Genomic DNA, 113,866 nt, shown 5'->3' with positions numbered 1-113,866 from the left:
GGAGGCCCGCTGTGCTGCCTACGCCGCAATCCGCGAGAGACATCAGGGTGTTCAGCCGGTCGCCCCGGCCTCGCGGGCCTTCCTACTGGTCCGGCTCGCCCGAGCCAAGGGCCGGGGTAGATTGGGCCGGGGTAGATTGGGCCGGGGCAGGTTGGGCCCGGACAGATCGGACCGAGGCAGGTTCACGTAGACGGCAGCGGCATCGCGGCGGGGCCGACGGATGCCGGAGCGCGTGCTAGAGGGGGCGCCGTCGATCCAGCCGGCACCGCCGCAGCGGCCGCCCCCGCCCCGTGCCGCAACCCTTTGGAGCCAACCCTTATGAGTGAACGCATCATCCTCCGCGCCGGCGAGGCGCTCGTGGCGGGCGGCCCGCCGAACACCGCGTCCGAGCCGGAGGTCATCATCGGAGAGCTGGACGGTCCCGTCGGCACCGCGATCGCGACGCTGACGGGCGACCAGGTGGTCGGCCACAGCCGCGTCTTCGCGCTCCTCAACACCGACATCATGGTCCGGCCGGTAACGCTCTGCGTCTCCAAGGTCAGCGTGACCGAGAGCAAGTACACCTCGATCCTGATGGGCACGGTGCAGTTCGCCATCGCCAACGGCGTGCTCGACGCCGTGCGGGCCGGCTACATCCCCAAGGAGAAGGCCAACGACCTCGGCATCATCTGCTCGGTCTGGCTGAGCCCCGGCGTGATCCAGGCCGAGACGGTGGACCACAAGGCGCTGTTCGAGATCCAGCGCAAGGGCATGACCGAGGCGATCCGCAAGGCCATGACCAACGAGCCGTCGATCGACTGGCTGCTCGAGAACCAGGACAAGATCGTGCACAAGTATTACACGATGGGTCTCGAAGGTAAGATCTGACCCGCGCGCTAAACAAGCAGTCCCGGGAAGCGGTGGCGGACCAAACGACTTCGCTCCCGGGCATCGGCCAGCGCAAAACGTAAGGGTGTGCGGCTTCCTGGAGGGGGCGCCCCCGAAGCTGGTACCCGACGTTGCATTGCCGCGCGGATCCCACCGCGAATCGGCGTGCGGCGATCCCGACCTTGCCAGCCCGGTGCGAACGGCCCCACATTGACCGGATGACCGGCGGGGCACCTTGGGTACCTCGCACAGGAGACGGACAACGGCATGACGCAGGCGATCAGCCCGGCCACCAGCCTCGACGACGGCATCGTGGCCACCGCGGAGAGCTGCCTCGCCGCCGTGGGTCAGGCGCGGGACGCGATCCACGGGGTGATCTTCGGCCAGGAGAAGGTCGTCGATCTCGCCCTTGTGACGATCCTGGCCGGCGGCCACGGCCTGCTCGTCGGCCTGCCGGGGCTCGCCAAGACCAAGCTGGTCGAGACGCTGGGCACTGTGCTCGGCCTCGACGCGCGGCGCGTGCAGTTCACCCCGGACCTGATGCCGTCCGACATCCTCGGCACCGAGATCCTGGAGGAGGATGCCGAGCGCCGCAGGGCGTTCCGGTTCGTGCAGGGGCCGGTCTTCACCCAGCTCCTGATGGCCGACGAGATCAACCGGGCGAGCCCGCGGACGCAATCGGCCCTGCTCCAGGCGATGCAGGAGGGCCACGTCTCGGTGGCCGGCGTCCGCCACGACCTGCCGCGGCCGTTCCACGTGCTCGCCACCCAGAACCCGATCGAGCAGGAGGGCACCTACCCGCTGCCCGAGGCGCAGCTCGACCGCTTCCTGCTGGAGATCGATGTCGGCTATCCCGACCGCGCCGCCGAGCGCCGCATCCTGATCGAGACCACCGGCATCGACGAGGTGCGCCCGCACGCTGTGATGTCCACCGACCAGTTGCTCACCGCCCAGCGCCTGGTGCGCCGGCTCCCCGTGGGCGAAGCCGTGGTGGAGGCGATCCTCGACCTCGTGCGCGCCGCCCGGCCCGACGGAGGCGATCCGCTGGTGAAGGACAAGCTGCTCTGGGGGCCCGGCCCCCGCGCCAGCCAGGCGTTGACGCTGGCCGCCCGCGCCCGCGCCCTGATCGAGGGCCGGGTCGCGCCCTCGGTGGCCGACGTGAAGGCCCTGGCGGAGCCGGTGCTCAAGCACCGGATGGCGCTCAGCTACACCGCCCGCGCCGACGGCGAGACGATCGAGGGCCTGATCGGCAAGCTCGCGGAGAAACTCTGATCTTGGTCGCCACCCACGCCCTCGACGCAGGCAGGCGCAGCCCCGGCCGGCGCGAGAGTGAGGGCGCGACGGCCCTCTCCGAAAGGATGCCCCGCCTCGTGCTGGAGGCGCGGCGGGTATCGAGCCTGCTGGCCCACGGCCTGCATGGTCGCCGCCGGGCCGGGCCGGGCGAGAGCTTCTGGCAGTTCCGCCCCTTCGTCACCGGTGAGGCCGCCGCGCGGGTCGACTGGCGCCGCTCGGCCCGGGACGACCGGCTCTACGTACGCGAGCGGGAATGGGAGGCGGCCCACAACATCTGGCTGTGGATGGACCGCTCCGCGTCGATGGGGTTTTCGTCCGACCTGGCCTCGGCGTCCAAGATCGAGCGGGCCCTGGTCCTCGGGCTGGCGCTGGCCGACGCCTTCGTGGAGGGCGGCGAGCGTGTCGGGCTCCTGGGGTTGACCCGGGCGACGGCATCGCGGGGCATCGTCGAGCGGATGATCCAGGCGCTGGTCGCCGACAAGGCGGGCCTAAATCAGGACCTGCCGCCCCGGGCGAGCCCGGCGCGCTTCGACGAGGTCGTTCTGATCGGCGACTTCCTCACCGATCCCGCCCGGATCGCGACCGCGGTCCAGGCCCTGGCCGGACGGGGCAGCCGCGGCCACCTGCTGATGGTCGTGGACCCGATCGAGGAGACCTTCCCGTTCTCGGGCCAGGCCGTGCTGCACGACCTCGAAGGCGGGCTCAGCCTCGATATCGGCGACGCCGATTCCTGGGGCGTCCGCTACCGCGCCCGAATCGCGGAGCATCGCGCCGCCCTGCAGGCGATCGCCCGCCAGCAGGGTTGGACACTCACCCTTCACCGCACCGACCGCCCGGCGAGCGAGGCGGCCCTGCGGCTCGCCACGCTGATCGCCGCGCGCGGCCCGGAGTGAGGCCGCCATGCTCGGTCTGACCTTCGCGGCGCCCCTGGCGCTCGCCGCCCTGATCGGCCTGCCGGCCCTGTGGTTCCTGCTGCGGGTGACGCCGCCGCGGCCCCGGCGGATCGACTTCCCGCCGCTCAAGCTCGTCGCCGACCTGATCCCGCAGCGGCAGACGCCGGCACGCACACCGCCCTGGCTGCTGCTCCTGCGCCTGCTGATCGCCGCCGCGTTGATCCTCGCGGTGGCAGGCCCGGTCTGGAATCCTGGTGGCGTCGGAGCCGGTGGCGGCCGCAGCGCGCTCCTCGTGCTCCTCGACAACGGCTTTCCGGCCGCCCACGATTGGCGCGACCGGTTGCGGGTCGCCACAGACGCCGTGGAGGGTGCGGCCCGGGACGGCCGGCCGGTGGCGGTGATCGGCCTGGCCGAGCCGCCCGCGGCCTTCGAGGCCAAGACCCCGGCCGCGGCCCTGGAACGCCTGCGTGCCCTGGCGCCCCGCCCGATCCTGCCGACCCGCGACGCGCATCTGACCAGCATCGGGACGTTCCTGGAGAAGAACCGCGGCGCAGGGCTCGTCTGGATCAGCGATGGCGTCGCCGGGGCAAGCGACGAGCGCTTCGCCAAGGGCTTGGCCGACCTCGTGGGCGGCAGCGGCGCCGCCCTGACGGTGTTGCGCGCCGACAGGCCTCCGGCCCTGGCCCTCACCGCCGCGGAGACCGGCGGCACCCTCACCGTCCGGGCCCTGCGCGCAGCCCCGAACGGGCGCGACGCCGGCGTGATCCGGGCGCTCGACCAGAAGGGCTTGCCGCTCGCCGAGCGCGACATCGCCTTCGCGGCCGACGCCACCGAGGCGACGGCGACGTTCGAGATGCCGGTGGAACTGCGCAACAGCATCAGCCGCCTGGAGATCGCCGGTGAGCGCTCGGCCGGGGCCGTGGTGCTGCAGGACGAGCGCGGCAAGCGCCGCCGGGTCGGCCTGGTGTTCGGCGGCACCCTCGACCAGGCCCAGCCGCTTCTGGCGCCGACCTACTACCTCGCCCGGGCGCTCCAACCCTTCGCGGACGTGCAGGAGGCGCGCGGCGCCAAGGGTACGGCGGAATCGATCAACCAGCTCCTCGACAACCAGGTCTCGGTGCTGGTGCTCGCCGATGTCGGCGCGCTCGACGAGAAGACCACGGCCCGGGTCGAGAGCTTCGTGAAGGCCGGCGGCATGCTGCTGCGCTTCGCCGGCCCGCGGCTCGCGGCCGGCAACGACCCGCTCGTGCCAGTCCGCCTACGCCGGGGAAACCGTACGCTCGGCGGCACCCTCTCCTGGGACAGCCCCAAGACCCTGGCGCCGTTCCCGCCCGAGAGCCCCTTCGCGGGCCTGACGCCGCCGGCCGATATCGGCGTGCGCCGCCAGATCCTGGCCGAGCCGGACGGCGACCTGCCGAACCGGACCTGGGCCTCCCTGCAGGATGGCACGCCGATCGTCACCGCGCAGAAGCGCGGCCAGGGCACGTTGGTGCTGTTCCACGTCACCGCCGACACGACCTGGTCGAACCTGCCGCTCTCGGGGCTGTTCATCGACATGCTCCGGCGCGTGGTCGGCTTGGCCGGCACGGCAGCGCCCCCCGCGGGCGAAGCCAGTCGCGCATCCGCCGTGGTGCTCGCCCCTCGGGTGACACTGGACGGGTTCGGCGCGCTCGGCTCGCCACCCGCTTCGGCCACCGCGGTGGCGGCCGATTACGCCGACCGGGGGAACACCGAGCACCCGCCGGGCTTCTACGGACCGGCCGACGGCGGCATCAGCGTCAACGCCCTGAAGCCCGACGACCGCCTGAAACCCCTCGACACCGCAGCGCTCGACGGCGCCCGGATCGGAACCCTCGCCGGAGCCGAGACCCTGGACCTGCGCCCGACCCTGTTCACCCTGGCGCTGCTGCTGCTCGCCCTCGACACGCTTGCGGGCCTGTGGCTCGGCGGCTTCCTGCGCCGCTCCGCCTTGGCGAGCCGTCTGCGCGGACGCCCGGCGGCGTTGGCCGTCGCGGGCCTCGTGCTGTTCGCCGCCCTCCCGGCACAGCCGCTGCGCGCCGAGGAACCGGCGGCCAACCGGCCGAACGGCATCGAATCCGCCCTCGTCACCCGGCTGGCCTACGTGATCACCGGGGACGCCGCCGTCGATGAGGCAAGCCGGACCGGCCTGTCCGGCCTGACCCAGATGCTCGCCTCGCGCACCGCCCTGGAGCCGGGTGAGCCCGCCGGGATCGATCCGGCCAAGGACGAGCTCGCCTTCTACCCGCTGATCTACTGGCCGATCGCACCTTCGCGGCCCCAGCCCTCGGAGACGGCGATCCGCAAGATCGACGCGTTCATGCGCAACGGCGGCACGGTCCTGTTCGACACCCGGGACGCGCTCACCGCCCGCCCGGGCGGGCCGCCCTCCCCGGAGGGAGCCTACCTCCGCAAGATGCTGGCGACCCTGGAGGTGCCGGAGCTGGAGCCGGTGCCCCTCGACCACGTGTTGACCAAGGCGTTCTACCTGGTCGACAGCTTTCCCGGCCGCTACGCCACCGGCCAGACCTGGGTCGAGGCGCTGCCCCCGCCGCCGAAGGCGCCGAGCGCCGCCCGGCCCGGGCCGGCGACGGCGTCAGCCCGATCATCATCACCGGCAACGACCTCGCCGCCGCCTGGGCGGTGGGCCGCCGCGGCGAACCGCTCTACCCGGTGGTCGGCGGCGACCAGCGCCAGCGCGAGATGGCCTTCCGGGGCGGCGTGAACATCGTGATCTACACGCTCACCGGTAACTACAAGGCGGATCAGGTCCACGTGCCCGCGCTGCTGGAGCGGCTGGGGCAGTGATTTCCTTGGACAACCAGCGAAGCGCCGAAGGCCCTCCCCCCTCTGCGGGTAACGAGCGGCACGAGCTCGATGCGCGGGTGCTGATGCAGGCCGCGACGCGATCCCTCTCCCGTACGGGAGACGGAACCTGCGTTTTCCGCGCTCACGCCACGACGACGGCGGCGGTTGCAACCTGCGAAGCCCGTAACTTTGCGGATGGAAGAAGCCCCCGCATCACGGAACCGGAGCGCTCCGCCCCATGCTGAGCCTCAGCTTCACCCCCCTCCTCCCGTGGCCGGTCCTCGCCGCCCTCGGGCTCGTCGTCGTCGTCCTGGCTCTGCTCGCCTTCGTGGCGCGGGGCCGGACCGCCCTGCTGCGCGCGCTGGTGCTCGCCCTGGTGCTGGCCGCCCTCGCCAACCCCGCCCTGGTGCGGGAAGACCGCGAGCCGGTGAAGGACATCGCGGCGATCGTGGTCGACCGCTCCGGATCGCAGGCGCTCGGCGACCGGCCGCAGATGACCGATGCGGTCCGGGCCGAGTTGCAGCGCCGCTTCGGCGCGCTCACCAACATCGAGCCCCGCTTCATCGATGTGCCCGACGCAAAGGACGGCGACGACGGCACCAAGCTGTTCACGGCGCTGGGCCAGGCGCTGGCCGACGTGCCGCCCGAGCGGCTGGCCGGCATCGTGATGCTCACCGACGGCGTGGTCCACGACATCCCATCCTCGATGGCGCAAATCGGCATCAAGGCGCCGCTCCACGTCCTCGTCACCGGCCATCCGGACGAGCGCGACCGCCAGATCAAGCTTCTGGAGGCGCCGCGCTTCGGCATCGTCGGCAAGGATCTCACGATCCGCGCCGAGGTGATGGAGCGCGGCGGCACCGGCCATGCGGTCGTCACGATCCGCCGCGACGGCGAGGAGATCGGCCGGCGGGACGTACCCACCGACAAGCCGTTCGCTCTGACCACCCGGATCGAGCATGGCGGCCCGAACGTGGTCGAGATCGAGGTCGAGCCACTCCCGGGCGAACTCACCACGGTCAACAACCGCGCGGTTCTGCCGATCGAGGGCATCCGGGAGAAGCTCCGGGTGCTGCTGGTCTCCGGTGAGCCGCACCAGGGTGAGCGGACCTGGCGCAACCTGCTGAAATCAGACGCTAACGTTGACCTCGTGCACTTCACCATCCTGCGCCCGCCGGAGAAGCAGGACGGGACGCCGATCTCCGAATTGTCCCTGATCGCGTTCCCGACCCGCGAGCTGTTCGTTCAGAAGATCAAGGATTTCGATCTGATCATCTTCGACCGCTACGCCAACCAGAGCGTGCTGCCGCAGGCCTATTTCGACAACATCGTCCGCTACGTCCGCGAAGGCGGCGCGCTGCTCGTCGCCGCCGGCCCCGAATATGCCGGGCCGGCGAGCCTGGCCCGCACGCGGCTCGCCGGCATCCTGCCCGGCGACCCGGACGGGCGCGTGGTCGAGCGCCCCTACAAGGCGACCCCGACGCAGGTCGGCCAGCGCCACCCGGTCACCCGCGATCTGCCGGGCTCCGACGCGAACCCGCCCGCCTGGGGAGACTGGCTGCGCATCGTCCAGGCCCGCACCCGGCCCGGCATCCAGCCGATCCTGTCCGGCGCCGAGGGGCTGCCGCTGCTCGCCCTGTCGCGCGAGGACAAGGGCCGCGTCGCGCTGCTGCTGTCCGACCATGCCTGGCTCTGGGCGCGGGGCTACCAGGAGGGCGGCCCCTATCTGGATCTGCTGCGCCGCCTCGCCCACTGGCTGATGAAGGAGCCGGCCCTCGAAGAGGAGGCCCTCCGGGCACAGACCACCGGCCGCGGCCGCGAGGTGCGGGTCGAGCGCCAGACCATGGCCGAGCAGGTCGAGCCGGTCACCGTCACCGGGCCGACCGGCAAGGTCACGACGCTGACCCTCAAGCCCGGCGAGCCCGGCCTGTTCACCGCCACCTTCGACGCGGAGACCCTGGGGCTGCACACCCTGCGCTCGGGCAACCTCGTGGCCTTCGTCAGCGTCGGCCCGGCGAACCCGCGCGAGCTCGCCGACGTGTTCAGCGATACCGAGCGGCTGAAGGCGGTGGCCGAAGGCTCCGGCGGCTCGATCCGCCGGGTCGCGGATGCCGGCGGCACCACCCAGGTGCCGCGGCTCGCCACCGTGCGCAGCGGCCGCCTGGCCGGCGGAGACTGGATCGGCTTCCGCCCGAGCGACAGCGCCAACATCCGCGGTGTCGAGGTCTACCCGCTGGCGCTGGGCCTCGCCGCCCTCGCAGCGCTCGCCGCCGCCGTGCTCGCGATGTGGCTGGTCGAGGGCCGCCGCGGGCGTGCGGTTTAAGTTTTTGTGACTCGGCGTCTCGCCACCGCCTCCCCAACCGCGACGCTTTCCCTCCCCCCTCTGCGGGGGAGGGTGGGCCCTGCGTCAGCAGGGGTCGGGAGAGGGGCAGCGCGACGGTTCAGGATGAAGCAACCGTTGCGCCCTTTCCAGAAACGTTGCTCCCCTCTCCCGACCCGCTTCGCGGGCCACCCTCCCCCGCAGAGGGGGGAGGGCGTGGCGCGGATCCGGCCCGCCTCAAGAAGCCCCACGCCGCAGGTGACGTCACGGTCGCGCACCGACCGGCAAAGAAGCGGCCTCGACGCCCGGGCCGCACCCGGCCTAAGACCCTTCGGAAGCCCGAATTCCCGCACCGCCTGGTGCGATGACATGGAGATAGCCTGCCCGTGACTGGACGCCTCCTTGCCGCCACGCTCTGCATCGCCTGTCTCCAGTTCGCCCCCGCCCGCGCGCAGGAACCGGCGGCGAGCGCGGCCGCCACGGAGGCGGCGATCCCGGCTGCTACCGGCCAGTGGACCCACGCGATCACGCTGATGGGTGAGCCCAAATACGGCCCCGGCTTCAAGCATTTCGACTACGCCGACCCGGCCGCGCCCAAGGGCGGCATGGTGCGCCTCGGCATGCAGGGCGGGTTCGACAACTTCAACATGATCGTCTCGGGCCTGAAGGGCGACCTCGAAGGCGGCGTGCTGCAGATCTACGATACGCTGATGACCGAATCCTCGGACGAGCCGTTCACGTCCTACGGCCTGCTGGCCGAGGCGGTCCGGGTCGCCCCCGATCTCGGATCGGTCTCGTACCGCCTGCGCGACGACGCCCGCTGGCATGACGGCCAGCCGATTACCCCCGAGGACGTGGTCTGGTCCTACGGCGTGCTGAAGGCCAACAGCCCATTCTACGCCGCCTATTATCAGACGGTCGCCAAGGCCGAGGCGACCGGGCCGCACGAGGTGACCTTCACGTTCACCGAGACGGGCAATCGCGAATTGCCGCAGGTGATCGGCCAGTTGCGGGTGCTGCCCAAGCACTGGTGGACGGGCAAGGACGCCAACGGCAAGCCGCGCAGCCCGACCGAGACCACCCTGGAGCCGCCGCTCGGCTCCGGCCCCTATCGGCTCGCCAAGTTCGAGCCGGGCCGCAGCGTCACCTACGCCCGCGTGCCGGATTACTGGGGCAAGGACCTGCCGGTGAATGTCGGGCGGTACAATTTCGACACCGAGCGCCACGAGTACTTTCGCGACGGTACCGTTCTGGTCGAGGCCCTGAAGGGCGACCTCTACGACTTCCGAGCCGAGAACATCGCCCGCAATTGGGCGACCGCCTACGACGATTTCCCGGCCGTCAAGGAAGGGCGCCTGATCAAGGAGGCGTTCCCGGAACGCGGCATGGGCATCATGCAGGCCTTCGCGTTCAACACGCGACGGGACAAGTTCAAGGATCCCCGGGTCCGCCGGGCGTTCAACCTGGCACTCAACTTCGAGGAGATGAACAAGAACCTGTTCTATGGCCTCTACAAGCGGATCAACTCCTACTTCTTCGGCTCGGAACTAGCGTCCTCGGGCCTGCCCGAGGGGCAGGAGAGAGAGATCCTGGAGAGCGTCAAGGACAAGATCCCGGCTTCGGTCTTCACCGCGTCCTTTGCCAACCCGGTCAACGAGAACCCGGAGGCCGTGCGGAAGAACCTGCGTGAGGCCGTGGGGCTGTTGCGCGAAGCCGGCTACGAGTTGCGCGGCGGCAAGATGGTCAACAAGACGACCGGCGAAGCGCTGACCGTCGAGTTCCTGGAGTTCCAGAACGCGTTCGAGCGGGTGATCCTGCCCTTCGCGGCGCAGCTGAAGCTGATCGGCATCGATGCGACGATGCGGGTGATCGACGCCGCGCAGTACCAGAACCGGATCCGCGACTTCGACTTCGACATCACCACCAACGCCTGGGGCGAGTCGCTGTCGCCGGGCAACGAGCAGCGCGAGTTCTGGGGCTCGGCGGCGGCCGACAAGTCGGGCTCGCGCAACCTGATCGGGATTAAGGATCCCGGGATCGACGCGCTGATCGAGAAGGTCATCTATGCCAAGGACCGGGCCGGGGTGATCGCCGCGACCAAGGCGCTCGACCGGGTGCTGCTGGCCCACGATTACGTCGTGCCGCAATGGTCGGCGAGCGAGCAGCGGACCCTGCGCTGGAACCGGTTCAGCCACCCCGCCGTCCTGCCGCGCTACGCCGGCTCCGGCTACCCGACGACCTGGTGGTACGACGATACCCGCGCGGCCAAGACCGGAGCCCCGCGGTGACGGGCCGGTCCTGGCGGCCGAGCCGGCGCGGCCTCATCCTCGGCGCCGGCGCGCTCGCCGCGATCCGTCCCGCCTGGGCCGACGGCGAGGAGCGCCACGGCCTGTCGAGCTTCGGCGAGCTGAAATACGGCCCCGGCTTCGAGCATTTCGACTACGTGAACCCGATCGCCCCCAAGGGCGGCCGGTTCTCGACACAGCTCGCCGGCACCATCGGCAACCAGTCGCTCAACACCTTCAACACGCTCAACATCTACGTGCTGCGCGGCGACGGTGCGGCCGGGCTGGACCAGACCTTCGACAGCCTGATGGTCCGCGCGCTCGACGAGCCGGACGCCGTCTACGGGCTGGTGGCGCGCGCCGTGACGGTGAGCCCGGACGGGCTGACCTACCGGTTCGCGCTGCGCCCGCAGGCGCGGTTCCACGACGGCTCGCGGCTGACCGCCCGGGACGCCGCCTTCAGCCTCACGCTCCTGCGCGACAAGGGTCATCCCTCGATCTCCGAGGTGATCCGTCCGATGACCGAAGCCCGGGCCGAGGGCGACGAGACGCTCGTCGTCACCTTCGCCGAGGGCCGCGCCCGGGACCTGCCGTTGTTCGTGGTCCAGCTGCCGATCTTCTCGGCGGCCTATTACGGCGGGCGCGACTTCGAGGCCTCGAGCCTGGAGGCTCCGCTGGGCTCCGGCCCCTACCGCGTCGGCACCGTCGATCCCGGCCGCTCCATCGGACTGGACCGGGTTCCGGATTACTGGGCGGCGGACCTCGCCGTGGCGGCCGGGCAGAACAACTTCGACACGATCCGCTACGAGTATTTCCGGGATCGCACCGTGGCGTTCGAGGCGTTCAAGAGCGGCGCCTTCACGTTCCGCGAGGAGTTCACCGCCCGGGTCTGGGCCACCGGCTACGACTTTCCCGCCGCCACCGAGGGGCGGGTGATCCGACAGACCGTGCCGGATGCGCGGCCGAGCGGGACGCAGGGCTGGTGGATCAACACCCGCCGCGCGCCGTTCCGCGACCCGCGCATCCGCGAGGCGATCGGCCTGTGCTTCGACTTCGAATGGTCGAACCGCAACCTGATGTACGGCGCCTACACGCGCACCGCCTCGTTCTTCGAGAATTCCGACCTCAAGGCCACCGGCAAGCCCTCGGCAGAGGAACTGGCCCTGCTGGAGCCGATCAAGGACCTGCCCCCGGAGGTGTTCGCCGAGGCCTGGACGCCGCCGGTCTCGGACGGGTCCGGCCAGGACCGGGCGCTGCTCAAGCGGGCCGACGCGCTGCTGCGCGAGGCCGGCTGCACCCGCCAGGGCGGCGGCCTGCTGCTGCCGGGCGGTCAGCCCCTGGCGATCGAGTTCCTGGACGACGATCCCGTCTTCCAGGCAGTGACCCAGCCGTTCATCCGCAACCTCGGCCTGCTCGGCGTGAAGGCGACGCACCGCACCGTAGACCCATCGCAGTATCAGGCCCGCGTCAACGATTTCGACTTCGACGTCACGTCCCGTCGCTTCTCCGGTGGTGTTACGCCGGGCACGGAATTGCGCGAGCTCTACGGCTCCCGAGCGGCGGCCACCAAAGGCTCCAACAACCTGTCGGGGATCGCGGACCCGGCGGTCGACGCGCTGCTCACGGCCATCGCGAATGCCAAGTCCCGCGCCACGCTGAGCACCGCGTGCAAAGCCCTCGACCGCGTGCTGCGGGCCCAGCGTCTCTGGGTGCCGATGTGGTATTCCGGCGCCCACCGCCTCGCCCTTTGGGACGTCTACGGGCGCCCGGCGAATCCGCCGAAATACGATCTCGGCGCCCCCGGTACCTGGTGGTTCGACGCCGCCAAGGCCAAGCGGATCGGGCGGGACTGAGACCATGCTCGGCTACATCCTGCGCCGCATCGGCCTGATGATCCCGACCCTGTTCGGGATTATGCTGATCACCTTCACCATCGTGCAATTCGCCCCGGGCGGCCCGGTGGAGCGGGTTCTGTCGCAGATGAAGGGCCAGGGCGACGGCACCCTGTCGCGGGTCACCGGCGGAGGCGGCGACCTCGGCGGCGGCGGTCGTCCGGCAGGGGGCGGAGAGGGCAACTCCCGCTATCGGGGCGCGCAGGGGTTGAGCCCGGACTTCATCGCCAAGCTGGAGCAGCAGTTCGGCTTCGACAAGCCGGCCCCGGAGCGTTTCGCCAAGATGCTGTGGGACTACGTCCGCTTCGATTTCGGCCGCAGCTATTTTCGCGACGTGACGGTGATCCAGCTGATCAAGGAGCGGCTGCCGGTCTCGATTTCGTTGGGGCTGTGGATGACGCTCTTGTCGTACGCGATCTCGATCCCGCTCGGTATCCGCAAGGCCGTGAAGGACGGCGAGCGCTTCGACCGCTGGACGTCCTTCGTGGTGATCATCGGCTACGCGATCCCGGGCTTCATGTTCGGGCTGATGCTGATCATCCTGTTCGCGGGCGGCTCATTCTATCAATGGTTCCCCCTGCGGGGCCTAACCAGCGAGGGCTGGGAGAGCTTCTCCGCCTGGCACAAGTTCACCGACTACGCCTGGCACCTGGCGCTCCCGCTCACCGCCCTGGTGATCGGCGCCTTCGCGACCTCGACCCTGCTCACCAAAAACTCGTTCCTCGACGAGATCCGCAAGCAGTACGTCCTGACCGCCCGGATGAAGGGCCTATCCGAGCGCCGCGTGCTCTACGGCCACGTCTTCCGCAACGCCATGCTGATCGTGATCGCCGGCTTTCCGGGCGCGTTCATCTCGGCCTTCTTCACCGGCTCGCTGCTGATCGAGACGATCTTTTCCCTCGACGGCCTGGGCGAGCTGTCGTTCCGGGCGATCGTCGGCCGCGACTACCCGGTGGTGTTCGCGACCCTCTACATCTTCTCCCTGCTCGGGCTGGCGGTGAACCTGCTCTCGGACCTGATCTACGTCTGGATCGACCCGCGCATCGATTTTTCCGCCCGGGCGACGTGAGGGCTCGGGCGCGCGGCCGATCGTTCCGCGTCGTCATCGGGGTGGTCGCCGCCAAGACGTTGAGCCGCTGGACAAGCTGACGATCCAATCCATCCGGATCTGCATCCGCTGTCGGGATCGGGCGACTTCTGAAGGCGGCCCAAGTGGATCCGCTCCAGTTATTTGTCATAGCGATCGCCCAGGCGCATTGATCCGGATCACAATTACGATAGCAGTGCCCGGGCCGTGCAACGTTGGATCGTACGGCGATCGTGACCGGAGCAACCATGCGCCTCTCGACCCTTCTCGTCGGCCTCTGTCTCGGAACCGCGCTGCCCGGCACGGTGCTGGCGCAGACGGCGCAGAAACCCGCTTCGGCCGCGGCGCCGGATCCGGCCTTGCTGAAGGTCGCCCGGGAAACGGTCGCGCAGATGCAGGGCGATCGCGCCGCCACGCTCAGCTCGATGGCCGCCCCGATGGTCGGCATGATGCAGCAGATCGGCATCAAGGAAGCCGACAAGGCGCAGGTGCTCGTGCAGGAGGTCGTGATGCCGACCCTGTCCGCGCATTACGACGAACTCCTCGATATCCAGGCTCGCGGCTTCGCCACGATCCTCGGCAAGGACGACCTGCAGGCGATCGCGGCCTTCTACGCCACGCCCACCGGCAAGCGCCTCGCGGCCGCCCAGCCGCAGCTCGCCCAGATCCAGCTGGCCGGCATGCAGCAATGGATGCAGGCGGTGGCGCCCGAGATGCAGGGCAAGATCGTCAAGGCGGTCCAGGACCACGGCTGGGGCCCGGGCGGCCAAGCGAAGCCGAAGTGATCGGCTGATCCGGACTGGGTGGCGGCGCGGGCCGCCTAGGGCGTTCCACCGCCACCCAGCACCCGCGCCACGGTGCTCCGCAGGGCCTGCGCGCTGCGATAGCCCACCGCGGCTGCGACCATGCCCGGTGGGCGGCCCTCGGCGGTCAGCGCGAGCGCCCGGATCACCCGGGCCCGCGCCCGCCAATCGCCGAAGCTGAGCCCGGTCTCGGTGCGGAACCGCCGGGTCAGGGTGCGTCGGCTCGCCCCGGCGCGGTCGGCCCAGGCGTCGAGGTCGTCGGCCGCGGCGGGATCCTCGATCAGGCCGAGGCAGACCCGGCGCAGGCGGGCATCCCGCGGCAGCGGCAGGGTCAGCGGCGTCTCGGGCGCCCGGCCGATCTCGTCGAGCACCAGGGCGGCGAGGTGACCGCCGCGGCCGGCCTCGTCGTACAGGACCGGTTCCTCCGCAAGGGCGGTCAGGGCGGAAGCCAGGAGCGCGGAGACCGCGATCACCCGGCAGATCGTCGGAAACGCGTCCACGGCGGCGGGGTCGAGATAGGCCGTGCACAAGGCCACGGGTCCGTGGGTGACCGTGGCGTGGGGCAAGCCCGGCGGGATCCAGAGGGCGTGCCCCTCCGGCACGACCCACGTGCCGTCCTCGGCCGCGGCGCTCATCAGCCCTGCCGTTGCGTAAAGGAGCTGCGCCCGGATGTGTGCATGCAGGCCGGTGCCGCTCCCGGCCGGAAGCGGCTTGCGGACGACCGCGACCGGCCGCGGCACATGTTCGTAGTCGGCAGCGGCGGTCGATCGCGGCACCACCGGCGATTTTGGCCCGTTCGCATCCATATCCGGCCCGACACCGCCATCGGGCCAGGGTATCAGCGGTCGATCCCGGAGGATACGCCGCGATGGATGCCGAAACCCTGTCCCGCCGCACGCTGCGCTTCGTCAACGTCGCGCACGCCCTCGACCACTACGTGCTGCTAATCTACCCGACCGCGGTGATCGCCATCGCGGCCCAGACCGGCCTGAGCTACGGCGAGCTGATCGGGTTGGCGACCGGCGCCTTCGTGGCCTTCGGGTTGTGCTCGCTGCCGATGGGCTGGCTCGCGGATCGGTTCGGCCGGCGCAACCTGCTGGCGGTGTTCTTCCTCGGCTACGGCCTGTCCTGCCTCGGGGTGGCGAGCGCCACCACGCCGCTGAGCTTCGCGCTCTGGCTATGCGTGCTCGGCCTCGCCTCGGCGATCTACCACCCGGTCGGCTCGACCATGCTGGTGACCCATACGCGCCGGCTCGGCCGCGACCTCGGCATCAACGGCGTCTGGGGCAATCTCGGCGCGGCCTCGGCCTCGGGCGTCACCGCGCTGCTGGCCGCCAGCGTCGGCTGGCGGGCCGCCTTCGTGGTCCCGGGCCTCGTCTGCCTCGCCTGCGGTGCCGCCTTCCTGGCGATGGTGCCGGGCGACGGCGAGGCCGGCGGCAAGAAGGCCGGGGGCGCGGCCGCGATCGCAGTGAGCCGACCCTGGGCGCTGATGGCGCTGTATGGGGTCGCGATCTTCGCGGGCGGCGTCACCTTCAACCTGACGACGATCAGCCTGCCCAAGGTGATCGACGAGGGCGTCGGCCAGGCGCTGCCGCTGGCGCTGATCGGCTCGCTCGCCACCGTGGTTTTCCTGGTCGGGGCGCTGATGCAGCTCGCCATGGGCCGGCTGATCGACCGCTTCAGCCTGCCGTCCTTGTTCGTCACCCTCTCGGTGCTGCAGCCGCTGGGGCTGGCGCTCGCGGCGCTGAGTACCGGCCTGCCGCTGCTCGCCGGGCTGATGCTGGCCATGACGGCGATCTACGGCCAGGTGGTGATCAACGACGCGATGATCGCCCGCTACGTGCCCCCGGCTTACCGGGCCCGGGCCTACAGCGTGCGTTACTTCGTCGGCTTCACCGCCAGCGGCTTCGTGGTTCCGGCGATCGCGGTGCTGCACGACCGCGGCGGCTTCGCGCTGGTGCTCGGCATCGCGGCCACCTGCGGCGCGGTGATCTGGCTCGCGGCGCTCGGCTTCCTGAAGCTGACGCAGGGCGAGCCGCGCCCCGCCCTGGCGGCGGCGGAGTAGGGATGACGGTTTGCGAGCCCGGGCCGGCGCTGCTACGCGGCGGCGGTTCCGAGCCGCGAGCCCGCCCTTGACCACACTCTCCCTCGTCATCAGGCCCGAGCGGCCGGAGGACGCACCCGCGATCGATCGCCTCCAGGCCCGGGCCTTCGGTCCCGGACGGTTCGCCCGCACCGCCTATCGCCTGCGCGAGAAGGCGGCCGAGCGGATGGACCTCGGCGTCACCGCCTCGGTCGGCAGCTTCCTGGTGGGCTCGGCGCGGATGGGCCCGGTGCGCACCGGGTCTTCGCGCTTCGTCATGCTCGGTCCCCTGGCGGTCGACCCGAGTTTCGAGGGCCGCGGCATCGGCGGCACCTTGACCCGCGCGGCGATCGAGGCGGCGCGGCAGGCCGGCGAGGGTCTGGTGATCCTGGTGGGCGACGCACCCTATTACAGCCGCTTCGGCTTCACCCCTGTGCCGCCGGGCCGCCTGACCCTGCCGGGCCCCGTGGACCCGGCCCGCGTCCTATGGCTGGAACTGGCCGACGGTTTTCGCCAGGGCATATCGGGCGCCGTGGAAGCGTTGCGCCCGGAAGAGTCCCGGTCTTGAGCTTTCTGTCGCTTCGCGGGGCGGCCGCGGTCACGCCCGCCGCAACGCCAGGGCCGCGATCAGCCCGGCGGTGAGCAGCGCCAGGGCCACGGGGGTGGCCGAGGTCGCGGGCCAGGCCGAGGCCGCGGCCGTGAACAGGGCCCCGAAGGTCATCTGGGTGAAGCCGTAGAGGCTGGAGGCCGAGCCCGCCGCGTGCGGATCGACGTTCATCAGCCCGGCCACCGCGTTGGGGCTGAGCAGGCCGACCCCGACCGCGTAGGCGAAGAGCGGCACGATCAGGGTCACGACGCCGAGCATCCCGCTCCGGTCGACCAGCAGCAGCGCCAGCGCCGCCGCGATGCAGAGCAGGTTGCCGCTGCGAGCCGCCTTGCGGATCGGCACCCGGGTCGCGAGCCGGCTCGCCAGCACGGCGCCGCCGACCATGCCGAACACGACGATCAGGCAATCGAACCCGACCTCCTGCGAGGAGCGCCCGAGCCGGTCCACCAACAGGAACGGCGCCACCGCCAGGAACGCGTAGAGGCTGGTGCCGCCGCAGGCCCCGGCGACCAGATAGGCGCGGAACACGGGTACCTTCACCAGCCGCAGGTAGCCCGCCAGGATCGCCACGAGTCCCGGCAGAGCCACCTTGTGCCGATTGGTCTCCGGCAGGGTGAACACCACGAGGGCGCCGAGCACCGCGACGATCCCGGCGAGCACCACGAACACGGCGCGCCAGCCGAAGGCCTCGTTCACCACCCCGCCGATCGCCGGGGCCAGGGCGGGGGTCAGCGTCATGGCGGTGGTGAGGATCGCGAGCTTCCGGGCCGCGTCCTCCCGGGTCGAGACGTCCCGCACCATGGCCCGGCCGATCACCAGGGAGCCGCAGGCCCCGAGCGATTGCAGCACACGCGCCACCAGGAGCACGCCGATGCTCTGAGCCGGGATCGCCAGCAGCAGCCCGGCGAGGTAGAGGCCGAGCCCGCCGATCAGGATCGGACGCCGCCCGAACCGGTCGGAGAGCGGCCCGTACAGCAGCTGGCCGCCCGCGAGCCCGATCAGGTAGACCGTGATGGTGAGTTGCGCGGCGGCCGTCGTGATGCCGAGGTCGGCAGCGGCGGAGGCGAGCGCGGGCACAAAGATGTGCAGCGCCACCGTGCCGGTCATGGTCACGCCGACCAGCAGCGGCAGGGGCGCCCGGCGCGCTGCCGGTTCCGGACTTCGATCGGGCAAGCGGAATCCTTATCGGTGTCTGACCCGAACGGAGATCGGGTCGCGGACGCCTCAAGGCAAAGGCCGGGCCTGAACGCCCGGCCGGGTCGCCGCTAGTTCTTCGGCGTCGGCAGGGGCGCGTTCTGGTCCTTGGTCGGGCCGTCGACCTCCAGGTCCTTGGCGCGATCCACCGCCTCGGGGTTGGCCTGAGCCGGCGGCTCCTTGGCGGCCGGGGCGGACGGCGCCGTCGGCTCGGCCGGGATCAGGCTCGACGGCGTGCCGTGCTGGTCGCCGTCATGAGCACCGGCCGGCGGAGCCGGAGCGTTGCGGTCGCTCGACTCGCTCGGCGCCCGGGGGCTGCCGGCGGACTTCTCCTCGACCGGCTTGGCCGTGCTGGTGTCGGCGGGCTTGGCCGGGCTGTCCTTGCCCTCGGAGCCCTTTCCGGCCGCGGGCTTGGCAGCCGAAGGCTTCTCCTCGGACGCCGGCGCGGGTGCGGGCTTGTCCTCGGGCTTGGCGGCGGCCGGAGCGGCCTCGGGCTTCGCCTCGGTCTTCTCGACGGCGGGCAGAGGCTTGGGGCTGTCGGCGTTGTTGCGCAGGTAGGCGATGACGTTGGCCCGGTCCTGCGGCGACGCGATGCCGGCGAAGGCCATCTTGGTGCCCTTGGCGTAGGCCTTCGGGTTGGTGAGGAACGCGTCCAGGTCGTCGTAGGTCCAGGTGCCGCCCTTCTCCTTCAGGGCCGCCGAGTACTCGAAGCCGGCATGCCCCCCCTTCGGGCGCTCGACCACGCCGTACAGGTCCGGGCCGACCTTGTTGGGGCCGCCCTTCTCGAAGTTGTGGCAGGCATGACAGGCCTTGGTGCCGGCCTCGCCCTTCTCGACGTTGGCGCTGGCGAGCCGGACGGCGATTGGCTCGACCTTGGCCTCCGGTGCCGCCGCGGCGGTCTGCGGCTCAGGCTCGGGCAGGTCGTAGCCGGCTTTGCCGGCCGGCTTCGGATGGTAGATCAGCTCGGCGACGAAACCCGATCCGGCCGCGAACAATAAGGCGCCGAGGACGGCGCCGAGAACCTTGTTCACCTCGAACGAGTTCATGCTCTTCTCTCGATCTGCCCATGCCCGTCACAGGCAGGCACGCCGGGACACAGGACCTTGGAAGATTTCAAGGGTGCTTAGCCGTTCCGGCACGATCTTGACAATGCCGGTGGGGGGATACGTTCCGTCGCGGGGCGAAACGCGCGTTCCAAATCGCCGAGCTTGTTACCCGGCGGCATCATTTTGCCGGATCGTGTGGCCCGACGCCCCGGTCCCGCAAGGGACGACAACCCGGAGCAGGCCTGCTAAGCACCCGCGCTTCGCTGGCGGACGCCTCAGCCTCAGGTCCGAGCCCTTCATGTCCGATCCCCTCGTGCTGATCCCGGCCCGCCTCGCCGCGACGCGCCTGCCGAACAAGCCGCTGGCCGAGATCGCCGGCGAGGCGATGATCGTCCATGTCTGGCGGCGGGCCATGGAGGCCGGGATCGGTCCGGTGGTGGTGGCGACCGACACGGCCGCGATCGCCCACGCCGTCGAGGCGGCCGGCGGCATCGCGGTGATGACCCGGGCCGACCACCCATCCGGCTCGGACCGCCTCGCCGAGGCGCTGGAGAGCGTCGATCCGGCGGGGCACCATGACGTGGTGGTCAACGTGCAGGGCGACCTGCCGACCATCGACCCGGCGATCATCGGGGCCTCGATCGGCCCGCTTTCCGACCGCACGGTGGACATCGTCACGCTCTGCGCACCGATCACCGATCCGCACGAGGCGGAGAACCCCAACGTGGTCAAGCTCGTGGGCCATCAGGTCGGCCCGGGGCGGCTGCGCGCGCTCTATTTCACCCGCGCCCGCGCCCCCTGGGGCGACGGCCCGCTCTGGCATCATATCGGCCTCTACGCCTATCGCCGCTCCGCGCTGACCCACTTCGTCGCCCTCCCCCCCGGCGAGCTGGAGACGCGGGAAAAGCTGGAGCAATTGCGGGCGCTGGAAGCCGGCATGCGCATCGATGCCGTCATCGTCGACGACCTGCCGCTCGGCGTCGACACCCCAGCCGACCTGGAGCGCGCCCGCGCCCTGCTCCAGGCCCGACGCCTGAACTGAACGCATGACCAACGCACCGACGCCCATCACCGACCGCACCATCGCCTACCAGGGCGAGCCCGGGGCCAATTCGCACATCATCTGTGCGCAGGCCTTTCCGGACTGGACGCCGTTGCCCTGCCCCACCTTCGAGGACGCCTTCGCGGCGGTCACGGAGGGCCGGGCCCAGCGGGCCATGATCCCGATCGAGAACTCGATCGCCGGCCGGGTGGCCGACATCCATCACCTGATCCCGACCTCGCCGCTGCACATCGTGGCCGAGCACTTCCTGCCGATCCACTTTCAGCTGATGGTCCTGCCGGGCACGGCGCTGGAGGCGGTGCGGACCGTGCACAGCCATGTCCACGCGCTCGGCCAGTGCCGACGGATCGTCCGGCGGCTCGGCGTGAAGGCCGTGGTCGCCGGCGACACGGCGGGCGCGGCCCGCGAGGTCGCGGAGATCGGGGACCCGAGCCGGGCCGCCCTGGCACCCGCGCTCGCCGCCGAGGTCTACGGCCTCGACATCCTGGAGCGCGACGTCGAGGACGAGGCGCACAACACCACCCGCTTCGTGGTGTTCTCCCCCGATCCCGAGCCGGCCGCGGCCGGGGCCGGCCCGTGCGTGACGAGCTTCGTGTTCCGCGTCCGCAACATCCCGGCCGCGCTCTACAAGGCACTGGGCGGGTTTGCGACCAACGGCGTCAACATGTCGAAGCTCGAGAGCTACATGATGGACGGCGAGTTCACCGCCACGCAGTTCTACGCGGAGGTGGACGGCCACCCCGAGGATCCGGGCCTCGCCCGGGCGCTCGACGAACTCGGCTATTTCTCCCGCGAATTGCGGGTGGTCGGCACCTACCCGGCCCACCCGTTCCGCGAGGCCGCGCGGCCGGCGGCGGAGTAAAGGCATCTGGAGGGCGTCTGCGGGACGGGTCTTGCAGTAACGACAATCCGTAACTACGCTACACCATGGGCTTTCAGTGGGAGCCCGAGAAGGATGCGGCGAACCAAGCCAAGCATCTCATCGGATTCCGCCAAGCGGCCGAGATCTTTCGCGGTTTTAGGCTGACCCGCGAAGACACGCGCCGCGACTATGGCGAGCGTCGGTTCATCGCACTGGGTCTGTACGATGATGCTGTGCTGCGGGTGGTCTACGTTCAGCGGGCGGGCGACATCCGCATCATCTCGGCATGGAAGGCGAGCCGCCATGACAGGCAAGTCTACGCAGAGGCGCGTACCAGAGCGGGCGGCGACCGTCCGGTTTGACGACTATACCGACATGCCCGCGGCAGAGCCGCTCAGCCCGGCGTTCAACGTCTTGGATGATGCGGAGATCGAGCGGCGAGCCGCAGCCGACCCCGATGCCGGATTAATTCCGCCGGGCTTCTGGGACGAGGCTTCACCGTCGACCGTCGAGACGAAGGAGCAAATCACGCTACGCCTCGACTCGGATGTGCTGCGGCATTTCCGGAGCGCCGGAAAGGGCTACCAATCGCGGATCAACGCGGTGCTCAAAAGCTACGTCAGGGCGCAGGACAAACGACGTTAGGGCGGCCTCACTCCCGCCGCAGCACCGTATCCGCGGCGAGGTCCGACCAGAACCCCGGCCGAAAGTCGCGCTTGAGCGCCTCCGGATCGTAGATCGTCTCGACCCAGGTCAGGAAATCGATGCCCCTCGCCTCACCCTCCACCAGGTACCGGGCGAAGAATGCGTCGAGGATGCCGGTCTTGGCAAAGCGGAGATGGCCGTAGCGGACCGAGAGCTGGCGGGCGGCCTCGGCCACCGGGCGGCCCTCGTGCAGGATCAGGTAGAGCGCCGAGGCGAGCCCGGCCCGGTCGGCGCCCGACTTGCAGTGCATCACCGCCGGGTACTGGATGTCGGCGAAGAAGGCCTTCGCGCGGAGCAGGGTGTCCCGGTCGGGGGCCTCGCGGGAGCGCAGGACGAACTCCACCAGCGTGAGCCCATGCCGCTCGCACGCCTCGCGCTGCAGCGGCCACGAGCCGTGCTCGCGCCCGCCGCGCAGGGAGATGATCGTGCGGACGCCCTCGGCCCGGAAGCGGGCGAGCTGGTGCGGGCCGGGCTGGGCTGAGCGCCAGATCCGGCCCGTGCCCACCCGGTGTCGGTTGAGATAGGCCAGCCGGAACACGCCGTGATCGATCAGCAGCATGTTCGCCCAGGCCTTCAGCCGGTCGCCGGGGCTGGCGATCGGCCGCTCGAAGCGGGCGATCCGGGCCATGCGGCGCGCGTAGCGCGTTTCGGGCTTGAGGAAGCGGTTGAACACGATGAGGCTGCCGCGGAATCGGGAGCCGGCTCTACCAGCCCCCCGGAAGCCCGGCAATTCATCCGTCCGACCGCCCGATCGCGGCCTTTCCCCACCCCCACCGGAAAGTTCCGAAAAAACGGCGTCGATCTTGCCTTCACTCTGCCCGGATCGGGATCGAACCTGGGCGGACCGCGTGGGTTATCCGCAGGTCGCAAGGGGGAAGGCCGGAAGCCCATGAGCACGCGCACCACGAGCATCCGCCGGGCTCGCGAGGCCGACCTCGGCAGCCTGTCGACGGTGTTCGATGCGTCGTGGCGCGAGGCCTATCGCGGCATCATACCCGGCGTGGCGCTCGAGCGGCTGATCGCCGGGCGCGACCGGCCGTGGTGGCGCAGCGCACTACGCCGGGGCCGCCCGATCGCGCTGGTCGAGACCGGCGAGCGGGTGGTCGGCTACGCCGCCTACGGGCGCACCCGCAGCCGGGCGCTCGGCACGGAAGCCGAAATCGACGAGCTCTACCTGCTGCCGGAATACCAGGGCATCGGCCTCGGACGCCGCCTGTTCAAGGCGGTGCGCAACGATCTCGTCGATCACGGGCTGACCCAGCTGGGCGTGTGGAGCCTGGAGGACAACGACCGGGCCGGCGCCTTCTACGAGGGTCTCGGGGGCCGGGCCGGGCCGCGGGTGATGGACCGGGTCGCGGGCGTCGCCCTGCCCAAAGTCGGATACCTGTTCAGCTAACGTTTCCTGGGACTCGTCGCCGGCCCCGCACCGATACTGATTTGCATCGCGGGGCCAGGCATCTAAGAGGTCCGGGAAGCGGTGCAGACCGCATCCCGGAAGCGATACGCCATGAACATCGACGCCATCCCGCTCGGCAAGAAGCCCCCGCACGACGTCAACGTCATCATCGAGGTGCCGCTCGGCGGCGAGCCGATCAAGTACGAGATGGACAAAGAGTCCGGCGCGCTGGTGGTCGACCGGTTCCTCTATACGCCGATGTTCTACCCCGGGAACTACGGCTTCATCCCCCACACCCTGTCGGGCGACGGCGATCCCTGCGACGTGCTCGTGGCCAACACCCGCGCGGTGCTGCCGGGCGCGATCATCAGCGCCCGCCCGGTCGGCGTGATGGTGATGCAGGACGAGGGCGGCGAGGACGAGAAGGTCATCGCGGTGCCATCCCGCCACCTGACCAAGCGCTACGACCGCGTCGAGAACTACACCGACCTGCCCGACATCACGATCCAGCAGATCCAGCACTTCTTCGAGCACTACAAGGATCTGGAGCCGGGCAAGTGGGTGAAGTTCGTCCGCTGGGGCGACAAGGAAGAGGCCCACCGGCTGATCGAGGAAGCGATCGAGCGGGCCAAGGCCAAGAAGTGATTTTTCCGACGACAGGCAGACTAGGCCCTCCCCTCCCCCCTCTGCGGGGGAGGGTGGCTCCCGGAGAGGAGAGGTCGCGGCAGGCGTGAAATCCTGCGCCGTCGCGTTGCCCTTCTTGCAGAACTTCGGCGCGACCCGCCCTGACGGCCGGCCCACCCTCCCCGCGCAGAGGGAAGGGAGCGGCGTATTTCAGGCGCTTACTGACAAACCCGATCGGTAAGCCGGCGCACCGCCTTCACCCGTCGATGCGGCGCAGGCCGGCCTTGTAGCGCCGGCCATTCTCGACGTAGCGCAGGGCCGCCTGCCGCAGACCCTCCACGGCCTCGGGATCGAGGGTGCGCACGGCCTTGGCCGGCGACCCGACGATCAGGCTGTTGTCCGGAAATTCCTTGCCCTCGGTCACCAGCGCGTTGGCCCCGACGAGGCAGCCCCGGCCGATCCTGGCACCGTTCAGCACCGTCGCGCCCATGCCGATGAGGCTGCCGTCGCCGATCGTGCAGCCGTGGACGATGGCACCGTGGCCAACCGTGACATCCGTTCCGATCGTCAGCGGGAAACCGGGATCGACGTGCATGATCACGCCCTCCTGCACGTTGGTGCGGTCGCCGATGCGGATCGGCTCGTTGTCGCCGCGCAGAGCCGCACCGAACCAGATGCCGACATCGAGCCCGAGATGGACCCGGCCGATCACCTGAGCGTCCGGCGCGATCCAGACCCGGGCGGGATCGGCCAGCTCCGGGGCGTGGTCGTCGAGGGCGTAGAGCGGCATGGTTGGCTTCCGTCGCGGTGCTGATGTCTCGGGAGCGACGCGGCCGACGATGGGCATCGCCTGTCGCCGGAATGGCACAGGTCCGGGTCGCCTGCCAGTGCTAGGCTGGCGCTGCAACCGGGGGCGAGGCGCGGGCTTGAAGCGGATCACGGCATCGATCGGGCTCGCCGTCCTGCTGCTCGCGCAATCGGCCGACGCGGCGGACTGGCACGATGGCGTCCGACGGAGCGGCTTTCGGGCCACCTGCGAGGACCTCGCGACGTTCTGCTTCGCGGATGCCTGCGGGGGCGATCAGATCGATGCCGCCGAGACCTGCCGGGCGCGCTGCCCGAGCGCGGTGATCCTCAGCGTCGTGCCAGCCGCCTGCCGGATCCCTGGCGCTACATCCGGACCGATTCTCCGAAGCCGCGGCTGAGATGTCGGCATGATCCGATCCGGGCAAGACGAAGGATCAGAAGTCATCGCCGAGAAAAAAAACGTCGGCCTGCGGCAACGAAACGCGGAACCCGGCATTGACCGTGCTCAAACAGCTCACGAGTCACCTCGACAACGCGGACCGTTACTCGCGCAAGCGCGAGACCGGAAGCAAACAGCATGATCAACGACGATCTCAACCCGCCGCATGCCGGTCTGAACGCGGATCCCATTCTGTACGGGGTTGCGGCCGGATTGGCCGCCCTGTTTCCGCCGGTGCTGTTGCACGGCCGGGACTCGGCCGACCTGACCGCGCCGTCAGACGGCGACGAGGATCGGGAGACGCGCGACACGGAGTGAGCGCGACGTGCCGGCAACGCGGGCGCCACGGCTCCCGACCGTCACGCGGCGAGCCGCGCGATCAGCAGCACCGTCGCCAGGATCGGTGCAGCGGCAGCAAGCCAGAGCGCCCCGGAATGGATCGCGGGCGGCGCGGTGAAGCGAAGAGGCCTCGAGACGCCAGGGCGCAGCGGCACCCGATCCCTCAACCCGATACCGACTGCCATGCGCCGTCTCCTCGATACCCGAGGAGAAAATCCCGATCGCCCTCAAGGGCGTCTGAATCGTGGGCGGCGTTCGTGCAGCGTGGTGAATTCGGCCTTAAGCCGGCCGACGTGGCCCGCCCTATTCCGCGTTGCCCGAGTCGGCGGAAACCCCAGGAGCGGAGACGTCAGGAACCGTCCTGCCGCTCAAACGACCAGTGACCGGGCAGATTGGGCGGTCAGAGCGCCCGGTCGAATTTCAGCTCGCCGTTCGGGCTCTTCAGCACCAGCTGGGAGCCGACGAGGTCCCACACCGCCGCGGTGCGCAGGGCGACGAAGAACGCCTGCTCGGTGGCCGCGAGACCCTTGTCGCAGCTCTTCTTGGTGAGGGCGAGGGGACCGACCGCGAGGTGCTGATCTTTGAGCGGGAAGGCGGTCGCCGCGAAGGTGTTGCAACCGCCGTAGCCGCGGGCGCGGTACTGCTTGTCGATGATGAAGCTCGGACGGTCGCCGCCGGTGAAGGGCTTGCCGTTGAGGCTCACCGCCGTCCAGGTCGAGTCGAGCGGGAAGATCTTCTCGCTCGCCTTCGTGCCGGGCACGTATTGCGGCTTCTTCTCTTCCTCGCCGCCGGGGCGGCGGTTGCCTCGGCCGAAGCCCGTGGGCGCTCCGCCGCCCATCTGGGCTTGGGCCTGCGTGGCGGCAGTCAGGTCCACGGCCATCACGGCACAGGCCAGGGTAGCGATCAGCACCGCTCTCATCGTTCCGCCCTCATCGTGCGCGCACGGCGCCCAGTCCATCGTCCATCCGGGGGACGCGACGGCCGCCCGACTCCCCCCTGAGTCGCACGGCGTGGTCGCCCCGAATCCATACACTCCGGCGCATGCGACGGAATTTCAGCACAATTATGGTCGTGGCGCATCGCGCGGTGCCCGGAAACGATCGGCGACCGATATCGTTGTCGATCATCCCGAAAGGGACCAACGACGGGTGGAGGACGACGTGGCAGGATCGGACGAGGGCGGCCAAGCCGGGGCGAGCACGCTGGCGATGAGCTCGGCGCAGTCGCGGGCGGCCCGGGGGCTGCTCGGATGGTCCGAGGCGGAACTCGCCGCCAAGGTCGGCCTCGACGAGCGGTTCGTGCGCGATTTCGAGAGCGGCTACGGCGACCCGCCGAGCGGGCAGATCGAGGCCCTGCGCAGCGCGCTCTGCACGGCGGGCGCAGTGTTCGACGACGTGCCGAATCCCGGTGTCCATCTGGCGGCCCAGGCCAAGGCCGACGAGGGCGTCCGGCTCGGCGCGCTCACCACGGAGAACGATCGGTAGAGAGCCCGCCGCGGACGGCGCCGCTCATGGCGCGTTCAGCCGCCGGGGCCGATAGCCGGAGGGCAAGACCTGCTCGCCGTCCCAGGAGCGATCCGTGACCGTTCACGCCAGCCCCACGATCCGCAACGGCGCCCCGGGCGCCTCCGCGACGGGGACAAGCTGATGCGGGCCGACGCCTTCCTGACCGCCTCCGACGCGCTGCCGGTGGCGGATCTCTCCACCTTGGTGGAGCGGGGCGGCCTTGTCGTGGTCGCGCCCCATCCCGATGACGAGAGCCTGGGCTGCGGCGGCCTGATCGCGGCGGCCCGCGCGGCGGGACGGCCGGTGCATCTCGTGGTCGTGAGCGACGGGTGCGGCTCGCACACCCATTCCCGCGTGTACCCGCCGGAGGCGCTGCGCACCCTGCGCGAGGCGGAGACGCTCCGGGCGGTGTCGATCCTCGGCCTCGCGGCGGCGGACGTGACCTTTCTGCGCCTGCCCGACGCGCATGTGCCGAGCGACGGCCCCGAGGCTGAAGCCGCGGCGCACGCGGTGGTGCAGGCCGCGGCCCGGTGCGGTGCCGGCGCGGTCTTCGTGACCTGGCGACACGATCCCCATTGCGACCACAAGGCGGCCGCCGCCATCGTCGGACTGGCCCGGCGGCAGATGCCGGGCGTCGTGGTCTACGAATACCCGGTCTGGGGCTGGACCCTGCCGCCGGAGACCGAGGTCGGCCCGCCTCCGGATGGCCTGCGCCTGGACGTCTCGGCCCATCGCGAGACCAAGACCCGGGCGGTGGCGGCGCACGCATCGCAGACCACCGACCTGATATCGGACGATCCCCAGGGGTTCCGCCTCGAGCCCGCCATGATCGCGCGGCTCTGCGGCCCCTACGAGCGCTTCGTCAGGATTCCCGCATGAGCCGGCGAACCGAGACCCTCCCGGAGGATTACTTTGCCGGCATCTATGCCAGCGATCCGGATCCGTGGAAGTTCACGACCTCGGCCTACGAGCGGGACAAGTACGCCGCGACGCTGGCGGCACTGCCAAGGCCGCGCTACCGCTCCGCCTTCGAGCCGGCCTGCGCGATCGGGGTGTTCACCCGCGCCCTGTCCGAGCGCTGCGACAGGCTGCTCGCGGCCGATCCGGTCCTTGCCGCGGTCGAGGCGGCCCGCGCGCGCTGTGCCGACCGGCCGAGCGTGGAGATCCGCCAGGGCGCGCTCCCGGCGGACTGGCCGGAGGGCCGGTTCGACCTGATCGTGCTGGCCGAGTTCCTGTACTTCCTCGCCCCGCCCGACCTCGCCGCGCTGGTCCGGCGTGCCGGCGACGCGATCGAGCCCGGCGGCGACCTGATGCTGGTCCACTGGATCGGCGAGACGGACTATCCGCAATCGGGCGACGAGGCCGCCGAGAGCTTCATTGCGCAAGCCGCGCCGTTCGCAGAGCTGCTGCATCAGGCCCGGACCGACAAGTACCGGCTCGACGTGCTGCGCGCCGGAGACGCGGCGTGAGCACCACGGTCATCACCCTGAACAAAGGCCGGGGGGCGCATCTCGCCCGTCTGCTCGAAGGCCTCGCGCGCGGTGCCCCGCCAGACGCCTGCATCGTGGTCGAGATCGGCGGCGACGACTCGCCCTTGCCGGACCTGCCGTTTCCCATCGCGCGCGTCCCGTTCCGACGGGACGGCCTGCCGCTTGCGGCTGCGCGCAACGTCGGGCGCCGGGCAGCCCGCACCGACACGCTGATCTTCCTCGACGTCGATTGCATCCCGTCGAACGGCTTGGTCGCCGGCCTGTCGGGCGCAGTGGCCGAGCATGACGCCCTGATCTGCTGCGAGATCGGCTACCTGCCGGCCGGCGCGGTCACTGATGGCTGGCGGGAGGGGGACCTCCATCGGCTCGGCCATCCTCACCCGGTGCGCGCCTTCCCGGGGGCCGGCCTCGTGGCACCGGCACCGCAGCCCGGCCTGTTCTGGTCCCTGGCCTTCGCGGTGCGTGCCGCGACCTACGACCGGATCGGGGGCTTCGACGAGTCGTTCTCCGGCTACGGGGCCGAGGATACCGACCTGGCATTCCGGGCCGATGCGGCCGGGGTGCCAATCCTGTTCCTCGGCGGCCCGCGGGCCTACCACCAGCACCACGCGAGCTACGATCCGCCGCTGCAGCACTTCCGCGACATCGTCGCCAACGCCGGCCGCTTCCACACCCGCCACGGCTTCTGGCCGATGGACGGCTGGCTCGACGGGTTCAGTCGCCTCGGCCTGATCGCGGCCGACCGGTCGAACGGGATCGTGGTCTACCGCGATCCGACCCCGTCGGAGATGGCGGCGGCACGGCTGCCGGACACGCAGCCGTTCTGAGGGTGTCGTGAACGTCTTGCGTCGCGACCGATCATGCCGGCCGCGACGCAGGGCAAATCGCCCCTCCCCGTGGGGAAGGGCAAAGGCGGCCTCACGCCTTCATGGCATTCGCCTTCTCGATCAGCGCCTCGGCCATGCGGATCGACGCGATGTCGATCAGGCGGCCGTCGAGGGAGACGGCGCCGCGGCCGGCCTTGGCGGCCTCCTGCATGGCCTCCAGGATACGGCGGGCTTTGGTGACCTCGGCCTCGGACGGCGTGAACACCTCGTTGGCGAGGTCGATCTGAGAGGGATGGATCGCCCACTTGCCCTCGAAGCCCAGCGCGGCGCAGCGCTTGGCCGCCGACTTGTAGCCGTCCGGATCGGAGAAATCGCCGAACGGGCCGTCAATCGGGCGCAGGCCGTAGGCGCGGCAGGCCACCAGCATGCGGTTCTGGGCGAACAGCCACGGGTCCTGCCAATGGGTCTGGCGGTTGCCGGCCTCGTCCTTGTCGGTGAGCACCGAGAAGTCGGCGTTGACGCCGCCGATCACCGTGGAGCGGGCGCGCGTCGAGGCGGCGTAGTCGGCCACGCCGAAGGACATCGCCTCGAGGCGCTTCGAGGACTGGGCGATCGCCTCGACGTTGGCCATGCCGAGCGCGGTCTCGATCAGCACCTCGAAGCCGATCTGCTTCTCGCGCTTCTTGGCCTGCTCGATCTGGGTGACCAGCACGTCGATCGCGTAGACGTCGGCCGGCACGCCGACCTTGGGGATCAGCACCATGTCGAGGCGCGGGCAGGCTTCGACGATATCGACCACGTCGCGGTACATGTAGTGGGTGTCGAGACCGTTGATGCGGATCATCATGGTCTTGGTGCCCCAATCCAGGTCGTTCAGAGCCTGGATGATGTTGGTGCGGGCCTTCTCCTTGTCGTCGGGGGCGACCGCATCCTCGAGGTCGAGGAAGATCACGTCGGCGGTCGACTGAGCCGACTTCTCCATGAAGGTCGGGTTCGAGCCCGGGACGGCGAGTTCGGAGCGATGCAGGCGCGGCTTGGCCTGCTGGATCAGCGTGAAGCTCATGGGTGTTTCTCTCTCCTGGTGACGGTTCTGGTGCCGCCGGGGTGCGTAGGGATCGCCCTCCGGGAACAAGATGGGTCAGGTGTCGGGCTCAGACAGTGCACCCCACCTCACCCGGTCGAGCCGAAGCCGACCGCGATGCAGTTGATCGACAGGAGCAGGGCGGATTTCACCGCCTCGCGCCGGTCCTCGTCGGTCTCGGCCCGGTAGCGGGCCAGCAGCTCGACCTGCTCGCGGCCGACCTGGTTGATGGTCGGCAGCCGGCCCTTCAGCCGGTCGCGGAACAGCGGGAAGCGCTCGGCCAGCTCGGTTCCGCCGCTCACCCGCAGCACCATCTCGCGGGTGAGCGCGTACTCGGCCTCGATCATCGAGAAGATCCGGTCCCGGACCCCCGCATCCTGGACGAGGCCCGCATAGGCCCGGGCGATGTCGAGATCGACCATCATCAGGGTCTTCTCGACCTCGTCGAGGACGAGGCGGAACACGCGGGATTCCTGGAACAGGCGCTTCAGAGTCGCCTCGCCGTCCGGGCCGCGCACCTCGAGGAAGCTCGCGAGCCCCGAGCCGACGCCGTACCAGCCCGTGATCACGTGCCGGTTCTGCGACCAGGCGAACACCCAGGGGATCGCCCGGAGATCCGAGAGCGAGCGGGCGCCGAACCGGCGTGCCGGGCGCGAGCCGATATTCAGGAGCGCGATCTCGTCGAGCGGGCTCGCCGACTGGAAGTAATCGACCAGCCCGTCGGTCTGGAGGAGCCGGACATAGGCCGCCCGCGAGGCGCCGGCCAACGCCTCAAGGGCGTCGTCGTGGCCGACACTCGCCCGCTCGCCGTCGCCCGCCAGGGCGTGCTCGAACACCGAGGCGGCGAGCAGCTCCATCTGGTAGGCGGCGGTGCCGCGGTTGGCGTACTTGAACGAGACGACCTCGCCCTGCTCGGTGGTGCGGAACCGGCCGCGGATCGAGCCCGGCGGCTGGGCCATGATGCCCCGGTGGGTCGGCACACCGCCCCGGCTCACCGAGCCGCCGCGGCCGTGGAAGAACGCGATGCCGACGCCGAGTTCCTGGCCGAGGCGGGTGAGCTTGCTCTGCGCCTTGTACAGCTCCCAGTTGGCGGCGACGAAGCCGCCATCCTTGTTGGAGTCGGAATAGCCGATCATCACCTCTTGGACGCCGCCCTGCCAGCGGGTCGAGCGGCGCACCACCGGAACGGTCAGGAGTTCGCGCATGATCGCAGGGGCAGCGCGCAGGTCGTCGATGGTCTCGAACAGCGGCACGATCGCGAGCGGGCAGATCTCAGGGCGGATCTCCGGGCCGGCGGCATCAAGGAACACGCCGGCCTCCTTGGCCAGCAGGTAGGCGCCGAGCACGTCCTCCACGGAGCGGGTCATCGACAGGACGAAGGCGCCGAACGCCTCTCGGTCGAGGGTTTCGCGCATCTCGGCGACCAGCGCGAAGGTCGCCAGCGTCTCACGGGCGGCGTCGGGCAGGTTCTCGAAGGAGCGCTCGGGATCCCGGGGCCGCACCAGTTCGGCGTCGAGCCACTGCCGCCACGCCGCGGTGCCGAGCGCCGGAGGCTCGCCGTCGCCGTTGTGCTGGCGCCAGAGCGCCTGGAGCGTGTCGGTGGTCCGGGTGGTGTTCTCGCGCAGGTCGAGCCGGACCGTGGAGAAGCGGAAGATCTCGACCATGCGGCGGACCGGCCGGACCAGATCGCGGCCGAGCGCCCCGCACTTCGCGTCGTCCAGCCCGCGCTCCAGGGTGCGCAAGTCCTCGATCAGGCCGTCGGCGCTGGCGTAATCGGGGCCGGACGGGTGCTGGCCCTCGTTGCGGGCGATGGTGGCGTCGAGCTTGCGCAGGACGCAGGTGAGATACTGGCGATACGGCTCGCCGGGATTGCGCCGGGCGATGGCCCGGGCCTGCCCGCTCTCGGCGAGCTGCCGGTCGAGTTCCCGGCGGAACGTCTCGGGCAGCGGCAGCGCGCGCTCGGTGAGCGAGAGCGTCCGGCCGAGCTCGTGCACGCCGTCGCGGTAGCGGTTCAGCGAGGCCAGCGCGTTGCGGTGCAGGGCCTGCCGGGTGACCGCCGCGGTGACGTAGGGATTGCCGTCCCGGTCGCCGCCGATCCACGAGCCAAACTGGAAGAACGGCGGGACCCGGAACTGGGTGCCGGGATAGGCCTCGGCCAGGGACTCCTCGAGGGTGTCCATGGTCTCGGGCAGCATCTCGAACAGGGTCTCGTCGAAGAAGTGCAGCCCCCAGGCGACCTCCCGCTCGACGGTGGCCTTCTCCAGGTGCAGCTCGCCGGTCATCCAGACCAGCTCGATCTGATCCCGCAGCTCGTTCATCAGCCCGTTGCGCTCGCGGTCCGTCCAGCGCGGCATCTCCAGCTCGCGCAGCACCAGGTAGATCCGCCGGAACTTCTCCAGCACGGTCACCCGCTTGCCCTCGGTCGGGTGCGCGGTGAGCGTCGGCCGGATGCGCAGGTCGCTAAGCAGCGCCTGGATCTTTTCCGGTGGGATGCCCTGGGCGCGGGCGTCCGAAAAGACCTTGGCGAAGGAGCCGCTCAGCGAGGCCCGCCCCTCCGTCCGCTCGACATGGCGGCGTCGGCGCATCGCGGTGTTCTGCTCGGCAATCGAGATCAGGTGGAACCAGATGCCCTGCACCTGAAGCGCGCGCGCCAGCATCTCCGGCGAGAACCGAGAGATGTCGGCCGTGCCGTGCAGCACCGCCTCGAGATCGGGGTCGTGCCGACGGGCGACGTCGAGCAGGGCCTGGAACAGGATGTCGAGGGCCTGCTCGGCCGCGGTGCCGGTGATCACCGGAGGCGCGAAGGCGCTGGCCTCGGCGAGGCCGGGCGATGCGTGGAGGGTACGGGTCATGGAGCCACCTCGTGGCGCACGTTTTTTCAAAGGTCGGCGCGACGCACTCCCTCCCCCCTCTGCGGGGGAGGGTGGCCCGCGAAGCGGGTCGGGAGAGGGGAGCGACGCTTCCGGACAGCGCGTGACGGGCGCGAAACCCGCTACCGTCGCGCTGCCCCTCTCCCGACCCGGCCTGACGGCCGGCCCACCCTCTCCCGCAGAGGGGAGAGGGAGGACGTCGCGCTTTGCATCGGGCGCGGCGTCACGCCGCCCGGGCGAGCACGTCGGCCACGGTCTGGCCGAAGGAGCCGGGATCCGGCGCCACGGTCAGGCCGTAGGAGCGCATGATCTCGGCCTTCTCGGCGGCGCTGTCGCCGGCCGCCGAGATGATCGCCCCGGCATGGCCCATGCGGCGGCCCTTCGGCGCCGTCAGGCCCGCCACGAAGCCGATCACGGGCTTCGACATGTTGTCCCGGATCCAGGCCGAGGCCTCGGCCTCCTGCGGGCCGCCGATCTCGCCGATCATCAGCACCGCGTCCGTATCCGGGTCGGTCTCGAACAGGGCGAGGTGGTCGAGGAACGACGAGCCGTTGATCGGGTCGCCGCCGATGCCCACCGAGGTCGAGATCCCCAGCCCCAGCTCCTTCAGCTGGGAGGCAGCCTCGTAGCCGAGCGTCCCCGAGCGGGAGATCACGCCGACATTGCCCTTGAGGTAGATGTGGCCGGGCATGATCCCGAGCATCGCCTTACCGGGCGAGATGATGCCGGCGCAGTTCGGGCCGACCACCATGGTGCGGCGATCCCGCGGGTAGCGCATCAGGTAGCGCTTCACCCGCATCATGTCCTGGGCCGGGATGCCGTCGGTGATCGAGCAGACCAGCCGCAGACCGGCATCGGCCGCCTCCATGATGGCGTCGGCCGCGAAGGGCGGCGCCACGAAGGTGATCGACGTGGTGGCGCCGGTGGCGGCGACCGCCTCCTTGACGGTGTTGAACACCGGCAGGCCGAGATGGGTTCGGCCGCCCTTGCCGGGCGTGACGCCGCCGACGACGTTCGTGCCGTATTCGAGCATCTCCTTGGCGTGGAAGGTGCCCTTGTCGCCCGTGATGCCCTGGACGATGATCGGGGTGGTCTCGTCGATGAGGATGCTCATGGCGTGGTGTCCCCTCAGCGGTTCTTCTTGGCGGCGTCGCAGGCGTCGACCGCCTTGCGGGCCGCGTCCGACAGGGTGTCGGCGGTGATCAGGTCGAGGCCGCTGTCGGCCAGGATCTTCTTGCCCGCCTCGACGTTCGTGCCGGCGAGCCGCACCACCAGCGGTACATCGATCTTGACCTCCCGGGCGGCCTGGATGACGCCCTCGGCGACCCAGTCGCAGCGGTTGATGCCGGCGAAAATGTTGACCAGGATCGCCTTGACGTTGCGGTCCGAGAGCACCAGCCGGAACGCCGTGGCGACCCGCTCCGGGGAGGCGCCGCCGCCGACATCCAGGAAGTTCGCCGGCTCACCGCCCGCGTGCTTGATCATGTCCATGGTCGCCATGGCGAGACCGGCGCCGTTGACGATGCAACCGATCTCACCCTCCAGCCCGATATAGCTGAGGTTGTGCTCGGCGGCCTGCGCCTCGCGGGGATCGCCCTGCGACGGGTCGTGCATGTCGGCGATGCCCGGCCGGCGGAACATCGCGTTGTCGTCGAAGGACATCTTGGCATCGAGGGCCAGCACCCGGTCGTCCTTGGTGACGACCAGCGGGTTGATCTCGAGCATGGTGCCGTCGCAGTCGCGGAACGCCCGGTAGGCGTTCATGATGGTCTTCACCGCGGCCGAGACCTGCTTGATGTTCAGGCCGAGCTGGAAGGCGATCTCCCGGGCCTGAAATTGCTGCAGGCCCACCGCCGGCTCGACGACGACCTGGATCAGCGCCTCCGGCTCGTTGGCGGCGATCTCCTCGATGTCCATGCCGCCGCGCTGGCTGGCGATGACGCGTACGCGCTCGGCCTTCCGGTCCAGCACGTAGCCGAGGTAGAGTTCGCGCTCGAACGGATCGGCGGTCTCGACGTAGACGCGCTGGACAGGCTTGCCCTCGGGTCCGGTCTGGAGCGTGACGAGGCGCTTGCCCAGAAGCTCCTTGGCTGCGTCGCGGACCTCGTTGTAGGTCCGGCACAGCTTGATTCCGCCGGCCTTGCCGCGTGCGCCGGCGTGGATCTGGGCCTTCACGGCCCAGAACGAGCCGCCGAGTTCGGTGGCGGCATAGACCGCTTGATCCGGGCTGAACGCGATGGCGCCCTTCGGGACCGCCACACCGAAGCTCGCGAGCAGCTCCTTGGCTTGGTACTCGTGGACGTCCATTCGGCGCCTCCTCCGCGGTCGTTGCCGCCGTTTGACGCTGTCTACTTTAGTTGAGTGGGAAGATTACGCCCGTCAAATTTTTTGAGCCGCGGGTTCAGGCCGGCTTTTTCGCGGATGCGGTAGGAATCGCATCCACTATTGCAATGCAGCATCGCAGAAAAACAGCGAGGCCGGGCGCGTGATGCACCCGGCCTCGACTGTCGAACCACTTGCGTCCGCGGCGGCGGATGCGGCGCGTTTCAGTTCACCTTGGCCTTCACCACCTCGTAGACCTTCTCGCTCAGCGCTCCCGCCTCGCCGAGCAGGCCTTCGAGTTCCCGGAGCCGCTCGTCCGCGAACTCCCGGTCCTCGAGCCCCTTGGCGTTGACGTAGACGTTGAGCGCCGCGCTGCGCAGGCCCGCATAGGCCGACAGGACCGCCACGCCGGCGTCCGAGACGACGTTGAGATTGCCCTTCTCGGCGGTGATCGCGGCGAGATCGATGACCGCGCGGCAGGCCCGGCAGCAGGCGAGCGGCACGTCGGTGGCCGTGCGGAGCGCGGACTGGATCGCCGCGGCGCGCGACGCCTTCTCGTCGTCGGTGCCCTTGGGCAGGCCGTAGGCCCCCATGACGGCATCGAACGCCTGGACGTCCTCGCCGATCATGCCGGTCAGGACGACCCGCAGGCCCTCGGACCGGGCGAGCACGTCCTTCAGTTCGGCCTCGACCTCGACATACTTCTTCTTGCCGATGGTCAGGTTGCAGACCATCGACACCAGGGCTGCCCCCATGGCGCCGGAGATCGCGGCCGCACCGCCGCCACCAGGGGTCGGAGCGGCGCTCGCGAGTTCCGTCAGGAAGGTCTGGATGGTCGCCGTCTCGGGCGCCTGCTGCGTGTCCGACATGGGCGTCCCTCTCGTCAGGCCATCTTCTTGGCGAGCGCGTAGATCTCCTCGGCATCGAGCACCTGCTCGGTGCTCTCGAAGAGCTGGCCCACGCAGGCCCGGTGCAGCTTGAGCTTCAGGCCGCCGATGCCGAGGGCGCCGAACGCCTTCTTGCCGTTGCGATCCTTGCCCTTGTCCATCACGTCGATGCCGCCGACGCCGGTCGGGGGCTGCGCGTTGTAGTCGGCCACGAACTCGATCGCCGAGTCCTGCGCCCAGGCGGCCTCCGGCAGCAGCTCGACGCCGATGGCGCCGGCGGTGAACACGAGGTTCTTGCCCTTCACGAGCGCGATGCGCGAGGCCTCGTCGGGGGTCGCGGCGGCCTTCACGTTGACCTTGAAGCGCTTGTTGATCTGCTCGGCGGCGGCCTGGGTCTTGTCCAGCGCGCGGCCCGCGATGGTCACGTCCGCGCCCTCGCCGGCCAGAAGCGCGGCGGAGCGCATGCCCACCGGGCCGGTGCCGGCCAGGACGACGGCCGTCTTGCCCTGGAGCGAGCCGGCGGCCTTGGCCACCAGGGCGACGCCCGCGGCGGCCGTGGTGTTGGAGCCGTTCGAATCGAGCATGCACGAGACCCGGAACGGGCCGAAGAAGCGCTTCTTGACGGCGGTGAACAGTTCCTCGCCGGCCGCCATGCTGCCGCCGCCGACGAAGATCGCCGTCGACTTCTTCTCGGAGCCGCCGCGGGTGTAGATCGTGCCGTCGACCAGGGCGCCGACATTCTCCGGGGTCACGCCGCCGTAGCCGGTGATGTGGTCGGCACCGCCGTCGTAGCCGACCACCGTGTCGAACACGTTCGGCATCGCATCGGTGTCGAACAGGAACAGCAGCTTCTTCATGTTTTCATTCCTCTGCCCGGTTCGCGGGCATCACGTGTTCAATGCACTCGCCCTGTCATCCCGGGGCCGCGCGGCAAAGCCCGGGACCGAGAACCGCAGGTTGAGCGAGGTCTAGCGTCGTCGGCGGATCTGGATCCCGGGCACGCCTGCGGCGCCCCGGAATGACGGGCCGTGACGTCAGCCGCCGCGTCTCAAGCCTCGACCACGTTCTGCGGCTTGCCGGCGACGAACGCCTCGACGTTGTCGACGAGCTGATCGGCGAGGATCTGCATCGCCTCCTTGCTGGCCCAGGCGACGTGCGGGGTCACGATCAGGTTCGGCAGGTCAGCCTCGCACAGGATGTTGCCGTCTTTCGGCGGCTCCTGCGCGACCACGTCGAAGCCCGCGCCCGCGATGGTGCCGTCCTTCAGCGCGGCCAGCAGCGCGGCCTCGTCCACCAGACCGCCCCGGGCGGTGTTGATCAGGATGGCGCTCTTCTTCATCCGCTTGAGTTCGGCGGCGCCGATCATCCCCTTGGTGTCGGGGGTGAGCGGAACATGCAGCGTGATCACGTCGGACTGCGTCAGGATCGTCTCGAAATCGACCAGGCCGTCCTGCGGGAACACGTCGTAGGCCAGGACCTTCATGCCCAGCGCCTCGGCGCGCTTGCCGATCGACTTGCCGAGCGCTCCGTAGCCGACGATGCCGAGCGTCGAACCGGCGATGTCGTAGATCGGGTAGTCGAAGTAGCAGAACTGCGTGGACTTCGCCCAGTCGCCGCGCCGAACCGAGTTGGCGTAGGGCACGATCGCCCGGCGGAGCGCGAACATCAGCCCGACTACGTGCTCGGGCACAGTGTTGAACGCGTAGTTGCGGATGTTGACGACCGTGATGCCCTGGGCCTTGGCCTGGGCCTTGTCGACCACGTCGGTGCCGGTGGCGGCCACCGCGATGAGCTTCAGGTCGGGGAGCTGCTTCAGGGTCTCGGCCCGCATCGGGACCTTGTTGATCAGCGCGATCTCGGCGCCCTGGAGGCGGGACACCGTGTCCTCCGGCGTCCAGGTCGATTCGTGCTCGACGTAATCGTGCGGGAAGTTGAACGGTCGGACCGTCGCGTCGAGGGACTCACGGTCCAGGAACACGATCTTCTTGGTCATAGATCCCCTCTCGGGCAACGGGCGACTTCCTCGGGATTCTTGTTCTTACTTGCGCGCCGGGGCGGGGCCGGCAACCCGGCCCCGCCCCGGCAGCGTGCATCAATCACGCCTTGTGAAGCGGATTCTCGCGCAGGTAGCTGGAGGCGGCGGCGACGCCGGAGCCCGGCGTGACCTTGATGCCGCAATCGATCATGGCCATCTCGGCGCCCGCGATGGCACCCAGCAGCGACAGCTCGTTCAGGTCGCCCAGGTGGCCGATACGGAACACCTTGCCAGCGACTTTCGACAGGCCGGCACCCAGCGAGAGGTTGTAGCGCTCGTAGGCGTGGCTGATCACCTTGGCGGCGTCGGCGCCCTCCGGGACCACGATCGCCGTGACCGTGTCGGAGTTCCACTTCGGCTCCTTGGCGCAGGTCTTGAGGCCCCATGCCGCCACCGCCTGACGAGTCGCCTCGGCGAGCACGTGATGGCGGTGGTAGACGTTCTCCAGCCCCTCCTCCTTCACGATCGCCAGGGCCTCGCGCAGGCCGTAGAGCAGCGGCAGGACGGGGGTGTAGGGGAAGTAGCCGGTGGCGTTGGCGGCCAGCTGGTCCTTCCAGGCGAAGTAGGCGTGGCCGAGCCGGTCGTTCCGGCCGGTGCCGCCCTCGGCGATCTTAAGCGCCTTCGGGCTGATGCAGATCAGGCCGAGGCCGGCCGGGAGCATGAAGCCCTTCTGCGAGCCCGCGATGGCGCAGTCGACGCCCCATTCGTCCATCTTGAACGGCAGCGAGCCGATCGACGAAATGCCGTCCACGAACAGCAGCGCCGGGTGGCCGGCGGCGTCGATCGCCTTGCGCACCGCGCCGATATCGCTGGTGACGCCCGTTGCGGTCTCGTTGTGGACCACCATCACGGCCTTGATGGCGTGATCTTTGTCGGCGCGCAGGGCCTCCCCGATCTTCTGCGGATCGGCGCCGGCGCCCCAGTCCTCGTCCTGGACGATCACGTCGAGGCCGAGGCGCTGGGCCATGTCGACCCAGAGGTGGCTGAACTGGCCGTAGCGGGAGGTGAGCACCTTGTCGCCGCGGCACAGGGTATTGGACAGCGCCGATTCCCAGATGCCGGTGCCCGAGGACGGGAACAGGATGACGGTTCCGGCGGTCGAGCCGAACACCATCTTGGAATCCTGCAGCAGCGGCTTCACCAGCTCGGGAAAGCTCGGCGAGCGGTGATCCTCGGACGGCACGTGCATCGCGCGCAGGACGCGATCCGGGATGTTCGTGGGGCCCGGGATGAAGAGATGGTTGCGACCGGGGCGCCGGGTTGCGGCCATGGTGTTTCCTCCAAAAACTCTGTTGCGCGCGGGCGGACCCGCGCTGGTTTGTTCAAACGTTCTCGGCGCCTTCGGCGGCCTTCTCGAGCTTCCTGCACGCGGTGCCGGCGGGCGCGGTACGGGCCGCAACTCCCCCGAACGCCATCCGTGTCATCCGTGGATCGGAGGGCTCAGCGGAGCGGCAGGCGGCGTCTTGCCGCTCGCGTCGCGGCGCGCCCCCGCGCCGGTCGCCTCCGAAATGCCGTCCCGGTCTACGGCGCCTCGTCTCAAGGCACCCTGGCCGCCCTCGCCGCCTTCCTATACGCGTCCGGCCCGGCTCACGCCGAGCCACCGGTCGCCTGGTATTATGAGGCGGCGAAGCTGGGAAGCAAAACCGGAAAAACTTCGGGATCTCGGTAAAAAAATTTTTTGTGCATCGCAACGTCAGCTATCGGAACTTGAGAACTTCCGTTGCGGCGCACCAAGACACCCCACAGCGATTCAAGCCCGCGTCATCAAACTGAGACGTGATCGCGCTCTGGATCCCGGCACCGTTCGACCGCCGGGAGGGTGACGTGGCCGAGGATGAGGAGATGCCGGTCCGGGTCCGGACGCTGTTCCTGTCCGACCTGCATCTCGGGACGCGCGGCTGCCAGGCCGGCCTCCTTCTGTCGTTCCTGAGGGATTACGACGCCGACACGGTCTACCTGGTCGGGGACATCGTGGACGGCTGGCAGCTGCGCTCCGGCTGGTACTGGCCGCAGGCGCACAACGACGTCGTCCAGAAGCTTCTGCGCAAGGTCCGCAAGGGCACCAGGATCGTCTACCTGCCGGGCAACCACGACGAGTTCCTGCGGGACTACGTGGGCACGAATTTCGGCGGCATCGAGATCGCCGAGACCGCGATCCACGAGGCGGCCGACGGGCGGCGCTACCTGGTCATCCACGGCGACCAGTTCGACATGGTGGTGCGGCACTCGCCCTGGCTCGCCCATCTGGGCGACGGCGCCTACACCCTGGCGCTGACTCTCAACACCGTGATCAACCGGATCCGGCGGCGGGCCGGCCTGTCCTATTGGTCGCTGTCGGCCTGGGCGAAGCTGCGGGTGAAGAACGCCGTTAGCTTCATTGGCCGGTTCGAAACCATCCTGGCCGAGGAGGCTCGCCGCCAGGGCGCGAACGGGGTGATCTGCGGGCACATCCACCACGCCGCCGACCGGGCGATTGGCGACCTGCGCTACCTGAACACCGGCGACTGGGTTGAATCCTGCACCGGCCTGATCGAGCATTACGACGGCCGGATCGAGGTGCTGCATTATCCCAGCATCCTGCGGGCCCGCGAGGCCGAAGCTGCGCCGCGGCCGGTGGACGGCCGGCGCGCGGTGGCGTGAGGACCCCACGCGTGAAGCTCCTCATCGCCAGCGACGCCTGGCATCCGCAGGTCAACGGCGTGGTCCGCTCCCTGGAGCAGATGGTCCGCCGGGCGCCCGAGCACGGCTTCGAGACGGCCCTGCTCTCGGTGGCCGATTTCCGCTCCCTGCCCCTGCCGGGCTACCCGGAGATCCGCCTCGCCTTGGCCGGGCGGGACCGGGTGGCGGAGCGCTGGGCGGCCGAACGCCCGAGCCACGTCCACATCGCCACCGAGGGACCCATCGGCTTCGCGGCCCGGCGGCACTGCCTGGCCAACGACCTGCCGTTCACCACGAGCTATCACACCCGGTTTCCGGAATACCTCGCCGCCCGCCTCCCGGTGCCGGAGGCGTGGTCCTACGCTTATCTGCGCCGCTTCCACGGGGCGGCCCGCGGGACCATGGTCAGCACCGTCTCTCTGCAGGCGGAACTGGAGGCGAGAGGCTTCTCCCAGCTGATGCGCTGGACCCGCGGGGTCGACACCGAGCGGTTCCGGCCGGCCGCCCCCCGGCGAGCCGCCGCCGGCGGACCTCGCCGGCCTGCCCCGGCCACTGTTCCTGTATGTCGGCCGGCTTGCCGTGGAGAAGAACCTCGCGGCCTTCCTGAGCCTCGACCTGCCCGGCACGAAGGTCGTGGTCGGGGACGGGCCGGACCGGGCGCGCCTGCAGGCCCTGGCCCCGGAGGCGCGCTTCCTCGGCACCCGGACCGGGGCAGCGCTCGCGTCCGTCTACGCCGCCTGCGACACCTTCGTGTTCCCGAGCCTCACCGACACGTTCGGCATCGTGCTGCTGGAAGCGATGGCCAGCGGCCTGCCGATCGCGGCCTTCCCGGTGCCCGGCCCCAACGACGTGCTGAGCGGGACCCGGGTCGGCATCCTGGACCAGGACCTGCGTGCGGCGGCCCTCGCGGCGCTGCGCCTGTCCCGGGCCGAGTGCAGGCAGGAGGCGCTGCGCCGCGGCTGGGACGTCAGCGCCGACCAGTTCTTCGGCAACATCATCGAGGCGCATGGCGGCGAGCGGAGCACCCGGAACGCCGCCTGAGCCGTGACGGCGGCGGCGCCAGATGGCAGGACGGCGCCATCATGCCCGTTCAGAAACAGCCGTCCGCGAAACGAACACAACCCGCCCTCACCCCACCGTTCGATCCGGCCCGGGCCGCGGATTACCCCGCGGTGATCGGCTGTGACGAGGTCGGGCGCGGCGCGCTGTGCGGCCCCGTGGTGGTGGCGGCGGTCTGGTTCGACCCCGCGGCGATCCCACCGGCCCTGCTGGCAGCCCTCGACGACAGCAAGCGCGTGCCCGAACCAGTCCGCGCGCATCTGGCGCCGCTGATCCGGACCCATGCCCGGGTCGCCGTGGCGGCGGGCTCCCGGGCCCTGATCGACCGCATCAACATCCGCGCCGCAACCCTCGACGCCATGGCGCGGGCGGTGGCGCGCCTCGGGGTCGCGGCGCCGGTCCTGGTCGATGGCCGGGACGCCCTGCCGGGCCTGCCGGGCCGGGCCGTCATCGGCGGCGACGGCCTCGTGCCGCAGATCGCTGCCGCCTCGATCGTCGCCAAGGTCTTCCGAGACGACCTGATGCGCCGGCTGGCCGAGCGCCACCCGGGCTACGGCTGGGAGCGCAACGTCGGCTACGGCACGGCCCTGCACCGGGCCGGCCTGACGGCGTTGGGCCGAAGCCCGCACCACCGCCTCAGCTTCACCCGCGGGTTCGGCTAGGGTTCAAAAGGTCGAGACCTTGTGCGGGTGCAGGGTGGAACCCTGCGGGCCTCGGGGGCTCCGCCCCCGAACCCAGCCAAAGGACTGAGCCCTTTGGAAACCCCGTCGTGACCCAGGGCGGACCGGATCACTTCGATCCGGCTTCGGCCGGCAGCGCGTAGGCGACCACGTAATCGCCGCGGTCAGGCGATTGGCGGGCACCGCCGGCCGTGATCACGACGTATTGGCGGCCCGTCTTCGGGGACCGGTAGGTCATCGGCGCGCCCTGGCTGCCCACCGGCAGGCGGCCCTTCCAGACCTCGCGGCCGGTCCCGGCCTCGAACGCCCGCAGGTAATAATCCTGCGTCCCGGCGAAGAAGATCAGGCCCGAGCCGGTCACCAGCGAACCGCCGAGCGAGGGCAGGCCGATCGGGATCGGCAGGTGCATCTTGATCCCCAGCGGCCCGGTATCCTCCACCGTGCCGAGCGGGACCTGCCAGGCGATGCGGCGGGCCTTCAGGTCGATGGCCGTCAGCGTGCCGAACGGCGGCTTCTGGCACGGGATGTTCAGCGCCGACACGAAGCGGTTCCGGAGGGAGACGTAGGGCGTGCCGCGCATGGACGACAGGCCCATCTCGGTGCCGGCGGCCTTGCCGGTCTCGACCTGCTCCCTGGGGATCAGCCGGTTCCACAGGCCCAGCCGCATGTCGTTCACGATCAGGTAGTCCCGCGTCATGTCGATGGCGGTGCTGCCCCAGTTCATGCCGCCGAGCGATCCCGGCATCTGGAGGGCGGTGTCGAAGCCCGGCGGGGTGAAGGTCCCCTCGTGGCGCATGGCCTTGAACTGGATCCGGCACAGGAGCTGGTCGAAGGGCGTCGCCCCCCACATGTCGGCTTCCGTCAGGGTCTCGGCGCCGATCGACGGCATGTCCGAGTGGGGCTGCGTCGGCGCATAGCGCTCGCCGGGCACGCTGCCCTGCGGGACCGGCCGCTCGGTGATCGGCGCGATCGGGGCGCCCGTCTCGCGGTTCAGCAGGAAGATCTGGCCGTGCTTGGTCGCCGCGATCAGCCCCGGCACGGTGCCACCCTTCCCGTCCGGCAGGTCGTAGAGGGCCGGCTGGGCCGGGACGTCGAAGTCCCACAGATCCTTGTGCACGAGCTGGACGTGCCAGCGCGGCCGCCCGGTCGCCGCGTCGAGGGCGAAGATCGACGAGTTGGTGGCATCGTCCTGGGCTGTCCGGTGGCCGCCGAAGAAGTCGGGCGTCGCGTTGCCGGTGGGCGCGTAGATCAGGCCCAGGGCCGAGTCGTAGGCCATGCTGGTCCAGACGTTCGGCGTACCCCGCGTATAGGTCTCACCGGGAGGCGGGAGGCGCGTGGTCACCGGGTTGCCCGGATCCCAGGCCCAGCGCAGGTCGCCGGTGCCGACAGCGTAGGCGCGGACCACGCCGCCGGGCTCCCCGGTCTCGATGTTGTCGGCGACCCGGCCGCCGACCACCACGAGGTCGCCGGCGATCAGCGGTGCGGCGGTCTGCGTGTAGAAGCCGGATTTGACCTCGCCCATGTCGGCCTTGAGATCGACCGTGCCGTCCGTGCCGAAATCGGCACAGGGCTGGCCGGTGGCGGCGTCCAGCGCGATCAGGCGCGCATCGATCGTGGCGAGCAGCAGGCGGCGGGGGCAGACCTTCCCACCCTCGCCTGCGCCGGCGTCGTGATAGCCGAGCCCGCGGCACCGCTGCCATTGCGGCGCACTCGCCTTCGGGTCGTAGCGCCAGCGCTGCGTGCCGGTGTCGGCGTCGAGGGCGACGACGATGTCGTTCGGCGTGCAGACGTAGACGGTGTCGCCGATCTGGAGCGGCGTGGTCTGGTCCTCCGCCCCGAAGCCGTTGCTGACGGCGATGTCGCCGGTGCGGACGGTCCAGGCCGGCCGCAGCTTGGCGACGTTGGTGGCGTCGATCTGCGTCAGCCCGGCGAAGCGGGTGCCGCCGTTTGTGTTGCCCCAGGCCGTCCAGTCGACCTGCGGCCCCGCCTGCGTGGCCGGGTGCACGTCCGGGATCTCGGTCGCGGTAATGATCGGCACCGGCTGAAAGGCGCGTAGCGTGGCTGCCACCAGGGCCAGCGCCAGCGCGGTGGCGAGGCCCAGGGATGCCCGGCGCCACACGCCGCTGCCGGATCGATCGAGCAGCGGTGCGAACAGGGCGACGACGCAGGCGAGGACGGCGAGGGCGAACAGGCGCGAGACCAGCGGCCAGAACGCGAACCCGACCTCCCAGACCGCCCAGATCCCGGTCAGGATGAACGCCCCGCCGTAAAGCAGCGCCCCGGCACGCCGACGTCGAGCAACCAAAACGCCGGAGACGAGCATCGCGGCGCCCATGGCCGCGAAATACCAGCTGCCGCCGAGCCATACCAAGTATGCACCACCGCCAGCCAAAAACAGACCGATCAAGACTATGATCAGTCCAAGCATGACCAGCACCCAATCGGACAGGTTTTTTGGTAGACGCATCTCAAATCCTCAATCTCGCAATCTTTTCGCTTATTTATCTTGAGTCTTGCGTCAGTCAACGATGAATTTATGATGAAAAATCCTGCAGGACGGCGGCTATTTATCTTCCTGCCGAAGTAAATCAGCGAACCGACAAACGAACCTTTGACTCGACCGCAGCGGATCAATGTCCGCTTTACTTCGCCGCGCTGAACACGCCGGTCGGATCAGGTCTCGCAACCGGTGTCCAAGCCCGAGACAAAGACTTCGGCGTGTCGCGACGGCGGCCCGTCAGCGCTCAGGCGGCCCGGACGTTGGCCAGGAAGCGATCCACCTCGGCCGCGAGTTGCTCGGACTGGCGCGACAACCCGGTGGCGGAGGCCAGGACCTGCTCGGCCGCGGCGCCGGTCTGCTCGGCGGCCTGCGCCACCCCGGCGATGTTGCCCGTGACCTCCTGCGTGCCCGCGGTCGCCTGGGTGACGTTGCGGACGATCTCCCGGGTCGCCGCGCCCTGCTGCTCCACCGCCGCCGCGATCGTCGTCGCGACCGTGTCAATCTCCCGGATCCGACCGGTGATCGTCTCGATCGCCCTGACCGCCTCGCCGGTGACGCCCTGGATCCGGCCGATCTGGCTGGCGATCTCCTCGGTCGCCTTGGCGGTCTGGCCGGCGAGTTCCTTCACCTCGGCCGCCACGACGGCGAAGCCGCGTCCGGTTGCACCGGCACGGGCCGCCTCGATCGTGGCGTTGAGCGCCAGCAGGTTGGTCTGCGCGGCAATCGAGGCGATCAGCTGCACGACGTCGCCGACCCGGGCGGCGGCGGCGCTCAGCTCGGACACGAGGGTGGCGGTCTGGTCCGATTCGCCGACCGCCCGCTGGGCCAGGACGGTCGAGCCCTGCACATGGCGGCCGATCTCCGCGACGCTGCTGCCGAGTTGCTCGGCGGCACTCGCCACGGTGCTGACGTTGGAGGCCGATTGCTCCGCCGCCGCCGCCACCGCGCCGGACTGGCTCGCGGTCTCCTGCGCGCTCGCAGTCATCTGGGAGGCCGTGGCTTGCAGTTCGGTCGCGGCGGACGAGACCTGGGTGACGATGCCGGAGACAGCCGCCTCGAAGGTCTCGGCCATGCGGGACATGTCCGCGCGGCGCTGGTCTTCGGCGGCGCGGCGAGCCTCGTCCGCCTCGCCCTCGAGCTGGCGGGCCCGGATGAGGTTGTCCTTGAACACCTGCACGGCGGCGGCCATGGCGCCGATCTCGTCTTGGTGCTTCCGAGCCGGGACCATGACGGATGCATCGCCCGCGGCCAGCGCCCGCATGGCATCGGTCATCCTGCGGATCGGCAGCAGCACGCGTCGGACCACGACCAGCGTGCCGACGCCGGTCAGCAGGAGAGCGGCGAGCAGGAACAGCGCGGTCCGCAGCAGGGCGGCGCGCGCCTCGTCGGTCAACGCCTGGGCTCGGTCCACCAGCGCGTCGAGGGCCGCGCTCGCCAGGTCGGAAATCGTGTTGACCTCGGCGGTGTGGCGGATGCGCAGCGCGTCGATGGAGAGCCCGGTCGGCCGCCCCTGTGTGAGGGCCTCCGTGGCGGCCTTGCGGCGCGCCTCGGCCTCACCCTCGAAATTGTCGGCCTTGGCCTTGCGGAAGGCGGCCCGGACCACATCCGAGGTCTCGTCGGCGGCGGCCGCCACGACGTCGGCCCAGGCGGCAGCCAGCCGCCCGCGCTCCTCGGCCGCGGCGACGATGTCACCCTGAGTCCACGAGGTTCCGGCGGCGACGGCAGCTTCGATCCGGACGACCACGCCGCCGATCATGGCCCGCGAGGCCCAGGCCGCGCGCTTGAGGTCGAGGTAATGCGCGAGGGTGGCGTCGCCGCGGGGGATGGCAGCGTCGACCGCGTCGTTTGTGGCCAGGAACGCGTCGAGCAGCGCCTGGGAGGCCTCCGCGATGGCGGGCAGCGTGCCGGGGGGTCGCTGCCCCGCCGGGACCGCTAGGGCGGCATCGACCTGCGGGCGCAGCTTGAGCGTGGCCTCGTAGGCCCGCTGCAGCGGCGCGACCTTCGCCACCAGCGAGGGCGCATCCACCGCCCGGGCGAGCGTCGCGAGCCGCTCGAGACCGCCCGCGATGGTGGTGCGCTGTGTGGCGATCAGCGCCACGTCCTTCGCGGGAATGGGGTCGGCGGCCTTCAGGGCCTGGAGCGTGCGGCCCCGCTCCATGCGGATGGCCAGGAGATCCTTGAGAAGCGTCCGGCTCGCCTCGGTCAAAGCCACCACACGGTGGCTCCGATCCGCCTGCACCTGGGCTTCGCGAAGGGTGGACACCTCCGAGGCGATCAGCATGGCGCTCAATGAGAACAAGGTCGCGCACAGGATCTTGCCGATCGTGAGGGTTGTGAGTTCGAACCCGGCAAATGTTAAGGGTTGCCCACGAGACATCGGCGTCGATTCCATCATGGTTTTGATGCGGCGCCGGGCGAATTTCGATCTTGATCTGGAACAAATCCAGAGATCTTACGGCGTAATAGCCTCTCTGGATCCAGAACATGACGTTTTCATCTCGGTTTCATGACACACGTCATCAGCCCGCGTGCCTGGTTCAGGATCATTGTTCGTCACGACTTTCAAATACATCTCGACCGACGCCCGACGATGACGCGGCTGTCGGCCGAATCCGGCTCTCCGAAGCTTGAAGCCAGCGGCAGGCCGAAGTCATAAACGAAGGCCCCGTTTCGAGCCGCCCGCATCGGTACGGCGATCGCGGCGCCTGAGAGCTTCAGAACAGGGCAAGTTGCGCCCCGGGCTTGCGGAACGCCGCCGTGTTCAGCGCCATGCGCCCGAACGCGAAGCCGAACCGCCCGCCCGCGAGACGGACCCGCCGGCCGATCATCTCGGCATAGGCCCCCTCCCCGCGGAATCTGTGGCCGAAGCGGGGATCGTTCTCGCGGCCCCCCCGGGCCTGCGCCAGCAGCGCGAAGGCCCGGGCCCGGCGCTCGGGGTAATGCTCGGAGAACCAGTCGGAGACGAGGTCGGCGACCTCACCGGGCAGGCGCAGCAGGGCATGGCCGATGCGGCTGGCGCCATGATCGCGGGCTCTGGCGAGGATCGCCTCGATCTCGTGGTCGGTCAGGCCCGGGATGATCGGCGAGACGTTGACCATGACGGGCACGCCGGCCTCGGACAGGCGCCGCATCGCGGCCAGCCGCTTCTCCGGCCGCGGCGCTCTGGGGTCGAGCAGGCGGGCAAGGCGCGGCTCCAGCGTCGGCAGCGACACCGCCACGAGCACGAGGTTGTCCGACGCCATCTCGGCCAGGATATCGAGGTCGCGCAGAACGAGGTCGGACTTCGTGGTGATTCCGACAGGGTGGCGCGCGGACTGCAGCACCTCCAGCACCGCCCGGGTGATCCGGTGCTCCCGCTCCACCGGCTGGTAGGGATCGGTGGCGGTCCCCAGCGCGATCGTCTCCGGCTGATAGCCGGGCGCGGCGATCTCGCGCGCGAGCAGCTTGGCGGCATCGGGCTTGACGAAGATCCGGGATTCGAAATCGAGGCCGGGCGAAAGGCCGAGCCAGGCATGGGTCGGGCGCGCGTAACAGTAGATGCAGCCGTGCTCGCAGCCGCGATACGGGTTCACCGAGCGATCGAACGGGATGTCCGGCGAGGTATTGCGGGCGATGATCCGCGTGGCCCGCTCCAGGGTCACCTGCGTGCGCAGGGTGGCGGGTTCATCGGGCTCCCAATCGGGGTCCCGGAAGACCTCGCGCATCGCCGTCTCGTACCGGCCTGTCGGGTTCGCCGTGGCACCGCGGCCGCGTCGGGCCTCCGGGGGCAGCGTGCTCGATCCCAGTCGCACCGGTGCGACGGGTGTCGAGCCGTTCGGAATCTTAGCCATGCGCGCCGCCCCGTGTTTCACGTGGAACATAGCGCGAACAACGCGACGCCGACGCCTTAATTTCAGGCAAACGCCCCGGCGCCCGGGCGAGACGACGACGCCCGGTTTACCGCCGCGCAGAATCGTCTATGGGCGCGCAGATGCTCTCCGCGGTGACCTACCTGGCCGACCCGGCCGATCCGGACGCGATCGATCGCCTCGCCGACACGCTCAGCGTGTTGGTGTCGGGCGTGGCCGGCGGTCTGGTCGGCGACGCCGTGATCGTGACCGGCCGGGAGAGCGACGCGGCGGAAGCCATCGCGGACGCGACCGGGGCAGCCCTGGTGCTCCACCGGGGCAGGGATCCCTATGGGGCCGGGGCCGCGCAGGCGCGACGGGATTGGGTGCTGTGCCTGGAAGCCGGGGACGTTCCGGCCGAAGGCTGGATCCGCACCCTCGACCGCTTCATCGGCACCGCCCGGCCGGAGACCGGCCTCGGCCGCCTCCACCGCCCCGCCTCGGGTTGGACCGGCCGGGTCGTCGGCCGGCTCGACGCGCTCATGGGCGCCCGGCAGGCCCGGGCCGGCGACGTGGTGCGGCGCGAGGCGCTGCGGGCCGGCGCGGCATTCGCACCCCGCCTCAAGGTCCGGCCGCTCATCGCCCGCATCGACCGGCCCTGATCGACAGAATGTCGCAGCTCGACTTATCGTTATTGGCGGAAAGTTTTGGAAAACTCCTGGCGCGACAGCAGAAAACTTGCTGAATAAGTGTTTGCCGGCGCATCCGGATCCACTTCGCGCCGCCGGGAGGGATGCGAAGATGGACTCCTCGGGCCTGATGGGGCGGAAGTCCGTCGACGACATCCTGGAGAGCGGCGAGGGCGAGCAGCAGCTCTCGAAATCGCTCGGGGCGCTGTCGATCACCGCGATGGGCATCGGCGCGATCATCGGCGCCGGCATCTTCGTGCTCACCGGCACGGCGGCGGCCCAATATGCCGGGCCGGGCATCATGCTGTCCTTCGTGCTCGGCGGCATCGCCTGCGCGTTCGTCGGCCTGTGCTACTCCGAGATGGCCGCGCTGATCCCGGTGGCGGGATCGAGCTACACCTACACCTACGCCACGCTCGGCGAGTTCTTCGCCTGGCTGATCGGCTGGGACCTGATCCTCGAATACGCCATGGGCGCGGCCACGGTGGCGGTGGGCTGGTCGGGCTACGTCACGAGCCTCCTGAAGGACGTCGGCCTCGTGATCCCGGCCCGGTTCGCGCACGCGCCTGGCACGGCGATCGACGGCGGCGGCACCGCCCTGTTCAACCTGCCGGCGGTGGCGATCGTGGCGCTGATCACGATCCTGCTGATGCGCGGCACCAAGGAATCGGCGCGGTTCAACAACATCATGGTGGCCGTGAAGCTCACCGTGGTGGTGGCCTTCATCGCGCTCGGCTGGGGCCATGTCGACACCGCCCACTGGAGCCCGCTGATCCCGCCCAACGCGGGTACCTTCGGGGAGTACGGCTACAGCGGCATCCTGCGCGGCGCGGGCGTGGTGTTCTTCGCCTTCATCGGCTTCGACGCGGTGTCCACGGCCGCCCAGGAGGCGCGCAAGCCGCAGAAGGACATGCCGATCGGCATCCTCGGCTCGCTGATCGTCTGCACGATCCTGTACGTGCTGGTGGCCGCGGTCCTCACCGGGCTGGTGCCCTACAAGGAGTTGAACGTCCCAGACCCGATCGCCAAGGGCGTCGACGTGATCGGCATCGGCTGGTTCGCCCTGCTGATCAAGCTCGGGGCGCTCACCGGCCTGACCACGGTGATCCTGGTGCTGCTCTACGGTCAGAGCCGGATCTTCTTCACCATGGCCAATGACGGGCTGCTGCCGAAGCTGTTCGCCCACGTCCACCCGACCTACCAGACCCCGTATCGCAGCCAGGCGCTGATCGGAGCCGTGGTCGCCCTCGTGGCGGCGCTGTTCCCGATCAACATCCTGGGCGAGATGGTCAGCATCGGGACGCTGGCCGCGTTCATCCTGGTCTGCGGCTCGGTGATCTACCTGCGGCGGACCGACCGGCACATGAAGCGGCCGTTCCGGGCCCCCGCCGTGCCGGTGGTGCCGATCCTCGGCATCCTGTTCTGTCTGCTGCTGATGGCCGGGCTGCCCCTGGACACCTGGCTGCGCCTGGTGATCTGGATGGGGATCGGGCTCGTGGTCTACTTCTTCTACGGCCGCAGGCACTCGGTCCTGCGCCGCAAGGAAGGCAACGCGGTCACGCCGTGATGCTGGCGCCCCGCCGCAGGTGCTCGTCGAGCCGCGGCATGATCTCGACGAAGTTGCAGGGGCGGTGCCGGTAATCGAGCTGCTGCGCCAGGATGCCGTCCCAGGCGTCCCGGCAGGCCCCGGGCGAGCCCGGCAGCACGAACAGGTAGGTCGCCTGCGCGACTCCGGCGGTGGCCCGGGATTGCAGGGTCGAGGTGCCGATCTTGTCGTACGAGATCCGGTGGAACACCGCGGAAAAACCGTCCATCCGCTTCTCGAACAGCGGCTCCAGGGCCTCCGGGGTCACGTCGCGCCCGGTGAAACCGGTGCCGCCGGTGGTGATCACCACGTCGACCGCCGGCTCGCGCAGCCAAGCCTCCACCTGCGCGCGGATCGCCGGGATCTCGTCCGGTACGATGGCCCGGGCGGCGAGCCGGTGCCCGGCCTCCGTGAGGCGCTGGCTCAGCGTGTCGCCCGAGCGGTCGTCGGCGATCCGGCGGGTATCCGAGACGGTGAGCACCGCGATCCCCAACGGGATGAAGCAGCGTGAGTCGGACTGATCGGCCATCGTGAGGGCTCTCCGGGATGGGCATCCGATATGGGCTGCCGGCCCGGAATTGTCGCCCCCCTCGGGCTGCCGCTCCAGCCGAGCCCGCCTGGAGCGGAAACCACGCCCGGCATGGCAGGCCCGCTCGCGCCGCTCGACCCGGCTGTTTCGTCGCGTGCGCCTCGACAGGCGCCCCCGCGGCAAACGGATCGCGCGCACCCCAGCACCTCAACCAAGGATCGCCAGGTCACGGGATGATCTGATTAGAACGAAACTATTCTAGCCAAGTGAGGGGCACAGCTTCAATCACAGAATCTTGAGAGGCACCGGGATCGCAGATTTCGATGACGAACGTCTTAGACTGATGCGCTGGAATAGACTCAAAACTGTCTCGCCACCGCACCACCTATACAAGCAACATGCCACCTTCGATGCAACTTATCTTTGTATCATTATAAATAAATGAAATAAGGGCCACAAAGCCTTTGACTTTTCTTCCATCAAGACCACTGTGGTCAAGCCGGAGCGTTATAGTTCGTTACGGCTTGTCGCGGGCTGACACGATAGACAGTCTTTCGCGCGCCGACACAGGAGCCGAGATCCCATCCCGGCTTCGCAACGACACTTCGAGAAGGAGTTTGCGCGCGAATCGAATCGAGGCTTCCGTTCCGCAATCCGATTCATCGAGCCTGTACGGACAGCGTCCAGGTGCGGACATCGATTCTCTTCGCGTCCAGGCGCTCTTTCGCAAATCATTGGCATGGCCCGAAACTCAGCATAGAACAGGCGATGCTCCGCACATGTTCCAGCGCATCCAGGCAGAAGATTTCCTGGATGGCGGACACATCGTCATGACGCGGAATCGTGGAGCGCAAGATGATTTCCGTCTCTCGAAAGTTGGGTATCCTTGGTGGATTGAGCCGCCATTCGACGCTCAGACATCACAATCTCGTCAATCGTGAAGTTCTGGATCTGACTCGCAATCGCTCCGCCGCAAATCTTTCCACGTGGAGTCTCGATCCGGATACGATCGTTCATCTCCTCTCACAAGACGGCTGGCCCGCAATCGCGCATCAGGTCGAGGAGGCGGTCACCTATCTTCTTCTGGAGGGCGTCGATGGGTTGATGATCACCAGCGACACCCTTCACTGCGTTCTCGAACGGGAAGCGATTCATCTTGGCGTTCCTGTGCTGCACAGGCGGGACGCCTTGGTCGAGGAGATCCGGCGCATGTCCCTTAAGAAAGTCGGCTTCATCGGGACCTCGGTGACGATGAGCCAATCCTACTACGGGGCTCTGATCGACGGATCGCACGGCGTGGATGTGGTGCTCCCCAGCCAAAAACTGTGGGTCAACATAGACTATTCAGTCTGCAATCGGATCTACAACGGCGAGTGCACCGCGCTCGAACTCGAAACCTACAACCAGATCATCGCTGACTTCGAAGCGCAGAACGTCGATGGAATCGTCGTCGCCTCGCCGGAGATCGACCTGGCCTTCAACAAGCCGAACGCGGTGCCGGTCCTGCACACCGCCCGGATCCACGCCGCGGCGGCGGCCAGGTGGTGTGTCGCCGGACATGACATCGTGCGTCCGGCGCTGCCACGACACGACGAGATGCGGCCCGCTCCGGTGGGATCGCGCGACGTGGCCGCCGACGACACGTCAAAAATTCCCGTCACGCTGCCCTATCGCGACAGCTTGCCTTATCCGCACAAGGTCAAGGGCAAAGGCAAAGGCAAGCGAAAGGCTGCCGCATCGCTGCTCGCATCGGTCGGTGGACAGCAGGATCCGCGTACGTAGCGGAAGCCCTGCCGCCGAGGGGGTCTAGCGCCGTGCGATCGGTGCTGTAACGACGCGGCGTCGACCCGTCCCGGTCGTCGCGACTTGCCGTTGGCAACGAATCGCGGTGTCTTCGCGTGTCTTGCGCGGCGAGGACACCGCGCTTCGGAACCCATCCCATGCACATGTACGGCAACTGGCGCTCCGCCGCCGCCTTCCGGGTCCGGATCGCCCTGAAGCTGAAGGGCCTCGCCTACGAGGAGACCTTCATCGACCTCGATGCCGGCGACCAGCACAAGCCCGAGTTCCGCAGGATCAACCCGCAAGGTGCGGTGCCGGCCCTGTTCGACGGCGACGGGCCGCCGCTGACCCAGTCCCTGGCGATCCTCGATTACCTGGAGGAGACGCGGGGCGGCGTTCGCCTGCTGCCGGACGAGCCGCGGGCGCGGGCCCGGGCACGCTCCCTCGCCCAGGTCGTGGCCTGCGACACCCACCCGCTTTACGTGCCCCGCGTCCGCACGTTCCTGATGGAGGAGTACGGGCTGCCCCGGGAGCGGATGCTGGCCTTCCTGCGCAACGCGTTCGAGACCGGCCTGACGACCCTCGAAACCCGGCTCTCCACCGAGCCTGGCACCGGCCGCTTCTGCCAGGGCGACGCGGTGAGCCATGCCGACCTGTGCCTCGTCAGCCTCTGGGTCGGGACCGGCATTTTCGGGATCGACACGGCCGCCTACCCGACGGTCACCCGGATCGCCGAGGCCTGCCTCGCCCTGCCGGCGGTCGTCGAGGCGCATCCCCTGCGCCAGCCCGGCGCCCCCGCCGCCTGACCGGCGACGCCCGCGCGTGCTCTGGTCACGCGTGCGCTCGGCCGGCAGATGTGGCAAGCGGACCTCCGAGGCGTTTAATCCGGCCGGGGCGTCAATCCCGACCCGTGGGGAGAAAGGGTGTCGATGGTACCCGACGAGAACGAGTCCGGCCTGCATCGCGTCGTCGTGGTCGGCGGCGGGGCCGCCGGGCTCCAGTTGGTGACGAAGCTCGGCGACAAGCTGGGACGCGGCAAGCGTGCGCACGTCACCCTGGTCGACCGCGCCCGCACGCATATCTGGAAGCCACTGCTCCACGAGGTCGCGGCCGGCAGCCTCGATATCGGCCACCATGCGGTCGATTACCTGCACCACGCCCACAAGCACGGGTTCCGATACCGGATCGGCAGCATGACCGGGCTCGACCGGGAGGCGCGCACGATCCGGCTCGCCGCGAGCCACGATCCCGAGGGCCGCGAGGTCACGCCGGAGCGGTCGGTGCCCTACGACACGCTGGTGATGGCGGTGGGCTCGACCACCAACGATTTCGGGACGCCGGGCGTCGCCGAGCACGCCATCGCGCTGGACACCCAGGACCAGGCGGTGCGCTTCCACCAGCGCCTGGTCAACGCGTCCCTGCGGGCCCACACCCAGGCCGGCCCCGTCCGGCCCGGCCAGCTCCATGTCACGGTGATCGGGGCCGGGGCCACCGGCACCGAACTCGCCGCCGAGTTGCACCGGACCTTCCGCCACGTGGTCGCCACCGGCCTCGACCGGATCGACCCAGGCAAGGACATCCGGATCACCCTGGTCGAGGCGGCCGAACGGATCCTGCCGGCGGTGCCGCAGCGCCTTTCGGTGGAGGTGATGCAGCTCCTCCACAAGATCGGGGTGGACGTTCGCGTGAAGGCGCGGGTGACCGAGGTGCGCGCGGACGGCGTGCAGCTCGCCGACGGCACCTTCATCCCGTCGGAGCTGGTGGTCTGGGCGGCCGGCGTGAAGGCGCCGCCGTTCCTGCAGGGCATCGGCGGGCTCGAGACCACCCGGACCAACCAGCTGGTGGTCGCCCCGACCCTGCAGACCACCCGCGACCCTGACATCTTCGCGATGGGCGACTGCGCCTACCTGGTCGAGGCCGGTTCGGACACGCCGGTGCCCCCCCGGGCGCAGGCGGCCCATCAGCAGGCCAGCCACCTGATCGGCCAGATCCAGGCCAACATCGACGGCAAGCCCCTGAAGCCGTTCAAGTACAAGGATTTCGGCTCGCTGGTCTCGCTCGGCGAATACTCGACGGTGGGCAGCCTGATGGGCTTCGTCCGGGGTAAGAACATGCTGATCGCCGGGCTGTTCGCCCGGATGATGTACCGCTCGCTCTACAAGATGCACGAGCGTGCCCTGCACGGCAGCGTCAAAACGGCGCTCGACGCCCTGGCCCGGGCGCTCACCCGCCGTACCGAATCACGGGTAAAGCTGCATTGATGTCCCACAGGCACCCCGGCGACACGGGGGCCGCAACAGGAAGGACGAACGGTCGCTAGAATCGCGTGGATCTCGAACGCATCCTAGGAGGCGGAATGTGAATTATAGTTGACATTTTGCCGCTTTCTGGGTTACGAGACCTAACATGTTCCAAGTGCGCCGCACCGGCGAATTCATCGCTTGGCTGAACGCTTTGCGGGAAGTCCAGGCGCGGGCGCGGATCACCAAGCGGATCGACCGTATCGCTCAGGGCAACCTCGGCGACGCCAAGTCCGTTGGCGATGGCGTCAGCGAATTGCGGTTCTCTTTCGGGCCGGGATACCGAGTTTATTACACTCTGCGCGGTGATGTCGTCGTGATCCTGCTGTGCGGTGGCGACAAGGGCTCGCAGACGCAGGACATCGAACGGGCCAAGACTATGGCGCGGGAGGTTTGACAATGGCGATAGAGACCAAGCCCTGGGATGCGGCCGAAGTCCTGAGAACCCCGGCCGACATCGCAGCCTATCTCGATGCCTATCTCGAGGACGGGACTCCGGAGGAATTGCTGGGCGCGTTGAACACGATTGCCCGCTCGCACGGCATGTCTGCGCTGGCCCGCGAGACGGGTATCAGTCGCGAGGCGCTGTACAAAGCCTTCAGCGACAATGGCAATCCGACGCTGGACACCTTGCTGCGCGTCCTGAAAGCCTTGGGTGTGCGCCTCGCCGTGGCGGCGTGATCGATCCCCGAACAGTGTAAAAGGGGGCCAGCGATCCGGCCTGTCCTCACGCTCGACGCGTTCGCCGGGGCGCCTGTCGCGACCGGACTTACCGCGGGCCATGCAGCAGCGGGCGTGACGTTTGGGACAACCGCTTTATACGAAGCCCTCGCCGGCATCATAGCACCGTGCTTATGATCCGGTCGCTCTCGGAGCAAAAGCCGTTCACGGGCAGATGAATTTCGCCCGGGTGCTCGAGGGGACCGCATTTTCTCAGCCGAACCCGCGCCAACGTCGTCGGAACATGCTCTAAGCCGTCAACACGGCATCATCGTTTTCCGACAGCCGGCATCGCCCGCTCGGAATGATGCGCCCGGATCCACCGGCACCCCGGCGACACGGGGGCCGCAACAGGAAGGACGCCCTATGATCCTCGTGAGCGTGATGTATCCGACCGGCCCGAACTTCGACATGAGCTACTATCTCGGGCACCACATGCCGCTGGTGCGTGAGCGCTGGTCGGCGCTGGGCCTCCACGAAGCGAAGGTGGTCAAGGGTGCCGGCACCCCCGACGGCGGCCCGGCCCCGTTCCAGGTGATGGCGCTGCTGACCTTCGAATCGGCCGACGCGTTCAAGAAGGCCGTGGCGGCCCACGGCGAGGAGATCTTCGCCGACATCCCGAACTTCACCGCGGCGCAGGCCCAGGTGCAGATCAACGACTTTGCGGAGAGCCCGTGATCGATATCGTCAAGGCGGTGCAGCAGGCCGATCCGAGCCTCGGCACCTACGTGGTCGTGCTGCGCGCCGACGCCCGCGCCCTCGATGGCCCGGATTGCCTCACCCCCGAGGCGCAGGCCTGGATCGACGCGAACGCCCCGGGCGGTCGCCTCGCCCGGGTGCGGGTCCTGCTCGCCCCCTATCCGGGGGCGGTGCCGGCCGAGCGCGACGTGAGCGTGGCCACCTTCGCGGATGCCCGGCAGCTCGCCGCCTTCGCGACCACCTGGACCGGCGATCCGCTTTCGGAGGTTGAGGAGCCCTAGAACCGGTTCACGCCGCCCGCAGCTGGCGGATCGCCCGGAGGGTCGTGGCCCGTTGCACCTCCAGGCGCCGGATCAGCGGCACGAGGTCGGCGCCCGCATGGGCGGCGGCCTCGACCTCCCGGCACAGGCTCGAGAGCCCGACGAAACCGAGGAGCCCGGCCGCCGCCACCATGGCGTGGGCGTCGTGGGCGATCTGGAGGCGGTCGGTCTCGCTCGGGCGGAAGCGCTCGGACAGCTCGTTGGAGAGCAGATCCAGCAGCCCGCCCACCTGATCCGTACCGAAACTCGTCTCCATGTCGGCGAGCACCGCAGCGTCGAGAACCGCGGGATCGACCGCAACTTTGCGCCGCGGCGTCTCCTGGCGGGCCCGGCGGCGGGCTCCGGGGGCGGTCCAGCGGCTGATCGTGGCGAACAGGTCCGCCCGGCGGAACGGCTTGCCGACATGGTCGTCCATCCCGGCCTCGCGCAGCTCCGCGACCTGCTCCGGCAGGACGTTGGCTGTCATCGCCACGATCGGGACGTCGCAGGCCGGGGGCGCCAGGGCGCGGATCCGCCGCGTGGCGGTGAGTCCGTCGACGCCAGGCATCTGCACGTCCATCAGGACGAGGTCGTACGGGCGCCCCTCGGCCACCGACAGGCCGACGGCCGTGATCGCCTCGCCGCCATCCCCGGCGACCTCGACGGTGTAGCCTTGCGATTCGAGGACGGCGCAGGCGAGCTCCTGGTTGAGCGGTACATCCTCGACCAGGAGCAGGCGCAGCGACGGCCCATCCGGCGGCGGCCGGGATCCGCCGGCCGGACGCGGCGGCGACGGCGCCGTCCCAAGGCGAAGCGCGTCCACGGCCTCGCTGCTGCGCGGCAGGACCAGGCGGAACCAGAAGGTCGAACCCACCCCCTCCCGGCTGTCCATGCCGATCTCGCCGCCCATCAGGGTGACGAGATGCCGGGAGATCGCCAGACCGAGTCCGGTGCCGCCGAAGCGGCGGCTGATCGAGCCGTCGACCTGGCTGAACCGCTTGAACAAGCGCTCCTGCTGCGATGGCGCGATGCCGATGCCGGTATCGGTGACGGCGAACCGGACCACGTCGCCGGGGCCGCCCTCGGGCGCGATGCCCTCGCCCTCCCGGCGCACGGTCACGATCACCGAGCCCTCGGGGGTGAATTTCACGGCGTTGTTGAGCAGGTTGAGCAGCACCTGCCGCAGGCGGCCGGGATCGCCGACCACGACGCTCGGAAGCGCCGGGTCGATCTCGGCCTCGATCCGCAACCCGCTCCGGAGCGCGCTGCCGCGCACGATCGAGACCGTGCTGTCCACGAGCGCGGCCAGCGGGAAGCCGACCGGGTCGAGGGTCAGTTCGCCGGCCTCGATCTTCGAGAAGTCGAGGATGTCGTTGACCACGGTGAGGAGGGCCGCCCCGGAGCTGTGGATCAGCTCCAGCCGCCGCCGGTCCTCGTCCCGGATCGCGCTCTCGTCGAGGAGCAGGTCGGCGTAGCCCAGGATGCCGTTGAGCGGCGTGCGGATCTCGTGGCTCATCGCGGCCAAAAACTCACTCTTGGCCGCGCTCGCCCGCTCGGCATCGGCCCGCGCGGCCTCCGCGTCCCGCGTGGCTTCCCGCAGGGCGGCCTCGGCGGCCTTGCGCTCGGAGATGTCGAGGTGGAGCCCGACCATGCGCTGCGGCTGGCCCTCGGGACCGAAGAGCGTGCGCCCGCGCGCGTAGATCCAGCGCTCGCCCGCCCGGAACTCGGCGACGTAGGCGGAGGACGATTCCACGGCGCGGCGAATCTCGTTCCAGACGTCGCCGACGTCCTCGGCGTGGACCAGGGCGGTCCAGTCGGCCGCGGCCATCGTGTGCGCCCGGCCGGTATCGGGCAGGCCGTGCATGCGCGCGCTCTCGGGGCTCAGGGTGGCGAACCCCGTGCGCATGTCCCAGTCCCAGGTACCGGCATCGGCCGCGTCGAGGGCGATCCCCAGGAGCCCGCGCGCCTCCTCGACGGCAAGCCGCGCCGTGACGATGTCGTCGACGTCGAGCGCGGTGCCGAGCCACTCCACGACCTTGCCGTCGTCGGGATCGAGGTAGATCGGGATCAGAGAGATCTTGTGCCACCGGTAGGCGCCGTCGTGCCGCCGGATCCGCCATTGGCCGCCGTAGCCGATCCCGGTCTCGATCGCCTGCTGCCAGGCCGCCTCCATGCCGGCGGCGTCCTCCGGGTGGTTGCGGGCGAGGCGATCCACGCGCTCCAGCCCGATCGGCCCGTAATAGGCGTGGAACTGTGCGTTGGCGTAGGTCGCCTGCCCGTCGCCGACCCGCATGGTCCAGATCAGCAGCGGCAGGGTCTCGGCGAGACCGCGGTAGCGCAGCTCGCTGCGGCGGACATCGTCCTCGGCGCGGCGCCGCTCGGTCACGTCGATGAGCACGCCGATCAGGCCGGTCACCGGCCGATCGCCCCGGCAGACGCCGCGCACGACCACGTCGCGGACATCGCCGTTGGGCCGAAGCAGCCGCGCCTCGAAGTCGAAGCTCGCGCCCCGGGCGATGGCATCCGCGACGATGCCCTCCAGCCGCTCGCGGTCGTCGGGGTGGTAGATCTGTGAGAAGGCGGAGAGCGGCGGCGCCGGCTTCCGCGGATCGCGGCCGGCGATGGCGTACAGGCTCTCCGACCAGACCGGCTGCCCGTCGGCGAGGTCCACCCGCCAGTTGCCCACGCTGGCGAGTTGCTCGGCCATGGTCAGCTGGTGGTTCGCCGCCGCCTGCGCCTCGGAGCGGGCGTTGATCTCGCGATGCTGCTCCCGGATCAGGGCCTCGCGGATCACCGCCTGCGCCATCTCCTGTCTGCGCCGGCCATCGGCCTCCGAGAGCCGCAGATGGGCGATCACGATCTCGGCGAGGTCGCGGAACGCCTCTGCGTCGGCCTCGGAGAGCCGGTCCCGAGGCGCCGGGTCGATCAGGCAGAAGGTGCCGATCCTGACGCCCGGCGACAGGCTCAGGGGGATGCCCGCGTAGAACCGGAAGCCGCCCGGGGCGGCGACCCCGGGCAGATCGCGAAACCGGGGATCGGCCCGCGTGTCGGGCACGACCAGCATGGCGTCGCTGCGAATCGTGTGCTCGCACAGGCCCAGCTCCCGCGGCATCGATCCCGGCACGTCGATGCAGGGGGTCTTCAGCCAGAGCTGCGTGTCATCGATGAATCCCACGAACGCGCTGCGCACGCCGAACAGGCGGCAGGCGATCCGGCAGACGGCGTCGAAATGCGGCTCGGGCGGGGTGCCGACGATGCCGAGGGCGTCCAGGGCCGCGAGCCGCGCCGCCTCATCATCCGGATGTACTCTCACCGACCGTCTCCGGGGCCAAATCGCCGTCGGGCATTCCTCAGCGCCTGTTCGGGCCGAGCGGGAGCGTTGCCGCGACTGCGGACGCGTTTCAAGCTGGTCTGGGGTCGCGCACGATCACGTCGCCCTCACGGGCGGCCGGTTCCGCCGATCCAGGGGGCGCGCAGCCGGGCCGCCTCCAGCGCCCAGACCATCCCGAGCATCATGTAGACGTGGCGCCACTTCTCGATGTCGATCTGGAACGCCTGGAGAAAGAACATCAGCAGGGCCGGCCAGACGATCTGGGCATGCGCCCGGACGGGCGATGGCCGCACCAGCAGGCGGAAGCCCACGAAGCTGGTTGCCAGGACTAGGCCGATGAACACCACCCCGCCGAGCCAGCCGCCGTTGGCGAACGAGCCGATATAGGAGTTGTGGGGCTCGAGACCGAAGACCAACCGCCAGTGCATCGGCCCCATCCCGAACGGGCGCTCCAGCAGCATCGCCAACCCACGGACCTGGTTGCCGAAACGGCCGGTCTCGCCCTGGTCGTAATCCTGGGTCAGGGCCGCCCGGGTCTCGAACATCTTGTGCACGTGCTCGACCGACAGGAGGCCGATCACGGCGATCGTGGCGAGCACCAATGTAGCGAGCGTCAGGAGCACGATGCGGCGGCGCAGCCGGACGGAGCCGCTGCCGGCGTAGACCGAGCCGACCATCAGCAGCACGGCGACGACGCTGCCGCCCCAGGAGCCGCGCGAGAACGACAGGAAGATGCCGGCCAAAATGATCAGCAGCCCGGCCAGCGCTACCAGCGGGCGCCGGGCGCTGCCGGTGAGCAGGCTGTGCATCAGGTACAGGGCGCCGAGCGTCAGGAACGAGCCGAACACGTTCGGGTCCTGGAAGGTGCCGGAGGCCCGGTCGTACTTGTAGAACAGGTCCTCGATGCCGAGCCATTGCAGGTAGCCGACGATGCCGAGCGCCGCGGAGAACACGCAGCTCACCGTGTAGGCCTTCAGCGCCAGCTCCATGCGGGCGTGCGTGTCCTCCGAGAAGAACATCGCGAAGAACACGCAGGTGATCACGAGGTAGATCAGCTGGATCGTCCAGGTGACCGGGAACTCCTCGTTCAGGTACGGGAACAGCGCCGTGACGATCGCCACCAGGTAGAGCAGCAGCAGCGCGAGCAGCGGTACCGCCCCACGGTGCAGGCGCACGCCGAGGCAGAGCCACAGCAGGATCGTGGGGATCGCCACCGCGTCGTAGGGCGAGGTTTCCGAGAACGCGAAGCAGGCGAAGAAGATGAAGGCGGCAAACAGCGCCATGGCCAGCCCCCGGATGACCCCGAGGAGCGGGATCCCGGCGGGCAATCCCGACGGGACCGGGATTGCGGGCGCTGCGGTCTGAGCCATGGATACGCGGACTCCGCGGGCCGGTTACTCGGGCCCGCACATCCGGTAGCCATGACATCCAATGGTTGAGAATCGGCTGCGCCTACGGGCGGACCCGTTCCTCTCGGCGGGTGGCGTCAGCCCTTCAGCCGCTTGTTGCAGACCGAGTAGAAGCCGCCGCCCTTCTGGATCCATTTCGCGTCGCCCAGCGTCCCGGCGGCCTTGGCCGCGTTGTAGCTGTCGAGGCAGGTATGCATCCGCGCCTTCCCGGCGGATTCGCTCGCATATTTCGGATCGACGGCGGACGGATAGGCGGCCGTCCCGGCCGGGGCCGCCGTCGATCTCGCGGCCGGGGCTTGCGGCGTGGGGGCCGGGGCCGCGGACTTCGTCGCACCGGGTGCCACGGGATTCGGCACCGTGTTGGCCGTCGTGTTCGACGCCTCGGCCCCGCATTCCGCCTTGCGGAAGTCGTTCCACTTCTGGCCGTTGAGCGTCCCGGCCTGCTTGGCGGCCTGATACTTGGTCGAGCAATCCTTGGCGGACAGGGCCGCCGCCGGCGTGACGAGCAATCCGGTGCTGCCAGCAAGTATGGCGGCGGTCAGAAGTAGACGTACCATGGCGAAATCCCCCGCGTCGATATCGATCCGTATCGATACGCTATATCGAGGACATTCGCTCCGACAATCGATCGCTATACAAGTGCTTGTGAGCGCTGCGCCGTCACCCCGCGGCCGCCGACGGCGCGGAACCGCGACACGCCGGCGAATGCCGCCCGGGTCCAGCCGGGCGGCATTCGATCAGGCCCGGCAGGCTTCGAATTCCTGGCGGATCGCCACCGGATCGAGGTTGCGGCCGATGAACACCACCCGGGAGACCCGCTTCTCGTCCGGGCGCCAATCCCCCTGGACGTCGCCGTCGAGGATCATGTGCACGCCCTGGAAGACGAAGCGCTTCGGCTCGTTGGGGAAGGCCACGATGCCCTTGCAGCGCAGGATGTCCGGTCCCTGAACCTGGGTCAGGTTCGAGATCCAGGGCATGAACTTCTCCGGATCGACCTCGCCGTCGATCTTGGCCGAGACCGACTGGATCTCGGAATCGTGATGGTGATGGTGGCCCGACTCCAGGAAATCCGGCTCCACCTCGAGGATTCGGTCGAGGTCGAACGCGTTGCGCTCCAGCACGGCTTCAAGGGGCACGGCGCAGTTCTGCGTGCGGTGGAGCTTGGCCAGCGGGTTGATGCCGCGGATCTCGGCCTCGACCCGGTCCAGATCTTCCGGCGAGACGAGGTCGCTCTTGTTGAGCAGGATCACGTCCGCGAAAGCGATCTGGTTCTTCGCCTCCGGGGCGTCCTTGAGGCGGTCGGACAGCCACTTGGCGTCCGCCACCGTCACCACGGCGTCGAGGCGGGCGGCGTCGCCGACATCCTGGTCGACGAAGAAGGTCTGGGCGACCGGGGCCGGGTCGGCCAGCCCGGTGGTCTCGACGATGATTGCGTCGAACTTGCCCCGCCGCTTGACCAGGCCGTCCATGATCCGGATCAGGTCGCCGCGCACGGTGCAGCAGACGCATCCGTTGTTCATCTCGAACACTTCCTCGTCCGCGCCGACGACGAGGTCGTTGTCGATACCGATCTCGCCGAACTCATTGACGATCACGGCGTAACGCTTGCCATGGTTTTCCGTAAGGATCCGGTTGAGCAGCGTGGTCTTGCCGGCGCCGAGATAGCCGGTGAGCACGGTGACCGGGATCTTGCCGGCGGTCGAACCGGATGGGGCGGAAGCAGAACTCATGTCGGTCATGGCGGATTCTTCGATCGGATCTGCGGGACGGATCGGGTTTCTGGCCCGGGAGCGTTGTCATATTGTAACAAATCCCAGCGAAGGAAGACGGAGCCACACGGTTTCGCGACCTGGCCCCCCGATCGATTGCGGATCAGCCAAGCTTTGCTCTAGGCACGTGGTGCCGTCCGGGACCTCAGCCCGGATGGCACGCCTCGAAAAGCGACTCCGATCACCATGAAACGGCCGGGGTCTGGGCTGAAGCCTGTCCTCATCTGCCATCCCGGTCCCTCGCCCGGACCCAGAAGACCAACCTTATGGACGCCCGCAATCCTCTGGACCAGGATGAGGCCCGCGCCGCATCCGCGCGCCGGCGCCGCACGCCCTGGCCCCTGATCGTCCTCGTGCTGATCGCGGTCGCGGGCGGCCTGGCGCTGGCCGTCTCGGACCGCGCCCGCGAGGCCGTCTCGGGCGTCGTCGCCGGGCTGTTCGGATCGGGCAACCCGGATGCGGGGATCGAGGCCGAGAAGGCCGGGACGGTGGAGCGGGTGTTCCGGCCGAGCAAGGAACAGCGCGCCGCGTTCGAGATCCTGCCTGTGGCGACTCAGATGTTCCGCCCGGAGGGCTCCGCGGAGGGGCGCATCGCGCTCAACGACGATGACAACGTGCCGGTGGTCTCGCCCTACGCGGGTCGGGTGACCAAGGTGCTGGCCCGGGCGGGCGACGACGTGAAGGCCGGCGACGTGTTGCTGACGCTGGAGGCCACCGACATGGTCCAAGCGCAGAACGACTATCAGGCCGCCCTGAACAATCTCCAGAAGCAGCAGGCCCTGCTGAAGCTCGACCAGACCATCGCGGCGCGCCAGCAGGAACTGTTCCAGGCCCACGCGGTGGCGCTGAAGGACTACCAGTCGGCGCAGAACGACGTCATCGCCGCGCAGAGCGACCTGAAGACCGCGGAGGCGTCCCTCGACGCCGTGCGGAACCGGCTGCGGCTTTTGGGCAAGTCCGACGCCGAGATCGTCGCCTACGAGAAGAACGGCCGGCTCAGCCCCGAGACCCAGATCCGGGCGCCGATCGCCGGCACGATCGTCCAGCGCAAGGTCGGCACCGGGCAGTTCCTCTCCGCCTCCAGCGACCCGGTCTTCGTGATCGGCGACCTGTCCACGGTGTGGCTCGTCGCCAACGTGCGCGAGAGCGAGATCCCGAAGATCCGCATCGGCCAGGAGGTCGAGGCGAAGGTGGCGGGCTTCGGGGCGCGGGTGTTCAAGGCGCGGGTCAACTACATGGCCGCGAGCCTGGACCCGGCCACGCGGCGGCTCGCGGTCCGCAGCGAGGTCGACAATCCCGACCGGGTGCTGCGCCCGGAAATGTTCGCCACCTACACGATCATCACCGGCAAGGGCGAGCCGAGCCCGAGCGTGCCGGTCGCCGCGATCGTGTACGAGGGCGACCGTACCCATGTGTGGGTGGCCCGCCAGGACGGCGCCGTGGAGGCGCGCGACATCAAGCTCGGCGTGATCAACGGCGACAACGCGCAGGTCGTCGACGGCCTGCATGCGGGCGATCAGATCGTGACCCGGGGGGCCCTGTTCATCGACCGGGCGGCCTCCGGCGACAAGGCGTCCTGAGCGGGAACCCGGGCGATGAACAGCCTGATCGTCTTCTCGCTGCGCCAGCGCGTGCTGGTCGTGCTGCTGTTCGTGGTGATGCTCGGCATCGGCTACGGCGCCTATACGCAGCTCAACATCGAGGCCTATCCCGACCCGGTGCCGCCGCTGGTCGACGTGATCACCCAGAACCCGGGCCAATCCGCCGACGAGATCGAGCGCTACATCACCATTCCCCTGGAGGTGGCGCTCGCCGGCATCCCCAACGCCCAGGTGGTGCGGACGATCTCGCTGTTCGGCCTGTCCGACGTGAAGGTCCAGTTCAACTACGAGTACACGTACGAACAGGCGCTGCAGCGGGTGCTCAATCGCCTGTCGCAGGCCCCGCCCCTGCCCAACGGCGCCACGCCGCAGATCTCGCCGACGAGCCCGGTGGGCGAGATCATGCGCTACAAGCTGGTCGGCCCGGCGGGCTACTCGCCCATGGACATGAAGACCCTGCAGGACTGGGTGCTGCAGCGGCGGTTCAAGGCGATCCCGGGCGTCACCGACGTGACCGCGTTCGGCGGCAAGGCCAAGGAATACGAGGTCGCGGTCGACCTGAACCGCCTCCAGGCCCAGGGCCTGACCCTGGTCCAGCTGACCACGGCGCTGAACAACGCCTCGATCAACGTCGGCGGCCAGACGCTGAATGTCGGCCAGCAATCCGCGGTGGTGCGCGGCATCGGCCTGATCCGCGACATGGACGACATCCGGGACACGATGATTAGCCTCGTCAACGGCACGCCGGTGCTGGTGCGGGACGTGGCGGAGGTGCGCGTGTCGAACGCGCCGCGGCTCGGCATCGTCGGCCACGACGACCAGTCCGACGTGGTCGAGGGCATCGTGCTGATGAGCCGCGGCGGCCAGAGCCTGCCGACGCTGCAGCGGGTCGAGGCCGAGATCGACAAGATCAACACCTCGACGATCCTGCCGCCCGACGTGAAGATCGAGCGGATCTACGACCGGTCGGGCCTGATCCACACCACGACCCATACGGTGATGCACAACCTCGTCTTCGGGGTCGTGCTGGTGTTCATCGTGCAGTGGTTGTTCCTCGGGTCGCTCACCAGCGCGATCATCGTGGCGGCCACGATCCCGTTCGCCCTGGGCTTCGCGATCCTGATCCTGGTGGTGCGGGGCGATTCGGCCAACCTCCTGTCGCTCGGCGCGATCGATTTCGGCCTGATCGTCGACGCGACGGTGATCATGGTCGAGAACGTGTTCCGGCACCTCGCCGAGCCCGAGCATTCCGAGGGTCAGAAGGCGCCCGGGGAGCTCGAAGGCCGGCTCGGCATCATCGCGATCGCCGGTGTCGAGGTGAACCGGGCGATCTTCTTCTCGGCGATCATCATCATCGTCGGCTTCCTGCCGCTGTTCACGATGAGCGGGGTCGAGGGCCACATCTTCGGGCCGATGGCCAAGACCTACGCCTACGCGCTGGTCGGCGGCCTGCTGGCGACGTTCACGGTCTCGCCGGCCCTCTCGGCGCTCATCCTGCCGAAGAAGCTCGAGGAGCGCGACACCCTGATCGTGCGGGTCCTGCGGGCCGGGCACGAGCGCATCCTGGCCTTCGGCCTCAAGAACCGGGTGCTGGCGCTCTCGGTGATGCTGGTGGTGCTGCTGGCCTCGGGGCTGGCGGCCCGGAACCTCGGCCTGGAATTCCTGCCCCGCCTCGAAGAGGGCAACCTCTACGTGCGCGGCACCATGCCGTCCTCGATCTCGCTGGAGGCCGGCAACGACTACGTCCAGAGCCTGCGCAAGATCTTCCAGGACGTCCCGGAGGTCGTCACGGTGATCTCGCACCAGGGCCGGCCCAACGACGGCACCGACGCCACCGGGTTCTTCAACGTCGAGATCCTGGCGCCGCTCAAGCCGATCGACCAATGGCGCAAGGGCCTCGACAAGGACAGCCTGATCCACGACCTGAGCAAGAAGCTCGAAGCCGAGTTTCCGGGGATCGAGTTCAACTTCTCGCAATATATCGAGGACAACGTCCAAGAGGCGGCCTCGGGCGTGAAGGGCGAGAACTCGGTCAAGATCTACGGCAGCGACCTCGCCCAGCTCACCAAGACCGCCAACGCGGTCAAGGCGGCACTGGCCACCGTGCCCGGCATCACCGACCTGGCGGTGTTCGAATCGCTCGGCCAGCCGACCGTGCGGATCGACGTCGACCGCCACAAGGCGGCCCGCTACGGCCTCTCGATCGGCGACGTGAACACCACGATCCAGGCGGCGATCGGCGGCCAGACCGCGGGCGACCTCTACGAGTACGGCTCCGACCGGCACTTCTCCATGCGGGTGCGGCTGGCCAAGGAATACCGCTCGTCGCTGGCCGGGATCCGCAACATCGCGGTGGGCGCCCAGAATCCCAACGGCGGCGTGATCCAGGTGCCGCTCTCCGAGATCGCCGATGTCGACCTCGTCTCGGGCGCCTCGTTCATCTACCGCGAGGACCAGGAGCGCTACATCCCGGTGAAGTTCTCGGTGCGCGGGCGCGACCTCGGCAGCGCGGTGATCGAGGCGCAGCGCAAGGTCGCCGAGGCGGTGGACCTGCCGCCGGGCTACCGGATGGAGTGGGTCGGGCAGTTCACCAACCTGAAGGACGCCGCGACCCGCCTCAGCCTGGTCGTGCCGGTCACCCTGGTGCTGATCGCGCTGCTGCTGTTCATCAACTTCTCGTCCGTGGCGGACATGCTGCTGACCCTGTCGGTGATCCCGATGGCGATGATCGGCGGCATCTTTGCGCTGGCACTGACCGGCACGCCGTTCTCGATCTCGGCGGCGATCGGCTTCATCGCGCTGTTCGGCATCTCGACCATGGAGGGCGTGATCCTCTTGGCCTACTACAACCAGCTGCTCGACGAGGGCTGGCAGCGCAAGGACGCGGTGTGGAACGCCGCGATCGTGCGGATGCGCCCGGTGATGATGACCTGCGTGGCCGCCTGCGTCGGCCTTCTGCCGGCGGCGATCTCCACGGGCATCGGCTCGCAGGTGCAGAAGCCCCTGGCCCTGGTGGTGGTCGGCGGCATCATCCTGGCGCCCAACCTGATCCTGGTGGTGGTGCCGGTGCTGATCTCGCTGTTCTCGCGGCGGCACCCGAATCCGAACGGGCGGGCCGTGACCGGGCACCGGGTGGCGGCATGAGCCGGGCGAGAGCGACGCGTGCCGGGCATCGTCACGTGGCCCGGGCGCCACAGCGCGGCTCCGGCGCACAGGATCGCGGCACCGTCGGATTGACTTGGTCGTCCGCCGGGACGCTCTACCGAGGGAGGGGTTTCGGGGGCATGATGGTGGCGTTGGCGCCGAATCGGTGCGGTCGTGCGGCCATCATGCTGGCGGCGGCCGTGTCCCTATCGGCTTTGTCCCTGTCGGCTTGTGCGGTCGGCCCGAACTTCGTGCCGCCCGAGGCGCCCCCGGTGGGCCGCTACACCAAGGAGCCGCTCCAGAATCCCTCGGCCGCCGACAACATCCGCACCCGACAGGGCGGATCGGCGGACCAGAGCTTCGTCTCCGGCGCCGACATCCCCGGGCAGTGGTGGACGCTGTTCCACTCCAAGGCGCTGAACCAGCTGGTCGAGCAGGCGCTGGCGAACAACCCGAATCTAGAGGCCGCGCAGGCGTCGCTGCGGATCGCGCAGCAGAACGTGCTGGCCCAGAAGGGCACGCTCTATCCAAGCCTGTCCGCGACCCCGCAGGCCCAAGGCGTCCTGGCACCGGGCCTCGACCTGCAATCGCCGCTCAACAACGAGTCTCGGTACCTCTACAGCCTGTACACGCCGCAGGCCGTGGTCTCGTACAATCCCGACGTGTTCGGCGGGAACCGCCGGCAGATCGAATCGCTTGAGGCGACCACCGAGAACCAGCGCTTCCAGCTGGAGGCGGCCTATCTCAGCCTCACCGGCAACGTCGTCGCCGCCGCCATCCAGGAGGCGGCGCTGCGGGCGCAGATCGACGCCACCCGCAAGGTTATCCAGGCACAGACCGAGGTGCTGCAGCTGTTCAACAAGCAGCTCTCGCTGGGCCAGATCGCCGGAGCCGACGTGGTCCAGCAGCAGGCCGCCCTGGCCCTGTCGCAGCAATTGCTGCCGCCGCTGGAGAAGCAGCTGGCGCAGCAGCGCAACCTCCTCACGGCGCTGGCCGGGCGCCTGCCCTCCAACGAGATCGCGGAGACCTTCCAGCTCTCGGCCCTGCGGCTCCCGACAAGGCTCCCGGTCAGCCTGCCCTCACGCCTCGTGCAGCAGCGCCCCGACGTGAAGGCGGCCGAGGCCTTGGTGCAGCAGGCGAGCGCGAGCGTCGGCGTCGCCGTGGCCAACCGCCTGCCGCAATTCACTCTGACCGCCACCGGCGGGTCCAGCGCGGTGCGGCTGGCGCAGGTCGCCAATCCCGGGGCGGCGTTCTTCACGATCATCGGCCAGGCGACGGCGCCGATCTTCGACGCCGGCACCCTGTTCCGCCGCCAGAGGGCAGCCGAGGAGACGCTGACCCAAGCCCAGGCGCAGTACAAGGCGACGGTGATCACCGCGTTCCAGAACGTCGCCGACGCCCTGCGGGCGCTCCAGGCCGACGCCAAGGCGGTGGCCGCCGCCGATGCCGCGGTCAGCGCGACCAACCAGAGCCTCGGGCTGATCCGCAAGCAATACACGGCCGGCGCCGTCACCTCGACCCAGGTGCTGATCGCCCAGCAGGGCTACCTCTCGGCGCTGGTCACCTCGGCGGCCGCCCGCGCCACCCAGTACGGCGACAGCGCGGCGTTGTTCGTGGCGCTCGGCGGCGGCTGGTGGAACCGCAACGACGTGGCCCCGCCCCCGCCCGAGACCGACCCGCTGAAGTTCCTGTAAGGCGCGCCCTCGAGCCTCACACATCCATCGCGATGGCGTCCTGCAGCATCTGGTCGGCGGCGCTCATGACCTTCGTGTTGGCCGTGTAGGCCTGCTGGGTCTCGATCATCTTCGAGAACTGGTCCGAGATGCCGGCATTCGACTGCTCCACCGACCCGGCCGCGATGGTCGCGCCCGCGAACCCGAAGCTCGGCGCGCCGGACTGGCCGCTGGCCACGTAGGTGCCGCCGTCGAGCGAGGTCAGAGTGTCCTGGCCCCCGAACTGCGCCAGCGTCAGCGACCCGAGCGGCACCGTGCCGCCGTCCGCGCCCGTACCGGTGAGGGTGCCCGCGGGCGAGACCGTCAGGCTCGCCAGGGTGTCGGTCCCGGTCGGAACCTGCACGGGCGCGGTCGCGGACGGGCCGGCGAACAGGTAATAGCCCGCGCCGTTGACGAGGTAGCCGTTCGCATCCGGATCGAAATCGCCGCGGCGGGTATAGCCGGTCTCGCCGGTGAAGCTCGGACTCTGCGGCGTGCCGGTGTTCGACCGGACCACGAAATAGCCGTTGCCCGAGATGGCGAGGTTGGTCGTGACCCCGGTGGACTGGATCGTGCCCTGGAGCCCCAGGGTGTCGCGCGTACTGGTCGCGACGCCGCCGCTCGACTGCGCCTTGGCGGTGGTCTGGGCCAGCATGTCGGCGAAACTCGTCTCAGTGGTCTTGTATCCCGCGGTCTGGGTGTTGGCGATGTTCCCGGAGATGTTGTTGAGCGCCAGGGATTGCGCCGAGGCGCCGGACACCGAATTCGAGAGCGCGTCGAACAAGCCCATCGGGGTCCCCCTTCGCGAGACCGGCGCGGAAGCGGATCCCAGGGCGTTCTTGCCCGCGGCATGGTTAAGCCGCCGTGTGTCAGCGAATGTTGCTGCCTGCGCCGGGCCAAGCGCCCCGATTCAAGCGCCGATCACGCTCACGACGATCTCCCGCCGATGCGGCCGGTCGCGGTGCTCGATCAGGTAGATCCCCTGCCAGGTGCCCAGGGCCAGACGGCCCTCGACCAGCGGGAAGCTCAGGGCCGAATCGGTGACGAGCGTGCGGATATGGGCCGGCATGTCGTCCGGTCCCTCGGAACCGTGGACGTAGGGGACGCCGCGCGGCGCGAAGCCGTCGAGGGCCGTCATCAGGTCGGTCTGCACGTCCGGGTCGGCATTCTCCTGAATGGTGAGAGAAGCGGAGGTGTGCCGGCAGAAGACCGTGACGAGCCCGTCCCGGATCCCGCTGCCGCGCACGAACTCCGCGACCGCGCCGGTGAAATCCGTGAACCCCTGCCCCGGGGTCGCGATGGTCAGGCGGCCGCTCGCATGGCGCTCCACCGCGCCGGAGGCCAGCGGCTCCACCGGACCGATTGTCCCCTGTCTCATGTCCCCGACTCCATCAACGCTGCCCCGGGCGCGATCTCGCGCTCGCCGCGGGCCAGGATCCGCTCCAGCACGTCGATCCGGTCGGCCTCCGCGGCGGGCTTGTCCCACCGGATCCGGCTGACCCGGGGGAAGCGCATCGCCACCCCGGACTTGTGCCGGGTCGAGCGCTGCACGCCCTCGAAGGCGATTTCCAGCACGAGCCCGGCCTCATGCCCGTGGGTGACCTCGCGAACCGGGCCGAAGCGCTTGGTGGTGTTGTTGCGGACGTAGCGGTCGAGCTTGGCGAGCTCCGCGTCGGTGAAGCCGTGATAGGCCTTGCCCACCGGCACCAGCTCGTCCCCGCCCTCGGGGGCCTCCCGCCAGACCCCGAACGTGTAGTCCGAGTAGAACGACGAACGCTTCCCGTGGCCGCGCTGTGCGTACATCATCACGGCATCGACGACATGGGGCTCGCGCTTCCACTTCCACCAAGGGCCTTTCGGGCGGCCCGGCAGGTAGGGGCTGTTCAGGCGTTTGAGCATCACGCCCTCGATCGCGTCCGCGTCCTCGCCGGCTCCCACCGCGGCCGGATCGGCCCGGGCGGCGGCGAGGGCCTCCCAATCCGCGAACGGCACCAGGGGCGAGATGTCGATCCGCGCGTGGTCGAGGCGTGTGACCAGGGCCTCCAGCTTCTCCCGCCGGGTCGCGAACGGCTCGGCCCGCAGATCCTCGCCGTCCAGCGTCAGGAGGTCGTAGGCCCGGACATGGGCGGAGAACTCCTCCAGGAGCTTGGCCGTGACGGCCTTGCGGTTCAGGCGCTGCTGCAGGACGTTGAAGCTCTGGACCCGGCGCTCGCGCAGGATCAGCAGCTCGCCGTCGACCGTCCCCGTGAAGCCGATCGCCTCGGCGAGGTCGGGGAACGCACCGGTGATGTCCTCGCCGGTGCGGGAATAGACCTTCGCGACCTGCACGCCCGCCTGGTCGCGCCCGCCAACGAGCTGGACGCGGATGCCGTCCCACTTCCACTCGGCCGAGAACGCTTCCGGCTCGAGCTTCTCGAAATCGCTCTCCTCCTCGATCGGATGCGACAGCATCGGCGGCCGGAACGGGGCCGGGTTCAAAGTCTCGGGGCGCTCGGCCCGGCCCTCGACCCAGGCGAACAGGCTCTCGAACGGCGGCGTGAGGCCATGCCAGACCTCCTCAACCGCATCCGCCTCATGGCCACCCAATGCGCCCACCGCGGTCTTGGCGAGCCGGGCCGAGACGCCGACCCGCAGGTTGCCGGTGACGAGCTTCAGGAGAGCCCAGCGCCCAGTCTCGTCGAGGGCGTCGAGCCACTCGGCGAGGTGGCGGGGCAGGTCTTTCTTCGGGATGGTCGCCAGGGTCTCAACCACCTCGGCGAGGGTCGGAACGTGGGGCGGTGGGTTGTTGTGTCCGAGTCCGGGCTCATGCGGCGCCACCGGTGCCGGCCAGATCAGCGCCGTAGTCTCGGCCAGATCGCCGACGTAGTTGTGCGACAGCCGGAACAGGACCGGGTCGATGCGCGCCTCCACCAGGCCGCGGATCAGCGCCGGCTTGGCCTCGCGGAAATTCAGCGTGCCGGTCATGGCCCCGAGCGCGTAGCCGCGCTCGGGGTCGGGCGTGCGGGCGAAGAAGTCCTGGAGCAGACGCAGCTTGGCGTTGCGGCGCGGCTCGTAGGCGAGGCGGTCGAGGAGGTGGGCGAAGTCGTTCACGCGGCCACCTCCGGCTCGGCGACGCCTGCGGGGACCGGCTCCGCCTCACCGTCGTCCCCGTAGCCCAGCATGTGCAGCGGCTTGGCCTTGATCCCTTGCGTCCCGCACCAATGGACCAGCGCATCCTCCTGCCCGTGAGTGACCCAGACCTCCCCGGCGCCGGTGTCCCGGATCGTGCGGCACAGGTCCGGCCAGTCGGAATGGTCGGAGATGACCAGCGGCAGCTCGACGCCCTTCTGGCGCGCGCGGGCGCGAACCCGCATCCAGCCGGACGCGAAGCAGGTCACCGGGTCGGGAAACTTGCGCGACCACAGGTCCTGCATCGCGCTGGGCGGACAGATCACGATGGCCCCGTGCAGATCCTTGCGGTCGGCGGCCACGACTTTCGGGGTCTCGCCCAGGGGGATGCCCTCGCGCTTGTACAGCTCGGTCAGCTTCTCCATCGCGCCGTGCAGGTGGATCGGCCGGTCCCAGCCCTCCTCGCGCAGCAGCGCCATCACCCGCTGCGCCTTGCCGAGCGCGTAGGCGCCGACGATGTGGGCGCGCTCCGGGAACAGGGCCACGGAAGCCATCAGCTTGCGGACCTCGTCCCGCGTATCGGGATGCGTGAAGACCGGCAGGCCGAAGGTCGCCTCGGTGATGAACACGTCGCAGGGCACCACCTCGAACGGCAGGCAGGTCGGGTCCGTCGCCCGCTTGTAGTCGCCCGAAACCACGACGCGGACGCCGTCCCGTTCGATGGCGATCTGCGCCGAGCCGAGCACGTGGCCGGCGGGGGCGTAGCGCACCGTGACGTCGCCGACGCGCAGGGCCTCGCCGAGCCGGGCCTCCTGGCGCTGGCGGCAGAAATCCTCGCCGTAGCGCACCGCCATGATCCGCAAAGTCTCGGGCGTCGCCAGCACGTGTCCGTGGCCGGCCCGGGCATGGTCGGCATGGCCGTGGGTGATCAGCGCGCGCTCGACCGGCCAGGTCGGATCGACGTGGAAGCCGCCGAGCGGACAGTAGAGGCCCTCGCGGGTCAGGGTGAGGAGATCGCTCGCGCGTGTCGGCATCGGGCCCGCTGCTGCCGGTGGAGTCCGCCGGTGGCCCCGGTATATAGGCGCCTCCGACCCGGCAGACGCATGGCCACGCAACACAGTTCCGGTGACCTCCTCGCCGACCGCCGCTATCGCTACGCCGAGGCCTGCCTGGCGGATGGCGACCATGCCGGGGCGGCCGACCTCGCCGAGCAGGCGCTGGAGATCGCACCCCGCTACGCGCCGGCCTGGCTGGTGCTGGGCCGCGCCCGGGAGGGGCTGGCCGTCCGGGGCGACGACCCGGCCCTGCGAGCGGCCGCGACCCGGGCCTATACCTGTGCCCTCGACATCGACCCCGACGATACCCTCGGCGTGCGGGCGCACCTCGTCCGCCTGGGGGAAGGCGGCGGCCTGCCGGCCCTGTCGCCGGCCTATGTCCGGGCCCTGTTCGACGGCTACGCCCCGCGTTTCGAGCGCCACCTGGTGGACGGGCTGGGCTATATCGGCCCCCAACTGGTCCACGACGCCCTGCCGCCGGAGCCGGAGCGGTTCGATATGGCGCTCGACCTCGGCTGCGGCACAGGCCTGATGGGCGCGGCGATCCGCGACCGGGTCGGGCACCTCACCGGGGTCGATCTCTCGCCCGGTATGCTGGCGCTGGCGCGGACCAAGATGCAGAACGGCCAGCCGCTCTACGACCGCGTGGCCGAGGGCGACCTGGCCGCCTTCCTGGGGGCCGAGCCGTCGGAATCCGCCGACCTCTGCCTGGCGGCGGACGTGCTGATCTACGTGGCGGATCTCGCGCCTGTGTTGAAGCAGGTCGCCCGCGTCCTTCGGCCCGGGGGCCTGGCCGGCTTCACGGTGCAGTCTCATGACGGCGACGGCGGCGTCCTGGGCGCGGACGGGCGCTACGCCCACGCCGACGCCCACGTCGCCGCGGCGGCCTCCGGTGCGGGCCTGGAGGTCTTACGGCTGCACGAAGCCGATGTGCGGCGCGAAGGCGGCCGGCCGGTGCAGGGCCGAGTCGTCGTGCTGCACCGCACACGCCGATGATTCCCCCGGCATGAAACTGCTTGGCTGTTCGTCCATTGTCTGTCGGCCGCATGACCTGCGGCGATGGGATCGGGGATTGGCATGGCGGATTTCGGCGGCAGGGACGATGGGCGCGCACCGGAGCGCAAGCCCGACCTGCCAGCGGACCGGTCCTTCCCAGCGGATCCCCGGACGCGCATCTCCTTCGCCATCGCGCTGGCGTTGCTGGCGGGTTGCGCCGATTCCATCGGCTTCCTGGAATTCTCGCAGCTGTTCATGTCGTTCATGTCGGGCAACACGACCCGATTCGGCGTGGCGGTTTCCAACGGCGACTGGGAGAACGTCACCCGCGTCGCCAGCACGATCAGCCTGTTCTGCTTCGGCGCCTTCCTGGGCACGCTGATCGCCGCCTGGGTCGGGCGCTGGCGGCTGGCCGTCCTGCTGACGCTCCAGGCGCTGCTGCTCGCGGGCGGACTGCTGATGCCCTGGGGCACCTTCGCTTATCCGCTGCACGCCTACCCGATCGTGCTGGCTCTGGGCCTGCAGAACGCGACGCTTCAGGATGAAGGCGGCCGCTCGCTGGCACTGACCTACGTGACCGGCGCGGTGGTGCGGTTCGGGACGGGCTGCGCCAACCTGCTCCTCGGCACGGTGGCCCCGTCGTTCTGGATCCAAGCGCCGCTCTGGGCCGGTCTCAGCACCGGCGCCGTGCTGGGCGGCCTGCTCGATCTCCGCTACGGCGAATCCGCCTTCCTGTTCCCCGCCGGCCTCGCGGCGATCCTGGCGCTGATCGCGATCGCGCTCACCATCGCCAAGCCGGGAAGCACCCTGGTCGCCGGCTCGTCGCCCGCCCCCGACGCGAGCCCAAAGGCGGAGGTGATCGACGCGATCCACTAGATCGCTCGCCGCGGAGGCCGCGGCTCGCTCGGCGTGAGCGAGCGCGGCACGTCAAGGACGTGAAGCCGCTCCAGCCGCTCAGCCTGACCGGCAGCGGGCCGGCTCAGCCGTCGGAATGCCGATAGCTGCCGCGCCCCTGCTTGACCACGGCACGGCTCTTCTTGGCGCCGATGCGCCGCTCCTTCGAGCCCTTGGTCGGCTTCGTCGCGCGACGGATGGGCGGCGGCGGCTTAGCCGCCTCGGTCACGAGATCGACCAGCCGTTGCAGCACGTCGGCCCGATTGCGCTCCTGGGTCCTGTGCCGCTGCCCGGACAGGATCAAAACGCCATCCTTGGTCAGGCGCCGGCCGGCGAGCTTGTACAGGTTCGCCTTGACCCGCTCGTCGACCGAGGGGGAGGCCAGGACCGACCAGCGCAACTGGACCGCGGTCTCGACCTTGTTGACGTTCTGTCCGCCCGCCCCGGAGGCACGCATGAAGGACAGCTCGATCTCGTCGTCCGCGATGGCGATCCGTGCGTTCACCCGCAGGGACATGATGAACTCCGGTACGAGGCTGGCATATGGCAGCGGCCTGTGTGCCAGCGCACCCGTGCACGTGGGAAACCGGTGATCTCTCGGATGCGCACCGGAACCACGGTCGCCATATCCCTCGTACCGTCTTATCGACCGCGCCGGACCGGCGACACCGGGCTTCAGCCGGCCTCGGCCGGGGTCCGGACGCGCAACGCCAGGGCGTGCAGGCCACGCCCGAAAGCCTCGTCCATGAGCGCGTTGACCAAGCGGTGCCGCTCCACACGGCTCTTGCCCTCGAACGCCGATGCGACGATGTCGAGCCGGTAATGGGTCTCGCCCCCGGGCCGCGCGCCGGAATGGCCCGCATGCAGGTGCGATTCGTCGATTACATCGAGGTGCGCCGGCGCGAGTTCCGCGCGCAGCTTCGCCTCCATCCAGCCCCGAAGGGTGCCGTCCTCACCAGTCCCGTCAGTCATCCTGCCCTCACCTCACGTCGCCGGCATCCGTCAAGCCCGATCCCGCGCATGCGTCATCAGGCCCGGTGCCCTTGTGTCTCCGGTTTGCCCCCTCATAATCGGCCCGTCATGGATCTCAACTCGCGCCTGTTCGACAGCATCCGGATCAGGAAACCGTCTTGCGACGAGCCGAAGCCCGCGGCCGAGGCCCTGTGCGAGAGCCCGGGCTGCACCCGGCCGGGCCCGCACCGCGCCCCGAAGGGCCGGAAGGCGGAAGGCCAGTACTGGCGGTTCTGCATCGATCACGTCCGCGCCTACAACGCGAGCTATAACTACTTCGACGGCATGAACGATGCCGCCGTCCAAGCCTACCAGAAGGACGCGATCATCGGGCACCGCCCGACCTGGGCGATGGGCGTGAACCCCGCGGGTCAGGGCAAGCCGGCCGAGGAGCCGACCCGGGACTGGGCCTACGTCGATCCGCTCGGCATCCTGCGCGGCGCGGGCGTCGGCGACGGACGTCGGCGCAACAGCCAGCCGGAGCCGGAGAAACCCCGCCGTACCGCCACGGTACGCCGCGCCCTCGACGTCATGGGCCTCGAGGAGGGGGCGGACGGGCCGGCCATCAAGGCGCAGTACAAGGCGCTGGTGAAGCGCTTCCACCCTGACGCCAATGGCGGCGACCGCTCGTTCGAGGAGCGTCTGCGCGACATCATCCGCGCCCATGACGTCTTGCGCGCCGCCGGACTCTGCTGACAGCGGCACGAACGATGCAATCCTGAGCGCCGTGAGGCCGCACAGGCATCCCCTTCGACGGTGATCGCTCTAGGATAAGGCAAATTGCCGGGCGGGACCCTATATGGGGCTCATGCCGGTTGGTGGCGCCGCACCGCGCCGCCGTTTAAGGATTGAGTCCGCCCCGCGGCGGATGCCCGGCTCGACGTTCTTCCGCGCGGATGCTCCCTTCCTTCGGGCCGGAGCCGCCGCGCCTCACGAGGTTCCGAATGCTCTCTGACGACACGCCCGCCGCGCTGCCCGATCGCACCGTCTCCGTCCGCGAGGTTTTCGGCATCGACCTCGACCTCAAGGTCCCGGCCTATGCCGAGCCCGAGGAGCATGTCCCCGATCTCGATCCGGACTACATCTTCGACCGGGAGACGACGCTGGCTATCCTGGCCGGCTTCGCGCGCAACCGCCGCGTGATGGTCACGGGCTACCACGGCACCGGCAAGTCGACCCATATCGAGCAGGTCGCGGCCCGGCTGAACTGGCCCTGCATCCGGATCAACCTCGACAGCCACGTCTCGCGCATCGACCTCGTCGGCAAGGACGCGATCGTGCTCAAGGACGGCAAGCAGGTCACCGCCTTCCAGGATGGCATCCTGCCCTGGGCGCTCCAGAACAACGTCGCCCTGGTGTTCGACGAGTACGATGCCGGCCGCCCGGACGTGATGTTCGTGATCCAGCGCGTGCTGGAGTTGTCGGGCCGGCTGACGCTGCTGGACCAGAAGCGCGTGATCCGCCCGCACCCGGCCTTCCGGCTGTTCGCCACGGCCAACACGGTCGGGCTCGGCGACACCTCGGGCCTCTATCACGGCACCCAGCAGATCAATCAGGGCCAAATGGATCGCTGGTCCATCGTGACCACGCTGAACTACCTGCCGCACGACCGCGAGGTCGACATCGTGCTCTCGAAGGCGCTGCACTACCGCAGCGACCAGGGCCGGGACATCGTTAACCGGATGGTGCGCGTGGCGGACCTGACCCGCAACGCCTTCATGAACGGCGACCTCTCGACCGTCATGAGCCCGCGCACGGTGATCACCTGGGCCGAGAACGCCGACATCTTCAAGGATGTGGGCTTCGCGTTCCGGGTGACCTTCCTGAACAAGTGCGACGAGCTGGAGCGGACCCTCGTGGCCGAGTTCTACCAGCGGGCCTTCGGCAAGGAGCTGCCCGAGAGCGCGTTGAACGTCGCCTTGAGCTGACCCGCATGGGGGACACGATGGCGCATCCGGCATGGACAGGCGAAGACGCTTCGGCGGCTTCGCATGCCAAGGGTCGGGCGTGCCATGCGGACGATGTCTTCATCTGGTTTCAGGGGCGGGTCGCACTGCTCCGTTCCGGCCAAGTGGACGCACTCGACCTCGACGACGTCGCCGAGGCGTTGCGTGAGGTTGGCTTGGAACAATCCGATAAGCTCGAGAGCGCGATCGAGGTATCGTTGGCCCACGTGCCCAAATGGGGCCATGGACCCGAAAAGCGCAGCTTGAGTTGGTCGCGCACGATCGCCGAGCAGCGGATGCGGATCAACACGCAGTTGCACAGGAACTCGGGCCTTGAGTCGCGCATCGTCGAGGCTGTCGCTGATCGCTATCGGCTTGGTCAGCTCCAGGCCGCGCGCACGATGAAGCGCTCGCTCGAAACACTGCCCGCGGAGTGTCCCTACAACGGGGACGCCATCGTGAATCGCCCCTTCGAATTCGAGGCCGACCGGTAGCCCCGCATGTCCATCTCCAACCGCAAGCCCGGCGAGCGCCGCGAATCCGTGGCCGAGCCCCTAAAGCGCTCGGTGGCCGGGTGCCTGCGCGCCATCGCCCGCCGGTCGGAAGTCGAGGTCACCTACGCCACCGACCGGCCGGCGCTCACCGGTGACAAGGCCCGCCTGCCAGAGCCACCCCGCAAGCTCTCGGCGCAGGACGTGGCGGTGCTACGCGGCAATGCCGACGCCATGGCGCTGCGGCTCGGCTGCCACGACATCGCCGTGCACCGCAGGCTCGCTCCCGAGAACGCCGCCGCCCGCGCGGTCTACGACGCGGTCGAGCAGGCCCGCGTCGAGGCGATCGGGTCACGGCGGATGACCGGTGTCGCCAGCAACCTCACCGCGATGCTGGAGGACCGCTACCATCGCGGCGGCAAGTACGAGACCATCACGGACAGGGCCGACGCGCCGATGGAGGACGCCGTCGCCCTGATGGTGCGCGAGCGCCTCACCGGGCAGCAGCCCCCCGAGGCGGCCGCCAAGATCGTCGAGCTGTGGCGTTCGCATATCGAGGCCAAGGCCGGCCCCAACCTCGATGGCCTGATCGGGTCGATCGAGGACCAGCGCAAGTTCGCCCGTTCGGTGCGTGACCTGCTGACCTCCCTCGACATGTCGGACGAGACGCCGTTCGACTCCGAGGATGACGAGAACGACGACGAGAACGACGCCCAGGACGACGAGCAGAACCCGAGCGAGGGCGATTCCGAGGAGAAGAGCCAGGGCGAGCGTGCCGAGATCGAGACCTCGGAGGAAGCCTCCGACGAGATCGAGGAGGGCGCTCAGGAATCCGCCGACGCGCCGTCCGGCGAATTACCCGACGAGGCCGAGGATGCGGAATCCGAGGAAGCCTCGGAGGCATCGAAGCCGCCCCAGCGCCAGGGTAACGAGGCCCGCGGGCCGGAATACCGCGTGTTCAACCCCCGCTTCGACGAGATCATTCACGCCGAGGAGCTGTGCGACGCCGAGGAGCTGTCGCGTCTGCGCAGCTACCTCGACAAGCAGCTCTCGCACCTGCAGGGCGTCGTCGGCCGCCTCGCCAACCGGCTGCAACGCCGCCTCCTGGCGCAGCAGAACCGGGCCTGGGACTTCGACCTCGAGGAGGGCCAGCTGGATCCGGCGCGGCTCGTCCGCGTCGTCATCGATCCCTACCAGCCGCTCTCCTTCAAGCAGGAGAAGGACACCAACTTCCGCGACACCGTGGTCACGCTCCTCCTCGACAATTCGGGGTCGATGCGCGGGCGTCCGATCACCGTGGCTGCAACCTGCGCCGACATCCTGGCGCGGACGCTGGAGCGCTGCGGCGTCAAGGTCGAGATCCTGGGCTTCACGACCCGGGCCTGGAAGGGTGGCCAAAGCCGCGAGGCCTGGCTCGCCGCCGGCAAGCCGCCGAACGCCGGCCGCCTGAACGACCTGCGCCACATCGTCTACAAGTCCGCGGACGCGCCGTGGCGTCGGGCCCGCAAGAATCTCGGGCTGATGATGCGCGAGGGTCTCCTGAAGGAGAACATCGACGGCGAGGCCCTGGACTGGGCGCATAAGCGTCTGCTCGGCCGCCCCGAGCAGCGCAAGATCCTGATGGTGATTTCGGACGGCGCGCCGGTCGACGACTCGACCCTGTCGGTCAATGCCGGCAACTACCTGGAGCGGCACCTGCGCTGGATGATCGAGGAGATCGAGACCCGTTCGCCGGTGGAGCTTCTGGCCATCGGTATCGGCCACGACGTGACCCGCTACTATCGTCGGGCCGTGACGATCATCGACGCCGAGGAGCTGGGCGGCGCCATGACCGAGAAGCTCGCCGAGCTGTTCGAGGAGAACGGATCGCCGGCCCCGGTAGGCCGCGCCCTGCGTGCGGCCGGCGGACGGCGCTGACGGGAGGGCGTCGGGGTAAGGCCCCGACTCCACAGCCATCTCGTCTGGCCGTGTTTGGATTCCGGGACTGGGTAACGGACTTTCGGCTTCCGACCGGCGCCACGGGGTCCGGTAGGTTCGATCGGTAACAGCGATGTTGGCGCGGAGCGCGCCGGCGACGAGGCCGTGGCGATAGAATCTTGGGTCTGGCGTCGTCAGCGCGCGACGAGGTCGTCGGGTCCGGACAGAGGTGTGGCCGCAAAATACGTCAGCTGTTCGGGAGCAAGGCGAATCGGCATGGCCCTCAGCTCATCGAACGGGCGAGCGGCGCGAAATGCAGGCCCCCCGCGATGCGGTTCCAGGCGTTGATGTTGGCGATCGCGACGTTCAGGAGCAGCATCTCGTCCCGGCTGAACAACGGCGATTGTTCGGCCAGGGGTGCCGCCCCATCGGCCATGCGTGTGAGATGCTCGGCCCAGGCCAGGGCGGCGCGCTCACGCGGAGAGAAGACCGGACTGTCGCGCCAGACCGCAACCAGATCGAGGGTGTGCTCGGCAAGGCCGAGCCGGCGGGCCGTGTCGAGATGGAAGCCGACGCAGAACGCGCATCCATTAATCTGCGACACGCGGATCTTCACGATCTCGCTGAGGCGCTTGTCGAGACCCGCCTCATCGACGGCCTTGCCGAGGGCGAGAAGCGCGGCGTGAGCCGCCGGTAACCCGGTCCTGAACAGGTCGTACGAAAAGCCCGCGTCGTCAGACGGTTCGACATCGGACATCGTGCGCCCTCCCACCATTCGCGCTAAAATCAGCGCACGAACAACATATCAGAACTCTGATAAGCGCCAAGAGGCTGGGTCATGGGTGAGCTGCCGCGGGCAGGCGAAGGCAAGCGCGGCCTCGATGGGCATCTCGGCTACCTCTTGCGGCAGGCGGCCCACGCACACAGGCAGCGTGTCGAGCAGCGGTTGAGCGGCATCTGCCTGACGCTGCCGCAGTTTTCAGTCCTGACGATCTTGGCTGCTTATCCAGGCCATAGCAGCGCGGATCTCGCCCGCCTCGCACTCGTGACGCCGCAGACCATGAGCGTCATCGTTGCGAATCTGCTGAAGGCCGGCCTCGTCGTACGGGAGCGGCACCGGGTCCACGGCCGCATCCAGACCCTGACGCTGACCGCGGCCGGTGAGGCGATGCTCGAAGCCGCCAAGCGGCACGTCTACGCGCTGGAGGCCGAGATGCTGAACGACCTTACGCCCACGCAGCAGACGGAGATCCGCCAATGGCTGACACGAATCGCGCGGGCACCCGGATAGGCGATGACGCCCCCGCGCAGGCAAGCATAAACCGCCGCAGCATGGCCTGCCGCGGCGGTTTATGTCGTCCGATCGGTGAAAGGCGCAGCGCGCCTGAAATCAGGCCGCGACGGCCGTGGTCTCGGCGAGCTTCTTGTGGATCTCGCGCTTCAGCAGGCGGGCGGTCTGCGACAGGTCGCCCTCGCCGGCCTTAACCAGGAAAGCGTCGAGGCCGCCGCGGTGCTCCACCGAGCGCAGAGCGTGCGCGGTGATGCGCAGGCGCACCCGCTTGCCGAGCGCGTCCGACTGGAGCGTGACATTGCACAGGTTCGGCAGGAACCGGCACTTGGTCTTGTGGTTCGAGTGGCTCACGAGGTGGCCGACCTGAACGGCCTTGCCGGTGAGTTCGCAGCGGCGCGCCATGATGACTAAAATTCCCGTCTCGTTCCGCCTGAGAAGACCCGATCGCAAGCGGCGCGATCATCGTCGCAGCGGGCGTCGCCCGATACGTATTCCAGGTCCAGCGGAGTCCCGTTGAAGGCGCGAGCCTATAGGCGACCTGCACCCGTTGCGTCAAGCTCCGTACCGCCTGGACATGTCCGGGGCGGCCGCCCAACGGTCTGTTAACCACGAGGCCGGGATATAACAGGCATCTGCTCGAAGAAGGCCAGCGCCTCGCCTGCACCGAGCGTCGAGAGCCTGTCGTACGGGATCGTCCCGCGCGGCACCCTTGGCCCAAGTTCCCCTGGGATGCGATCCGGATCATGAGCGCCACGCCTGTCCGTCGGACGATCAAGCCGCTGACGATGCGCATTCTCGGGACCGTGCTCGCCGTCGCGACGCTCGGTGCCCCGGCCGAAGCCGCCCGGCGCGCGAAGCGGAACGCCGCAGCCGCCCCCGCCACGGTGACGGTCGATTACAGCATCAACCTCGCGGGCCTGCCGATCGGCACCGCCCGGCTCGCCGGCAGCTTCGAGCGCGACCATTACCTGATGGATGTCTCCGCGACGCTGACCGGGCTGGTCGGGGCGATCACCGGCGGCAGGGGCTCGGCCCGGGCGTCAGGCATCTTCTCGGCGGCGCCGCAGCCCGGCGCGTTCTCGATCGCCACGCACACGGCGAGTTCCGGGATCGCGGTGCGCATGGCGCTGGCGCACGGCAACGTCGTGCAGGCCGAGATCACGCCCCCCCTCGTCGACATGCAGGACCGGGTGCCGATCACGGCCGACCACAAGCGCGGCATCATGGATCCGGTGAGCGCTCTGCTGATGCCAGCACAGGGCCGGGGCGAGTTGCTCGATCCAGCCAATTGCAACCGTAGCCTGCCGGTGTTCGACGGTGCGACCCGGTTCAACGTGGTGCTGAGCTACGCCGAGACCCGCGCGGTGCAGAAACCCGGTTATGCCGGCCCGGTTCTGGTTTGCACGGCCCGCTATCAGGCGGTGGCCGGCCACAGGCCGGATCGACCCGGGGTGAAGTTCATGGAGGACAACCGCGAGATGTCGGTCTGGCTCGCCCCGGTCGAAGGCACGCGGGCGCTCGTCCCGCTGCGCATCTCGGTGCTCACCACCATCGGTACCAACATCATCGAGGCGACGCGCTGGACCCAGGGCGCTGCCGCCGGGACGGCCGGGGCGAGCGTCGCGCAGGCGAGTTTGCCCGGGCAATAGCGCCAAACACCGCGATCCATCTTTGACCGGCGGCCTCTTTCCGGGCACCCCGTGCGCCCGCGGCAGAGAGGATGCAGGACCATGGCGAAGGTCTACATCATCGTCCGGATGACGGTCACCGACCCGGAGACCTACGCGGCCTATGCCGAGATGGCCTCCGCGGCGATGCGGCTTCACGGCGCCAAGCCCCTGGTGCGGGGCGGACGTAGCGAGGCGCTGGAGGGCGAGGCCCGGCCGCGCAACGTCGTGCTGGAATTCGATTCCTACGACGCCGCGCGGGCCTATTATTTCTCGCCGGAATACCAGGCGGCCAAGGCGAAACGCCTGCCCGCCGGTATCGGCGAGGTCGTGCTTGTCGAAGGTGCCGACTGAAGCTGCCCGCTCACGCGGCCAGGGGCGCCCAGTCGTAATGGGTCGCATAGGCGTTCTCCACCGCCGGGATGATCTCGACGATCGTGAACCACCGGTCCCAGAACGGCGTCTCGCGCAAGGCTTCGACGACGCTTTCGTAGGCATGATGCTCGCTGGCCTCCCAGACCCAGAGATCCGTGAAGCGGGCCGTGTAGAATTCGGCGTCGTAGAAGCGCAGCGTCACGGAATCCGCGTGGCGGCGCAGGATCGGCTCGAACACCTCGCGCAACCGGGCGAAGCGATCGTCGATCGACATCGCGAGCCATTCGGGCGAGGTCTTCACCAGCATGAAGACGGTGAGTTTGGGGTTGAAGGTCGGGTGGGACATGCGTTCTTTCATTCCGCGGGTCGGTTGGGACGCGGCGATGATGCCCCCGGGCGGCTCAGCGGCGAACTCGCGTTCATGACCGCCCGGACGGCGCGCGGGCCGCTGCTCAAGCCCCGGAAAAACCCGGAACAATCGCGGTCTGCCGAGACGGTGCGGACGATCCTCGAAGGCGCGGCTCGCGTTCTGGAGGAGCGCGGGCTGGCCGGCTACACGACCAATGCCGTGGCCGAGCGGGCCGGCGTCTCGGTCGGGTCGGTCTACCAGTACTTCCCCGGCAAGGATGCGCTGACCGCGGCCCTGGTCGCGCGGGAGACCGGCCTGCTGATCGCCGCGGTGCACGCCGCGGCCGAGGCGGCGACGCCGGAACTCGGACTGCAACGCATTGTGCAGGCGGCCGTCGCCCATCAGATGTCCCGGCCACGTCTCGCGTTGCTGCTCGACCGCGAAGAGAACCGGCTCCAGCCGGCCGACAGCCTTGACGCGGTCCACCGGGCGATCTCGGACGCGTTCCTGACCCTGCTGGCACGCCTCGAACCCGGACCGCCCGTCGCGATCGAGATTGCCGCGGGCGACCTGTTCGCGCTTGTGCGGGGCATGGTGGATGCCGCCGGGGAGCGGGGCGAGCAGGCCGGCGATGCGCTCGAACATCGGGTCCTGCGCGCGGTGTTCGGCTATTTAGGATTGCCCGCGGTGCTGCCGTAACCCGCGGGTCCGGCAGCGCCGCCTACGACCGTATCGCGCAGTACTTGAGATCGCGTGCGATCGAGCGCCATCGAATGTCATCGCGGTGGACGGACCGGTAAACCCCCGATCGGATGTTACCGACCACGGCCAACAAACCCCGGCGCCTGTTGCGCGAGATGTAAACCCGCTTGCGCTGCTCGAGCTGATGAAGTGCCCGTTGGAAAAAATCGATCGCTTTCCTGCGGTCGAAAAGCGGAAAGGTGACCTCGGTCTCAGTTGGGAGATTGCGGATCACTTCGACCATATCGGCGGTCGCAGAGATATAATCGTCGAATTCTTTGATTGGGTCGTAGCCTCTCGTTTTTTGACTGCGTCGGCCATCGCCAAATAGATTTGTCGAATGTTGGCGGTACGTCACGAGCGGCTTATCGAACTCGGCAGTCTCGCCCACGACTTGGCCGAGAAAAACGATCCATCTGTCGTGTGCAATCTTTTCTTTGGGGACTATGAAGTCGCGGAATCGGCCTTCGATATTGGCTAGGCTCAACAATTCCCGACGAAACACGATGGAGAAGCCGAAGAATGTCAGCCAGGGATCGTAGCTCAGCGGCGGCTTCACTCCCGTGCGCTCGATGCCCTGAGTAAATTTTACCAGCTTACCAGTTGCTTGATCGAGACTTGAAGCGGCGTGAACGATCAACGAAATATTCTTGTTGTCAAAATGGTGCGCTGCGCAAGCAAGTTTCTCCAGATCCCAAATATCATCCTGGTCACAGAAGGCTACGAAGTCCCCTTTGGCCGACAACGCCGCCATCAGAAAATTGTCGCGAAATCCGAGATTGATGTCGTTGACCGTGATTTTGATGGCCACCGCCGAACGAGCCGCAATCGACCTGACGATATCTAGCGTTTCGTCGCTCGACCCGTCATCGGCGACGATAATCTCAATCGGCTTGATGGTTTGATTGATGACGCTTTCAAGCTGCTCGCGGATAAACGCCGAGCCGTTATAGGTGGCTATAACGACCGAAACAGTTTTTCCTGCAGTACCCATTCCCGCCGGCCTCGACATCTTAGATTTTAGAATTCAAAGCTCGATCCACCTATGAACCCAGCACACTCGCCACAGAGCGAGAAATATAGCGTTTCATTAATAGAGCACGCCCATCTAAAGCGGAAGCGCGTATAATTCCGGCAGCGCTTGCGCGCTCCGGTGGCTCTGGCAGGCCTTCATTCGAACAAATTGCGGATAAAATTCTGTCGTATTTGTATAATGAGCCCTATGCTCACCATTGGCCGCTCGGCGGCATCTATTCAATCGATAATCTATGCATGTCGGAAGGGTGTGCCACTCTTTTCCGCGGTTCGATCAAGGCGCGGAAATGTCAGCCGCGGCATTCACGATTTGCGCACGGATCGTTCCCATTTCGAATAGCGCCCTGTTTATCGACATCGGCGCGCGAAGCCGAATAGGATGAAATTTTATCTTAAAGTCACAGCTCAGATGGCGCTATTGAGAACTCATATCACACTTAATACCTGCATATCTCGGGACTATAATTATAAATTTGAAAATATTTATCGATAAAATCAGCCTGCTTGGACCTGATCATTTGATCGTAGTGGCTGGTGCATTGCCGGTTAGCCCCTATGGCTTTGACGGCTTGGCTGTTCCTTGCCGGGCGTCTCGAATCTGCCCGCACTTTGGCTGGGCGACCTGGCGTGTCCGGCCTGGAATCCGTGAGTTCCCGTCCCCGAGTGAATCAGTTGCAGCCTTCGAAACGCGGCTGAGGATTGTGGTCTGGCGTTTCGAGGGCGTTCCAGGATGGGTGGGATTGTGCGGCCTGCTAACCGGCTGGCCGCCGCACACGAATTGTTTTGATGTTCCCACGATGATCGGCCCATGGCCCTACACCGCTTTCAAGTCACCCTGATTGTCGGGGCCGTGGCCCTCGTCGGACCGGCGGCGGCCCAGCCCCTGAGCGCCGGATCAGGCGATCCCGGCTGCGGCGGCGATGCCTTCTCGTCGGCGCAGGTGATCGAGCACCGGCCGCCGCGGCATGGCCCATTGGTCTCCGTTCCCGACACCCTCTGCGCGGACGTCGCGCCCCAGCCTGGATCGCCGGCCATGCAGATCGTGGTCGATCCGCTGATTATGCCGCAGGTTGGCAGCGACCCAGGTGATATCCCATATGGGGGAGGACCGAGGCGGCCCTATCGTCCCTGACGCGACCGGCCGTACGAGACCTCCAGCCCGCGCCATGACGGCGCCGCGCCGGCCTTCCCGTCCGAAGGAACCGCCGACCATCGACGCGCCGCTCCGCCCCCTCCCCCGCCGGTCCCTGCCGCGCGACGCCCGTGCCCGCGGCGTGACGGCGGTCCTCGGACCGACCAACACCGGCAAGACGCATCTCGCGATCGAGCGGATGCTTGCGCACCCGACCGGCATGATCGGGTTGCCCCTGCGGCTGCTCGCCCGGGAGGTGTACCTGCGCGTGGTCGCCAAGGTCGGCCCCGAGAAGGTCGCCCTCGTGACCGGAGAAGAGAAGATCAAGCCAGACCGGCCGCGCTACTGGATCTGCACGATCGAGGCGATGCCGCGCGACCTCGACGTGGCCTACGTCGCCATCGACGAGATCCAGCTCGCAGCCGACATGGATCGCGGCCACGTCTTCACCGACCGCCTGCTCTACGTGCGCGGCCGTGAGGAGACGCTGCTGATCGGCTCCTCGACCATGCTGCCGCTGGTCCAGGCACTGCTTCCGAACGTCCACACCACGACTCGGCCGCGGCTATCGAAGCTCACCTTCGCGGGGGAGAAGCGGCTGTCGCGCCTGCCCCGGCGCACCGCGATCGTCGCCTTCTCGGCCGAGGAGGTCTACGCCATCGCAGAGCTGATCCGACGCCAGCGCGGGGGTGCCGCGGTGGTGCTTGGGGCGTTGTCGCCCAGGACCCGCAATGCCCAGGTCGAGATGTACCAGGCCGGGGACGTCGACTACCTCGTGGCCACCGACGCGGTCGGGATGGGGCTCAACCTCGATGTCGACCATGTCGCCTTCGCGGCGAACTGGAAATACGACGGCACCCGGTTTCGCAAGCTGACGCCCGCCGAGATGGGCCAGATCGCCGGCCGCGCAGGACGCCATCTCTCGGACGGGACCTTCGGCTCCACGGGGCGCTGCCCGCCCTTTGAGCCCGAGATGGTCGAGCGGTTGGAGAATCACGACTTCGACCCGCTGCGCATCCTGCAATGGCGCAACCCTGACCTCAGCTTCGGCACCCTGGAGGCGCTCCAGGCGAGCCTCGACGAGCATCCGCGCGAGTCAGGTCTGACCCGGGCGCCGATGGGCCAGGACCAGCAGGCCCTCGAGATCCTGATGCGCGAGGACGATATCCGCGACATGGCGCGGAGCGCTTCCACCGTGCGGCGGCTCTGGGACGTCTGCGGCGTTCCGGATTACCGCAAGGTCCACCCGCAGGTGCATGCCGACCTCGTGGCCCAGCTCTACCGTTTTCTCATGAAGGGCATGGCCGGACGCATCCCCGACACGTGGTTCGCCGAGCAGATGGCGATGATCGATCGCACCGACGGCGACATCGATACGCTGTCCCGGCGGATCGCCCAGGGACGCACCTGGACGTTCGTGGCCAACCGCCCCGATTGGCTGCGCGACCCTGAACATTGGCAGGGCGAGACACGTCGGGTAGAGGACAGGCTGTCAGACGCCCTGCACGAACGCCTCGCGAGCCGCTTCGTCGACCGGCGCACAAGCGTCCTGATGCGGCGCCTGAGAGAGAACACGATGCTCGAAGCCCAAATTTCCGCCGACGGTGATGTCACCGTCGAGGGTCAGCATGTCGGTCACCTGCATGGATTTTTATTTGTTCCGGATGCCAGCGCAGAGGGGCACGAGGCCAAAACTCTGAGGAGTGCCGCCGAGAAGGCGCTCTCCGGGGAGATCGAGGCCCGGGCCGACCGCTTCGCGGCGACAGCCGATTCCACCCTCGTGCTCGCGCATGACGGGATGATTCGCTGGACCGGTGCCCCGGTGGCGAAGCTGACCCCCGGCGAGAAGCTGTTCGCGCCGCAGATTCGGCTGCTGGCCGACGACAGCCTGACCGGCGCCCATCGCGAGAAGGTCGAGGCGCGCCTCGATGCCTGGCTCAAGGCCATGATCGTGCGCCTGCTCGGCCCGCTGATGGAACTCGAGACCGCCGGCGACCTCACCGGCCTCGCCAAGGGTATCGGCTATCAGGTGGTCGAGGCTCTGGGCGTGTTGGAACGCTCCAAGGTCGCCCAGGAGATGCGCAGCCTGGACCAGGAGGGGCGCGGGGCGCTCCGCCGGCACGGCGTGCGATTCGGCGCCTACCACATCTTCCTGCCGGCCCTGCTGAAGCCGGCGCCGCGGACGCTTGCGGCACAGCTGTGGGCCCTCCGCAACGGTGGCCTCGACCAGCGCGGCCTGGACGAGATCGCGCATCTCGCGGGCTCGGGCCGGACCTCGATCAAGGTCGATCGCGAGATCGCCAAGGGCCTCTACCGGGCGGCCGGCTTCCGTGTCAGCGGTGAGCGGGCGGTGCGGGTCGACATCCTCGAGCGTCTGGCCGACCTGATTCGGCCGGCGATCGCCTATCGCCCCGGTACCACACCGGGCGCGGCGCCGGAGGGTACGGCCGACGGTGATGCCTTCGTGGCCACGGTCGGAATGACCTCGCTGGTCGGCTGTTCGGGCGAGGATTTCGCCTCGATCCTGAAGTCTCTGGGTTACTCGCTGGAGGCCCGCCCCGGACCCGCGATCACGGTACCGCTGGTACCAGCGGCCGCGACTGCGCCGGTCGTCGTGACCCCACCATCTGAAACTGCACCGGCAAGCGAGACCGGCGAAACCGATCCCGGCTCCCTCGGCGAGTCGACCGGAGACGAGGCCGACGCCTCAGCGCAGGCTGCGACCGCGGAGGCCTCCGTCGCGGAGACTTCGCTCTCCGAAAACGCTGAGTCTGACGCCGCTCCAGAGACCGGAACGGAAGCCGAAGCCGAAGCCGCTCCCGAAGCCATGGCGGAGGCTGAGCCCGTCGAGGCTGCTGCCGACGCCTTGCCGGAAGCGGTTGACGCACCGCAATCCGAGGTGGAAGCGATCCCAGCCGAAGCCGCGCAGGCCGCCGAGGCACCCGAATCCGAGACCCGTCCGACCACCGAGACTCACGAGGTGGTGGAAGCGAACGAGACCGTATCCGAGACCGCCAGGAACGAATCCGCGGCTGTGGAGGGTGAGACCCCGGCGGAGCCGGTGCTGATCGAGGTGTGGCGCCTGCAACGCCATCAGCGGCCGGCCAATCCTCGGCCGCAGAACCGCCCGCGGGGCGCGGGGCGTGGACGCGATGGCGCTCAGCCGGGGCAGCCGGGTCAGCATCAGGGTCCGGGCCGACCGGAGGGCGGGCGTCCCGAACACCGGCGGGCCGAAGGCGGTGAGCGCCCCGGCAACGAGGGCGGTCCCCGCACCGGACGCGACCGCGGCCCCTCGCCGTGATCGCTTCGAGGGCGGCCGGCCCGAGCGCCGGGACGACCAGCGCAGCGCCGAGCAACGCCACGCGGCGCCGCGGCCCGACCAGCGTCCGCCGCGGCGCGAACGGGCTCCGGATCCGGATTCGCCCTTCGCCAAGCTGGCGGCGCTCAAGGCGCAACTCGAAGCCGGCGACGGCGGGAAGCGCTGACGCCCGCGGATGCGGGAGGGTCGGCAACGGCTCGACAAATGGCTGTGGTTCGCGCGGTTCGCGCGGACCCGCTCCCTGGCCGCGCGCCTGTCCGAAGACGGCTTCGTGCGGGTGAACGGAACCCGAGCCGAGAACCCGGCCAAGGGCATCGTGATCGGCGACGTGGTGACTGTGGCCGCTCCCCACGCGACCCTGGCCGTGCGCGTACTCGCCCTCGGTGAGCGGCGGGGACCTGCCCCGGAGGCGCGGGCTCTTTACGAGGACTTGGCTGGCGTACAGACGGCGATCGAGCCACCCGAGTGATGAGCTGGCGCCACATCCGTGCGTCGCGGATCGGGTCGCAGGCCCCTGGGACACCCGTGCGCTTGTCAGCCTGGAAGGCAGGGTCTAGAGCCCTTGGCTTCCGAAAGACTTGGTTCGACGCGAGGTTTTGCGGCGCACCATCGAAGCGCCGCCTGGGCGTGCGGGCCTTCCAGGCTCCGCCCGGGCTGAACAGAATTTTTAGGACGAAGACAGCCGATGACCTACGTCGTCACTGACAACTGCATCAAGTGCAAGTACATGGACTGCGTCGAGGTGTGTCCGGTGGACTGCTTCTACGAGGGCGAGAACATGCTCGTCATCCATCCGGACGAGTGCATCGATTGCGGCGTCTGCGAGCCCGAGTGCCCGGCTGAAGCGATCAAGCCTGATACCGAGTCGAACCTCGAGACGTGGTTGAAGCTGAACGCCGACTACGCCAAGAGCTGGCCGAATATCACCCAGAAGAAGGACGCGCCGTCGGACGCCAAGGAGTGGGATGGCGTCTCGGGTAAGCTCGAGGCGCATTTCTCCACCAACCCTGGCTCGGGCGACTAGAGCCTGATGTCCTGCGGAGGTCGCCCAGGACCAGGGCGGATCGAAACGCGGACACGGGCGGGCAGAACTAGGATCACGGATCGCCTCACGATGTTGCGATCCAGCCTCGGCCCGTTCGGCGCTTGTGGATCATGGCCGAAACCGTCTTTGACCTGCGTCAAGCGAAGCCCTGAGCCGCGATCAGGTCATTCCTCTCCGGCTTGGCCGGTGTAGAACTCTTTCGAGGCTGCGCCCGGATGGCGCGCGCTTCTTCAGGGATGCTTTGATCTGTGCGCCGGATTGTGATACACAATCCGCCTGCCGTCGCTTGCGCCAGACGTGCTTCCTCAGGCCGAAATGCCTTTCGCTTTCGTGAATTAGAGGAGTGGCACGCGAACGACCGCCGAGGGTGACTTCGGCGGGTGTTCCGGTGTTTGCACGGCCGCGCCGGGGAACGCCCGGATCTGTGCCTGGTGGGCACGGATCCCGGGAACGGCGAGGCAAACCGGGTATCCCGCCCGGAAGAACACGGTTTTGCGCGGTGCGGAGCATCGCGCGCCAGTGGAGGCCCTTCTCGCATGACCACAGCCAAGAAGACGACGACCGTTGGCCGGCAAGGCTTCAAGACCGGTGAGGCCGTCGTATATCCGGCCCACGGCGTCGGTCGCATCACCGCGATCGAAGAGCAAGAGATCGCGGGCTACAAACTTGAGCTGTTCGTCGTCTCGTTCGAGAAGGACAAGATGGTTCTGCGCGTCCCGACCGCCAAGGCCAACTCCGTCGGCATGCGCAAGCTCGCCGAGCCGGACCTGGTAAAGAAGGCGCTAGACGTGCTGACCGGCCGCGCTCGGATCAAGCGCACCATGTGGTCGCGTCGGGCTCAGGAATACGAGGCCAAGATCAACTCTGGCGACCTGCTGGCCGTCACCGAGGTGGTGCGCGACCTGTTCCGCTCAGAGGCGCAGCCCGAGCAGTCCTACTCGGAGCGCCAGCTCTACGAGGCTGCCCTGGACCGGATCGTGCGTGAGATTTCCTCGGTCAACCGCATCACCGAGACCGAGGCGCTGAAGCTGATCGAACAGAGCCTGGCCAAGTCCCCACGCCGCGCCAAGAGCGAGGCCGAGCCGGAGGCGGAAGCCGAAGGTGAGGGCGATGACATCCAGGAAGTCGCTGCCTGAAGCGCCCCTGTTTCTTCGATGAGAACAAGCCCGGCCCCTTGGGGTCGGGCTTGTTCGTACCGGCATGCCGGATCGGTCGCGTCTCCCGCTTTTCCACGTCAGTTCGACGCACAGGGGACTGGACGGCGCGACGTTAGAACCCATGTTTCTTGGTGAAACACGAAATCGTGGCCATCGGCCTGTCGCACTGCGAAGGCACGTGGCGGAACTTTCGTGATTGGCCTTCCGTTGTCGGTTGCCTGGCGCCGCCATTCGGTGACGCCCTGCGGGTTGGACGTTCCGTTCGGCGCCGCAACAGCACTCGGCAACAAGAGGCAGGCGGGATGGCTGATATCGCTGGAATTCGACGGCAGTTCATTCGGACTGCCATGGAGGCGCCCTTCCTGGCCCGGGAAGAAGAGCGCGGCCTCGCCGTCCGCTGGAAGGACAACCGTGACGAGAGAGCGCTGCACCGCCTGATTTCAGCCCATATGCGCCTCGTCATCGCCCTGGCGGGGCGTTTTCGTCACTACGGGCTGCCGATGGCAGACCTGGTGCAGGAGGGTCACGTCGGCCTCATGGAGGCCGCAGCGCGGTTCGAGCCGGAGAGGGATGTCCGGTTCTCGACCTACGCGACGTGGTGGATCCGCGCATCGATCCAGGACTATATCCTGCGCAACTGGTCGATTGTGCGCGGGGGAACGTCCTCGGCTCAGAAAGCCCTGTTCTTCAACCTGCGCCGGCTGCGTGCCCGGTTGATGCAATCCACTGAGGAGCATGTCGGCGACGAGATCCATCGCCGCATCGCGACCGCCATCGGCGTCTCGCGCGACGACGTGGCTCTGATGGATGCCCGCCTTTCAGGTCCCGACATGTCGCTGAACGCCCCCGTCGGCGAGGACAACGACGCCTCATCCGAGCGCATGGACTTTTTGGTCGACGGTGCGGCGCTTCCGGACGAGACCGTGAGCGCGACGGTCGACGGCGAACGGCGCCTCAGCTGGCTGCAACAGGCCCTGACGGTCCTGTCCGAGCGCGAGCTGCGCATCCTGCGTGAGCGGCGCCTCGCTGAGGATCAGGCGACCCTCGAAGCCCTGGGTCAGCGCCTGGGCATCTCGAAGGAGCGGGTCCGCCAGATCGAGAACCGCGCCCTGGAAAAACTCCGTCGCGCCCTGGCTGACAGGTTCCCGGCCGCGACCGGGAGTCCGCATATCGGCTGATCCTTCCGACAGGAGCAACCGATCTTTTGAACAAGCCCGGCCCCTCGGCCGGGCTTTTTGCGTTTCCCGCAGGGGGTCCCGTACCTGATCGGCAAGAATTTTTACGCTCCCTGGCCCGCCGTGCGTCGCCGCTCCCTCCGACGCCTGCGCCGACCGGGCTCCGGCGTAGCGTCGAGCCATATCACCAGCACCAGGGCGATAAGGGCCGGTACGCCGAGGGCGAGGAACGCGCCGGTCCAGCCGAACAATCCGTAGGACAAGCCACCATACCAGCCCGACAGGGCGCCGCCGACGCCCTGCACGGCGTTGACACTGCCGAGCGCTGTCTGGGTTCGCCCGGACCCCCAGGTCAGGTCCGCCACGATCACCGGCACCGCCACGCCGACGATGCCGGAGGCGACGCCGTCCAGGACTTCCGCCGTGATGAGCCAGACCGGATCGTCAATCAGACCCGACAGGACGGCCCGCACCGGCAGTACTGCGAACGCCACCATCAGGAGCTGGCGTCGTCCGCGCCGATCCGCCAGGGAGCCGGCGAACAGGGCCACGGGCACCATCACGAGCTGTGCCACCATCACGTAGCGGGCCGTCCATGTCGTCGCGTCGGCGGCGGTGGCCACCAGTTTCTGTCCGAGCAGGGACAGCATGCCGCCATTGCCAAGGTTGAACAGCGTCAGCGCCACGGTGAGCACCAGCAGACGCCGGTTGCCGAGGACCTGACGAATGCCGCTGCGCTGCGGCTCGTCGTCCGCGTCCTCCTCCCAACCGACCGCGCGACGTCGACTCCAGGCGCCGGCCGGGGTCGTTAGCGTCGCGACGATCGCGGCGACCGCCATACCGCCCAGCACCCAGAAGGCGATTGCCGGACCGAATGTTCCAGTGCCGAGGCTGATGCCGCCGGCGGCGATCAGGATGCCAACATGGTTGAACGCCTGGTTGCGGCCCTGTTGTTTAGGGAACCCGTCCTTCCCGACGATCCCGAGGGTCAGCGCGGCGACCGCCGGCAGCAACAGGGTACCTCCCGCCGCGGCGAGCAGCTGCGCCACCAGGACCGCCGGGAAGCTGCGCGCCGGGAGAAGCAGGAGCGTGCCCGCCAGGATCGCCGCGCAGGCGAGCGCCACCAGGAGACGCGGACGTGTAAAGCGGTCGACCATGGCCCCGAACGGGCCGCTCAAGAATAGCGTCGCGATGCCCACTAGGGTGATGACAAAGCCCACCCGCGCCGGACTCCAGGACGCAGCCTGCGCCAGCCACGTCCCCAGGAAGGGGCCGAGGCCACCCTGGATGTCCCCGGTGAACAGGTTGATCAGGGCAAGGTGTGCGGTGGGGCTCATGCGATCCAGGTCTGGCAATGGGCCCCGGACCTGAACGCCGTCCCTCGTACGGTCAAGCCCGGCAGCGAGCGTCCGCCCCCTGCGGCCGCGCCGGCCGGGCGGGCCGTACGGCGTGAGCCCGTCGCCGAACGACCCGTTCTCTGGCGCGACCTCGACCGAGTTCACGAACACGTCGGCTGGCGTCACCCCCGGCTCGCGCCCGAGGGCTGTGTCGGCGACTGCTTTTGTGCCGTGGTCCGTGTGGCGTTGCAGGTGATCTGGATGATGACCAGCCCACCACCGCGATGGCTGTCGAGATGGTCAGCCCCGAAGTGGGAGTTCGCCGAGCTACGGATTTCGAAGATGCATGGGCGGGACGAGATCGTGCTGGTAGAGGAGAGCCTGCGCTGGTTCCTAGCCCCGGACTTCACCGATCCCACCAGCGGGCGAGCCGTTCCGTCTGGCCAGCTAATCGGGGCCCTGCAACGTCCTGGCGGCGACTGAGCGGGCGCCCTGTAGAAGCGCTGCGAACGCTGGCTGCGGCCTATCGCGGTCCCGGCGGCCACTTGACCGCCGGGACGGTTCAGCGCCTCAGGAAGCGAGCGGACCGCTGGCGCCCTGGGCCTCCATCGCCTTCTGGCGGTAGAGCGCAACGAAATCGATCGGATCGATGTACAGGGGCGGGAAGCCGCCGTTGCGCACCGCCTCGGCCACGATCTGCCGAGCGAACGGGAACAGCAGGCGCGGGCACTCGATCATCACCGCGGGATGAAGCTGGTCGGCCGGGATGTTGACCATGCGGAAGACGCCCGCGTACTTCACGTCGAAGGCGAACAGCACTTCGGCCTGGATCTTGGCGTCGCCCTCCAGGGTCAGCTCGACCTCGAAATCGGTGTCGGAGAGCTGCTGCGCGCTGACATTCACCTGAATGTTGATCTGCGGACCCTGACCTTCCTTGGGCTGGAGAGAGCGTGGCGCGTTCGGGTTCTCGAAGGAGAGGTCCTTCGTGTACTGAGCCAGCGCATTGATGGTCGGCGCGTCGCCCTGCGGCATGCCGCCGCCGTTGCCGTTGGCTGCCGGAGAGTCGGCCATGCGGATCATCCTTCTCGATCGGCCGGCAGGGCCGGCCCGGGTTGTCGCGGCGCGAGCCGCGGAACGGCACCGCGATGCGGCCCGGAAGGCAGCGCCGCTAACACGCGCGTCGGAGACGGACAAGCAGCGGGCTGGCGTGGCGCTGGCGGCAGCGGTGTTCGAGACCCATATCGGTTGACGCATGGGGATCGCGGCGTTCCGCATCGGTATAACCGGCTCGCTCCTTGCGCGTTGGTCAGTTATGAGTCGCCCAGACCCGCGAGCGCTTTGCCGGCGCCGCACCGCGCACGACCTCGGCACGGGGCACGAGGTCCCGCCGCGGCCACCATCGGATCGGTGATGCAGGACAGTTTCGACATTACGACGATCATCTTCCTCGCACTCGCAGTCTTCGTGATCTGGCGCCTGCGTTCGGTGCTCGGCCAGAAGACCGGTGCCGAGCGCTCGCCGTTCAAGCCGGTGGATCGAAGCCGTACCGAGCCGCAGGCCCGATCTGAGGGCGACAACGTCGTTCGGTTGCCCGGTGCCGACCGGGTTCAGCCCGCGTCGGCCACAGCGTCTGCGGCGGTACGTGACTGGCGCGGCATCGCGGAGCCCGGCTCCGAGATCGCCCGCGGGCTCGAAGCGGCCGTTCAGGCGGAGCCGAGTTTCGACCCTCGCGCGTTCATCGAGGGGGCCAAGTCGGCCTACGAGACTATCATGATCGCCTTCGCGAAGGGCGACCGGAAAACCCTGCGGGGGCTCCTGTCGAAAGAGGTCGGCGAAGCTTTCGAGCGGGCCATCGTCGAGCGCGAGCGCAACCGACAGACCTTGGAAACCACCTTCGTGTCGATCGACAAGGCGGAGATCGTCGCCATCGAGGTGCGTAACCGTGTCGCGCAGATCACCGTGCGGTTCCTGTCGAACCTGATCACCGCCACCCGCAACGCCGAGGGCAAGGTCGTCGACGGCAGCGCCGAGACGGTTGTCGAGGTGCCGGACGTCTGGACTTTCGCGCGCACCCTCGGCTCGCGGGACCCGAACTGGCAGCTCGTGGCCACCGAGGCCGGCGCCTGATTTCGTGACCCCGTTGCCGTGCCAAACTTGCGTGCCTGGTCCGGAGGTATCCCGACCGCCCTCATCCCCGCCCTCTTCGCGACGTTCCTAGCCGGCTCGTCCATGGCCGCCTCCGCCGAGGTCGGCGGGGCGCTCCTGACACCCGTGGCGTTCGCAGCACTGCCGGGCTTTCCCGGCCCCGATCCGGCCGCTTCACTCGACGCGTTCCGGAGGGTCTGTGCCGCGCCCCAGCCCGCGACGCCACAGCCGGCGGGGGTCGCTGGCGATCCGGCGGACCTGTCGGCGGCTTGCGCGGCTGCGGTGGGGGTGACGCGCGAGGCGGCGGCCACGTTCTTTCAGGATCGGTTCGAGGCCTACCGGGTGGTGCGGCCAGGGGCAGAGCGCCCGGGCTTCCTGACGGGCTACTTCGAGCCGGAGCTGGACGGCTCCCTCACGCAGGGTCCGGACTTCCCGACGCCGGTTCTCGCCCGACCTGACGACCTCGTCTCGCTGGCCCCTGGCGAGACCCGCCCCGGTCTCGACCCGGTCCTGCGCGCTGCCCGCGCCACCGCGGATGGGTTCAGACCCTATCCGGACCGAGCGGCGATCGAGGACGGGGCGCTGGGCGCCCAGGCGCGGCCGATCCTATGGCTGCGCGACGGGGTCGATCTCCTGGTCCTGCAAGTCCAGGGCTCCGGACGCGTCCGCCTGCCCGACGGCCGGGCCGTCCGAGTGTTGTATGACGGCCGCAACGGCCGGCCCTACACGGCCGTGGCCAAGCTGATCGTGCAGGAGGGCCACCTGCCTTTGGAGGGCCTCACGCTGGCCCGTTGGACGACTTGGCTGCGCGCCCATCCCGAGAGTGCGCGACGGCTGATCCGCACCAATGCCTCCTACATCTTCTTCCGCTTGGCCCCGGTGGAGAATCCGGCGCTCGGTCCGCCGGGTGCCGCCAATGCGCCGCTGACGCCGGGGCGTAGCCTCGCGGTGGATGGCGGACTGTGGCGTTACGGCCTGCCGTTCTGGCTGGACGGGCCGTTGCCGGGCGGCGTGCCGGGCGACACCGGACGCCTGGTCATCGCCGCCGACACGGGGTCGGCGATCGTCGGCCCGGCCCGGGGCGATTTGTTCGTCGGGACCGGGGCGCAGGCCGGGGTCGCGGCCGGAAACCTACGCGATTCCATAGGCTTCGTCGTGCTGCTGCCCAAGCCCGCCCGCGGGGTCGCGCCGTGAGGCCGCCGCGCCGCACGCGCCGGCTGAGCGCCGGGGAGGCCCGGCTCTGGGGTGAGATCGCCAAGCTCGTGACACCGCTGACCGGCCGGGCGACGCTGCCGCAGCCCGGAGGTCGCGCCGGCGCCGCCGACCGCCACCATGCCGCCGCTGACGGCGCCGATCCTGAAGCCGACCGCGCCTCCGGTGGCCAAGAAAGCGCGCCTGAAACCGCCGCCCAAGCCGGCTGCCGCCCTGCCCCAGAAGGTCACCGCTGCGCCCTATCAGGCGCCGCTCCAGAGCCACGCTGCCCCGTCGGGGCTGGAGCGGCAGGCCAAGGTCGGGCTGCGCCGGGGGCGTCTGGCCGTGGAGGCGCGGATCGACCTGCACGGGATGGTGCAGGCGCAAGCCCATGCTGCGCTGACAGGATTCCTTCTGCGGTGCCGGGCCGCCGGGCATGCCTACGTACTGGTGGTGACCGGCAAAGGGGGCCAGGAGAGAGGAGGCTCGTCCTATCCCGATGCCTTCGCGGAGCGGGGGGTGCTCCGGCGCAGCGTGCCGCACTGGCTGCGCGGCGCCGAGCTGCGCGGCATCGTGCTGGGCTTCGAGGAAGCGTCGCGGCACCATGGCGGCGGCGGCGCGCTCTACGTCAGACTTCGCCGTCGCTGAGCGCCAGCCTTCGCGCGCTCTTCGCGGGCCAGGGCGGCAAACCGCGCCGTTGCCGACTTCTTCGAAGAACTCGATATCCTCAACGCGCGCTCGCGTGGTCGAACGAAAAGTCCGAAAACAATGCCGGAGCTTCCCGAGGTCGAGACGGTGCGGCGCGGCCTGGTGCCCGCGATGGTCGGCGCCCGGTTCAGCCGCGTCACCCTGCGCCGGCCGAACCTGCGCTTCCCGTTCCCGGAGCGATTCGCGGCGCGGCTTGAGGGTCGCACCGTGACCGACCTCGCCCGCCGGGCGAAGTACCTCACCGCCGGGCTCGATTCGGGCGAGACCCTGATCATGCATCTCGGCATGAGCGGCCGGTTCGACGTGGCCCTGCCCGACGGGAGCAACCTCTCCTCCGGGGATTTCTACCTGGAGGGGGCGCAGGGCACGCCGAAGCACGACCACGTCGTGATGGCGATGAGCACCGGGGCCACGATCACCTACAACGACGCCCGCCGCTTCGGCTTCATGGACCTCGTCCCGAGCGAGACCCTCGCGACCAGCCGCCACTTCGCCCGGATGGGGATCGAACCGCTCGACGGGCTGACCGGGGCGGTGATCGCCGGCCTGTTCCGGCACAAGATCACGCCGCTGAAGGCCGCGCTGCTCGACCAGAGCCTGATCGCGGGCCTGGGCAACATCTACGTCTGCGAGGCCCTGCACCGGGCCCGCCTCCACCCGGAGACCCCCGCCGGCCTGCTGATCAAGCCCGACGGGCGCCCGACGCCCAAGGCCAACGCGCTCGCCAAGGCGATCGTGCAGGTGCTGCAGGAGGCCGTGAAGGCCGGCGGCTCGACCCTGCGCGACTACGCCCACACCGACGGCAGCTCGGGCGCCTTCCAGCACGCCTTCCGGGTCTACGACCGGGTCGGCGAGCCGTGCCGCCACCCGGGCTGCCGCGGCTTGGTCACCCGGATCGTGCAGGCCAACCGCTCGACCTTCTTCTGCGCGACCTGCCAGCCGCCGGTCTGACCCATCGCCCCGATCGGCCCGCTCTCGCGGCGCGAAACGGCATTTTCGCCACAAACCCGACTAGGGTCGCGGATCTCGACGCGCACACCGGGTTGCGGGCTGCCGGTCCCGGCCCGCGGCGCGGGATCGGTCGCGCGGGCCTGACGCGTCGTCCCGGAAGTCGGATCCGGGACGACGCGTCAGGCCGCTGGTTTTGCATCCTCGTCGTCCCGAAGGCCGCGTGCCGGCGTTCGGGATGATGCTCGTGACAGGAACGCGATGTTCTTCCGCCGCTCAAAGACGCCCGCGCCCGAGACCATCGCGCAGGATCCGACGGAGGGCCCTGCGCTGCCGCAGCGGCTGTCGCCGCGCTCGCCGGGCGAGGCGATCAAACCGACCGCCGCGCCGCCGCCGCCGGAGAAGCCGGTGCGCGAGCGCAGCGGCCTCGTCGGCATCATCAGCGGCGCCCTCACCTTCGCGGTGGTGATCGCCATCGCGGCGATGATCGGGATCACCCTGTTCCAGCGCCAGGTGCGCGAGCCGGGGCCGCTCGTCGCCGACAAGGTCGTGGTGATCCCGACCCACAGCGGCACGGGCGAGATCGCCGAGACCCTCAAGCGCGAGGGCGTGATCGACCATACCGGCCTGTTCGAGTTCGCCGCCCGCTTCGGCGGACGGCCGGCGCTCCGGGCCGGCGAGTACATCTTCAAGGCGCATGCGAGCATCGCCGACGCCCTCGACACGGTGACCACCGGCCGGCAGGTCCAGCACGCGATCACGTTCCCCGAGGGTCTCACCTCCGAGCAGATCGTCACGCGGCTCAACGACAACGACATCCTCTCGGGCGAGATCAACGAGATTCCCCCGGAGGGCTCACTCCTGCCCGACACCTACAAGTTCGAGCGCGGCGCCACCCGCCAGCAGATCGTGAACCTGATGCGGGCCAAGCAGCGCGAGGTGCTGAACCAGATCTGGCTCCGCCGCAGCGCCGACGTGCCGGTGCGGACGCCGGCTGAGATGGTCACCCTGGCCTCGATCGTCGAGAAGGAGACCGGCCGGGCCGACGAGCGGCCGCGGGTCGCCGGCGTGTTCATCAACCGCCTCAACAAGCGGATGAAGCTGCAATCGGACCCGACCATCGTGTACGGGCTGGTGGGCGGGCGCGGCACCCTCGGGCGCGGCATCCTGCGCTCCGAGATCGACCGGGCGACGCCCTATAACACCTACGCGATCGAGGGCCTGCCCCCGGGGCCGATCGCCAATCCCGGCCGCGCCGCCCTGGAGGCGGTGGCCAACCCGTCCCGCACCAAGGACCTGTACTTCGTGGCGGACGGCAGCGGCGGCCACGCCTTCGCCGACTCGCTCGAAGGCCACCAGCGCAACGTCGCCCGCTGGCGCGCGGTCGAGAAGAGCCGCCAGGCGCCGCCGGACGCGGTCGACAAGGTCGAGCCGGGCCCCGACCCGAGCGTCCCCGGCCGGGCCTCGGCCTTCGCACCGGGCAACGCCCCGAACACCAACGCGGCCTTCGCCCTCGATTCCGGCACGCCGGGCACCCGCGCCTTCGACGCCTCCGAGGGCACCCGCCTCGATCCGCTGAAGAACCGCAGCTACGATCTCGGCTCGCCCAAGACCGTCCCGGCGCTGGCCGACCCGACGCCGGCCCCGCGCGGGCGGCGGTAGGCTGGGAGGCGCCGGGCTCCGCTGAAGCGCGGCGCTTTCCAGAACCAGAACGGATCCACTGCAAATCCACGCGGTGCGTGGGCCGTCTGTCCGCTGCGTCGCCGACGGCTCTCCGTCATGGCGCGTGCAGCGAGCCTGGCGGTGAGAATCCGACGGGTGGAACGCGTGCCGTGGGTCCGCTTCCGACCCTACGGACCTTCGGAATGTCCGCTTCGCAGCAGCATGGCGGAGGATGACCTCCGACTGGGTTGGGTGGATTTCCGCCGGTCCGCTTCCAGGCGGCGCAGGTATCGAAGCGGACATCGCTGTTCCGCCCGTTCTCGGCTCATTACAGAAGCCGGGAACGTACGCTGCCGGGCAGATCGTTCCGCAAGCAGACGGTGCGCCAGCGGAACGCTGTCAGGTGATGTCATGCGGACCCTGGAGAGCCCAGCATCCTCACCATCAATCGAGCGTAAGGACGATCTTGCCGATCTGCTCGTTGGACTCAAGGAATTGGGTCGCTTCCCGGATCTGGTCGAACGGGAAGGTCCGCGACACCAGTGGATTGAGCTTGCCGCTTTCCAGTCCCTCGATGATGAATGCCTTCGCACGGGCAAGCGCCTCATCATCGCTGACGATCTCGGTGTAGAGGTATCCCTTCAGGGTCAGGCTCTTGCCGAGCACGGCGAACTGCGGGAATGGCCCCTCGTCCGGGCTGAGGGCGCCATACTCCAGGAGAATGCCGCCCACGGCCATGACTTCGGCAAACTGCGCGATGGCAGGGCCACCGATTGGATCGAACACGACGCGGGCCCCCTTGCCCCCGGTGATGTTCTTCACGCGCGCCGCCAGGTCGCCCTCGTCCGTGGCGATCACGTGATGCGCACCGGCATCGATCAGCGCCTGCGCCTTGGCGTTCGTGCGGGTGGTTGCGATCACCGTCGCCCCGACGCTGCGGGCGATCTGGAACGCAGCGATGCCGACGCTGCTCGACGCGGCCGACACGATGACGAAATCGTTGGCGGTGAGTTTGGCCTGGTCGATCAGAGCCCCCCAGGCGGTGACGTACTGCATCCAGGATGCGGCTGCCTTCTCGAACGAAAGGGCGGCCGGATGCTTCACGACGGAGCGGACGGGAATGTTGATGACCTCGCCATAGGTGGGCCAACGCGACATATCGAGCGTCGGGATGACGCTGACGGCGTCGCCCTCGGCGAACCCGGACACATCGCGGCCCGTCGCCTTGACCGTACCGGCTGCTTCGTAGCCGAGCTGCGAGGGGAAGTTCGCTTCCTGCAGGTAAGCGCCCTTGCGGAACATCACCTCCGCACGGTTGAGGCCGATTGCTCGAACCGCAATCTGCACTTCATCGGCGGGAGGCCCGGGAACCTCGATGTCCTCGATGCGCAGCACATCTGCGGAGCCGTATTCGTGAAAGCGGACAACGCGGGTCATCGGTCGTTTCCTTTCGTGAGTGCCGAGGTCAGGCGTCAAAGGCAGATCGTACGCGCGACGCGAACGCCGAACTCGGCGTCCGGATTGGTCTTGCCGTCGCCGACGCGCTCCTGCACCACCGCGACCACGAGGTCGCGCCGCTTGGGCAGGCGGGCCCTGTCGGCTGCCGCGAGTGCGCCCGGCATCTCCTCGCGCGTCAGATCCGTGCAGTAGCCCGGCGCACCGGGTTGTTGGCGCCACGACTCAGCGAGAGACCCCGCATCGAAGGCGTCGAAGCCGGTATCTTCAACCAAACGCATGCCCACGCGACGATCCTCCTCGCGATCGGCCGCAATCGGAATGGCGATGCGTCCCGGCTTACCGGATGGTGAACCCTTCTCGGCCAGCGAGCCCGAACCGATGGCGTTCCAGGCCTTGACGATGGGCCGGCCCAGTTGCTCGGAGACCCACAGGCTCTCGACCTGACCGGCCTCGATGGCGTCGATTGTCCCGTCGCGCATCGGGTAGTAGTTCGAGGTGTCGATGACGATGGTCTTCTCGGAGATCGCCCGGATCAGAGGGGCGATCTTCTGAATGCCGGTCGGCGGGATGGAGAGGATGACGACGTCGACATTCGAGGCCGCATCCTGTGCCGTGACGGCGCGGGCGCCCCACGACAGCACGTCGGCCCCGATGGTTTCAGGACCGCGAGAGTTGGCAACCTTCACATCGTGACCGGCCGCGCTGAGCTTCGTGGCCAGGGACTTGCCGATGTGCCCGGTGCCGATGATGCCGATTTTCATGCCCTGTTCCCCAACCCCGTCAGTTGCGATGCAGCGGGAAATATGGGTAGCTAGAAGTATCAGCAAGAACCTACCAAAAGGTGGGTAGCTTACCTGGAGGTAAGTATGGGTCAGGGGCGCGATTGTTTCTGCGAAGACCCAAAGCAGCAGCTCGTTTGGGCGGCGGCGACCAGCGAGACCCTTCGGGTGCTGGAGGGCAAGTGGAAGATCGTCATCATCGTCCAGCTCTTCGCCGCGAAGGTGCCGCTACGGTTCTCGGAGCTGGAGAAGCGGATCGAGGGCGTGAACCAGAAGATGCTGATCCAGCAGCTCAAGGAGTTGGAGAAGGACGGCATCGTCACCCGGACGGTCTACCCCCAGGTGCCGCCGAAGGTTGAGTATGCGCTCAGCGAGATGGGCGTCGCGCTCGGGCCATCCATCGAGGCACTGATCGACTGGGCCTTCGCCCGCCGGGAGGCCATGGGTGGCGAATCCGTAGACGTCGCCGGATGATGCATTTGGTTCGAGGGCGGAATGTCCGCTTCAGGACGAAGGGCCAGGGTCCTACCTCCACCCCGAGCCGAATTTGCCGGACGGTCGACGGATGACCGCCTACGGGATGCCTCCATGGTAAGCCGGGCGAGCAGGTTGGGTTGGGGCAGGAACGTCCGCTCCAGGGGGAAGGGTCAGGGTCCGCCTGCCAGCCTTCCCGGACTGTTCGGCTGAGGACCACCCGACCGGCGTCATCACGTGGGCTGCGGGATCCCGGGCCGTCACGGATCGCCGGGTCGCTGCGCTGCGTGCACGAGGGCGCCGCGGCAAGGACGTCGCAGCAAGGACCCCGCAGCAAGGACGCCGCGGATCAGCAGCCCCGAAACCTCGGGGCCGTCCGAAATGAACCCCGATCCGGCATCCCCTGCCCGTCCGCCCTTCCCGAAGCGATCCGTGCTACAGGCCCCGATCTTCTTGAGGACGGGGGTCGGCTTGGCCCAGATCGCGAGCATGACCGGGTTCGCCCGGGCGGCGGGCACCACCGGGGCGGTGCAATGGGCCTGGGAGGTCCGCAGCGTCAACGGGCGCGGGCTCGACGTGCGCGTCCGGGTGCCGGCCGGCTATGACGGACTCGGCGAGACCGCGCGCGCGGCCCTGCAGAAGACCCTGTCCCGGGGGCAGTGCCAGCTTACCCTGACGCTGACCAAGCCGGACACGACGGCCCGCGTGCGGATCAACGAAGCCCTGCTGGCGAGCCTCGCGCAGGCGGTCGCCCGGGTGCCGCGGCCCGATGGCGTGGCGCCCGCGACCCTGGACGGGCTGCTCGGCGTGCGCGGGGTGATCGAGAGCGACGACGAGGCGGCATCGCCGGAGACGGAGGCGTTCGCCCGGGACCTCGCCGAGGGCGTGGTCCGGGTGGTCGCCGACCTGGTCGAGGCCCGCCGGGCCGAAGGGCGCCAGCTCGCCGACATCGTCACCGCGCAGGTCGACCGGATCGCGGCGCTGACCCAGGCCGCCGAGGACAACCCGGCGCGCAAGCCCGAGGCGGTGCGGGCCCGGCTGGCGGCCTCCATCGCGGCTCTGGGCGGGGCCGGCCTCGATCCCGACCGCCTGCACCAGGAGGCGATGCTGCTCGCCGGCAAGGCGGATGTGCGCGAGGAGCTGGACCGGCTGCACGCCCACGTGGCCAGCGCCCGGGAGCTGCTCGCGGCGGGCGGCGCGATCGGCCGGCGGCTGGATTTCCTGGCTCAGGAATTCGGCCGCGAGGCTAATACCCTGGGCGCCAAGGCCAACGACATCAGCCTGTCGCGGATCGGCCTCGACCTCAAGGCCGTGGTCGAGCAATTCCGCGAGCAAGTGCAGAACATCGAATGACTTTTCGGGACCGGGGGATGCGGATGGATATCGCGACGGAGCCACGCGGATGAGCGGACCGGCCAACAACGTCTCCGACACGATCGCGCGGCGGGGCTTGATCCTGATCCTGTCGTCGCCCTCCGGGGCGGGCAAGACCACGCTGACGCGGGCGGTCGCGCAGGACCCGGCCTGGGCGCTCGACCTGTCGATCTCGGTCACCACCCGGTCGCGCCGCCCCTCCGAGATCGACGGGCGGCACTACCACTTCATCGACCGGGAGGCGTTCGAGGACCTGCGCAGCCGCGACGACCTGCTCGAATGGGCCGAGGTCCACGGCAACTATTACGGCACGCCCCGCCGGCCGGTGGAGAAGGTCCTGGGTTCGGGCCGGGACATGATCTTCGACATCGACTACCAGGGCACCCGCCAGGTCCGGGCCAAGCTGGCCCAGGACGTCGTGACGGTGTTCATCCTGCCGCCCAGCATGGCCGAGCTGCGCCAGCGCCTGGAGCGCCGCGCCGAGGATTCGGCCGAGACGATCGAGAAGCGCCTGGCCAACGCCCGGACCGAGATCCAGCGCTGGAGCGAGTACGACTACGTCATCGTCAACGAGGACCTGCAGGACGCCTTCCGGGCGCTCCAGGGCATCCTGTCCGCCGAGCGGTTGAAGCGGGCGCGCCGGACGGGTCTGGCGCAGTTCGTGGACGGGCTGCTGGCGGAGGCGGACGCCTGAGGGATCGCGATGGCAGTGGCGATACCGCTCACGCCGTGATCGTGAAGCACGCGCCCGGGTTGTTGGCCACGTCGAGCCGGGCGTTGATCTGGTCGAGCATCGCCCGGATCAGCTTCATCCCGAGGCCCGTGCCCCTGCCGCGCACCTTGGCGTCGGCCCAGTCGTCGGGCAGGCCCGAGCCGTCGTCGCAGACCCGGAGCTGGACCTCGCCGGAGCCGGAGGCCGAGACGCTGACCTCGACGCGGCCGCCGCCGGCGGGGTTGGCGGCGTACTTGAAGGCGTTGGTGACGAGTTCGGTGGCGATCAGCGAGAGCGCCACCGCCTTGCGGTAGGGCACCATCAGGCCGGGCTCGGCCGAGAGGTCCACGGCGTGGCCCTCGCCGGCCAGCCCCGCCAAATCGTTGCACAGGTTCTCGATGGTCTGGCCGAGATCGACCTCGTCGAAGCGCTCGGCCTGGTAGAGGCTGTCGTGCACGCGCGCGACGCTCATCACCCGGGCGGAGGTGTCCGCGAAGGCCTGGCGGGCGTCGGGATCGGCGATCTGCCGGCGCTGCATCTGCAGGAAGGCCGAGACGATCTGCAGGGAGTTCTTCACCCGGTGGTCGATCTCCCGGGTCAGCAGGTCCTTCTGCTCGAGCAGGCGCTCCTTCTCGGCGAGCAGGCTGGTCAGCTCGTCGATCTTGCGGCGTTGGCGCAGCACCACGCCCTCGACCGCCTCGGCGAGCGAGCGGGAGAGATGGACCTGCCACGCGGCCCAGGCCGTGGCGTAGCCGGTGCGCTCCTCGACCCAGCGCTCGAACGAGCGACGCGGCAGGAGGGCCACCGGACCGCTGCCGGCGAGCACCGGTTTGCGCGGGTCGCCGCCCCAGGTCACGGTGCTGGGCACCTCGGGCCGGAACCAGATCAGCAGGGTCTCGCGCGACTCGTCCACGAAGGCGGCAAGCACGCCGCTGGCGATCTCCCGGTACGGGGCCGCCTCCAGGTATTCCGCGGTGAAGCTGCTGCTGCTGTAGCCGGTTTCGCCCGGTTGCAGCCCGGTCCGCAGCCAGCGGGCGATCCGGGCGACCACCGCGGGGGGCGGCGCCTGCCCGATGAGGGTGACCCGCTCGCCCGCCACGATGCCGGCGCCGGTGGCGCTGAACAGGTCGAGCAGGGTCGTGGTGCCGCCAGTGAGCGCGGCCACGAAGTCGTCGGACCGGGTCAGGCCGCGGACCAGGCGGCCCTCGACGTCGAGATGGGTCTGCCGCTCCTCCCAGAGCCGGCGCGACTCGATCTCCTGCACCCGCATGGCGAAGGCGTCGGTGAGCACGGTAGCGGCCGAGCGCGTCTCGGGCGTGACATAGTGCGGGCGGCGGTGATGGCCGATCATCAGGCCCCAGAGCCGGCCCTCGACCATGATCGAGATCGACATGGAGCCGTTCACGCCCAGGTTGCGCTGGTACTCCAGGTGGATCGGCGACAGCGTGCGGTGCTGCGCGAAGGTCAGGTCGATCGGGCCGTTGCCGGCGCCGGGGGCCGCGACCAAGCCGACCGGCACGCTGTCCCGGTCGATCACGAAACGGTTCTTGGCCCGGGTGTAGAGGGCGCGGGCCTGCGCGGGGATGTCGGAAGCCGGGAAGCGCAGGCCGAGCAGGCTGCGTGACCAGTTCGGAACCTTGTCCTCGGCCACCGCCTCGCCGTTCCAGTCCGCGTCGAACCGGTAGACCAGCACGGCCTCGAAGCCGGTGAACGCCCGGATCTCCAGGGCGGCGATGCGGGCGGCCTCGGCCAGGGTGTCGGCCTCGCGCAGGCGCCCGACCGCGAGCTCGGTGTCGACCTGGCTGGCGGTGGGGAAGTCGTCGGCGGATTCGGGCTCGAGCTCCAGCTCGACGATCACCCGGCCGGCATGGGCGTGGGCGACCACGTAATAGGGTGCGGCGCGGCCGGTCAGGGTCAGCCGGCGGCGGACGGACAGGCCGTCCGACAGGGTGCCGGCCGAAAGCCGCGCGCGGACCGCCGCGACGAAGTCCCGGGGCAGCACCTCCTCCAGGGGACGGCCGGCGAGCGGCGGATCCACGGGATCCACGATCTCGTCGACATTGGCCGAGTAGGCCAGGACCTGGAGGGTCCCGGCGTCGGCCGCGATCATGACCGCGTTGGGCTGGATCGAGCCCGGGATGTGGATCGGCTCGCGCTCGCAGTGGCTGGCATCCACCGGCTCGGCCCGGGCCCGCCGGCCGATCGCCGCCATGACGGCCTCACGGGACAGGCCGGCGCCGAGGCTCTCCAGCGGATCGATGGTCAGCCACGTGACCGGCCCGGCCTCCGCGGTCTTGCCGTGGCGCATGTGGACCCGCGCGCGCAGGGGCTGGGGCAGCCGGCCGAACACGTAGTCGAAGCTCTCGTCCAGGGCGCCCCTGCGGGTTCCGGAGAGGAAGCGGCCGCGGAAACTCGGCACGTTCGTGCCCGGCATCACCTCGCGGAAATAGTTGCGGCCCAGAACTGATTCGCGCGAGAGGCCCGAGAGGGTGCTCGCGCCCTCGCTGAAGACCACGACCGTGCCGTCCGCGTCGAGGCCGATCACGCCCTCGTCGAGGCGGTCCAGCGCGTCGGACGCGAGCGTATCCAGGTCGGGGCCGCCTTGGGGGGCCTGTTTCGGCGGCATCAGGAAAGCACCCCGCTCATCCGGTCTGATATGACCGGGGGCGCAGTGAAGTGCAATGCTTCCTCAGACACCAAGATGAAACCGGAATCACGATGCCGTTGAACGCAGACTAAGACCGGCAGATCGTGTGTGTGATTTCAGACAATGCCGTCGAAAATCCCTCCTCAACTGTAGGGTGGTATATGGGCTGGTTCAGGACAGTTGCGGCGGTCTTTCCGTCCGCGATCGCGTGGGTCAGCAGATGCGCCAGATGCTCGACCGCGGGTCCGATCATTTCGCCCCCCAGGAGCGTACCGTCCCGGTCGGCCCAGATCCGCAGGCCGCCGCGATTCGCGCCGTCGACCCGGGCGCGGCCCTGGTCGGCGAACTCGACGGTGCCGGTCACGCGGCCGGGGGCGTCGGCCTCGTAGGGCGCGCCGACCACCGCGACCTGCGGATCGGTGAACACCATGGCGAGGCTGGTCCAGGGTTCCGGCTTCGCCACGGCGCAGGACGCAGCCAGCGCCGCCGCGTTGGCGCCGGCGATCCCGCCCTGGCGGCTGGCCTCGTGCAGCACAGGCCGCCAGCCATCGGCGTCACCGGCGATCAGGATCGGGGCGCCCGCACAAACGAGACTGCGCCGGTCGAAATCCGGCACGCCGTCGTCGCCGAGGCGCAGGCCTGCGGCGTCCAGCCCGAGTCCGTCGAGGTTCGGCGCGCGGCCGGTCGCGGCGAGCACCCGCTCGGCCCGCGTCACCTGCGCGTGCCCGTGCTGGTCTGTCCAGGCGAGGCGCACGCCGTTGCCGTCGCGCGTCGCCGATTCGAGCGTCGCGCCGAGATGCAGGTCCAGCTCCGCACCGAAGATCGCGGCGGCCTGTCGGGCGAGGTCCGGCTGGGACAGCCCGGCGACCGTGTCGCCCGTATCGAGCACCGTGACCCGGACGCCGAGGCGCGTCATCGCCTGGGCGATCTCGATCCCGACCGCGCCGGCGCCGAGCACGGCGAGAGAGCCCGGGAGATCGGAGATCTCGAACAGGGTGTCGGTGGTGAGAAGCCGGTCGCCAAGCCCGTGGAGCGGCTTCGGGATGTTCGGGCTCGATCCCGTGGCGATCACGGCGGCCTTGAAGGCGATGCGCGTGTGGGCATCGACCGTCAGGCTGCGGCCATCCTCAAACCGGGCGGTGCCGGCGATGCGCGCGCCCTCGGGCAGCCTGTCGAGACCGTCGAGAACACTGTCGACGAACCGGTCCCGCTCAGCACGGACGCGTTCGAGCACCGCGCGCCCATCCACCGCGACGCCGGACACCCGGATGCCGAACGGATCGGCGCTCCGGGCCGCGTGGGCGGCCTTGGCTGCCGCGATCAGCAGCTTCGAGGGCATGCAGCCGACCCGGGCGCAGGTCGTCCCCCCCCGGCCGCGCTCGATCAGCACGGCGCTGGCCCCGGCGTCGGTGGCGGCCCGATAGGCGGCGATGCCGGCGGTCCCGGCCCCGATCACCGCCACATCGCACGCGTGTTCGTTCATCGTATTCCCAGGCCGGTTGCCGGGGCCAAAGTCCGCCCGCCCCGGTTCGTTCCGCCTGCGCGGACGCGCCTCAGGTGTAGGGCTGGCGGGTTTGGACGGGATGGGTGCGAAGGAGATCCGGCTGGGATGCGGCCGGCAACCGCCGCCCCCCCCTTGTTTCCGAATGCGCCGCAGGTCGCCGCCCCCGCGCGGATGACGACGGTCACACGCCGTCGTCCGCGCGGGGGCACGAGGCGCTCTCCTACCCTTGTGACACCGGGTCGGACAGGTTGGAATTTTGATCGCTGTTCAGGGCGGAAGGCTCAGTCTTTTCCGCCTTGAGGCTCCGTCGAAAAAGCCACCCGCCGTCATCCCGGGCTCGCCTGCGGCGCCCCGGGATGACGGCGCGGGTCCCCTCTTCGGTACGGGAGAGGGGGTTCGTCGCGCCCTGTGAGCGCCGATGCGTGAACATCCAAACCACGAGGGGGAGGAGAAACGCGTTGTGTTCGAAAGACTTGCGCTGAAAAACCCGAACCGTCGATCCGGCAGCCCACGTCGGTGAAGGTAGGACGGCCGTTACCCGGCGTTGCGCCCCGGCGCCGTGCCGCCGAGGTGGAACACCCGGTGCGGCACCAGTTCGCCGCGCTCGACGTCGCCCACCGCGACCAGGATGCCGCCGCAGGTCGCGAAGGCCTTGCCCTCCACGGGGGCGTCGCGGCCGCGCAGGATGACAGACTGGCCGCGCATCAGGCGCAGGCCCAGGTCGCGCGAGACCGTCACCTCGGGGATCGCGTCCAGCGCGGTCTCGACCGGCCGGAGATGCGCGAGTGCGGCTTCCGGGCCGCCCTCGGTCAAGCCGGCGGCGGAGCACGATTCGGCTTCCGAGAACGGCCCGACGCGGGTGCGGCGCAGGGCCGAGACATGGCCGTAGCAGCCGAGCATACGGCCGAGGTCGCGGGCCAGGGCACGGACATAGGTGCCCTTGCCGCACTCGGCCTCGATCACGGTGCGCTCGCCGTCATGCTCCACCACCGCGAGGCGGTCGATCTGCACCGGCCGGGCCACCAGTTCCACGATCTCGCCCTCGCGGGCCAGGTCGTAGGCGCGCTCGCCCTGGATCTTGATCGCGGAATAGCGCGGCGGGACCTGCTCGATCGCCCCCACGAAGGTCGGCAAGGCCGCCTCCACGGCGGCGCGCTCCGGGCGGGCCTCGCTGGTCGCCACGGCCCGGCCCTCGGCGTCGTCGGTGTCGGTCTCGACACCCCACTGCACGGTGAACCGGTAGGCCTTGCGACCGTCCATGACGAACGGGACGGTCTTGGTCGCTTCACCGAGGGCGATCGGCAGGATGCCCGACGCCAGCGGATCGAGGGTCCCGGCATGGCCGGCCTTCTTGGCGTTGAAGGCGCGCTTCACCACCGCGACGGCGTGGGTCGAGGTCATGCCGACGGGCTTGTCGAGGATGACCCAGCCCGACACGTCCCGGCGCTTGGGCCGGTCGGGACGCGGCCCGCGCTGCGGGCG

99 protein-coding genes and 4 pseudogenes (1 of these 103 only partly in view) are annotated in these 113,866 nt (G+C 69.2%); 63 read left to right on the top strand and 40 right to left on the bottom strand.

The features are described from left to right. Nucleotides 1-318 precede the first annotated feature (318 nt). The 9 genes and pseudogenes from FVA80_RS27675 to FVA80_RS27630 all read left to right on the top strand — a co-directional run bounded on the left by FVA80_RS27675 (nt 319) and on the right by FVA80_RS27630 (nt 14,248). Complete coding sequence (locus FVA80_RS27675) at nt 319-867, top strand: formaldehyde-activating enzyme (protein ID WP_058192649.1); 549 nt, start codon at nt 319-321, stop codon at nt 865-867. 267 nt (nt 868-1,134) lie between these two features. Beyond that, nucleotides 1,135-2,139: a MoxR family ATPase gene (locus tag FVA80_RS27670; RefSeq protein WP_147906378.1), complete on the top strand. Its 1,005-nt coding sequence runs from the start codon at nt 1,135-1,137 to the stop codon at nt 2,137-2,139. Between the two features lie 2 nt (nt 2,140-2,141). After that, on the top strand, nt 2,142-3,053 hold the full coding sequence (locus FVA80_RS27665; protein WP_147906377.1) for a DUF58 domain-containing protein: 912 nt from the start codon (nt 2,142-2,144) through the stop codon (nt 3,051-3,053). A 7-nt stretch (nt 3,054-3,060) separates the two neighbouring features. Next, nucleotides 3,061-5,879 (top strand): annotated as a pseudogene (locus FVA80_RS27660) (DUF4159 domain-containing protein). Between the two features lie 238 nt (nt 5,880-6,117). Further along, the gene (locus FVA80_RS27655; protein WP_147906375.1) at nt 6,118-8,202 is read left to right on the top strand and encodes a hypothetical protein; all 2,085 of its coding nucleotides are present in this window, start codon (nt 6,118-6,120) and stop codon (nt 8,200-8,202) included. A gap of 416 nt (nt 8,203-8,618) precedes the next feature. Continuing rightward, nucleotides 8,619-10,487, top strand: coding sequence for an extracellular solute-binding protein (locus FVA80_RS27645; RefSeq protein ID WP_246692473.1), 1,869 nt, complete (start codon nt 8,619-8,621; stop codon nt 10,485-10,487). Continuing rightward, nucleotides 10,484-12,337: an extracellular solute-binding protein gene (locus FVA80_RS27640; protein ID WP_147906373.1), complete on the top strand. Its 1,854-nt coding sequence runs from the start codon at nt 10,484-10,486 to the stop codon at nt 12,335-12,337. Before FVA80_RS27645 ends, FVA80_RS27640 begins: the two co-directional genes overlap by 4 nt. A 4-nt stretch (nt 12,338-12,341) precedes the next feature. Beyond that, a complete protein-coding gene (locus FVA80_RS27635) occupies nt 12,342-13,445 on the top strand; it encodes a microcin C ABC transporter permease YejB (protein ID WP_147906372.1) in 1,104 nt (367 codons plus the stop codon). A 266-nt stretch (nt 13,446-13,711) separates the two neighbouring features. After that, on the top strand, nt 13,712-14,248 hold the full coding sequence (locus FVA80_RS27630) for a DUF2059 domain-containing protein (protein ID WP_147906371.1): 537 nt from the start codon (nt 13,712-13,714) through the stop codon (nt 14,246-14,248). 35 nt (nt 14,249-14,283) lie between these two features. Here the strand turns inward: FVA80_RS27630 and FVA80_RS27625 are convergent, their stop codons facing one another. Beyond that, complete coding sequence (locus FVA80_RS27625) at nt 14,284-15,072, bottom strand: helix-turn-helix domain-containing protein (protein ID WP_147906370.1); 789 nt, start codon at nt 15,070-15,072, stop codon at nt 14,284-14,286. A gap of 62 nt (nt 15,073-15,134) precedes the next feature. Between FVA80_RS27625 and FVA80_RS27620 the strand changes: the two genes are divergently transcribed. Further along, entirely contained in the window at nt 15,135-16,331 is a 1,197-nt protein-coding gene (locus tag FVA80_RS27620; RefSeq protein ID WP_147906369.1) for an MFS transporter, read from the top strand. A 67-nt stretch (nt 16,332-16,398) separates the two neighbouring features. Beyond that, nucleotides 16,399-16,917: an N-acetyltransferase gene (locus FVA80_RS27615; RefSeq protein ID WP_147906368.1), complete on the top strand. Its 519-nt coding sequence runs from the start codon at nt 16,399-16,401 to the stop codon at nt 16,915-16,917. A gap of 30 nt (nt 16,918-16,947) precedes the next feature. On the opposite strand, the gene FVA80_RS27610 is transcribed toward FVA80_RS27615, so the two are convergent. Beyond that, entirely contained in the window at nt 16,948-18,129 is a 1,182-nt protein-coding gene (locus FVA80_RS27610) for a multidrug effflux MFS transporter (RefSeq protein ID WP_147906367.1), read from the bottom strand. Between the two features lie 92 nt (nt 18,130-18,221). Beyond that, nucleotides 18,222-19,196, bottom strand: a complete 975-nt coding sequence (locus FVA80_RS27605) for a cytochrome c family protein (protein WP_147906366.1) — start codon at nt 19,194-19,196, stop codon at nt 18,222-18,224. A 298-nt stretch (nt 19,197-19,494) separates the two neighbouring features. On the opposite strand from FVA80_RS27605, the gene FVA80_RS27600 reads away from it, so the two are divergent. From FVA80_RS27600 to FVA80_RS27585, 4 genes are all read left to right on the top strand, one after another. Beyond that, complete coding sequence (locus FVA80_RS27600) at nt 19,495-20,238, top strand: 3-deoxy-manno-octulosonate cytidylyltransferase (RefSeq protein WP_147906365.1); 744 nt, start codon at nt 19,495-19,497, stop codon at nt 20,236-20,238. 25 nt (nt 20,239-20,263) lie between these two features. After that, nucleotides 20,264-21,121 carry a prephenate dehydratase gene (locus FVA80_RS27595; protein ID WP_147906421.1) on the top strand — a complete coding sequence of 286 codons (858 nt, stop codon included), beginning with the start codon at nt 20,264-20,266 and terminating at the stop codon, nt 21,119-21,121. Between the two features lie 65 nt (nt 21,122-21,186). After that, nucleotides 21,187-21,483: a BrnT family toxin gene (locus FVA80_RS27590; RefSeq protein WP_147906364.1), complete on the top strand. Its 297-nt coding sequence runs from the start codon at nt 21,187-21,189 to the stop codon at nt 21,481-21,483. A 13-nt stretch (nt 21,484-21,496) separates the two neighbouring features. Beyond that, entirely contained in the window at nt 21,497-21,766 is a 270-nt protein-coding gene (locus tag FVA80_RS27585; RefSeq protein ID WP_147906363.1) for a BrnA antitoxin family protein, read from the top strand. Nucleotides 21,767-21,773: 7 nt separating this feature from the next. Here the strand turns inward: FVA80_RS27585 and FVA80_RS27580 are convergent, their stop codons facing one another. After that, nucleotides 21,774-22,499 carry a tyrosine-protein phosphatase gene (locus FVA80_RS27580; protein ID WP_147906362.1) on the bottom strand — a complete coding sequence of 242 codons (726 nt, stop codon included), beginning with the start codon at nt 22,497-22,499 and terminating at the stop codon, nt 21,774-21,776. Between the two features lie 216 nt (nt 22,500-22,715). Between FVA80_RS27580 and FVA80_RS27575 the strand changes: the two genes are divergently transcribed. Continuing rightward, entirely contained in the window at nt 22,716-23,222 is a 507-nt protein-coding gene (locus FVA80_RS27575; RefSeq protein WP_147906361.1) for a GNAT family N-acetyltransferase, read from the top strand. A 111-nt stretch (nt 23,223-23,333) separates the two neighbouring features. Further along, on the top strand, nt 23,334-23,867 hold the full coding sequence (gene ppa, locus FVA80_RS27570) for an inorganic diphosphatase (protein ID WP_007559546.1): 534 nt from the start codon (nt 23,334-23,336) through the stop codon (nt 23,865-23,867). Between the two features lie 235 nt (nt 23,868-24,102). On the opposite strand, the gene FVA80_RS27565 is transcribed toward ppa, so the two are convergent. Further along, nucleotides 24,103-24,636 carry a gamma carbonic anhydrase family protein gene (locus FVA80_RS27565; protein WP_147906360.1) on the bottom strand — a complete coding sequence of 178 codons (534 nt, stop codon included), beginning with the start codon at nt 24,634-24,636 and terminating at the stop codon, nt 24,103-24,105. Between the two features lie 136 nt (nt 24,637-24,772). Here FVA80_RS27565 and FVA80_RS27560 point away from each other — a divergent pair, with 136 nt between their 5' ends. Together FVA80_RS27560 and FVA80_RS27555 are read left to right on the top strand one after the other, a co-directional pair. After that, nucleotides 24,773-25,051 (top strand): hypothetical protein, encoded by a 279-nt coding sequence (locus tag FVA80_RS27560; protein WP_147906359.1) that lies wholly within the window; start codon nt 24,773-24,775, stop codon nt 25,049-25,051. Between the two features lie 179 nt (nt 25,052-25,230). Next, on the top strand, nt 25,231-25,410 hold the full coding sequence (locus FVA80_RS27555) for a hypothetical protein (RefSeq protein ID WP_147906358.1): 180 nt from the start codon (nt 25,231-25,233) through the stop codon (nt 25,408-25,410). A gap of 41 nt (nt 25,411-25,451) precedes the next feature. Here FVA80_RS27555 and FVA80_RS30795 read toward each other — a convergent pair whose 3' ends face one another. Continuing rightward, complete coding sequence (locus FVA80_RS30795) at nt 25,452-25,616, bottom strand: hypothetical protein (protein WP_187193529.1); 165 nt, start codon at nt 25,614-25,616, stop codon at nt 25,452-25,454. A 215-nt stretch (nt 25,617-25,831) separates the two neighbouring features. After that, nucleotides 25,832-26,350 carry an META domain-containing protein gene (locus FVA80_RS27550; RefSeq protein ID WP_147856784.1) on the bottom strand — a complete coding sequence of 173 codons (519 nt, stop codon included), beginning with the start codon at nt 26,348-26,350 and terminating at the stop codon, nt 25,832-25,834. A 241-nt stretch (nt 26,351-26,591) separates the two neighbouring features. Here FVA80_RS27550 and FVA80_RS27545 point away from each other — a divergent pair, with 241 nt between their 5' ends. The 4 genes from FVA80_RS27545 (at nt 26,592) to FVA80_RS27530 (ending at nt 29,253) form a co-directional block, all read left to right on the top strand. Then, nucleotides 26,592-26,915 carry a helix-turn-helix domain-containing protein gene (locus tag FVA80_RS27545; RefSeq protein WP_246692169.1) on the top strand — a complete coding sequence of 108 codons (324 nt, stop codon included), beginning with the start codon at nt 26,592-26,594 and terminating at the stop codon, nt 26,913-26,915. Nucleotides 26,916-27,077: 162 nt separating this feature from the next. Further along, on the top strand, nt 27,078-27,815 hold the full coding sequence (locus FVA80_RS27540) for a PIG-L deacetylase family protein (RefSeq protein ID WP_147906357.1): 738 nt from the start codon (nt 27,078-27,080) through the stop codon (nt 27,813-27,815). Beyond that, entirely contained in the window at nt 27,812-28,405 is a 594-nt protein-coding gene (locus FVA80_RS27535; RefSeq protein WP_147906356.1) for a class I SAM-dependent methyltransferase, read from the top strand. Before FVA80_RS27540 ends, FVA80_RS27535 begins: the two co-directional genes overlap by 4 nt. Beyond that, a complete protein-coding gene (locus FVA80_RS27530; RefSeq protein ID WP_147906355.1) occupies nt 28,402-29,253 on the top strand; it encodes a galactosyltransferase-related protein in 852 nt (283 codons plus the stop codon). The genes FVA80_RS27535 and FVA80_RS27530 overlap by 4 nt, the downstream gene beginning before the upstream one ends. A 91-nt stretch (nt 29,254-29,344) precedes the next feature. On the opposite strand, the gene FVA80_RS27525 is transcribed toward FVA80_RS27530, so the two are convergent. The 8 genes from FVA80_RS27525 to FVA80_RS27485 all read right to left on the bottom strand — a co-directional run bounded on the left by FVA80_RS27525 (nt 29,345) and on the right by FVA80_RS27485 (nt 39,718). Continuing rightward, nucleotides 29,345-30,316, bottom strand: coding sequence for a CoA ester lyase (locus FVA80_RS27525; protein WP_147856921.1), 972 nt, complete (start codon nt 30,314-30,316; stop codon nt 29,345-29,347). A gap of 107 nt (nt 30,317-30,423) precedes the next feature. Beyond that, the gene (locus tag FVA80_RS27520) at nt 30,424-33,186 is read right to left on the bottom strand and encodes a phosphoenolpyruvate carboxylase (RefSeq protein ID WP_147906354.1); all 2,763 of its coding nucleotides are present in this window, start codon (nt 33,184-33,186) and stop codon (nt 30,424-30,426) included. A gap of 241 nt (nt 33,187-33,427) precedes the next feature. Next, nucleotides 33,428-34,318, bottom strand: coding sequence for a succinate--CoA ligase subunit alpha (gene sucD / locus FVA80_RS27510; protein ID WP_147856025.1), 891 nt, complete (start codon nt 34,316-34,318; stop codon nt 33,428-33,430). A gap of 14 nt (nt 34,319-34,332) precedes the next feature. Continuing rightward, nucleotides 34,333-35,511: a malate--CoA ligase subunit beta gene (locus FVA80_RS27505; protein WP_147856026.1), complete on the bottom strand. Its 1,179-nt coding sequence runs from the start codon at nt 35,509-35,511 to the stop codon at nt 34,333-34,335. Nucleotides 35,512-35,750: 239 nt separating this feature from the next. Next, complete coding sequence (fchA, locus tag FVA80_RS27500) at nt 35,751-36,395, bottom strand: methenyltetrahydrofolate cyclohydrolase (protein ID WP_147906353.1); 645 nt, start codon at nt 36,393-36,395, stop codon at nt 35,751-35,753. Between the two features lie 14 nt (nt 36,396-36,409). After that, nucleotides 36,410-37,270 carry an NADP-dependent methylenetetrahydromethanopterin/methylenetetrahydrofolate dehydrogenase gene (locus tag FVA80_RS27495; protein WP_147906352.1) on the bottom strand — a complete coding sequence of 287 codons (861 nt, stop codon included), beginning with the start codon at nt 37,268-37,270 and terminating at the stop codon, nt 36,410-36,412. A 191-nt stretch (nt 37,271-37,461) separates the two neighbouring features. Continuing rightward, nucleotides 37,462-38,406 carry a D-2-hydroxyacid dehydrogenase gene (locus FVA80_RS27490; RefSeq protein ID WP_147906351.1) on the bottom strand — a complete coding sequence of 315 codons (945 nt, stop codon included), beginning with the start codon at nt 38,404-38,406 and terminating at the stop codon, nt 37,462-37,464. 103 nt (nt 38,407-38,509) lie between these two features. Further along, nucleotides 38,510-39,718: an aminotransferase class V-fold PLP-dependent enzyme gene (locus FVA80_RS27485; protein ID WP_147906350.1), complete on the bottom strand. Its 1,209-nt coding sequence runs from the start codon at nt 39,716-39,718 to the stop codon at nt 38,510-38,512. Between the two features lie 554 nt (nt 39,719-40,272). Here FVA80_RS27485 and FVA80_RS27480 point away from each other — a divergent pair. From FVA80_RS27480 to FVA80_RS27470, 3 genes and pseudogenes are all read left to right on the top strand, one after another. Continuing rightward, complete coding sequence (locus FVA80_RS27480) at nt 40,273-41,088, top strand: UDP-2,3-diacylglucosamine diphosphatase (RefSeq protein ID WP_147906419.1); 816 nt, start codon at nt 40,273-40,275, stop codon at nt 41,086-41,088. A gap of 11 nt (nt 41,089-41,099) precedes the next feature. After that, nucleotides 41,100-42,147: pseudogene (locus FVA80_RS27475) on the top strand (glycosyltransferase family 1 protein). 41 nt (nt 42,148-42,188) lie between these two features. Next, entirely contained in the window at nt 42,189-42,827 is a 639-nt protein-coding gene (locus tag FVA80_RS27470) for a ribonuclease HII (protein ID WP_147906348.1), read from the top strand. A 127-nt stretch (nt 42,828-42,954) separates the two neighbouring features. Here FVA80_RS27470 and FVA80_RS27465 read toward each other — a convergent pair whose 3' ends face one another. From FVA80_RS27465 to FVA80_RS27455, 3 genes are all read right to left on the bottom strand, one after another. Further along, nucleotides 42,955-45,312 carry a membrane-bound PQQ-dependent dehydrogenase, glucose/quinate/shikimate family gene (locus FVA80_RS27465; protein ID WP_147906347.1) on the bottom strand — a complete coding sequence of 786 codons (2,358 nt, stop codon included), beginning with the start codon at nt 45,310-45,312 and terminating at the stop codon, nt 42,955-42,957. A gap of 277 nt (nt 45,313-45,589) precedes the next feature. Further along, nucleotides 45,590-47,722 carry a methyl-accepting chemotaxis protein gene (locus tag FVA80_RS27460; protein WP_147906346.1) on the bottom strand — a complete coding sequence of 711 codons (2,133 nt, stop codon included), beginning with the start codon at nt 47,720-47,722 and terminating at the stop codon, nt 45,590-45,592. Nucleotides 47,723-48,059: 337 nt separating this feature from the next. Continuing rightward, nucleotides 48,060-49,175, bottom strand: coding sequence for a PA0069 family radical SAM protein (locus FVA80_RS27455; protein WP_147906345.1), 1,116 nt, complete (start codon nt 49,173-49,175; stop codon nt 48,060-48,062). A gap of 128 nt (nt 49,176-49,303) precedes the next feature. Between FVA80_RS27455 and FVA80_RS27450 the strand changes: the two genes are divergently transcribed. Then, a complete protein-coding gene (locus tag FVA80_RS27450; protein WP_147906344.1) occupies nt 49,304-49,834 on the top strand; it encodes a hypothetical protein in 531 nt (176 codons plus the stop codon). A 139-nt stretch (nt 49,835-49,973) separates the two neighbouring features. Continuing rightward, nucleotides 49,974-51,428 (top strand): amino acid permease, encoded by a 1,455-nt coding sequence (locus FVA80_RS27445; RefSeq protein ID WP_147906343.1) that lies wholly within the window; start codon nt 49,974-49,976, stop codon nt 51,426-51,428. On the opposite strand, the gene moaB is transcribed toward FVA80_RS27445, so the two are convergent. Further along, a complete protein-coding gene (moaB, locus tag FVA80_RS27440; RefSeq protein WP_147906342.1) occupies nt 51,418-51,975 on the bottom strand; it encodes a molybdenum cofactor biosynthesis protein B in 558 nt (185 codons plus the stop codon). The genes FVA80_RS27445 and moaB overlap by 11 nt on opposite strands. An 843-nt stretch (nt 51,976-52,818) precedes the next feature. Here moaB and FVA80_RS27435 point away from each other — a divergent pair. The 7 genes from FVA80_RS27435 to FVA80_RS27405 all read left to right on the top strand — a co-directional run bounded on the left by FVA80_RS27435 (nt 52,819) and on the right by FVA80_RS27405 (nt 57,757). Beyond that, on the top strand, nt 52,819-53,757 hold the full coding sequence (locus tag FVA80_RS27435; RefSeq protein ID WP_147906341.1) for an aspartate/glutamate racemase family protein: 939 nt from the start codon (nt 52,819-52,821) through the stop codon (nt 53,755-53,757). A 158-nt stretch (nt 53,758-53,915) separates the two neighbouring features. Next, entirely contained in the window at nt 53,916-54,563 is a 648-nt protein-coding gene (gene maiA, locus FVA80_RS27430) for a maleylacetoacetate isomerase (RefSeq protein WP_147906340.1), read from the top strand. A 123-nt stretch (nt 54,564-54,686) separates the two neighbouring features. Then, nucleotides 54,687-56,018, top strand: a complete 1,332-nt coding sequence (locus FVA80_RS27425; RefSeq protein WP_147906418.1) for an NAD(P)/FAD-dependent oxidoreductase — start codon at nt 54,687-54,689, stop codon at nt 56,016-56,018. A gap of 145 nt (nt 56,019-56,163) precedes the next feature. Further along, nucleotides 56,164-56,454: a type II toxin-antitoxin system RelE/ParE family toxin gene (locus tag FVA80_RS27420; RefSeq protein WP_147906339.1), complete on the top strand. Its 291-nt coding sequence runs from the start codon at nt 56,164-56,166 to the stop codon at nt 56,452-56,454. Between the two features lie 2 nt (nt 56,455-56,456). Next, entirely contained in the window at nt 56,457-56,738 is a 282-nt protein-coding gene (locus FVA80_RS27415; RefSeq protein ID WP_147906338.1) for an addiction module antidote protein, read from the top strand. Between the two features lie 405 nt (nt 56,739-57,143). Beyond that, nucleotides 57,144-57,455 (top strand): EthD family reductase, encoded by a 312-nt coding sequence (locus tag FVA80_RS27410; protein ID WP_147906337.1) that lies wholly within the window; start codon nt 57,144-57,146, stop codon nt 57,453-57,455. After that, on the top strand, nt 57,452-57,757 hold the full coding sequence (locus tag FVA80_RS27405) for a hypothetical protein (protein WP_147906336.1): 306 nt from the start codon (nt 57,452-57,454) through the stop codon (nt 57,755-57,757). The genes FVA80_RS27410 and FVA80_RS27405 overlap by 4 nt, the downstream gene beginning before the upstream one ends. 7 nt (nt 57,758-57,764) lie before the next feature. On the opposite strand, the gene FVA80_RS27400 is transcribed toward FVA80_RS27405, so the two are convergent. From FVA80_RS27400 to FVA80_RS27385, 4 genes are all read right to left on the bottom strand, one after another. Then, the gene (locus tag FVA80_RS27400; RefSeq protein WP_147906335.1) at nt 57,765-61,088 is read right to left on the bottom strand and encodes a GAF domain-containing hybrid sensor histidine kinase/response regulator; all 3,324 of its coding nucleotides are present in this window, start codon (nt 61,086-61,088) and stop codon (nt 57,765-57,767) included. A gap of 125 nt (nt 61,089-61,213) precedes the next feature. Continuing rightward, entirely contained in the window at nt 61,214-62,476 is a 1,263-nt protein-coding gene (locus FVA80_RS27395; RefSeq protein ID WP_147906334.1) for an O-antigen ligase family protein, read from the bottom strand. A gap of 116 nt (nt 62,477-62,592) precedes the next feature. Next, a complete protein-coding gene (locus FVA80_RS27390) occupies nt 62,593-63,072 on the bottom strand; it encodes a hypothetical protein (protein ID WP_147906333.1) in 480 nt (159 codons plus the stop codon). Nucleotides 63,073-63,252: 180 nt separating this feature from the next. Beyond that, on the bottom strand, nt 63,253-64,254 hold the full coding sequence (locus FVA80_RS27385; RefSeq protein WP_147906332.1) for a GTP-binding protein: 1,002 nt from the start codon (nt 64,252-64,254) through the stop codon (nt 63,253-63,255). 296 nt (nt 64,255-64,550) lie between these two features. Here FVA80_RS27385 and FVA80_RS27380 point away from each other — a divergent pair, with 296 nt between their 5' ends. From FVA80_RS27380 to FVA80_RS27370, 3 genes are all read left to right on the top strand, one after another. Continuing rightward, a complete protein-coding gene (locus FVA80_RS27380) occupies nt 64,551-65,864 on the top strand; it encodes an efflux RND transporter periplasmic adaptor subunit (RefSeq protein ID WP_147906331.1) in 1,314 nt (437 codons plus the stop codon). Nucleotides 65,865-65,879: 15 nt separating this feature from the next. Next, nucleotides 65,880-69,029 (top strand): CusA/CzcA family heavy metal efflux RND transporter, encoded by a 3,150-nt coding sequence (locus FVA80_RS27375; protein ID WP_147906330.1) that lies wholly within the window; start codon nt 65,880-65,882, stop codon nt 69,027-69,029. Nucleotides 69,030-69,172: 143 nt separating this feature from the next. Next, nucleotides 69,173-70,723 (top strand): efflux transporter outer membrane subunit, encoded by a 1,551-nt coding sequence (locus tag FVA80_RS27370; RefSeq protein ID WP_147906417.1) that lies wholly within the window; start codon nt 69,173-69,175, stop codon nt 70,721-70,723. A gap of 16 nt (nt 70,724-70,739) precedes the next feature. Here the strand turns inward: FVA80_RS27370 and FVA80_RS27365 are convergent, their stop codons facing one another. The 4 genes from FVA80_RS27365 to FVA80_RS27350 form a co-directional block, all read right to left on the bottom strand. Further along, on the bottom strand, nt 70,740-71,531 hold the full coding sequence (locus FVA80_RS27365) for a flagellar hook basal-body protein (protein WP_147906329.1): 792 nt from the start codon (nt 71,529-71,531) through the stop codon (nt 70,740-70,742). A 120-nt stretch (nt 71,532-71,651) separates the two neighbouring features. Then, a complete protein-coding gene (locus FVA80_RS27360; protein ID WP_147906328.1) occupies nt 71,652-72,119 on the bottom strand; it encodes a secondary thiamine-phosphate synthase enzyme YjbQ in 468 nt (155 codons plus the stop codon). Then, entirely contained in the window at nt 72,116-73,831 is a 1,716-nt protein-coding gene (locus FVA80_RS27355) for a cisplatin damage response ATP-dependent DNA ligase (RefSeq protein WP_147906327.1), read from the bottom strand. Before FVA80_RS27355 ends, FVA80_RS27360 begins: the two co-directional genes overlap by 4 nt. After that, the gene (locus FVA80_RS27350) at nt 73,828-74,883 is read right to left on the bottom strand and encodes a ligase-associated DNA damage response exonuclease (protein WP_147906326.1); all 1,056 of its coding nucleotides are present in this window, start codon (nt 74,881-74,883) and stop codon (nt 73,828-73,830) included. The genes FVA80_RS27355 and FVA80_RS27350 overlap by 4 nt, the downstream gene beginning before the upstream one ends. Before the next feature lie 69 nt (nt 74,884-74,952). Here FVA80_RS27350 and FVA80_RS27345 point away from each other — a divergent pair, with 69 nt between their 5' ends. Next, on the top strand, nt 74,953-75,900 hold the full coding sequence (locus FVA80_RS27345; protein WP_147906325.1) for a methyltransferase domain-containing protein: 948 nt from the start codon (nt 74,953-74,955) through the stop codon (nt 75,898-75,900). Nucleotides 75,901-75,981: 81 nt separating this feature from the next. Continuing rightward, nucleotides 75,982-76,776, top strand: a complete 795-nt coding sequence (locus tag FVA80_RS27340; protein ID WP_147906324.1) for a YoaK family protein — start codon at nt 75,982-75,984, stop codon at nt 76,774-76,776. Nucleotides 76,777-76,879: 103 nt separating this feature from the next. Here the strand turns inward: FVA80_RS27340 and arfB are convergent, their stop codons facing one another. Continuing rightward, complete coding sequence (gene arfB / locus FVA80_RS27335) at nt 76,880-77,311, bottom strand: alternative ribosome rescue aminoacyl-tRNA hydrolase ArfB (RefSeq protein ID WP_147906323.1); 432 nt, start codon at nt 77,309-77,311, stop codon at nt 76,880-76,882. A 158-nt stretch (nt 77,312-77,469) separates the two neighbouring features. After that, complete coding sequence (locus tag FVA80_RS27330) at nt 77,470-77,766, bottom strand: BolA family protein (protein ID WP_147906322.1); 297 nt, start codon at nt 77,764-77,766, stop codon at nt 77,470-77,472. Nucleotides 77,767-77,874: 108 nt separating this feature from the next. Here FVA80_RS27330 and FVA80_RS27325 point away from each other — a divergent pair, with 108 nt between their 5' ends. From FVA80_RS27325 to cobT, 4 genes are all read left to right on the top strand, one after another. Beyond that, nucleotides 77,875-78,501, top strand: coding sequence for a DnaJ domain-containing protein (locus FVA80_RS27325; RefSeq protein ID WP_147906321.1), 627 nt, complete (start codon nt 77,875-77,877; stop codon nt 78,499-78,501). 248 nt (nt 78,502-78,749) lie between these two features. Further along, nucleotides 78,750-79,733 (top strand): cobaltochelatase subunit CobS, encoded by a 984-nt coding sequence (gene cobS, locus FVA80_RS27320; protein ID WP_147853764.1) that lies wholly within the window; start codon nt 78,750-78,752, stop codon nt 79,731-79,733. Between the two features lie 5 nt (nt 79,734-79,738). After that, nucleotides 79,739-80,245, top strand: a complete 507-nt coding sequence (locus FVA80_RS27315) for a DUF29 domain-containing protein (protein ID WP_246692167.1) — start codon at nt 79,739-79,741, stop codon at nt 80,243-80,245. A gap of 6 nt (nt 80,246-80,251) precedes the next feature. Continuing rightward, nucleotides 80,252-82,159: a cobaltochelatase subunit CobT gene (gene cobT / locus FVA80_RS27310; protein ID WP_147906320.1), complete on the top strand. Its 1,908-nt coding sequence runs from the start codon at nt 80,252-80,254 to the stop codon at nt 82,157-82,159. A gap of 283 nt (nt 82,160-82,442) precedes the next feature. Here the strand turns inward: cobT and FVA80_RS27305 are convergent, their stop codons facing one another. Further along, nucleotides 82,443-82,916: a carboxymuconolactone decarboxylase family protein gene (locus FVA80_RS27305; RefSeq protein ID WP_147906319.1), complete on the bottom strand. Its 474-nt coding sequence runs from the start codon at nt 82,914-82,916 to the stop codon at nt 82,443-82,445. 81 nt (nt 82,917-82,997) lie between these two features. Here FVA80_RS27305 and FVA80_RS27300 point away from each other — a divergent pair, with 81 nt between their 5' ends. Beyond that, the gene (locus FVA80_RS27300; protein ID WP_147906318.1) at nt 82,998-83,450 is read left to right on the top strand and encodes a MarR family winged helix-turn-helix transcriptional regulator; all 453 of its coding nucleotides are present in this window, start codon (nt 82,998-83,000) and stop codon (nt 83,448-83,450) included. Between the two features lie 99 nt (nt 83,451-83,549). On the opposite strand, the gene rpmB is transcribed toward FVA80_RS27300, so the two are convergent. Further along, nucleotides 83,550-83,852 carry a 50S ribosomal protein L28 gene (gene rpmB, locus FVA80_RS27295; protein WP_147853769.1) on the bottom strand — a complete coding sequence of 101 codons (303 nt, stop codon included), beginning with the start codon at nt 83,850-83,852 and terminating at the stop codon, nt 83,550-83,552. Between the two features lie 383 nt (nt 83,853-84,235). Between rpmB and FVA80_RS27290 the strand changes: the two genes are divergently transcribed. Together FVA80_RS27290 and FVA80_RS27285 are read left to right on the top strand one after the other, a co-directional pair. Continuing rightward, nucleotides 84,236-85,099: a DUF3108 domain-containing protein gene (locus FVA80_RS27290; protein ID WP_147906415.1), complete on the top strand. Its 864-nt coding sequence runs from the start codon at nt 84,236-84,238 to the stop codon at nt 85,097-85,099. An 81-nt stretch (nt 85,100-85,180) separates the two neighbouring features. Continuing rightward, nucleotides 85,181-85,471 carry a DUF1330 domain-containing protein gene (locus tag FVA80_RS27285; protein ID WP_147906317.1) on the top strand — a complete coding sequence of 97 codons (291 nt, stop codon included), beginning with the start codon at nt 85,181-85,183 and terminating at the stop codon, nt 85,469-85,471. Between the two features lie 10 nt (nt 85,472-85,481). Here FVA80_RS27285 and FVA80_RS27280 read toward each other — a convergent pair whose 3' ends face one another. After that, nucleotides 85,482-85,838: a darcynin family protein gene (locus FVA80_RS27280; RefSeq protein WP_147906316.1), complete on the bottom strand. Its 357-nt coding sequence runs from the start codon at nt 85,836-85,838 to the stop codon at nt 85,482-85,484. Between the two features lie 75 nt (nt 85,839-85,913). Here FVA80_RS27280 and FVA80_RS27275 point away from each other — a divergent pair, with 75 nt between their 5' ends. Further along, the gene (locus FVA80_RS27275; protein ID WP_147906315.1) at nt 85,914-86,540 is read left to right on the top strand and encodes a TetR/AcrR family transcriptional regulator; all 627 of its coding nucleotides are present in this window, start codon (nt 85,914-85,916) and stop codon (nt 86,538-86,540) included. A 22-nt stretch (nt 86,541-86,562) separates the two neighbouring features. Here the strand turns inward: FVA80_RS27275 and FVA80_RS27270 are convergent, their stop codons facing one another. Next, on the bottom strand, nt 86,563-87,576 hold the full coding sequence (locus tag FVA80_RS27270; protein WP_147906314.1) for a glycosyltransferase: 1,014 nt from the start codon (nt 87,574-87,576) through the stop codon (nt 86,563-86,565). Between the two features lie 1,372 nt (nt 87,577-88,948). On the opposite strand from FVA80_RS27270, the pseudogene FVA80_RS27260 reads away from it, so the two are divergent. The 5 genes and pseudogenes from FVA80_RS27260 to FVA80_RS27240 all read left to right on the top strand — a co-directional run bounded on the left by FVA80_RS27260 (nt 88,949) and on the right by FVA80_RS27240 (nt 95,448). Beyond that, nucleotides 88,949-92,234, top strand: a pseudogene (locus tag FVA80_RS27260) (helicase-related protein). 9 nt (nt 92,235-92,243) lie between these two features. Continuing rightward, a complete protein-coding gene (locus tag FVA80_RS27255; protein ID WP_147906312.1) occupies nt 92,244-92,537 on the top strand; it encodes an RNA-binding S4 domain-containing protein in 294 nt (97 codons plus the stop codon). Between the two features lie 216 nt (nt 92,538-92,753). Next, nucleotides 92,754-93,092: a ferredoxin FdxA gene (gene fdxA / locus FVA80_RS27250; protein WP_147906311.1), complete on the top strand. Its 339-nt coding sequence runs from the start codon at nt 92,754-92,756 to the stop codon at nt 93,090-93,092. A gap of 557 nt (nt 93,093-93,649) precedes the next feature. Then, nucleotides 93,650-94,249, top strand: coding sequence for a CarD family transcriptional regulator (locus tag FVA80_RS27245; protein WP_147906310.1), 600 nt, complete (start codon nt 93,650-93,652; stop codon nt 94,247-94,249). A 323-nt stretch (nt 94,250-94,572) separates the two neighbouring features. Then, on the top strand, nt 94,573-95,448 hold the full coding sequence (locus tag FVA80_RS27240) for an RNA polymerase factor sigma-32 (protein WP_007559662.1): 876 nt from the start codon (nt 94,573-94,575) through the stop codon (nt 95,446-95,448). A 101-nt stretch (nt 95,449-95,549) separates the two neighbouring features. Here the strand turns inward: FVA80_RS27240 and FVA80_RS27235 are convergent, their stop codons facing one another. Further along, on the bottom strand, nt 95,550-96,782 hold the full coding sequence (locus FVA80_RS27235; protein WP_147906309.1) for an MFS transporter: 1,233 nt from the start codon (nt 96,780-96,782) through the stop codon (nt 95,550-95,552). A gap of 342 nt (nt 96,783-97,124) precedes the next feature. On the opposite strand from FVA80_RS27235, the gene FVA80_RS30790 reads away from it, so the two are divergent. Next, nucleotides 97,125-97,265 carry a hypothetical protein gene (locus FVA80_RS30790; protein WP_187193527.1) on the top strand — a complete coding sequence of 47 codons (141 nt, stop codon included), beginning with the start codon at nt 97,125-97,127 and terminating at the stop codon, nt 97,263-97,265. Between the two features lie 87 nt (nt 97,266-97,352). Here the strand turns inward: FVA80_RS30790 and secB are convergent, their stop codons facing one another. Continuing rightward, nucleotides 97,353-97,853 (bottom strand): protein-export chaperone SecB, encoded by a 501-nt coding sequence (gene secB / locus FVA80_RS27230; protein ID WP_147857047.1) that lies wholly within the window; start codon nt 97,851-97,853, stop codon nt 97,353-97,355. Between secB and FVA80_RS27225 the strand changes: the two genes are divergently transcribed. The 6 genes and pseudogenes from FVA80_RS27225 to mltG all read left to right on the top strand — a co-directional run bounded on the left by FVA80_RS27225 (nt 97,852) and on the right by mltG (nt 103,436). Further along, nucleotides 97,852-98,031 carry a hypothetical protein gene (locus FVA80_RS27225; protein ID WP_147957908.1) on the top strand — a complete coding sequence of 60 codons (180 nt, stop codon included), beginning with the start codon at nt 97,852-97,854 and terminating at the stop codon, nt 98,029-98,031. The genes secB and FVA80_RS27225 overlap by 2 nt on opposite strands. Nucleotides 98,032-98,192: 161 nt before the next feature. After that, nucleotides 98,193-98,909 carry a Tim44/TimA family putative adaptor protein gene (locus FVA80_RS27220; protein ID WP_147906308.1) on the top strand — a complete coding sequence of 239 codons (717 nt, stop codon included), beginning with the start codon at nt 98,193-98,195 and terminating at the stop codon, nt 98,907-98,909. Nucleotides 98,910-98,927: 18 nt separating this feature from the next. Beyond that, nucleotides 98,928-100,121 (top strand): MltA domain-containing protein, encoded by a 1,194-nt coding sequence (locus tag FVA80_RS27215; protein ID WP_187193526.1) that lies wholly within the window; start codon nt 98,928-98,930, stop codon nt 100,119-100,121. Next, nucleotides 100,118-100,766 (top strand): annotated as a pseudogene (locus FVA80_RS27210) (Smr/MutS family protein). The gene FVA80_RS27215 and the pseudogene FVA80_RS27210 overlap by 4 nt, the downstream one beginning before the upstream one ends. 120 nt (nt 100,767-100,886) lie before the next feature. Next, the gene (gene mutM / locus FVA80_RS27205; RefSeq protein ID WP_147906305.1) at nt 100,887-101,777 is read left to right on the top strand and encodes a bifunctional DNA-formamidopyrimidine glycosylase/DNA-(apurinic or apyrimidinic site) lyase; all 891 of its coding nucleotides are present in this window, start codon (nt 100,887-100,889) and stop codon (nt 101,775-101,777) included. 258 nt (nt 101,778-102,035) lie between these two features. Then, entirely contained in the window at nt 102,036-103,436 is a 1,401-nt protein-coding gene (gene mltG, locus FVA80_RS27200) for an endolytic transglycosylase MltG (protein WP_147906304.1), read from the top strand. Between the two features lie 444 nt (nt 103,437-103,880). Here mltG and FVA80_RS27195 read toward each other — a convergent pair whose 3' ends face one another. Continuing rightward, nucleotides 103,881-104,873 carry a zinc-dependent alcohol dehydrogenase family protein gene (locus FVA80_RS27195; protein WP_147906303.1) on the bottom strand — a complete coding sequence of 331 codons (993 nt, stop codon included), beginning with the start codon at nt 104,871-104,873 and terminating at the stop codon, nt 103,881-103,883. A 35-nt stretch (nt 104,874-104,908) separates the two neighbouring features. After that, complete coding sequence (locus FVA80_RS27190) at nt 104,909-105,655, bottom strand: NAD(P)-binding domain-containing protein (protein ID WP_147906302.1); 747 nt, start codon at nt 105,653-105,655, stop codon at nt 104,909-104,911. Nucleotides 105,656-105,760: 105 nt separating this feature from the next. Between FVA80_RS27190 and FVA80_RS27185 the strand changes: the two genes are divergently transcribed. The 3 genes from FVA80_RS27185 to gmk all read left to right on the top strand — a co-directional run bounded on the left by FVA80_RS27185 (nt 105,761) and on the right by gmk (nt 108,215). Beyond that, nucleotides 105,761-106,147 (top strand): helix-turn-helix domain-containing protein, encoded by a 387-nt coding sequence (locus tag FVA80_RS27185; protein WP_147906301.1) that lies wholly within the window; start codon nt 105,761-105,763, stop codon nt 106,145-106,147. A 489-nt stretch (nt 106,148-106,636) separates the two neighbouring features. Further along, complete coding sequence (locus FVA80_RS27180; protein WP_147910550.1) at nt 106,637-107,500, top strand: YicC/YloC family endoribonuclease; 864 nt, start codon at nt 106,637-106,639, stop codon at nt 107,498-107,500. A 49-nt stretch (nt 107,501-107,549) separates the two neighbouring features. After that, complete coding sequence (gmk, locus tag FVA80_RS27175) at nt 107,550-108,215, top strand: guanylate kinase (RefSeq protein WP_147857433.1); 666 nt, start codon at nt 107,550-107,552, stop codon at nt 108,213-108,215. A 28-nt stretch (nt 108,216-108,243) separates the two neighbouring features. Here the strand turns inward: gmk and FVA80_RS27170 are convergent, their stop codons facing one another. The 3 genes from FVA80_RS27170 to truB all read right to left on the bottom strand — a co-directional run. Beyond that, the gene (locus tag FVA80_RS27170) at nt 108,244-110,859 is read right to left on the bottom strand and encodes a histidine kinase dimerization/phosphoacceptor domain -containing protein (RefSeq protein ID WP_147910549.1); all 2,616 of its coding nucleotides are present in this window, start codon (nt 110,857-110,859) and stop codon (nt 108,244-108,246) included. 109 nt (nt 110,860-110,968) lie between these two features. Next, entirely contained in the window at nt 110,969-112,363 is a 1,395-nt protein-coding gene (locus FVA80_RS27165) for a dihydrolipoyl dehydrogenase (RefSeq protein WP_147910548.1), read from the bottom strand. A gap of 555 nt (nt 112,364-112,918) precedes the next feature. Continuing rightward, a protein-coding gene (gene truB / locus FVA80_RS27160) for a tRNA pseudouridine(55) synthase TruB (RefSeq protein WP_147910547.1) crosses the window boundary here: on the bottom strand, nt 112,919-113,866 show its 3' portion. Its footprint extends 84 nt past the window's final position; 948 of the gene's 1,032 nt are visible here — the last part of the coding sequence; its start codon lies beyond the right edge, outside the window; the stop codon is at nt 112,919-112,921.

This window comes from Methylobacterium sp. WL1 (assembly GCF_008000895.1).
Classification (GTDB): Bacteria; Pseudomonadota; Alphaproteobacteria; order Rhizobiales; family Beijerinckiaceae; genus Methylobacterium.
The sequence above is the reverse complement of the archived record's forward strand: the minus strand, read 5'-3'. Positions and strand labels throughout refer to the sequence as shown.

Excerpts from the sequence above, each read along its gene's own strand:
- FVA80_RS27555 (WP_147906358.1), top strand. The coding sequence starts at position 25,231 with ATGATCAACGACGATCTCAACCCGCCGCATGCCGGTCTGAACGCGGAT.
- FVA80_RS27255 (WP_147906312.1), top strand. The coding sequence starts at position 92,244 with ATGCGGGAGGGTCGGCAACGGCTCGACAAATGGCTGTGGTTCGCGCGG.
- ppa (WP_007559546.1), top strand. The coding sequence starts at position 23,334 with ATGAACATCGACGCCATCCCGCTCGGCAAGAAGCCCCCGCACGACGTC.
- FVA80_RS27305 (WP_147906319.1), bottom strand. The coding sequence starts at position 82,916 with ATGTCCGATGTCGAACCGTCTGACGACGCGGGCTTTTCGTACGACCTG.
- FVA80_RS27505 (WP_147856026.1), bottom strand. The coding sequence starts at position 35,511 with ATGGACGTCCACGAGTACCAAGCCAAGGAGCTGCTCGCGAGCTTCGGT.
- FVA80_RS27390 (WP_147906333.1), bottom strand. The coding sequence starts at position 63,072 with ATGGTACGTCTACTTCTGACCGCCGCCATACTTGCTGGCAGCACCGGA.
- sucD (WP_147856025.1), bottom strand. The coding sequence starts at position 34,318 with ATGAGCATCCTCATCGACGAGACCACCCCGATCATCGTCCAGGGCATC.
- FVA80_RS27300 (WP_147906318.1), top strand. The coding sequence starts at position 82,998 with ATGGGTGAGCTGCCGCGGGCAGGCGAAGGCAAGCGCGGCCTCGATGGG.
- fchA (WP_147906353.1), bottom strand. The coding sequence starts at position 36,395 with ATGTCGGACACGCAGCAGGCGCCCGAGACGGCGACCATCCAGACCTTC.
- FVA80_RS30790 (WP_187193527.1), top strand. The coding sequence starts at position 97,125 with ATGCATGGGCGGGACGAGATCGTGCTGGTAGAGGAGAGCCTGCGCTGG.
- FVA80_RS27540 (WP_147906357.1), top strand. The coding sequence starts at position 27,078 with ATGCGGGCCGACGCCTTCCTGACCGCCTCCGACGCGCTGCCGGTGGCG.
- FVA80_RS27675 (WP_058192649.1), top strand. The coding sequence starts at position 319 with ATGAGTGAACGCATCATCCTCCGCGCCGGCGAGGCGCTCGTGGCGGGC.
- rpmB (WP_147853769.1), bottom strand. The coding sequence starts at position 83,852 with ATGGCGCGCCGCTGCGAACTCACCGGCAAGGCCGTTCAGGTCGGCCAC.
- FVA80_RS27385 (WP_147906332.1), bottom strand. The coding sequence starts at position 64,254 with ATGACCGACATGAGTTCTGCTTCCGCCCCATCCGGTTCGACCGCCGGC.
- FVA80_RS27485 (WP_147906350.1), bottom strand. The coding sequence starts at position 39,718 with ATGGCCGCAACCCGGCGCCCCGGTCGCAACCATCTCTTCATCCCGGGC.
- FVA80_RS27620 (WP_147906369.1), top strand. The coding sequence starts at position 15,135 with ATGGATGCCGAAACCCTGTCCCGCCGCACGCTGCGCTTCGTCAACGTC.
- moaB (WP_147906342.1), bottom strand. The coding sequence starts at position 51,975 with ATGGCCGATCAGTCCGACTCACGCTGCTTCATCCCGTTGGGGATCGCG.
- FVA80_RS27270 (WP_147906314.1), bottom strand. The coding sequence starts at position 87,576 with ATGGGTACTGCAGGAAAAACTGTTTCGGTCGTTATAGCCACCTATAAC.
- FVA80_RS27235 (WP_147906309.1), bottom strand. The coding sequence starts at position 96,782 with ATGAGCCCCACCGCACACCTTGCCCTGATCAACCTGTTCACCGGGGAC.
- FVA80_RS27625 (WP_147906370.1), bottom strand. The coding sequence starts at position 15,072 with ATGGATGCGAACGGGCCAAAATCGCCGGTGGTGCCGCGATCGACCGCC.
- FVA80_RS27275 (WP_147906315.1), top strand. The coding sequence starts at position 85,914 with ATGACCGCCCGGACGGCGCGCGGGCCGCTGCTCAAGCCCCGGAAAAAC.
- FVA80_RS27350 (WP_147906326.1), bottom strand. The coding sequence starts at position 74,883 with ATGCCGACACGCGCGAGCGATCTCCTCACCCTGACCCGCGAGGGCCTC.
- FVA80_RS27180 (WP_147910550.1), top strand. The coding sequence starts at position 106,637 with ATGACCGGGTTCGCCCGGGCGGCGGGCACCACCGGGGCGGTGCAATGG.
- FVA80_RS27285 (WP_147906317.1), top strand. The coding sequence starts at position 85,181 with ATGGCGAAGGTCTACATCATCGTCCGGATGACGGTCACCGACCCGGAG.
- FVA80_RS27470 (WP_147906348.1), top strand. The coding sequence starts at position 42,189 with ATGCCCGTTCAGAAACAGCCGTCCGCGAAACGAACACAACCCGCCCTC.
- FVA80_RS27465 (WP_147906347.1), bottom strand. The coding sequence starts at position 45,312 with ATGCGTCTACCAAAAAACCTGTCCGATTGGGTGCTGGTCATGCTTGGA.
- FVA80_RS27425 (WP_147906418.1), top strand. The coding sequence starts at position 54,687 with ATGGTACCCGACGAGAACGAGTCCGGCCTGCATCGCGTCGTCGTGGTC.
- FVA80_RS27190 (WP_147906302.1), bottom strand. The coding sequence starts at position 105,655 with ATGAAAATCGGCATCATCGGCACCGGGCACATCGGCAAGTCCCTGGCC.
- FVA80_RS27330 (WP_147906322.1), bottom strand. The coding sequence starts at position 77,766 with ATGACTGACGGGACTGGTGAGGACGGCACCCTTCGGGGCTGGATGGAG.
- FVA80_RS27565 (WP_147906360.1), bottom strand. The coding sequence starts at position 24,636 with ATGCCGCTCTACGCCCTCGACGACCACGCCCCGGAGCTGGCCGATCCC.
- FVA80_RS27410 (WP_147906337.1), top strand. The coding sequence starts at position 57,144 with ATGATCCTCGTGAGCGTGATGTATCCGACCGGCCCGAACTTCGACATG.
- FVA80_RS27535 (WP_147906356.1), top strand. The coding sequence starts at position 27,812 with ATGAGCCGGCGAACCGAGACCCTCCCGGAGGATTACTTTGCCGGCATC.
- FVA80_RS27240 (WP_007559662.1), top strand. The coding sequence starts at position 94,573 with ATGGCTGATATCGCTGGAATTCGACGGCAGTTCATTCGGACTGCCATG.
- secB (WP_147857047.1), bottom strand. The coding sequence starts at position 97,853 with ATGGCCGACTCTCCGGCAGCCAACGGCAACGGCGGCGGCATGCCGCAG.
- FVA80_RS27455 (WP_147906345.1), bottom strand. The coding sequence starts at position 49,175 with ATGGCTAAGATTCCGAACGGCTCGACACCCGTCGCACCGGTGCGACTG.
- FVA80_RS27245 (WP_147906310.1), top strand. The coding sequence starts at position 93,650 with ATGACCACAGCCAAGAAGACGACGACCGTTGGCCGGCAAGGCTTCAAG.
- FVA80_RS27490 (WP_147906351.1), bottom strand. The coding sequence starts at position 38,406 with ATGACCAAGAAGATCGTGTTCCTGGACCGTGAGTCCCTCGACGCGACG.
- FVA80_RS27420 (WP_147906339.1), top strand. The coding sequence starts at position 56,164 with ATGTTCCAAGTGCGCCGCACCGGCGAATTCATCGCTTGGCTGAACGCT.
- FVA80_RS27585 (WP_147906363.1), top strand. The coding sequence starts at position 21,497 with ATGCCCGCGGCAGAGCCGCTCAGCCCGGCGTTCAACGTCTTGGATGAT.
- FVA80_RS27635 (WP_147906372.1), top strand. The coding sequence starts at position 12,342 with ATGCTCGGCTACATCCTGCGCCGCATCGGCCTGATGATCCCGACCCTG.
- arfB (WP_147906323.1), bottom strand. The coding sequence starts at position 77,311 with ATGTCCCTGCGGGTGAACGCACGGATCGCCATCGCGGACGACGAGATC.
- FVA80_RS27360 (WP_147906328.1), bottom strand. The coding sequence starts at position 72,119 with ATGAGACAGGGGACAATCGGTCCGGTGGAGCCGCTGGCCTCCGGCGCG.
- FVA80_RS27280 (WP_147906316.1), bottom strand. The coding sequence starts at position 85,838 with ATGTCCCACCCGACCTTCAACCCCAAACTCACCGTCTTCATGCTGGTG.
- FVA80_RS27290 (WP_147906415.1), top strand. The coding sequence starts at position 84,236 with ATGCGCATTCTCGGGACCGTGCTCGCCGTCGCGACGCTCGGTGCCCCG.
- FVA80_RS27225 (WP_147957908.1), top strand. The coding sequence starts at position 97,852 with ATGCGGATCATCCTTCTCGATCGGCCGGCAGGGCCGGCCCGGGTTGTC.
- FVA80_RS27590 (WP_147906364.1), top strand. The coding sequence starts at position 21,187 with ATGGGCTTTCAGTGGGAGCCCGAGAAGGATGCGGCGAACCAAGCCAAG.
- FVA80_RS27525 (WP_147856921.1), bottom strand. The coding sequence starts at position 30,316 with ATGAGCTTCACGCTGATCCAGCAGGCCAAGCCGCGCCTGCATCGCTCC.
- FVA80_RS27600 (WP_147906365.1), top strand. The coding sequence starts at position 19,495 with ATGTCCGATCCCCTCGTGCTGATCCCGGCCCGCCTCGCCGCGACGCGC.
- FVA80_RS27605 (WP_147906366.1), bottom strand. The coding sequence starts at position 19,196 with ATGAACTCGTTCGAGGTGAACAAGGTTCTCGGCGCCGTCCTCGGCGCC.
- FVA80_RS27375 (WP_147906330.1), top strand. The coding sequence starts at position 65,880 with ATGAACAGCCTGATCGTCTTCTCGCTGCGCCAGCGCGTGCTGGTCGTG.
- FVA80_RS27340 (WP_147906324.1), top strand. The coding sequence starts at position 75,982 with ATGGCGGATTTCGGCGGCAGGGACGATGGGCGCGCACCGGAGCGCAAG.
- gmk (WP_147857433.1), top strand. The coding sequence starts at position 107,550 with ATGAGCGGACCGGCCAACAACGTCTCCGACACGATCGCGCGGCGGGGC.
- FVA80_RS27520 (WP_147906354.1), bottom strand. The coding sequence starts at position 33,186 with ATGACCCGTACCCTCCACGCATCGCCCGGCCTCGCCGAGGCCAGCGCC.
- FVA80_RS27630 (WP_147906371.1), top strand. The coding sequence starts at position 13,712 with ATGCGCCTCTCGACCCTTCTCGTCGGCCTCTGTCTCGGAACCGCGCTG.
- FVA80_RS27445 (WP_147906343.1), top strand. The coding sequence starts at position 49,974 with ATGGACTCCTCGGGCCTGATGGGGCGGAAGTCCGTCGACGACATCCTG.
- maiA (WP_147906340.1), top strand. The coding sequence starts at position 53,916 with ATGCACATGTACGGCAACTGGCGCTCCGCCGCCGCCTTCCGGGTCCGG.
- FVA80_RS27415 (WP_147906338.1), top strand. The coding sequence starts at position 56,457 with ATGGCGATAGAGACCAAGCCCTGGGATGCGGCCGAAGTCCTGAGAACC.
- cobT (WP_147906320.1), top strand. The coding sequence starts at position 80,252 with ATGTCCATCTCCAACCGCAAGCCCGGCGAGCGCCGCGAATCCGTGGCC.
- FVA80_RS30795 (WP_187193529.1), bottom strand. The coding sequence starts at position 25,616 with ATGGCAGTCGGTATCGGGTTGAGGGATCGGGTGCCGCTGCGCCCTGGC.
- FVA80_RS27575 (WP_147906361.1), top strand. The coding sequence starts at position 22,716 with ATGAGCACGCGCACCACGAGCATCCGCCGGGCTCGCGAGGCCGACCTC.
- FVA80_RS27370 (WP_147906417.1), top strand. The coding sequence starts at position 69,173 with ATGGTGGCGTTGGCGCCGAATCGGTGCGGTCGTGCGGCCATCATGCTG.
- FVA80_RS27185 (WP_147906301.1), top strand. The coding sequence starts at position 105,761 with ATGGGTCAGGGGCGCGATTGTTTCTGCGAAGACCCAAAGCAGCAGCTC.
- mutM (WP_147906305.1), top strand. The coding sequence starts at position 100,887 with ATGCCGGAGCTTCCCGAGGTCGAGACGGTGCGGCGCGGCCTGGTGCCC.
- FVA80_RS27450 (WP_147906344.1), top strand. The coding sequence starts at position 49,304 with ATGGGCGCGCAGATGCTCTCCGCGGTGACCTACCTGGCCGACCCGGCC.
- FVA80_RS27195 (WP_147906303.1), bottom strand. The coding sequence starts at position 104,873 with ATGACCCGCGTTGTCCGCTTTCACGAATACGGCTCCGCAGATGTGCTG.
- FVA80_RS27495 (WP_147906352.1), bottom strand. The coding sequence starts at position 37,270 with ATGAAGAAGCTGCTGTTCCTGTTCGACACCGATGCGATGCCGAACGTG.
- mltG (WP_147906304.1), top strand. The coding sequence starts at position 102,036 with ATGTTCTTCCGCCGCTCAAAGACGCCCGCGCCCGAGACCATCGCGCAG.
- FVA80_RS27395 (WP_147906334.1), bottom strand. The coding sequence starts at position 62,476 with ATGGCTCAGACCGCAGCGCCCGCAATCCCGGTCCCGTCGGGATTGCCC.
- FVA80_RS27170 (WP_147910549.1), bottom strand. The coding sequence starts at position 110,859 with ATGCCGCCGAAACAGGCCCCCCAAGGCGGCCCCGACCTGGATACGCTC.
- FVA80_RS27345 (WP_147906325.1), top strand. The coding sequence starts at position 74,953 with ATGGCCACGCAACACAGTTCCGGTGACCTCCTCGCCGACCGCCGCTAT.
- FVA80_RS27365 (WP_147906329.1), bottom strand. The coding sequence starts at position 71,531 with ATGGGCTTGTTCGACGCGCTCTCGAATTCGGTGTCCGGCGCCTCGGCG.
- FVA80_RS27670 (WP_147906378.1), top strand. The coding sequence starts at position 1,135 with ATGACGCAGGCGATCAGCCCGGCCACCAGCCTCGACGACGGCATCGTG.
- fdxA (WP_147906311.1), top strand. The coding sequence starts at position 92,754 with ATGACCTACGTCGTCACTGACAACTGCATCAAGTGCAAGTACATGGAC.
- FVA80_RS27460 (WP_147906346.1), bottom strand. The coding sequence starts at position 47,722 with ATGTCTCGTGGGCAACCCTTAACATTTGCCGGGTTCGAACTCACAACC.
- cobS (WP_147853764.1), top strand. The coding sequence starts at position 78,750 with ATGCTCTCTGACGACACGCCCGCCGCGCTGCCCGATCGCACCGTCTCC.
- FVA80_RS27220 (WP_147906308.1), top strand. The coding sequence starts at position 98,193 with ATGCAGGACAGTTTCGACATTACGACGATCATCTTCCTCGCACTCGCA.
- FVA80_RS27380 (WP_147906331.1), top strand. The coding sequence starts at position 64,551 with ATGGACGCCCGCAATCCTCTGGACCAGGATGAGGCCCGCGCCGCATCC.
- FVA80_RS27655 (WP_147906375.1), top strand. The coding sequence starts at position 6,118 with ATGCTGAGCCTCAGCTTCACCCCCCTCCTCCCGTGGCCGGTCCTCGCC.
- FVA80_RS27325 (WP_147906321.1), top strand. The coding sequence starts at position 77,875 with ATGGATCTCAACTCGCGCCTGTTCGACAGCATCCGGATCAGGAAACCG.
- FVA80_RS27550 (WP_147856784.1), bottom strand. The coding sequence starts at position 26,350 with ATGAGAGCGGTGCTGATCGCTACCCTGGCCTGTGCCGTGATGGCCGTG.
- FVA80_RS27315 (WP_246692167.1), top strand. The coding sequence starts at position 79,739 with ATGGGGGACACGATGGCGCATCCGGCATGGACAGGCGAAGACGCTTCG.
- FVA80_RS27165 (WP_147910548.1), bottom strand. The coding sequence starts at position 112,363 with ATGAACGAACACGCGTGCGATGTGGCGGTGATCGGGGCCGGGACCGCC.